General features: G+C 66.6%; 106 protein-coding genes, 7 tRNA genes, 1 pseudogene and 1 riboswitch (1 of these 115 only partly in view). Of the genes and pseudogenes, 47 read left to right on the plus strand and 67 right to left on the minus strand.

Going from position 1 to position 109,315, the window contains the following annotated elements; translation table 11 throughout:
- The 5 genes from urtA to hemN form a co-directional block, all read right to left on the minus strand.
- On the minus strand, positions 1-1,095 hold the 5' portion of the coding sequence (urtA, locus tag AC0KUR_RS24650) for an urea ABC transporter substrate-binding protein (RefSeq protein WP_049033581.1). It extends 213 nt beyond the left edge of the window; only the first 1,095 of its 1,308 coding nucleotides appear in the window; it begins with the start codon at positions 1,093-1,095; its stop codon lies beyond the left edge, outside the window.
- 367 nt (positions 1,096-1,462) lie between these two features.
- Positions 1,463-1,786 (minus strand): rhodanese-like domain-containing protein, encoded by a 324-nt coding sequence (locus tag AC0KUR_RS24655; RefSeq protein ID WP_034187302.1) that lies wholly within the window; start codon positions 1,784-1,786, stop codon positions 1,463-1,465.
- A 14-nt stretch (positions 1,787-1,800) separates the two neighbouring features.
- On the minus strand, positions 1,801-2,457 hold the full coding sequence (locus AC0KUR_RS24660; protein ID WP_034187303.1) for a protein-L-isoaspartate O-methyltransferase family protein: 657 nt from the start codon (positions 2,455-2,457) through the stop codon (positions 1,801-1,803).
- A gap of 104 nt (positions 2,458-2,561) precedes the next feature.
- Positions 2,562-2,819: a hypothetical protein gene (locus tag AC0KUR_RS24665; RefSeq protein WP_006488573.1), complete on the minus strand. Its 258-nt coding sequence runs from the start codon at positions 2,817-2,819 to the stop codon at positions 2,562-2,564.
- A gap of 72 nt (positions 2,820-2,891) precedes the next feature.
- Positions 2,892-4,283 carry an oxygen-independent coproporphyrinogen III oxidase gene (hemN, locus tag AC0KUR_RS24670; protein WP_034187304.1) on the minus strand — a complete coding sequence of 464 codons (1,392 nt, stop codon included), beginning with the start codon at positions 4,281-4,283 and terminating at the stop codon, positions 2,892-2,894.
- 176 nt (positions 4,284-4,459) lie between these two features.
- On the opposite strand from hemN, the gene AC0KUR_RS24675 reads away from it, so the two are divergent.
- The 3 genes from AC0KUR_RS24675 to AC0KUR_RS24685 all read left to right on the plus strand — a co-directional run bounded on the left by AC0KUR_RS24675 (position 4,460) and on the right by AC0KUR_RS24685 (position 6,268).
- Positions 4,460-4,780, plus strand: a complete 321-nt coding sequence (locus AC0KUR_RS24675; RefSeq protein WP_124669299.1) for a YkgJ family cysteine cluster protein — start codon at positions 4,460-4,462, stop codon at positions 4,778-4,780.
- Positions 4,777-5,358, plus strand: coding sequence for a DUF1439 domain-containing protein (locus AC0KUR_RS24680; RefSeq protein ID WP_034187305.1), 582 nt, complete (start codon positions 4,777-4,779; stop codon positions 5,356-5,358). Before AC0KUR_RS24675 ends, AC0KUR_RS24680 begins: the two co-directional genes overlap by 4 nt.
- Positions 5,359-5,437: 79 nt before the next feature.
- On the plus strand, positions 5,438-6,268 hold the full coding sequence (locus AC0KUR_RS24685) for an undecaprenyl-diphosphate phosphatase (RefSeq protein ID WP_034187306.1): 831 nt from the start codon (positions 5,438-5,440) through the stop codon (positions 6,266-6,268).
- A gap of 88 nt (positions 6,269-6,356) precedes the next feature.
- Here the strand turns inward: AC0KUR_RS24685 and trmB are convergent, their stop codons facing one another.
- Both trmB and AC0KUR_RS24695 read right to left on the minus strand, forming a co-directional pair.
- Positions 6,357-7,124, minus strand: coding sequence for a tRNA (guanosine(46)-N7)-methyltransferase TrmB (gene trmB, locus AC0KUR_RS24690; RefSeq protein WP_473376529.1), 768 nt, complete (start codon positions 7,122-7,124; stop codon positions 6,357-6,359).
- Positions 7,125-7,258: 134 nt separating this feature from the next.
- Positions 7,259-7,333: transfer RNA gene (locus AC0KUR_RS24695), tRNA-Gly, on the minus strand.
- Between the two features lie 419 nt (positions 7,334-7,752).
- On the opposite strand from AC0KUR_RS24695, the gene AC0KUR_RS24700 reads away from it, so the two are divergent.
- Positions 7,753-10,650, plus strand: a complete 2,898-nt coding sequence (locus AC0KUR_RS24700) for a DEAD/DEAH box helicase (RefSeq protein ID WP_473376530.1) — start codon at positions 7,753-7,755, stop codon at positions 10,648-10,650.
- 79 nt (positions 10,651-10,729) lie between these two features.
- Entirely contained in the window at positions 10,730-11,203 is a 474-nt protein-coding gene (locus AC0KUR_RS24705) for a hypothetical protein (protein ID WP_473376531.1), read from the plus strand.
- 11 nt (positions 11,204-11,214) lie between these two features.
- Here the strand turns inward: AC0KUR_RS24705 and AC0KUR_RS24710 are convergent, their stop codons facing one another.
- A complete protein-coding gene (locus tag AC0KUR_RS24710; protein WP_473376532.1) occupies positions 11,215-11,967 on the minus strand; it encodes a toll/interleukin-1 receptor domain-containing protein in 753 nt (250 codons plus the stop codon).
- A gap of 480 nt (positions 11,968-12,447) precedes the next feature.
- Between AC0KUR_RS24710 and AC0KUR_RS24715 the strand changes: the two genes are divergently transcribed.
- Positions 12,448-12,759, plus strand: a complete 312-nt coding sequence (locus tag AC0KUR_RS24715; protein ID WP_473376561.1) for a hypothetical protein — start codon at positions 12,448-12,450, stop codon at positions 12,757-12,759.
- A 48-nt stretch (positions 12,760-12,807) separates the two neighbouring features.
- Here the strand turns inward: AC0KUR_RS24715 and AC0KUR_RS24720 are convergent, their stop codons facing one another.
- The 3 genes from AC0KUR_RS24720 to AC0KUR_RS24730 all read right to left on the minus strand — a co-directional run bounded on the left by AC0KUR_RS24720 (position 12,808) and on the right by AC0KUR_RS24730 (position 16,132).
- Complete coding sequence (locus tag AC0KUR_RS24720) at positions 12,808-14,088, minus strand: hypothetical protein (RefSeq protein WP_473376533.1); 1,281 nt, start codon at positions 14,086-14,088, stop codon at positions 12,808-12,810.
- Positions 14,089-14,265: 177 nt separating this feature from the next.
- Complete coding sequence (locus tag AC0KUR_RS24725) at positions 14,266-15,222, minus strand: retron St85 family RNA-directed DNA polymerase (RefSeq protein WP_473376534.1); 957 nt, start codon at positions 15,220-15,222, stop codon at positions 14,266-14,268.
- Positions 15,167-16,132 carry a retron St85 family effector protein gene (locus AC0KUR_RS24730; RefSeq protein ID WP_473376535.1) on the minus strand — a complete coding sequence of 322 codons (966 nt, stop codon included), beginning with the start codon at positions 16,130-16,132 and terminating at the stop codon, positions 15,167-15,169. The genes AC0KUR_RS24725 and AC0KUR_RS24730 overlap by 56 nt, the downstream gene beginning before the upstream one ends.
- Before the next feature lie 707 nt (positions 16,133-16,839).
- Here AC0KUR_RS24730 and AC0KUR_RS24735 point away from each other — a divergent pair.
- Complete coding sequence (locus tag AC0KUR_RS24735) at positions 16,840-17,184, plus strand: cupin domain-containing protein (RefSeq protein WP_034187308.1); 345 nt, start codon at positions 16,840-16,842, stop codon at positions 17,182-17,184.
- Between the two features lie 341 nt (positions 17,185-17,525).
- Positions 17,526-18,692, plus strand: coding sequence for a mandelate racemase/muconate lactonizing enzyme family protein (locus tag AC0KUR_RS24740; protein WP_226227288.1), 1,167 nt, complete (start codon positions 17,526-17,528; stop codon positions 18,690-18,692).
- A gap of 3 nt (positions 18,693-18,695) precedes the next feature.
- Here the strand turns inward: AC0KUR_RS24740 and AC0KUR_RS24745 are convergent, their stop codons facing one another.
- The 3 genes from AC0KUR_RS24745 to AC0KUR_RS24755 all read right to left on the minus strand — a co-directional run bounded on the left by AC0KUR_RS24745 (position 18,696) and on the right by AC0KUR_RS24755 (position 20,833).
- A complete protein-coding gene (locus AC0KUR_RS24745) occupies positions 18,696-19,322 on the minus strand; it encodes a LysE/ArgO family amino acid transporter (RefSeq protein WP_473376536.1) in 627 nt (208 codons plus the stop codon).
- A 108-nt stretch (positions 19,323-19,430) separates the two neighbouring features.
- Complete coding sequence (locus AC0KUR_RS24750) at positions 19,431-19,772, minus strand: DMT family transporter (protein ID WP_473376537.1); 342 nt, start codon at positions 19,770-19,772, stop codon at positions 19,431-19,433.
- Between the two features lie 122 nt (positions 19,773-19,894).
- A complete protein-coding gene (locus AC0KUR_RS24755) occupies positions 19,895-20,833 on the minus strand; it encodes a LysR substrate-binding domain-containing protein (RefSeq protein ID WP_034187311.1) in 939 nt (312 codons plus the stop codon).
- A 170-nt stretch (positions 20,834-21,003) separates the two neighbouring features.
- Between AC0KUR_RS24755 and AC0KUR_RS24760 the strand changes: the two genes are divergently transcribed.
- The 3 genes from AC0KUR_RS24760 to scpB all read left to right on the plus strand — a co-directional run bounded on the left by AC0KUR_RS24760 (position 21,004) and on the right by scpB (position 24,417).
- Entirely contained in the window at positions 21,004-22,326 is a 1,323-nt protein-coding gene (locus tag AC0KUR_RS24760; RefSeq protein WP_069706096.1) for an MFS transporter, read from the plus strand.
- A gap of 61 nt (positions 22,327-22,387) precedes the next feature.
- The gene (locus AC0KUR_RS24765) at positions 22,388-23,611 is read left to right on the plus strand and encodes a CaiB/BaiF CoA transferase family protein (protein WP_059557175.1); all 1,224 of its coding nucleotides are present in this window, start codon (positions 22,388-22,390) and stop codon (positions 23,609-23,611) included.
- Positions 23,608-24,417 carry a methylmalonyl-CoA decarboxylase gene (gene scpB, locus AC0KUR_RS24770; protein WP_034187314.1) on the plus strand — a complete coding sequence of 270 codons (810 nt, stop codon included), beginning with the start codon at positions 23,608-23,610 and terminating at the stop codon, positions 24,415-24,417. The genes AC0KUR_RS24765 and scpB overlap by 4 nt, the downstream gene beginning before the upstream one ends.
- 28 nt (positions 24,418-24,445) lie before the next feature.
- Here scpB and AC0KUR_RS24775 read toward each other — a convergent pair whose 3' ends face one another.
- The 3 genes from AC0KUR_RS24775 to AC0KUR_RS24785 form a co-directional block, all read right to left on the minus strand.
- Positions 24,446-24,988 carry a chromate transporter gene (locus tag AC0KUR_RS24775; RefSeq protein ID WP_034187315.1) on the minus strand — a complete coding sequence of 181 codons (543 nt, stop codon included), beginning with the start codon at positions 24,986-24,988 and terminating at the stop codon, positions 24,446-24,448.
- Positions 24,985-25,626, minus strand: coding sequence for a chromate transporter (locus tag AC0KUR_RS24780; RefSeq protein ID WP_473376538.1), 642 nt, complete (start codon positions 25,624-25,626; stop codon positions 24,985-24,987). The genes AC0KUR_RS24775 and AC0KUR_RS24780 overlap by 4 nt, the downstream gene beginning before the upstream one ends.
- 112 nt (positions 25,627-25,738) lie before the next feature.
- Positions 25,739-26,494 (minus strand): DeoR/GlpR family DNA-binding transcription regulator, encoded by a 756-nt coding sequence (locus tag AC0KUR_RS24785; protein ID WP_473376539.1) that lies wholly within the window; start codon positions 26,492-26,494, stop codon positions 25,739-25,741.
- Between the two features lie 81 nt (positions 26,495-26,575).
- Between AC0KUR_RS24785 and AC0KUR_RS24790 the strand changes: the two genes are divergently transcribed.
- The 3 genes from AC0KUR_RS24790 to AC0KUR_RS24800 all read left to right on the plus strand — a co-directional run bounded on the left by AC0KUR_RS24790 (position 26,576) and on the right by AC0KUR_RS24800 (position 28,596).
- Positions 26,576-27,175, plus strand: coding sequence for an NUDIX domain-containing protein (locus AC0KUR_RS24790; protein ID WP_034187318.1), 600 nt, complete (start codon positions 26,576-26,578; stop codon positions 27,173-27,175).
- Complete coding sequence (locus AC0KUR_RS24795) at positions 27,172-27,552, plus strand: TIR domain-containing protein (protein ID WP_034187319.1); 381 nt, start codon at positions 27,172-27,174, stop codon at positions 27,550-27,552. Before AC0KUR_RS24790 ends, AC0KUR_RS24795 begins: the two co-directional genes overlap by 4 nt.
- 183 nt (positions 27,553-27,735) lie before the next feature.
- Complete coding sequence (locus AC0KUR_RS24800) at positions 27,736-28,596, plus strand: SIR2 family NAD-dependent protein deacylase (RefSeq protein WP_034187320.1); 861 nt, start codon at positions 27,736-27,738, stop codon at positions 28,594-28,596.
- 37 nt (positions 28,597-28,633) lie between these two features.
- Here the strand turns inward: AC0KUR_RS24800 and AC0KUR_RS24805 are convergent, their stop codons facing one another.
- Positions 28,634-29,845 carry a S53 family peptidase gene (locus AC0KUR_RS24805; protein WP_034187321.1) on the minus strand — a complete coding sequence of 404 codons (1,212 nt, stop codon included), beginning with the start codon at positions 29,843-29,845 and terminating at the stop codon, positions 28,634-28,636.
- A gap of 409 nt (positions 29,846-30,254) precedes the next feature.
- Here AC0KUR_RS24805 and crcB point away from each other — a divergent pair, with 409 nt between their 5' ends.
- Together crcB and AC0KUR_RS24815 are read left to right on the plus strand one after the other, a co-directional pair.
- A complete protein-coding gene (gene crcB, locus AC0KUR_RS24810) occupies positions 30,255-30,641 on the plus strand; it encodes a fluoride efflux transporter CrcB (protein ID WP_034187322.1) in 387 nt (128 codons plus the stop codon).
- Positions 30,642-30,664: 23 nt separating this feature from the next.
- On the plus strand, positions 30,665-31,015 hold the full coding sequence (locus AC0KUR_RS24815) for a DUF190 domain-containing protein (protein WP_034187323.1): 351 nt from the start codon (positions 30,665-30,667) through the stop codon (positions 31,013-31,015).
- A gap of 12 nt (positions 31,016-31,027) precedes the next feature.
- Here the strand turns inward: AC0KUR_RS24815 and AC0KUR_RS24820 are convergent, their stop codons facing one another.
- On the minus strand, positions 31,028-31,591 hold the full coding sequence (locus AC0KUR_RS24820; protein ID WP_006488584.1) for a YggT family protein: 564 nt from the start codon (positions 31,589-31,591) through the stop codon (positions 31,028-31,030).
- Positions 31,592-31,666: 75 nt separating this feature from the next.
- A complete protein-coding gene (locus AC0KUR_RS24825) occupies positions 31,667-32,596 on the minus strand; it encodes a Rossmann-like and DUF2520 domain-containing protein (RefSeq protein ID WP_473376540.1) in 930 nt (309 codons plus the stop codon).
- Between the two features lie 515 nt (positions 32,597-33,111).
- Between AC0KUR_RS24825 and AC0KUR_RS24830 the strand changes: the two genes are divergently transcribed.
- Complete coding sequence (locus AC0KUR_RS24830; protein ID WP_006488565.1) at positions 33,112-33,408, plus strand: hypothetical protein; 297 nt, start codon at positions 33,112-33,114, stop codon at positions 33,406-33,408.
- Between the two features lie 117 nt (positions 33,409-33,525).
- Here the strand turns inward: AC0KUR_RS24830 and AC0KUR_RS24835 are convergent, their stop codons facing one another.
- Complete coding sequence (locus tag AC0KUR_RS24835) at positions 33,526-34,194, minus strand: LysE family translocator (RefSeq protein ID WP_069706104.1); 669 nt, start codon at positions 34,192-34,194, stop codon at positions 33,526-33,528.
- Between the two features lie 58 nt (positions 34,195-34,252).
- The gene (locus tag AC0KUR_RS24840) at positions 34,253-35,809 is read right to left on the minus strand and encodes a UbiD family decarboxylase (RefSeq protein ID WP_034187326.1); all 1,557 of its coding nucleotides are present in this window, start codon (positions 35,807-35,809) and stop codon (positions 34,253-34,255) included.
- Between the two features lie 597 nt (positions 35,810-36,406).
- Here AC0KUR_RS24840 and AC0KUR_RS24845 point away from each other — a divergent pair.
- A complete protein-coding gene (locus AC0KUR_RS24845) occupies positions 36,407-37,531 on the plus strand; it encodes a lytic transglycosylase domain-containing protein (RefSeq protein WP_226251652.1) in 1,125 nt (374 codons plus the stop codon).
- A 107-nt stretch (positions 37,532-37,638) separates the two neighbouring features.
- Here AC0KUR_RS24845 and AC0KUR_RS24850 read toward each other — a convergent pair whose 3' ends face one another.
- The 5 genes from AC0KUR_RS24850 to AC0KUR_RS24870 all read right to left on the minus strand — a co-directional run bounded on the left by AC0KUR_RS24850 (position 37,639) and on the right by AC0KUR_RS24870 (position 41,762).
- On the minus strand, positions 37,639-38,835 hold the full coding sequence (locus AC0KUR_RS24850; RefSeq protein WP_059557162.1) for a pyridoxal phosphate-dependent aminotransferase: 1,197 nt from the start codon (positions 38,833-38,835) through the stop codon (positions 37,639-37,641).
- A 70-nt stretch (positions 38,836-38,905) separates the two neighbouring features.
- Positions 38,906-39,343, minus strand: a complete 438-nt coding sequence (gene nusB / locus AC0KUR_RS24855; RefSeq protein ID WP_034187329.1) for a transcription antitermination factor NusB — start codon at positions 39,341-39,343, stop codon at positions 38,906-38,908.
- Entirely contained in the window at positions 39,340-39,855 is a 516-nt protein-coding gene (gene ribH, locus AC0KUR_RS24860; protein WP_006476661.1) for a 6,7-dimethyl-8-ribityllumazine synthase, read from the minus strand. The genes nusB and ribH overlap by 4 nt, the downstream gene beginning before the upstream one ends.
- Before the next feature lie 53 nt (positions 39,856-39,908).
- Complete coding sequence (ribBA, locus tag AC0KUR_RS24865; protein WP_034187330.1) at positions 39,909-41,051, minus strand: bifunctional 3,4-dihydroxy-2-butanone-4-phosphate synthase/GTP cyclohydrolase II; 1,143 nt, start codon at positions 41,049-41,051, stop codon at positions 39,909-39,911.
- A gap of 192 nt (positions 41,052-41,243) precedes the next feature.
- Entirely contained in the window at positions 41,244-41,762 is a 519-nt protein-coding gene (locus AC0KUR_RS24870; RefSeq protein WP_034187331.1) for a DUF1993 domain-containing protein, read from the minus strand.
- 272 nt (positions 41,763-42,034) lie between these two features.
- Between AC0KUR_RS24870 and AC0KUR_RS24875 the strand changes: the two genes are divergently transcribed.
- The gene (locus AC0KUR_RS24875; protein WP_473376541.1) at positions 42,035-42,637 is read left to right on the plus strand and encodes an O-methyltransferase; all 603 of its coding nucleotides are present in this window, start codon (positions 42,035-42,037) and stop codon (positions 42,635-42,637) included.
- Entirely contained in the window at positions 42,634-43,317 is a 684-nt protein-coding gene (locus AC0KUR_RS24880) for a GntR family transcriptional regulator (protein ID WP_473376542.1), read from the plus strand. The genes AC0KUR_RS24875 and AC0KUR_RS24880 overlap by 4 nt, the downstream gene beginning before the upstream one ends.
- A gap of 110 nt (positions 43,318-43,427) precedes the next feature.
- Here AC0KUR_RS24880 and AC0KUR_RS24885 read toward each other — a convergent pair whose 3' ends face one another.
- The 4 genes from AC0KUR_RS24885 to AC0KUR_RS24900 form a co-directional block, all read right to left on the minus strand.
- Positions 43,428-44,057 (minus strand): riboflavin synthase, encoded by a 630-nt coding sequence (locus AC0KUR_RS24885; protein ID WP_034187333.1) that lies wholly within the window; start codon positions 44,055-44,057, stop codon positions 43,428-43,430.
- Between the two features lie 14 nt (positions 44,058-44,071).
- Positions 44,072-45,193: a bifunctional diaminohydroxyphosphoribosylaminopyrimidine deaminase/5-amino-6-(5-phosphoribosylamino)uracil reductase RibD gene (gene ribD, locus AC0KUR_RS24890; RefSeq protein WP_175027369.1), complete on the minus strand. Its 1,122-nt coding sequence runs from the start codon at positions 45,191-45,193 to the stop codon at positions 44,072-44,074.
- 15 nt (positions 45,194-45,208) lie between these two features.
- Positions 45,209-46,492, minus strand: coding sequence for a glutamate-1-semialdehyde 2,1-aminomutase (gene hemL, locus AC0KUR_RS24895; protein ID WP_473376543.1), 1,284 nt, complete (start codon positions 46,490-46,492; stop codon positions 45,209-45,211).
- Positions 46,493-46,677: 185 nt separating this feature from the next.
- Positions 46,678-47,118: a hypothetical protein gene (locus AC0KUR_RS24900; RefSeq protein WP_473376544.1), complete on the minus strand. Its 441-nt coding sequence runs from the start codon at positions 47,116-47,118 to the stop codon at positions 46,678-46,680.
- A gap of 202 nt (positions 47,119-47,320) precedes the next feature.
- On the opposite strand from AC0KUR_RS24900, the gene AC0KUR_RS24905 reads away from it, so the two are divergent.
- The gene (locus AC0KUR_RS24905; protein ID WP_069706110.1) at positions 47,321-48,538 is read left to right on the plus strand and encodes a Bcr/CflA family multidrug efflux MFS transporter; all 1,218 of its coding nucleotides are present in this window, start codon (positions 47,321-47,323) and stop codon (positions 48,536-48,538) included.
- Between the two features lie 99 nt (positions 48,539-48,637).
- Here the strand turns inward: AC0KUR_RS24905 and AC0KUR_RS24910 are convergent, their stop codons facing one another.
- From AC0KUR_RS24910 to zwf, 3 genes are all read right to left on the minus strand, one after another.
- Complete coding sequence (locus tag AC0KUR_RS24910) at positions 48,638-50,566, minus strand: bifunctional transcriptional regulator/glucokinase (protein ID WP_473376545.1); 1,929 nt, start codon at positions 50,564-50,566, stop codon at positions 48,638-48,640.
- The gene (pgl, locus tag AC0KUR_RS24915; RefSeq protein ID WP_175027371.1) at positions 50,544-51,224 is read right to left on the minus strand and encodes a 6-phosphogluconolactonase; all 681 of its coding nucleotides are present in this window, start codon (positions 51,222-51,224) and stop codon (positions 50,544-50,546) included. The genes AC0KUR_RS24910 and pgl overlap by 23 nt, the downstream gene beginning before the upstream one ends.
- An 86-nt stretch (positions 51,225-51,310) precedes the next feature.
- Positions 51,311-52,780 (minus strand): glucose-6-phosphate dehydrogenase, encoded by a 1,470-nt coding sequence (zwf, locus tag AC0KUR_RS24920; protein ID WP_034187342.1) that lies wholly within the window; start codon positions 52,778-52,780, stop codon positions 51,311-51,313.
- Between the two features lie 431 nt (positions 52,781-53,211).
- Here zwf and AC0KUR_RS24925 point away from each other — a divergent pair, with 431 nt between their 5' ends.
- From AC0KUR_RS24925 to AC0KUR_RS24940, 4 genes are all read left to right on the plus strand, one after another.
- Positions 53,212-54,459 carry an ABC transporter substrate-binding protein gene (locus tag AC0KUR_RS24925; RefSeq protein ID WP_034187343.1) on the plus strand — a complete coding sequence of 416 codons (1,248 nt, stop codon included), beginning with the start codon at positions 53,212-53,214 and terminating at the stop codon, positions 54,457-54,459.
- A gap of 137 nt (positions 54,460-54,596) precedes the next feature.
- Entirely contained in the window at positions 54,597-55,535 is a 939-nt protein-coding gene (locus AC0KUR_RS24930; RefSeq protein WP_034187344.1) for a carbohydrate ABC transporter permease, read from the plus strand.
- A complete protein-coding gene (locus tag AC0KUR_RS24935) occupies positions 55,525-56,382 on the plus strand; it encodes a carbohydrate ABC transporter permease (protein WP_011544828.1) in 858 nt (285 codons plus the stop codon). The genes AC0KUR_RS24930 and AC0KUR_RS24935 overlap by 11 nt, the downstream gene beginning before the upstream one ends.
- Positions 56,383-56,494: 112 nt before the next feature.
- A complete protein-coding gene (locus AC0KUR_RS24940; RefSeq protein WP_034187345.1) occupies positions 56,495-57,613 on the plus strand; it encodes an ABC transporter ATP-binding protein in 1,119 nt (372 codons plus the stop codon).
- 93 nt (positions 57,614-57,706) lie between these two features.
- Here the strand turns inward: AC0KUR_RS24940 and AC0KUR_RS24945 are convergent, their stop codons facing one another.
- From AC0KUR_RS24945 to trxB, 3 genes are all read right to left on the minus strand, one after another.
- Positions 57,707-58,357, minus strand: a complete 651-nt coding sequence (locus tag AC0KUR_RS24945; protein WP_226251656.1) for a trimeric intracellular cation channel family protein — start codon at positions 58,355-58,357, stop codon at positions 57,707-57,709.
- Complete coding sequence (locus AC0KUR_RS24950) at positions 58,317-59,096, minus strand: Smr/MutS family protein (RefSeq protein WP_226251657.1); 780 nt, start codon at positions 59,094-59,096, stop codon at positions 58,317-58,319. Before AC0KUR_RS24950 ends, AC0KUR_RS24945 begins: the two co-directional genes overlap by 41 nt.
- Before the next feature lie 135 nt (positions 59,097-59,231).
- Complete coding sequence (gene trxB / locus AC0KUR_RS24955) at positions 59,232-60,194, minus strand: thioredoxin-disulfide reductase (protein WP_034187347.1); 963 nt, start codon at positions 60,192-60,194, stop codon at positions 59,232-59,234.
- Between the two features lie 396 nt (positions 60,195-60,590).
- Between trxB and AC0KUR_RS24960 the strand changes: the two genes are divergently transcribed.
- From AC0KUR_RS24960 to AC0KUR_RS24970, 3 genes are all read left to right on the plus strand, one after another.
- Entirely contained in the window at positions 60,591-62,900 is a 2,310-nt protein-coding gene (locus tag AC0KUR_RS24960) for a DNA translocase FtsK (RefSeq protein ID WP_034187348.1), read from the plus strand.
- A 46-nt stretch (positions 62,901-62,946) separates the two neighbouring features.
- Positions 62,947-63,636 carry an outer membrane lipoprotein chaperone LolA gene (gene lolA / locus AC0KUR_RS24965; protein WP_034187349.1) on the plus strand — a complete coding sequence of 230 codons (690 nt, stop codon included), beginning with the start codon at positions 62,947-62,949 and terminating at the stop codon, positions 63,634-63,636.
- Between the two features lie 176 nt (positions 63,637-63,812).
- Entirely contained in the window at positions 63,813-65,123 is a 1,311-nt protein-coding gene (locus AC0KUR_RS24970) for a replication-associated recombination protein A (RefSeq protein ID WP_034187350.1), read from the plus strand.
- A 48-nt stretch (positions 65,124-65,171) separates the two neighbouring features.
- Here the strand turns inward: AC0KUR_RS24970 and AC0KUR_RS24975 are convergent, their stop codons facing one another.
- Positions 65,172-65,441, minus strand: coding sequence for a DUF2164 domain-containing protein (locus AC0KUR_RS24975; protein ID WP_034187351.1), 270 nt, complete (start codon positions 65,439-65,441; stop codon positions 65,172-65,174).
- A gap of 250 nt (positions 65,442-65,691) precedes the next feature.
- Between AC0KUR_RS24975 and serS the strand changes: the two genes are divergently transcribed.
- Both serS and AC0KUR_RS24985 read left to right on the plus strand, forming a co-directional pair.
- Positions 65,692-66,993: a serine--tRNA ligase gene (gene serS, locus AC0KUR_RS24980; protein WP_034187352.1), complete on the plus strand. Its 1,302-nt coding sequence runs from the start codon at positions 65,692-65,694 to the stop codon at positions 66,991-66,993.
- Positions 66,994-67,110: 117 nt separating this feature from the next.
- Positions 67,111-67,201 (plus strand) — tRNA-Ser (locus AC0KUR_RS24985).
- Positions 67,202-67,296: 95 nt separating this feature from the next.
- Here the strand turns inward: AC0KUR_RS24985 and AC0KUR_RS24990 are convergent.
- Positions 67,297-68,457, minus strand: coding sequence for an alkane 1-monooxygenase (locus AC0KUR_RS24990; RefSeq protein WP_069706115.1), 1,161 nt, complete (start codon positions 68,455-68,457; stop codon positions 67,297-67,299).
- A 545-nt stretch (positions 68,458-69,002) separates the two neighbouring features.
- Here AC0KUR_RS24990 and AC0KUR_RS24995 point away from each other — a divergent pair.
- From AC0KUR_RS24995 to AC0KUR_RS25015, 5 genes are all read left to right on the plus strand, one after another.
- Positions 69,003-69,638, plus strand: a complete 636-nt coding sequence (locus AC0KUR_RS24995) for a GNAT family N-acetyltransferase (protein ID WP_226103946.1) — start codon at positions 69,003-69,005, stop codon at positions 69,636-69,638.
- 169 nt (positions 69,639-69,807) lie between these two features.
- Complete coding sequence (gene minC, locus AC0KUR_RS25000; protein WP_200087418.1) at positions 69,808-70,587, plus strand: septum site-determining protein MinC; 780 nt, start codon at positions 69,808-69,810, stop codon at positions 70,585-70,587.
- Positions 70,588-70,647: 60 nt separating this feature from the next.
- On the plus strand, positions 70,648-71,463 hold the full coding sequence (gene minD / locus AC0KUR_RS25005; protein WP_027783808.1) for a septum site-determining protein MinD: 816 nt from the start codon (positions 70,648-70,650) through the stop codon (positions 71,461-71,463).
- A gap of 12 nt (positions 71,464-71,475) precedes the next feature.
- Positions 71,476-71,730, plus strand: coding sequence for a cell division topological specificity factor MinE (gene minE, locus AC0KUR_RS25010; protein WP_006486661.1), 255 nt, complete (start codon positions 71,476-71,478; stop codon positions 71,728-71,730).
- A gap of 160 nt (positions 71,731-71,890) precedes the next feature.
- Positions 71,891-72,292: a YXWGXW repeat-containing protein gene (locus AC0KUR_RS25015; protein ID WP_034187356.1), complete on the plus strand. Its 402-nt coding sequence runs from the start codon at positions 71,891-71,893 to the stop codon at positions 72,290-72,292.
- A 116-nt stretch (positions 72,293-72,408) separates the two neighbouring features.
- On the opposite strand, the gene AC0KUR_RS25020 is transcribed toward AC0KUR_RS25015, so the two are convergent.
- Positions 72,409-73,959, minus strand: a complete 1,551-nt coding sequence (locus tag AC0KUR_RS25020; protein ID WP_069706149.1) for a chloride channel protein — start codon at positions 73,957-73,959, stop codon at positions 72,409-72,411.
- 170 nt (positions 73,960-74,129) lie between these two features.
- On the opposite strand from AC0KUR_RS25020, the gene waaC reads away from it, so the two are divergent.
- On the plus strand, positions 74,130-75,128 hold the full coding sequence (waaC, locus tag AC0KUR_RS25025; protein ID WP_034187358.1) for a lipopolysaccharide heptosyltransferase I: 999 nt from the start codon (positions 74,130-74,132) through the stop codon (positions 75,126-75,128).
- Between the two features lie 20 nt (positions 75,129-75,148).
- Here waaC and AC0KUR_RS25030 read toward each other — a convergent pair whose 3' ends face one another.
- The 9 genes from AC0KUR_RS25030 to rph all read right to left on the minus strand — a co-directional run bounded on the left by AC0KUR_RS25030 (position 75,149) and on the right by rph (position 81,577).
- On the minus strand, positions 75,149-75,328 hold the full coding sequence (locus tag AC0KUR_RS25030) for a hypothetical protein (protein WP_034187359.1): 180 nt from the start codon (positions 75,326-75,328) through the stop codon (positions 75,149-75,151).
- Between the two features lie 104 nt (positions 75,329-75,432).
- Complete coding sequence (locus tag AC0KUR_RS25035; RefSeq protein WP_059557142.1) at positions 75,433-76,743, minus strand: MFS transporter; 1,311 nt, start codon at positions 76,741-76,743, stop codon at positions 75,433-75,435.
- A 311-nt stretch (positions 76,744-77,054) separates the two neighbouring features.
- Entirely contained in the window at positions 77,055-77,546 is a 492-nt protein-coding gene (locus AC0KUR_RS25040; RefSeq protein ID WP_473376546.1) for an energy transducer TonB family protein, read from the minus strand.
- Positions 77,547-77,824: 278 nt separating this feature from the next.
- Positions 77,825-78,118: a hypothetical protein gene (locus AC0KUR_RS25045; protein ID WP_473376547.1), complete on the minus strand. Its 294-nt coding sequence runs from the start codon at positions 78,116-78,118 to the stop codon at positions 77,825-77,827.
- A gap of 173 nt (positions 78,119-78,291) precedes the next feature.
- The gene (locus AC0KUR_RS25050) at positions 78,292-78,687 is read right to left on the minus strand and encodes a hypothetical protein (RefSeq protein ID WP_124607790.1); all 396 of its coding nucleotides are present in this window, start codon (positions 78,685-78,687) and stop codon (positions 78,292-78,294) included.
- Positions 78,688-78,836: 149 nt separating this feature from the next.
- Positions 78,837-78,924 (minus strand) — tRNA-Ser (locus AC0KUR_RS25055).
- A gap of 44 nt (positions 78,925-78,968) precedes the next feature.
- A complete protein-coding gene (gene hemW, locus AC0KUR_RS25060; protein WP_034187382.1) occupies positions 78,969-80,183 on the minus strand; it encodes a radical SAM family heme chaperone HemW in 1,215 nt (404 codons plus the stop codon).
- Positions 80,184-80,217: 34 nt separating this feature from the next.
- Positions 80,218-80,862: an RdgB/HAM1 family non-canonical purine NTP pyrophosphatase gene (gene rdgB / locus AC0KUR_RS25065; RefSeq protein WP_197423864.1), complete on the minus strand. Its 645-nt coding sequence runs from the start codon at positions 80,860-80,862 to the stop codon at positions 80,218-80,220.
- On the minus strand, positions 80,837-81,577 hold the full coding sequence (rph, locus tag AC0KUR_RS25070; protein WP_473376548.1) for a ribonuclease PH: 741 nt from the start codon (positions 81,575-81,577) through the stop codon (positions 80,837-80,839). The genes rdgB and rph overlap by 26 nt, the downstream gene beginning before the upstream one ends.
- A 173-nt stretch (positions 81,578-81,750) precedes the next feature.
- On the opposite strand from rph, the gene AC0KUR_RS25075 reads away from it, so the two are divergent.
- The 4 genes from AC0KUR_RS25075 (at position 81,751) to AC0KUR_RS25090 (ending at position 86,047) form a co-directional block, all read left to right on the plus strand.
- On the plus strand, positions 81,751-82,674 hold the full coding sequence (locus AC0KUR_RS25075) for a YicC/YloC family endoribonuclease (RefSeq protein WP_034187384.1): 924 nt from the start codon (positions 81,751-81,753) through the stop codon (positions 82,672-82,674).
- Positions 82,675-82,680: 6 nt separating this feature from the next.
- Entirely contained in the window at positions 82,681-83,355 is a 675-nt protein-coding gene (gene gmk / locus AC0KUR_RS25080) for a guanylate kinase (RefSeq protein WP_034187385.1), read from the plus strand.
- A 58-nt stretch (positions 83,356-83,413) separates the two neighbouring features.
- Complete coding sequence (gene rpoZ, locus AC0KUR_RS25085) at positions 83,414-83,617, plus strand: DNA-directed RNA polymerase subunit omega (protein WP_006025620.1); 204 nt, start codon at positions 83,414-83,416, stop codon at positions 83,615-83,617.
- 63 nt (positions 83,618-83,680) lie between these two features.
- Positions 83,681-86,047 (plus strand): RelA/SpoT family protein, encoded by a 2,367-nt coding sequence (locus tag AC0KUR_RS25090; RefSeq protein WP_049032098.1) that lies wholly within the window; start codon positions 83,681-83,683, stop codon positions 86,045-86,047.
- 148 nt (positions 86,048-86,195) lie between these two features.
- Here the strand turns inward: AC0KUR_RS25090 and AC0KUR_RS25095 are convergent.
- From AC0KUR_RS25095 to AC0KUR_RS25105, 3 genes are all read right to left on the minus strand, one after another.
- Positions 86,196-86,272: transfer RNA gene (locus AC0KUR_RS25095), tRNA-Arg, on the minus strand.
- A gap of 61 nt (positions 86,273-86,333) precedes the next feature.
- Positions 86,334-86,410, minus strand: a tRNA-Arg gene (locus AC0KUR_RS25100).
- 66 nt (positions 86,411-86,476) lie between these two features.
- Positions 86,477-86,553: transfer RNA gene (locus AC0KUR_RS25105), tRNA-Arg, on the minus strand.
- A gap of 128 nt (positions 86,554-86,681) precedes the next feature.
- Between AC0KUR_RS25105 and greB the strand changes: the two genes are divergently transcribed.
- Positions 86,682-87,245 carry a transcription elongation factor GreB gene (gene greB, locus AC0KUR_RS25110; protein ID WP_473376549.1) on the plus strand — a complete coding sequence of 188 codons (564 nt, stop codon included), beginning with the start codon at positions 86,682-86,684 and terminating at the stop codon, positions 87,243-87,245.
- Positions 87,246-87,327: 82 nt separating this feature from the next.
- On the opposite strand, the gene AC0KUR_RS25115 is transcribed toward greB, so the two are convergent.
- Complete coding sequence (locus tag AC0KUR_RS25115) at positions 87,328-88,473, minus strand: porin (RefSeq protein ID WP_034187388.1); 1,146 nt, start codon at positions 88,471-88,473, stop codon at positions 87,328-87,330.
- Between the two features lie 497 nt (positions 88,474-88,970).
- Positions 88,971-89,237: a hypothetical protein gene (locus AC0KUR_RS25120; protein ID WP_034187389.1), complete on the minus strand. Its 267-nt coding sequence runs from the start codon at positions 89,235-89,237 to the stop codon at positions 88,971-88,973.
- A gap of 393 nt (positions 89,238-89,630) precedes the next feature.
- Between AC0KUR_RS25120 and AC0KUR_RS25125 the strand changes: the two genes are divergently transcribed.
- Together AC0KUR_RS25125 and AC0KUR_RS25130 are read left to right on the plus strand one after the other, a co-directional pair.
- On the plus strand, positions 89,631-89,834 hold the full coding sequence (locus AC0KUR_RS25125; protein ID WP_006476615.1) for a cold-shock protein: 204 nt from the start codon (positions 89,631-89,633) through the stop codon (positions 89,832-89,834).
- A gap of 141 nt (positions 89,835-89,975) precedes the next feature.
- Positions 89,976-91,103 carry an exonuclease domain-containing protein gene (locus AC0KUR_RS25130; protein ID WP_034187390.1) on the plus strand — a complete coding sequence of 376 codons (1,128 nt, stop codon included), beginning with the start codon at positions 89,976-89,978 and terminating at the stop codon, positions 91,101-91,103.
- Between the two features lie 23 nt (positions 91,104-91,126).
- Here AC0KUR_RS25130 and AC0KUR_RS25135 read toward each other — a convergent pair whose 3' ends face one another.
- Together AC0KUR_RS25135 and AC0KUR_RS25140 are read right to left on the minus strand one after the other, a co-directional pair.
- The gene (locus tag AC0KUR_RS25135) at positions 91,127-91,720 is read right to left on the minus strand and encodes a chorismate mutase (protein ID WP_473376550.1); all 594 of its coding nucleotides are present in this window, start codon (positions 91,718-91,720) and stop codon (positions 91,127-91,129) included.
- Between the two features lie 223 nt (positions 91,721-91,943).
- The gene (locus AC0KUR_RS25140; RefSeq protein ID WP_009690993.1) at positions 91,944-92,090 is read right to left on the minus strand and encodes a hypothetical protein; all 147 of its coding nucleotides are present in this window, start codon (positions 92,088-92,090) and stop codon (positions 91,944-91,946) included.
- A gap of 198 nt (positions 92,091-92,288) precedes the next feature.
- Here AC0KUR_RS25140 and AC0KUR_RS25145 point away from each other — a divergent pair, with 198 nt between their 5' ends.
- The 3 genes and pseudogenes from AC0KUR_RS25145 to AC0KUR_RS25155 form a co-directional block, all read left to right on the plus strand.
- The gene (locus AC0KUR_RS25145; protein ID WP_034187392.1) at positions 92,289-92,678 is read left to right on the plus strand and encodes a DUF2946 domain-containing protein; all 390 of its coding nucleotides are present in this window, start codon (positions 92,289-92,291) and stop codon (positions 92,676-92,678) included.
- 124 nt (positions 92,679-92,802) lie between these two features.
- A complete protein-coding gene (locus AC0KUR_RS25150; RefSeq protein ID WP_473376551.1) occupies positions 92,803-95,142 on the plus strand; it encodes a TonB-dependent receptor in 2,340 nt (779 codons plus the stop codon).
- A gap of 63 nt (positions 95,143-95,205) precedes the next feature.
- Positions 95,206-95,465 (plus strand): annotated as a pseudogene (locus tag AC0KUR_RS25155) (TlpA family protein disulfide reductase); the annotation flags it as partial.
- A 79-nt stretch (positions 95,466-95,544) separates the two neighbouring features.
- Here AC0KUR_RS25155 and AC0KUR_RS25160 read toward each other — a convergent pair.
- The 7 genes from AC0KUR_RS25160 to pepN form a co-directional block, all read right to left on the minus strand.
- A complete protein-coding gene (locus AC0KUR_RS25160) occupies positions 95,545-95,799 on the minus strand; it encodes a GlsB/YeaQ/YmgE family stress response membrane protein (RefSeq protein WP_034187394.1) in 255 nt (84 codons plus the stop codon).
- A 236-nt stretch (positions 95,800-96,035) separates the two neighbouring features.
- Entirely contained in the window at positions 96,036-96,257 is a 222-nt protein-coding gene (locus AC0KUR_RS25165) for a hypothetical protein (RefSeq protein ID WP_226251662.1), read from the minus strand.
- A complete protein-coding gene (locus AC0KUR_RS25170; RefSeq protein WP_473376552.1) occupies positions 96,254-97,993 on the minus strand; it encodes an FAD-dependent oxidoreductase in 1,740 nt (579 codons plus the stop codon). Before AC0KUR_RS25170 ends, AC0KUR_RS25165 begins: the two co-directional genes overlap by 4 nt.
- Positions 97,994-98,156: 163 nt before the next feature.
- Positions 98,157-98,966, minus strand: a complete 810-nt coding sequence (locus AC0KUR_RS25175; RefSeq protein ID WP_473376553.1) for a helix-turn-helix transcriptional regulator — start codon at positions 98,964-98,966, stop codon at positions 98,157-98,159.
- A 170-nt stretch (positions 98,967-99,136) separates the two neighbouring features.
- Positions 99,137-99,212 (minus strand) — tRNA-Thr (locus AC0KUR_RS25180).
- A 205-nt stretch (positions 99,213-99,417) separates the two neighbouring features.
- Positions 99,418-100,431 (minus strand): class 1 fructose-bisphosphatase, encoded by a 1,014-nt coding sequence (locus AC0KUR_RS25185; RefSeq protein WP_006485729.1) that lies wholly within the window; start codon positions 100,429-100,431, stop codon positions 99,418-99,420.
- A 278-nt stretch (positions 100,432-100,709) separates the two neighbouring features.
- Positions 100,710-103,403: an aminopeptidase N gene (gene pepN, locus AC0KUR_RS25190; protein ID WP_124669199.1), complete on the minus strand. Its 2,694-nt coding sequence runs from the start codon at positions 103,401-103,403 to the stop codon at positions 100,710-100,712.
- 187 nt (positions 103,404-103,590) lie between these two features.
- Here pepN and AC0KUR_RS25195 point away from each other — a divergent pair, with 187 nt between their 5' ends.
- Positions 103,591-104,289, plus strand: a complete 699-nt coding sequence (locus AC0KUR_RS25195; RefSeq protein ID WP_049036562.1) for a DUF4136 domain-containing protein — start codon at positions 103,591-103,593, stop codon at positions 104,287-104,289.
- A gap of 52 nt (positions 104,290-104,341) precedes the next feature.
- Here AC0KUR_RS25195 and AC0KUR_RS25200 read toward each other — a convergent pair whose 3' ends face one another.
- The 4 genes from AC0KUR_RS25200 to xdhC all read right to left on the minus strand — a co-directional run bounded on the left by AC0KUR_RS25200 (position 104,342) and on the right by xdhC (position 109,012).
- Positions 104,342-104,914 (minus strand): TMEM165/GDT1 family protein, encoded by a 573-nt coding sequence (locus AC0KUR_RS25200; protein WP_049036560.1) that lies wholly within the window; start codon positions 104,912-104,914, stop codon positions 104,342-104,344.
- A 94-nt stretch (positions 104,915-105,008) separates the two neighbouring features.
- Positions 105,009-105,130: riboswitch (yybP-ykoY riboswitch) on the minus strand.
- Positions 105,131-105,272: 142 nt separating this feature from the next.
- On the minus strand, positions 105,273-106,592 hold the full coding sequence (gene guaD / locus AC0KUR_RS25205; RefSeq protein ID WP_034187401.1) for a guanine deaminase: 1,320 nt from the start codon (positions 106,590-106,592) through the stop codon (positions 105,273-105,275).
- 371 nt (positions 106,593-106,963) lie between these two features.
- Positions 106,964-107,989: an adenosine deaminase gene (locus AC0KUR_RS25210; protein ID WP_473376554.1), complete on the minus strand. Its 1,026-nt coding sequence runs from the start codon at positions 107,987-107,989 to the stop codon at positions 106,964-106,966.
- An 18-nt stretch (positions 107,990-108,007) separates the two neighbouring features.
- A complete protein-coding gene (gene xdhC, locus AC0KUR_RS25215; RefSeq protein ID WP_034187404.1) occupies positions 108,008-109,012 on the minus strand; it encodes a xanthine dehydrogenase accessory protein XdhC in 1,005 nt (334 codons plus the stop codon).
- Positions 109,013-109,315 lie beyond the last annotated feature (303 nt).

A 109,315-nucleotide genomic window follows, 5' to 3' on the forward strand; every position in this document is an offset into this window, starting at 1 on the left:
GCCGGACGGCGCGGCAACCGTCTGGCCGATCATCGCGACGCGCACCTTGTCGACGTCGGTACTCTTCGCCTTCTCGACCGCCTGCTTCCACATGTGGATGCCGACGTAGGTCGCCTCCATCGGGTCGTTGGTCACGCGCTTCGCGCCGCCCGGCAGGTTGTTCGCCTTCACCCAGGCGGCGAACTGGTCCTTGAATTTCGTGTTGGTCGGGTTCTTGACCGACATGAAGTAGTTCCATGCGGCGAGATGGCCGACGAGCGGCTTCGTGTCGATCCCGCGCAGCTCTTCCTCGCCGACCGAGAACGCGACGACCGGCACGTCGGTCGCCTTGATGCCCTGGTTGCCGAGTTCCTTGTAGAACGGCACGTTCGAGTCGCCGTTGATCGTCGAGATCACGGTCGTCTTCCCGCCCTGCGAGAAGTTCTTGATGTTCGCGACGATGGTCTGGTAGTCGCTGTGGCCGAACGGCGTGTAGACCTCCTGAATATCGGCGTCCTTCACGCCTTTCGATTTCAGGAATGCGCGCAGGATCTTGTTGGTCGTGCGCGGATACACATAGTCGGTGCCGAGCAGGAAGAAGCGTTTCGCACCGCCGCCCTCCGCGCTCATCAGGTACTCGACGGCCGGAATCGCCTGTTGGTTCGGCGCGGCGCCCGTGTAGAACACGTTGCGCGACATTTCCTCGCCTTCATACTGCACCGGATAGTAGAGCAGCCCGTTCAGTTCCTCGAACACCGGCAGCACGGACTTGCGCGACACCGACGTCCAGCAGCCGAACACGCACGCGACCTTGTCCTGCGTGAGCAGCTGGCGCGCCTTTTCGGCGAACAGCGGCCAGTTCGACGCGGGATCGACCACCACCGGTTCGACCTTGCGGCCCATCACGCCGCCGCTCTTGTTGATGTCGGCGATCGTCATCAGCGCGGTGTCCTTCAGCGACGTCTCCGAGATCGCCATCGTGCCCGACAGCGAATGCAGGATGCCGACCTTGATCGGACCGGTGCCGGCATCGGCCGCGTGCGCGAACGGGCTCTTGCCCGCCAGCGCGAGCGCGCCGGCCATCGAACCGAACTTCAACAGACTGCGACGTTTCATCGGTATCCCCTTGTCGTGTTGGTTGTGCGTGCGCCGTGGCGGCGCCGGCCTTCCTGTAACGCAAGGCATGTGCCAGTCGCACGGATGCACGCCGGGCGTGCCTGTGCGGGGCGTTACCGGGCGTCGGGATGGTGCGGATGATGCGTCGCGCAGCAGGTGCGGTCCGTTGCGGTGCAGGCGCGTGGGCGCAAATGGTGCACGGTCGGCCGGGGCGCGGTGCCTTTGCCCGCCGGCGGCGCATGTGGACGGGAACGAAGCGGGGCGGAAAACAGAAACGGGCACGCGATGCGTGCCCGTTCGGCGGATCAGTGCGGCCGGCGGCAGCGGGCCGGCCGGCGGGGCGGCGCATGATGCGCCGCCGGACAGGTCAGTAACGCGGCACGGACGGATCGACGTCGCGCGACCACGCGTCGATCCCGCCTTGCAGGTTGTACAGCTTCGTGAAGCCGCGCGATTCGAGGAACATCGCGACCTGCGCGCTGCGCATCCCGTGATGGCACACGCAGACGATTTCCGCTTCGTCGTCGAGCTCCTCGCTGCGCGCGGGGATCTGCTGCATCGGGATCGACACGCTGCCGGCGATCTGCGCGGTCGCGATTTCCCACGGCTCGCGCACGTCGAGCACGACCGGCGCGGGGCGTGCCGAATCGCCGAGCCATTCCGCGAGCATCGCGGGCGTCAGGATCTGCATGGAGGCTCCGCCGCTCAGAACTTGAAGCGCGACGGCTCGATCGCGTTGACGAGGTGGTTGATGTACGTTTCGAACACGTCGGCGACACGATACTGCTTGTCGTCGATGCGCGTGATGATCTGCGCCTTCATCACCGGACGGCCGCCGACGAATGCCGACAGGCGGCCGCCGATCTTCAGCTGCTCGAGCATTTCCTGCGGCACGACCGGCAGGCCGCCCGCGACGCAGATCACGTCGTACGGCGCCTTGGCCGCCCAGCCGCGCGAACCGTCGCCGAGCACGACTTCCGCGTTGGTCACGCCGTCGTTGCGCAGGTTGTCTTCCGCGAATTTCGCGATCGCCGGATCGATTTCGACGGCCGTCACGTGCTGCGCGCGATGCGCGAACAGCGCGGCCAGGTAACCGGAGCCCGCACCGATCACGAGCACGTTTTCGTGTTTCTTGACGGTCAGCTCCTGCAGCACGCGCGCCTCGACGCGCGGGAACAGCATCTTGCTGGTGCCGCCGGGCAGCGGCAGTTCGAGGTCGGCGAACGCGAGATCGCGGTATTCGGCCGGAACGTAGTTTTCACGCTTGACGATCGACAGCAGGCCCAGGACGTCCAGATCCAGCACGTCCCACGGACGGATCTGCTGTTCGATCATGTTGAAACGCGCGTTTTCGATATTCATGGTGTGGTCACGCAGCCTGGTCGGCCATCAGCGGGGATAGAGAAACTTCGTGATTGTACCAAACGGGGCGGCCGCGAAGCCTTCAGGCGGCCTGCAACAGACCTTTACCCCTTGCTCTTCTTGATCTGCGCCTCGAATGCGAGGTCGAGCTTGCTCGCCTTGCGCGGCTTTTTGGGGCCGAATTCGTCGACGAACTTGACGAACTCGTCGAGCGGCAGCGGCTCGCAGCGCTTTTCGGCGGTGCCGCCGGAACGGTCGACGAGATAGAACAGGCCGCCCGCCATCGCGACGGCCGCGAATTGCGGGTTGCCGGAGCGGGTCTTCAGGCGTTCGACCGCGTGGGTCGCTTTGGTGGTGCGCATCGTGCGGGTTCTGGCGGAGCGTAAGCCCCACACTGTATCAAACCGGCCGCCCGCGTGCGGCCGGCGCGGGTGTCAAACGGTGCGCGAGTAGCGCTGCCGCGGCATCTGGCCCAGGTATGCGTCGAACGCCATCGCGATATTGCGCACGACCATCCGGCCGGCCGGATGGATCGTCAGGCGGTCGCGCGCGATCGTCAGCAGCCCGTCGCGCTCGAACGGGCGCAGCGCGTCGAGTTCGCGCGCGAAATGATCGGTGAAGCGGATGCCGTGCGCGGCCTCGACATGCGAGAACGGCAGCGCGAGGTTGCACATCAGTTGCGTGATCACGTCGCGGCGCAGCCGGTCGTCGGGCGTGAGCCGCACGCCGCGGGCGATCGGCAGCCGGCCCGCGTCGAGCGCGGCGCCGTACGCGGGCAGGTCCTTCGCGTTTTGCGCGTAGACGTCGCCGACCTTGCCGATCGACGACACGCCGAAGCCGACGAGATCGGTATCGGCACGCGTGCTGTAGCCCTGGAAATTGCGCTGCAGCGTGCCGTTGCGCTGCGCGCGCACGAGTTCGTCCGACGGCCGCGCGAAGTGGTCCATCCCGATGTACACGTAGCCGGCCGACGTCAGCATGTCGATCGCGAGGCCGAGCAGCGCGATGCGCGCTTCCGGCGGCGGCAGCGCCGCGTCGTCGATCTGCCGCTGCATCTTGAACAGGTGCGGCATGTGCGCGTAGCCGAACACCGACAGGCGATCGGGCGCGAGCTCGATGATCGTCTCCAGCGTGCGCGCGAACACGGCGACGGTCTGGTGCGGCAGCCCGTAGATCAGGTCGACGCTCACCGAATGAAAGCCCGTCGCGCGCGCGGCGGCGAGCAGGTCGGCCGTCATCGCGCGCGGCTGGACGCGGTTGATTGCCTGCTGGACGGCCGGGTCGAAATCCTGCACGCCGAGGCTCAGCCGGTTGAAGCCGATCGTGCGCAGATGCACGAGCGTCGCGGGCGTGACCGTGCGCGGGTCGATCTCGATCGAGAACTCGGCATCGGCGTCCGGCGCGAGCGCGAAGTGCTCGCGGGTGGCCGCCATCAGTTCGGCCGTTTCGTCGTCGGACAGGAAGGTCGGCGTGCCGCCGCCCCAGTGCAGCTGCGTGACGGGGCGGGACGGATCGAACAGCGCGGCCTGCAGCGCCATCTCGCGCTTGAGCTGGTCGAGATACGGGCGGGCGCGGCGGTGGTTGTTGGTCGCGATCTTGTTGCAGCCGCAGTAGAAGCACGCGGTGTTGCAGAACGGGATGTGGACGTACAGCGACAGCTCGCTCGACGACGCGCCGGGGTCGCTGGCCGCGCGCACGTAGTCGGCCGGGTCGAAATCGTCGCGGAACTGCAGCGCGGTGGGGTACGACGTATAGCGCGGCCCGTTCGCGCCGTATTTCGCGAGCAAATCGGGACGGAACATTGTGTCGGCAGAACCAGAACTCATGACGGTCTCGCGCTTTTTAGATGCTTTCGAGTATATAAATACGCGATTCGGCTGCATTGTGTAATAACGTCGCAGCCGACGATGGCACAATGCGGGGTGGGGCAACCGGGCACCGCGTCCGGTTGCCGCGCCGTTTTCGTTGTCTGTCGTGTCGAGAGAGCCGAGTGTCCGTCGAATTGCCTGTCCGCCCGGCGCCCGCCGACGTCCCGCCGCCGCATGCGTGCCGCGAGGGCTGCGGCGCGTGCTGCATCGCGCCGTCGATTTCCAGCCCGATCCCGGGCATGCCCGGCGGCAAGCCGGCCGGCGTGCGCTGCGTGCAGCTCGGCGACGACCTGCGCTGCATGATCTTCGGCCGGCCCGAGCGGCCCGCGTGCTGTTCCGGGCTGCAGCCGTCCGCCGACATGTGCGGCGCGTCGCGCGACGACGCGCTCGCGTGGCTCACGCGCCTCGAGGCCGCGACGCGGCCGTCGGCGCCTACAGGAGAGCGTTCAGCATGACCGTACCTCGCGCGCCCGGCCGGCGCCGTTTCCTTGCCGCCTCCCTCGGCGCCGTCGGCGTGTGCGTATCGCTCGCCGCGTGCGCGTCGACGTTCCCGTTCATCCCCGATCACTACACGTTCTCGCGCGGCGACGTGCAGAAAGCCGTCGGGCGCAAGTTCCCGTACCAGAAGACGGTTGCGCAGGTCGTCGACGTGTCGCTCGCGAACCCGAACGTCAACCTGCTGCCGGACCAGAACCGCGTCGCGGTGCAGCTCGACGCGCATTTCGCGAGCCCGTTCCTGCGCGCGCCCGTCAGCGGCAAGTTCACCGTGTCGGGCCAGCTCGCGTACGACGCGCCGAGCCGCTCGGTCGTGCTGAAGGCACCGGCCGTCGACAGCCTCGTGCTCGACGGCGACGCGCAGATGTACGCGCAGCAGGTCGGGGCGGCCGCCGGCCTGCTCGCGACGCAGTTGCTGACCAATTACCCGATCTACACGTTCAAGCCCGAGCAACTGCAATTTGCCGGGGTGAACTACGAACCCGGTACAATTACGATTCTTACAAACGGCATACGCGTGGCGATCGTCGAAAAGTGACGACGGACCGCGCGCGGCCGGGCGGGCCGCGCGTGGAAGAGTGGCCCTTTCTTTCGACCTTTTCGGAGTTGGGCCACGGATGGACTGGATCCTGATCTGCAAGGCATTGATCCTCGGCGTCGTCGAGGGGCTGACGGAATTCCTGCCGGTGTCGAGCACCGGCCACCTGATCGTCGCGGGCAGCTTCCTGAATTTCAACGATTCGCACGCGAAGACGTTCGACGTCGTGATCCAGTTCGGCGCGATTCTCGCGGTCTGCTGGGAATACCGGCAGCGGATCGCATCCATCGTGTCCGGGCTGCCGAGCCGGCCCGACGCGCGGCGCTTCACGCTGAACGTCGTGATCGCGACGATTCCCGCGATCGCGCTCGGCCTCCTGTTCGAGAAGAAGATCAAGGCCGTGCTGTTTTCGCCGGTGCCCGTCGCGTTCGCACTCGTCGTGGGCGGCGCGATCATCCTGTGGGCCGAGGCGCGGCAGCGCGAACGCAGCGAGCCGCCGCGCGTGATGTCGGTCGATGCGCTGACGCCGCTCGATGCGTTCAAGGTCGGCATCGCGCAATGCTTCGCGCTGGTGCCCGGCATGTCGCGCTCGGGCTCGACGATCATCGGCGGGATGCTGTTCGGCCTCGACCGGCGCGTGGCCACCGAGTTCTCGTTCTTCCTCGCGATTCCGATCATCTTCGGCGCGACGCTCTACGAAACCGTCAAGGACTGGCAGGCGTTCACCGTCGATTCGCTCGGCCTGTTCGCGCTCGGGCTCGTCGCGGCGTTCGTCAGCGCGTTCGTGTGCGTGCGCTGGCTGCTGCGTTATGTCGCGACGCACGATTTCACGGTGTTCGCGTGGTACCGGATCGCGTTCGGGTTGTTCGTGCTGCTGGTCGGTTACAGCGGCTGGCTGAACTGGGCGTGAGGCGCGCGTCGTAATCCGGCGTGCGTACATGAAAAACGGCCCGATCGGCAATGCCGGTCGGGCCGTTTTTTCTGGGCGGAGCGGGGGCTTAACCGGCGCGCTTGCGGAACACCAGGTCCCACACGCCGTGGCCGAGCCGCAGCCCGCGCCGTTCGAACTTCGTCACCGGGCGGTAGTCGGGGCGCGGTGCGTAGTCGGCGGCCGTGTTCTCGAGCGTCGGCTCCGCGCCGAGTACGTCGAGCATTTGCTCCGCGTAGTTCTGCCAGTCGGTCGCGCAGTGAATGTAGGCGCCGGGCTTCAGGCGCGACGCGAGATGCGCGACGAGCGGCGGCTGGATCAGCCGGCGCTTGTGGTGGCGCGCCTTGTGCCACGGATCGGGAAAGAAGATGTGCACGCCGTCGAGGCTTTCCGGCGCGATCATGTGCTCGAGCACTTCGACCGCGTCGTGCTGGATGATGCGGATGTTCGGCAGGTCCTGCTCGCCGATCAGCTTCAGCAGCGCGCCGACGCCCGGCTCATGGACTTCGACGCCGAGGAAGTCGTCGCCCGGGCGGTGCGCGGCGATTTCCGCGGTCGACGCGCCCATCCCGAAGCCGATCTCGAGGATGCGCGGCGCGTTGCGGCCGAAGATCGCGTTCCAGTCGGGCAGTTCCGGCGCATACGGGACGACGAAGCGCGGGCCGAACTCGTCGAGCGCGCGGCGCTGGCCGGTCGACACGCGGCCGGCGCGCGTCACGAAGCTGCGGATGCGGCGGCGGTGCAGCGGATTGACGTCGTCGGCGCCGTCGGCGGCTTCGTCGGAAATGGCGTCGTCGTGCGGCGGCTGGCCGGCTTCGTTCGGATCGTCGTGCATCATCGGTGACAGAGAAAGGCTCGGTTGCGGGCGAGGGCCCGTTGTGCGCGGCAGTGCGCCGGGCGATCCGGCACATGGTACAAAAAAGCCGCCTTCGACGAGGCGGCTTTTGCGCAGGCTGCGATGCAGCCGAAAACTGGAGCGGGCGATGGGAATCGAACCCACGTCATCAGCTTGGGAAGCTGAGGTAATGGCCATTATACGACGCCCGCAGAACGCGCAATTCTACAGGGGTTTGGGTGGGGATGGCAAGCGAGAGGTTTGGGGCGGTGGCATCGAAACTGGCATGGCTCGATGCCGGGCGCTGGCATTGCCGAGAATGGTTGCCAATCGTCAAGGATCGGCCCAAAACGGTCTGTCAATGCAATTTGCTCGACTGATGGAATCAGCAAATAGCCGGGGCGATTCCGCCCCGGCCAGGGAGCAACGAGCCGGTAGCGCGCTTGCCGGCGAGCCGTCGTGTGAACTCCCTTGGCCAACCGGTCACGAAGTACTAAAAATTGCGCGTCGTGATTGGTTAGACTATAACCAAATGGCATTCGACCAAGCACAGACAATCGAATCTTGCAAAGACGCCCGAAGCGATGTCACTAGCAGACAGACTTCAGGAAAAACCACAAGAGAGACCATTATGAAGTTCGAGCTTCCGGCAAACCACGGGTTGTCGGTGAAATCTGTCGAATCGCTTGTCTTTCGTGACGACACTGAATATTCCCTTACAGACGTTCAATTTGCTGCGCTCGATGCTGGGGTCGGCCGCGGTGAAAGCGTATTGATCGTTTCTCCAACGTCTACCGGGAAGACGCAGGTCGCGCTTTGGGCCATCGCGCATGGATTGGAGAACAACTGCCGAACGGTGTACCTGCTGACGCATCGTGCTTTGGCAAGGCAGAAGTTCGAAGATTTTCGAGAACAGTTGATCGAGAGTCATCTGGACGGCGATCTTACGTCGTTGGTAATTGCAACGGGCGACTACGTTGAAACAGCCGACGGCAGCACACCCAAGAATCCTCTCGACGCGCCTCTGCTCGTCGCAACGTATGAGAAATATCTCGCGTTATTATCGGCGAATGGTGTGCCGTCTGATATGAGTTCCACGGTTGTTGTTTGCGACGAAATCCAACTCATCGGTGACGAGCATCGTGGGCAGAACGTCGAAGTGTTGCTCACGTTGCTTAAGAACGCCGGGTGGCGGCAGTTCGTCGGGCTTTCCGCTGTGCTTCAGGCGAATGATGCGCGAGATCTCGCTCATTGGCTCGGAGTGAAGTTGGTTTCAGCGGACCGTCGTGAAAAGCACTTGAGATATGAATGCTGGACCAATCAGGGGATATTTTCGGTGGAGACTAACTCCCCCGAAACGATCGTGCAGTCGACAGCGACGGGATCGAGCAGCCTCAATCCGCTGGATGTCTTAGCGGTGCTTCTACGGCACGAGCCGGCAGTCCGCCCGATCATCGTTTTCTGTACGAGCCGCAAGCAAACCTATGATTTCGCTGCTGCGTATTTCAAGTCGATAACCAAACCGATTGCAGGCCAATTGTCGCTTGCCTTTGATCAGCTTCCTGTTACTACAGCGAATTCATTGTTGGCGCAGTACTTGCCGCATCGGTTTGCTGTTCACAGCTCAGATCTGACCGAGGAAGAGCGCACCATTATCGAGCAACACCTGCTGAGCGGACAGCTTGACGTCGTCTTCGCCACGACAACATTGGCGGCCGGCGTTAATTTTCCGTTGGGTGCTGCGATCATTTTCTGGGAGCGATGGAATAACGAGCTGCGGGGGCGCGAGCCTATCTCTGCTGCCGAGTTTCATAACATGGCTGGGCGTGTGGGCAGAATGGGGTTCGACCATGACCACGGTCGAGTGATTTTCTTGGCTTCGAGTGATCAACAGATTCGAGCTTCTAAGCAATATCTGGACCTTGGTAGTTTGCCCCCTCTTCAGTCTCGGATAGGCCCTGGTGGATTTGATCAGCTTGCACTTCAGCTGGTTGCGTCGGGATTGTGCAAGTCGAGGGCGGAGGTCGATGTGCTCGTCAAATCCACGTGGAGCGGGCTCAGAGAGGAAGACAGGAACACCGCTGCGTTTTCTACGTGGTCGTCGCGCCTAGGGGAATCGATCGACTATCTAAAGCAGGAAGTGTTGCTGATCGAAGCGGCCTCTGGACGGCTCGTGGCGACACCGTTTGGAAAGGCAGTCGCTCACTCGGGATTGTTACCGGAGACCGGGGTAGCGCTCATGCGTCATCTGGTGCATCAGGTGGATACTCTTCCATCGTACCTGCCTGGTACTCAACGAACGGCTGACACTGACAAACTCGCGTTTCTCGTCACCTCGGCGTGTTTCAGTTCCCCGGAATTCAAGGGCGGACCACGCGAGACACGCACGAGACACCTGCCATATCAGCTTGAGGAACCGTACTTGATAGATGCGGACTCGTTCGGCATAGAACTTATGGAGCCCGTATGGCAAGCCGATCCAGCACCGGTCAACGCCGCCAAGATTACAGTGGACTGGATTAACGGCGCCGAACTTCGGGACATAGAAAATTCGCTAGATGCGCTTCGTGCAGGTAGCCTTCGCGACATGTTTCGGAACGTATGCTGGGTGTTGAGCGGTGTCGCCTCCATCGTCGAGGCTGTCACAGACGCCCGAACGCCAAATGCATTGCGGCCACCGTATCTCACGATTCCCAGTAATCAACTCGCGAGCCTTAGGAAGCTACCGCGATATTTTCGCCGATTGTCACTCAGAGTGGCAGAAGGGTTGCCGGACGACGTGTTGTGGATGACCTGGTTGAACAACCGCGACGCCGCGTTCAGATTAACGCGGGGAGAGATACTGGCGCTCAGACGTCACGGCTTCACCTCGTTAGATCAAATAATGCAGGGAACGCCCGAGGCCGACCAAGTGAGGCTAGCGGTATTCGACGCCATAAAGCCAACGCCCCACGCGAAGGCGAACTGGTTGCGCGATGCTTCGAGACAATGGAAGCAAGAGCAGCGTCGGCGAACAGCAGAGCGACACGCCACGCGCGCAAAGCGTTGCCCCCATGCACAACATGTCGAAACTTACTATACCTCGCGAGGTACTGAGTTTGAGGCCGCATTCGAAAGGGCTGTGCAGTTGCTCGGCATCAAGTTCCAGCGCCTGGATAACAAGACGGTAACGGGTGCCCCAGACTATCTTATCGAGCTAACGGATTCCCCTCCTCTTCTCCTTGAGTTGAAATCCAAGGCGAACGATAAGTTGGTTGATTACAACTCAGCGGTCGAGATTCTGGCTGCATCAGAAGTTCACGGATACAAGGAAACCTTCTGCGTAACACTTTGCCATCCCGGCGTTGACCCCAGCGTGCCGACGGTGATCAACGCGTGTGGCCGACTGGCGGTAGTAGAGAGCCATGACCTCGGTGAAGCCCTTCTCCGGCTTTGTGAAGGAAACCTTACGCAAGCTCAACTGTGGCAGTGGCTTGCAACACCCGGTCAGGCCAAGGCGGATGACCTTCCATTTAGGATCTACCCTTGATGAAGTCCGCGAATGAAGCGGTGTGCTCCCAAAGCACGTGAATCGTAATGCCATTGAGTGTCTTATGAGAAGGGAAAAGTTGATCGAAGCTTTCCGTGGAGCGCTTTCCTCGATCGTCGAGCCGCGTTTTTTCGAAACCGAGCGCGGTTTCCAAGGGGCGCTCATCACTGAGCTTCATCGGCGTGTACCGCTGACCGCAGGGACCGTGATAGAGCAAGAATACCAAAAGCGACTACTCATTCACGGTATATCGCAAAGGCCTGACATCGTCATCCATGAACCATTCGATCCGTCTCGCCATCGAGCACGAACAGACGGCAACCATGCAGTCTTGGAGATCAAGCGACGGTCCACTGAACGGCAAGCTATCTTGGACTTCGAAAAGCTGCAGGTTATGACTGAAGTTCTCAACTATCCGCTGGCGATGTTTGTCAACATTGATTCCGCCGAGACCTACGTGGAAGTGTCGCCACCTGAATTACGCGACCGTCTTATTTGCTTCGCGGTGTACAGAGGCGATACCGGAACGGAAATCAATGAGCGCCGAGCGTAGTCGGCATGATCTTACGCGCGGCCAAGCGAATGTTGCTTCTCCTGCTGCAGTTCGATCGCCTTCAACCTGATTCCTTCGGCGACGCTCGCCAGAGCTTCGTCCTGATCAGGCCAGGATTTTACCGCCTTCCCGTCTCGAGGAAGAGCAAGGAGATCCTTGAGAGCCGTGTGCTGCCATAGGCAGCTTCGCAGCACGACCGGTATAAGCGTTACTTCTCCGCGCGAATGCATGGCGAGCGCCTCGCCGAGTTCGACATCATGGCAATAGGCGGAGTTAATAAAATCAACGCTAATCAGAAACAACGCAATATCGGCTTTTCTCATCTGTGTGAGTATTTCGTGGTCGATATCGTCCCCTGCCTTAAGCTTCCGATCATGCCAAGCGTTTATGAGGCCAATGCGCTGCAGCGGAACGAGGTGCTTCAATAGCTCGTTCTTTAGTTGCTCGTCCGCATGCGAGTAGGACAGGAATAGCGTCAACGGACGAATTTCGGCATCTTGCGTAGGCTCAGGCGACTCAGGCTCCGTAAGAGGACCGGATAGGCCAATCAGTCCGCTGTGCCCCTGACCGACCTTCACCAGCTGCTGGTCGACAAGATTCCGTTTAACGCGCTGATATCTGTCGTCGTCCCAGCCAAGGGATTCGCGAAGCGTCTTGTTGGGAATCATGTCGCGATCTTCGTTCGTCAGGTCGCGCAATCGTGCCAAAAATCGATCGGCAAAGGTGCCGGGTTTCGCTTTCTTGGTCTTCTGCCGTGTGGCCATATGTGATGCTCTTGTCGGTCGGTCTCGTTCTGAATGTGTAGCGTTGTCGCGTGCGCCGGATTCTTCCTGTCGGCTTCACTGGTAACTGCTTGGCGAACTTCTCGCCGGTGTCTGTGGGTTCTCGGCGACTAGCTAGGGCACAAGTATATGCCGATCCAGCACCGGGAGATTCGGTTTCGTTGCCCGGCAGGGCCCTCTGAAGGATAGTCGTGGCATGAACGCCAATTTTTTCGACGACGGGTTCCGCCGGCGATCTTTCACCGATTGAGGTTGAGCGGCGCTACGCGCTAAATGGCTCGTGAGTGTCTATGAAACTCTGGCCGGTCCAAGGGGCGGAGGCGGGTGACGTGAAAACGGTCATGGTTGCTCGTCGGATTTCACGGTGTTCGCCGTCATGTCGGTCGTGATTGCTCGCTCGCCGTTGCCCTGAAGGGCGATCCGCTGGACGCTGGCCGCACTTTCAACGAATGGGGTGCGATCATGGTCGATCAGAAGCAGGGCGTAACGAGCAAGGACGAGAAAGCGAGCAAGCCGGTTGCCGTGGACCAGAAGCAGGCGACCCCGACGGCCAGCTCGACAGGAAGAAATTATCCCGCAGCGACGGCGGTACCGGCTATGCCGACGAAGATGGAACTGGCGACGGAAATTTACAAACGGATGCGAACCGTCAAGGACCTGACTCGCAAGGACATCATCGAAAAGTTCATCGCTGACGTGAAACTGACGAAAGCAGGCGCGAGCACGTACTACCAGATGATCAAGGACAAGCACGAACCGGTAAGCAAGAAATAGGTCTGCGCGCAGCGAATTGGCGAAAGTCTCGATGGCCCGGTTTCGAGTTCACCCTTTCTTTTGCTGGATCAAATGGATCAGCTTCTCGCGGTCTGCTTCCAGAATGGATCGAGCCGACATTGCGGGCCGGCGCCTAGCTCGATCAAGGAATGCTTCTGGCAGGAAGTAGTCCGATAGCGCGCCCATGCGTTTCGGCCCAAGGCGATTTCCCAACCACTCGGCAACATCGCTATCGAAGAAGGGGAAGTTCTTCTTCGATGGCCGATGTATGGCGATCGCCCTCAATTTCGTGGTGCTGATGATGTCTGATACGTCGCCATCGAAGCTGAGCACCTCAGCCACATAGAAGTCCACGTGAGGAGCCTGGTCAGGAGTGACGGAGGTCAAGGCATCCAGGGCGCGGGGAATGTACATGTCCCAAGCGCAGTTTCTGATCAGCGCTAGGGGATTGGCATGGTTTTGGATGGAATTGAGCTTTTTGGAAATTCTTGATCGGTTGCTGCGAAGCAGGATGTCACCGCAGACGATCAGCTCCCGTAGCATGATTGTGGACAGTTCTTCGTGCATGTAGGTGACCAACTGCGCCAGCTTGTGCTCCTTGGCCTTCTTGGAGCTCAGCTCGATGATCTGAGTCCGAATTAAAACGACCTCCATCAGATTGAGCTGGTCCTCCAGGGCGGCAAAGAGCCCGGCCTCCAGGTTCCGCTCGAATTCCGCAATCAGGCCGGTGGCGAAATTCTCCGCACTCTCACGGAACACTGCGCGGAAGCGCCGGCCCCATTCTGCACTTAGTTTGCTACCGGACGACGACAGCGCATGGATCGCCGCGACTGACCTTTTGCATTCGGCGACCGTCTCATCGTTCCAGGATCTGACCGACTCCCACAGATAGAGATAGGGGTTGAGTTGCTGCAGCCTTGGACCGATCTGGTTGATCAGATTTGCCCAATTCAACGCTTCCGGAGATAGATCATCCTTGTAGGCGATATTGCGAATATAGGTGGCCGCATTCGAGTCTAGAAACATGGCCGAGCCGCCGCGAAAGCCGATTGGTCCGGATTGCGAGACAAATGGCGCGTCCATCAACCATAGCGATTTCCCGCGGAATACAGACGTTGCAACGCCGGAGGCGCCTAGCGTCTGATCCAGCAACTTGATAGATCCGGCGTCGCTCTCCTCCGCAAAGATAATCTGCCATTCTTCCAATGCGGCCGCGTTTTTCTCGAACCGGCGGTGGGCTTCAAGTGCATGGGGAGCTGAACAGATCTCTTGCACCAGTTGCTGTTCGGAGAGTTGTTGGGATGGTGTTCGTTCGGGAGATTCGGACATTGGATAGGTCGAGAAGATGTGACGGAGACTCACCCGGTTTGAATCTCCCGTCCTGTGCCACCATGAAGCCTTGGCAGGCATTTGAACAATTCTATGAAACGTGGTCGGCATCCGGCGGGCGGCTTGGATGCTTCGACTCGCACGTATGAGCCTGGGCGGTGCGTTGCGTGACCGCACTCAAACAGGATTCAGGCTGGGGTGCCCGCGCAACTTAGCGATCTCCGCGTGATATCTAAACGATAGGCGGGTGAATAGGTCAGGATCGGCGTGTTCAATAAATGCTAGGTGTCCTCGCAGTTTTTCGTTCTCTGCGGGCTTCAACCGTCCGGTCGAGAATAGCTTCAGTAACATCCGAATGTGATCCCTGTAGTTCGCGTGGATGCCAACGTCCCCGTCGTTATTCACGCGCAATCCGGTGATGAGGGTCGTTCCTCCCTTACGGCTCATGAATCGAGTCTTCGCTTCGTTGATGGATAGCTTGGGGCTCGGCGTTGACGCCAGCAAGCCCCGCATCTCCGATAAGAATTCGTTGCACGCGCCCTTTTTATCCGTAGAGAACACGAAGTCATCCGCATACCGTGTGAGGACCGCTTGACCAAAGCGAACCGAGTCGCGCGATACCGCGGTCGCCAGAGCTGTATCCAACTCGAGCATGACGATGTTTGCAATTTTCGGCGACGTCATGTAGCCGACTGGCAGCCTGTCGACGCGATCGAAGCACGCGTTACGAACCACTACCTCGAAATCTTCGCCAGATGCCCATTCGGGAAGCAGCTCGCGTGACCTTGACAGCGCGAGCAGCAGATCGCGAGAGCGAATCGATGGGAAAAAATTCGATAAATCGATTCGGACGGAATAAAGGGACTTGCTGTGGGTTCGCGCGTTCTTGACGATCGAAGTTCCGGGTTCAAATGCAGTAGCAATGGGGCTTACCGGTGCGTTAGACAGAACACGAGAATCCAGCCAACTCAATACAAGCTTAAGTTCGGAAGCGGGCTGAATCATTACCCGCTCGCCGCCAGTGCGTTTGGGGATCTTGATTTTCCTGAATCGAACGTGAGCTAGTCGCAGAGCGCTTTCAAGCAGCGATTGCGGGACCGATAGCTCGTTCGACATGCGTTCCACGATGTTCATCGGCAAATCGCTTTGGGTTTGTTTGGAGGTGGTATCGTCGAAACGTTGCCATCAGCGCGTTTGTATCTGCTGCGTATTGCAGGAATGGCGTAGTTGTAGTTGCTCGAAATACCCAGTCGATGCCTACCTGATTGCTAACAATAAGTCTCGCCTCGCGAAGAATGCCAAGCAGGCTTTTCGCCATGTCGAAGCTTTTTTTTCCGAACGCAGTGATGAGGACGTCAATGAGCTCGGCGTGGGTGACGGGACCGACGAACAAAACGAGATCATGGATGAAATAGAGGCTCAGTTTGCTAGCAGACAGGTCCCCGATGTCCGAACTTGTGGGCGTCCCGACTGAAACCGGTCTGGCGTCAACTGCTGCTTTGAGATCGTTGAAGATTGCGCCGATCCCATCGGTCTTCGATAGGCCGTCGGCACCCATCGGATACCAAAGTATCGGTGATTTGCATTCCGTTGCTGCAGCAAGCGGGCCGGTGTCTATGAATGATCCGTTTCCGCGAAACTGCGAGTCGTTAACTATGATTAATTTTTCTCTCAGCGTTTGGTGGGCAAAGGCGCCCAGTTCGCAGAAGGCGCTCGGGCTTTCAAGAACAATGAGGATCCGATCTGCGATTGCCGAGATTTCGTGCTCAAGGTCCAGCGCATTCTTACCGTGGCCGACCTTAGCCAACTCATTGAACACGCCCTCGGCGTAGACCACCCGATAATCGGCCGAAATGCTTTCGACGAAGCGTTTAATTGCCTGTCGCCTTGGGGAGGGTACCCCCGGACTGCGGTTCGCTCCGCAGAGAAACAAGAGGCGGTTCGCACGTGACAGAGATGGATGGCGAACGCCCAATCGCGCGGCGAATTTCGCCAACTGCTTGCTTATCGCACTGTTCTTGTGTTTTAAGTCGCGCACGAGCATGCCTACTAGAGCGTCGATGGGAGCCGTTTTGGCCCGCCGTCGACTGACGGCGGGACGGAACGGCTCCCATCGCCAGAGAGGTAAAAAATCAAGGCGGATTGCGACCCGCAACCCGGTTCAATACATCCGAACAAATGCTAGGCAGAGAAATTATTGCCGAACCATTTTGCGCATGCAAGCAATAAATGCTTTTCCTTGTCGCGCTAACGATGCGTGGACGAGAGCTGGCTATATCGTCAGCTTCTTGAGATTGGTGCTGGCGTGAAAACTGGCGTCGCAGTGAACCCTGCATGGACAGTGGTTCTTCGTGGAGCCGGGAGAAATCGTGACGGGAAAACGCGCGTGAATAGTGGTTTTGATTAACGCGCTGGGCTTGGGAAGCTGAGGTAATGGCCATTATACGACGCCCGCAGAACGTGTAGTTCTACAAGGTTTGGCAACGACGTGGCAAGTGAGGTCGTTCGGGGGCTGGCAAACGGCTTTGCGTACCCCGCCGGGGGACTATCTCGGTGTGGCGTCTGCGCGAGCAGATCGACCGTGACGTGAGGCGGTTCCGTGGCACCCAGACCGGACGAAACCCGCCGGCGGCGTGCCTCTACCAGCCGATGTCGAAAATGGACGAGTCGGTGTCGGACGCATACAAGCCCGGGCAAGGCTTTCGAACTAACGTGACAGGTCTCTTACACGATCGTCAGTCTGGAGCCGACATGTCCGATTTCATCACCGTTCTGCGCAAAACCTGCCCGACGCCTGTCCTTGATGCGACCAAGTGGAAGCGCATCGGCGGCGATCCGCACACCGTGAACCTCAACGCGTACGTCTCGAAGGACGGCAGCAAGATCATGGGCACCTGGATCTGCACGCCGGGCAAGTTCGAGGTGAACTACGAGAAGTGGGAGTACTGTCACTTCCTCGATGGGTACTGCATCATCACGCCGGAAGGGGAGGAGTCGGTGCACCTGAAGGCCGGCGACGTGTTCGTGATCGAACCCGGCATGAAAGGGACGTGGGAAGTGGTGGAGACGGTGCGCAAGTACTTCGTCTTCGCCTGAGCGGGCGGTCGATTCGGCCCGGCCCACGCATACCGTCATCGCCCTGTATCCTCGCGGCTCACCAAGCCGCGAGGAGCAAACGAGGACTCCGGCTCAATCAATGAATGCCGATCCGGTCCGGAAATAGCGCGCCGAGCGTGGCAAAAGGCTCGGAGCGTTCTGCTATTCGGCTGCAACCCGTGACGAATGCGACGCGCGGTTGTCCGGCGATTACGCGACGACGATCGCCGCCGGTCCTGCACGCTGTCACGCAAACCCCTAAGATGCAGCGATCCGCCCATCGATTCCGCTGCAGCGCATGAACCATCCGCCTGCGCCGGACGTCTCTCCGGAGCCCGACCATGCGCATCACCGCCATCCACGAGCGCGCGATTCCCGTGTCGCGTTATGCCGATCCCGCGATTCCGTCCGGCGGCCTGACGACGAGCGCCGTCGCGGTCGTGACCGACGTCGTGCGCGACGGCCGCCCGGTGACGGGCTACGGCTACGCATCGATCGGCCGCTTCGCGCAGGGCGGTTTGATCCGCGAACGGTTCGCGCCGCGCCTGCTGGCCGCCGCCGATACGCTCGCCGATGACACCGGCACGAACCTCGACCCGTTCCGTGCATGGCGCGCGATGATGGCCGGCGAAAAGCCCGGCGGCCACGGCGAACGTTGCGTCGCGGTCGGCACGCTCGACATGGCGATCTGGGACGCCGCCGCGAAAATTGCCGACCTGCCGCTCAGTCGTTTTCTCGCCGACCGGCTCGAACGCACGGCGGCAACCCGCGTGCGCGTGTATGCCGGCGGCGGCTACCGCTATCCGCATGACGATCTCGCGCGCCTGTCGGACGAGATGCGTCGTTTCGCCGATCTCGGCTACACGCATGCGAAGATCAAGATCGGCGGCGCGGATCTCGACCAGGATCGACGCCGCATTGAAGTCGCCGCCGCGCACCTCGCGGGCAGTTCGCATCTCGCGGTCGACGCGATGAATACGTATGACGCCACGACGGTCGGCGCGGCCGCCGAGATGCTCGCACCGTTCGATCTCTGGTGGTTCGAGGACGTGTGCGACCCGCTCGACCTGCCGCTTCAGGCGGACCTCGCCGCACGATACGCCCCGCCGATCGCGGCCGGCGAAGCGCTGTTCTCGCTCGCGGAAGCGAAGCTGCTCGAGCGCTATGGCGGTTTGCGCCGCGATCGCGACGTGCTCGTGTTCGATCCCGTGCACGGCTACGGGCTGCCGGGCTATCTGCAGATCGTCGATCACTTCGTGTCGCGCGGCTGGCGGCGCGATGCGTTCTGGCCGCACGGCGGCCATCTGTTCTCGCTGCACGTCGTCGCGGCGCTCGGTCTCGGCGGCGCGGAAGTCAGCCCGTTCGCGTTCCATCCGTTCAGCGGATTGGCCGACGGCGAAACCGTCGACGCCGGATACGCACGCGTGCCGCAGGCGCCCGGTATCGGTTTCGAACTGCATGCCAACGCGCACGATACATTCCGCGCGATCCCGGTATCCGGTCGCTGAAACCTAAAGCGCATCGATCGCGAACCGAATCGCGAAGCCGAGCATCATCACCGCGACGAAGCCGTCGAGCACACGCCACGCGAGCGTGCGAGCGAACCAGGCACGGCACGCGCGTGCGCCATAGGCAAGCATCAGGAACCAGACGAGCGAAGCGGTCATCGCACCGATCGCGAACGGCGCGCGTGCGGACGGCGCATGACTCACGATCACGGTGCCGAGCAGCAGCACGGTATCGATCCACGCATACGGATTGAGCAGCGAAACGGCGGCGGTGGCGAGCACCGTGCTTGACCGCGTGGGTTCGGTGGCCGAGCGTGGACCCGTGACGTGTTCCGGCTGTCGTCGCCGGATCGCCGAGCGCAACGCGAGCAGGCCGTAACCGGCTAGATACGCGATGCCGGCCCACAGCGCGGCCGACACGACGCCGGGATGGCGCGACGGCAACGAAGACAACCCGCGCGCGCCGAGCGCGATCAGCAACGCGTCGCTGCCTGCGCAGACGAGGGCGATGGAGAGCAGGTGAGGGCTCGAGAGCGAGCGCTTGATGACGAAGGCGTCCTTGGGGCCGACCGACGTGAACAGGCCGGCGCCAAGCAGCAGGCCTTCGAGGAAGGCAGAGGTGTCGAGCACGAGCGGGCCGACAACCTCTTAAGCTGAACCGGTGATGGTTACGATGTGAGCAACGTTAAGGGGGGCCGGGGGGTGTTGTCAATGCCGCGCCGGGCGCCTGCGCGCCGATCACCGCGCCGCTGCATCGCCGAGGTTGAGCGCGACGAGCGCGCAGACGGTCAGCGCGAGGCCGGCGAGCTTCAGCGACGACACCCACTCGTCGAAGCAGACGATGCCGATCACGGCGGTGGCCGCGGTGCTGGCGGCGGCCCAGCTCGCGTACGCGAGCCCCAGTTCGAGCCGCTTCGTCGCGAGCGCCATCAGCCATACGGCGCAGGCATAGCAGGCGATCGTGAGCGCGGACGGCAGCGGGCGGGAAAAACCGGCCGAAAATTTCAGGCCGACGGAGCCGAGCACTTCGGCGAGAACACTGACGCCCAGCAGAAGCCAGGCAGACTGGAATGGGGACACGAACGGCCTCCTTACCCCGACGCTTATACCGAGCGGCGAGGAGAAGCGGAGGTGTCAGCGGTCCCCCCATGAAAGGAGCTTGGTACGCGCGATGGAGCCGCACTAAGCAAGCGCAGCACGGGTCACGTGCGATCGCTGCGATCGTTATTGCCGGCCGCCCACTCCGGCCGCTGCCCGAGTGTGTCGAACAGCCGGACGATCTCGCCCTTGACCTTCTGCACCGCGTTGCTGACGAGCGCCGTATCGTGCCAGCACAGCGACAGGTCGCGCGCGAACAGCCGGTGCGCGACCGTCGACAGCTTGAGCTTGCGTTCCTCGATCTCGACGTGCGCGGCCGTCCACGGCAGGATCGTCACGCCGAGCTGCGCCATCACGGCCGCGAACAGCAGCCCGGTCGAACTCGCCTCGAAGCTGATCTCGTACGACAGCCCGGCCTCGCGCATTGCCCAGTCGACGCGGTTGCGGATCGTGTTCGGCGCGCTCGGCAGCACGAGCGGCATCCGCGCGATCGCGTCGAGCGGCACCGGATCGTCCGGCACCTGGAATTCGGGCCACGTGATCAGGTACAGCGTCTCCGTCAGCAGCCGGTGGACCGCGATGCCGCGCGTGTCGACCGCATCGACGACGATCGCGAGATCGAGCCGCGCGCGTTCGAGCAGCGTGTCGAGATCGGCGCTCGGCGCCTCGATCAGCTCCAGCATGATGCCCGGGTAGCGGTCGCGCACCGCGCGGGCGAGCGGAATGGCCAGCACGCGCGCGGTGCTCGACGGCATGCCGACCGTCACGCGGCCCTGCGGCGTGTCGGCGTCGCGGCGCAGCAGCTCGCGCGTGCCGTCGGCCTGGCGCAGCAGGTCGAGCGCGTGCTGATACAGCGTGCGGCCGGCGGCGGTCGGCGCGACGCCGCGCACGCTCCGCTCGAGCAGCTGCATCCCGAGATCCTGTTCCAGATTGCGCATCTGCTGGCTCACCGCCGGCTGTGCGACGTGCAGCGCCTCGCTCGCATGCGTGACGTTGCCGCATTCGACGACCTTCACGAAATAGCGCAACTGTCTCAAGTCCATCGCCGCCGTCTCCCGGTTCGAGTCATAAGCCAATCCGATCGAGCAAGATGAATATCATATTTTTCCGCGATCGATCGGGTTTCTATACTCGTCTCACAAAAGAGCCCGACTGCCGGCCATTCCGGACCGGACGCGGCGAACGTGCCGGCCCTGCCGGCAAGGAGACGAAGATGTTCAAGGCGATCGACGCGCCGGCGGCCGGCGCGAAGCCGCGGCGCACGCCGCTCACGCGCGAGCAGGTGAAGGGCTTCTGGGCCGTCTACGCGGGCTGGGTGCTCGACGGCGTGGATTCGGTGATCTACGCGCTCGTGCTGATTCCCGCGCTGACCGAACTGCTGCCGGCGTCCGGCATCGCGGCGACGCCCGCGAATCTGGGGATGTACGGGTCGATCCTGTTCGCGCTGTTCCTGATCGGCTGGGGGCTGTCGTTCGTCTGGGGGCCGCTCGCCGACCGCTTCGGCCGCGTGCGCACGCTCGCCGCGAGCATCCTGATCTACTCGGTGTTCACGGGCGCGGCCGCGTTCGTGCACGACGTATGGGCGCTGGCCGCGTGCCGGCTGATCGCCGGGATCGGCGTCGGCGGCGAGTGGGCGCTCGCGGGCACCTACGTGGCCGAGAGCTGGCCGGAAGACCGTCGCAAGATGGGCGCCGGTTACCTGCAGACGGGCTACTACTTCGGCTTCTTCATCGCCGCCTGCCTGAACTACACGATCGGCGCGACCTACGGCTGGCGCGCGATGTTCCTGTGCGGTCTGGCGCCCGCATTGCTCGCGGTGTTCACGGTGATGCGCGTGAAGGAGCCCGGGCAGTGGCGTCGGCACGACACGCGCGACGGCGACGTGGCCGACGCGCGGCGCGCGCACCCGCTGCGCGAGATCTTCGCGCCGGCGTTCCTGCGCCGCACGCTGACGAGCGCGAGCCTCGTCGGCGTCGCGATCGTCGGGCTGTGGGCCGGTTCCGTCTACGAGGCGAGCGCGGTCAGCACGCTGGCGGCGCGCGCGGGCATCGATCATGTCGGCGCGCTGCGGCTCGCGTCCGTTGGTGCGGCGATCCTGTCGTGCGCGACGATCGCCGGCTGCCTGGTCGCACCGTGGCTGTCGGAGCGGCTCGGCCGACGCACCGCGCTCGGCGTGTATTTCGCGGGAATGGCGGCCTCGATCGTGTTCGCGTTCGGCTGGGCGTTCTACCAGCCGAACGGGCTGGCGGCGTTCATGGTGTCGCTCGCGTTCCTCGGTTTCTTCGGCGGCAACTTCGCGATCTTCTCGTTGTGGCTGCCCGAGCAGTACCCGACGCGCGTGCGCGCCACCGCGTTCGCGTTCAACGCGTCGGTCGGCCGCTTCATCGGCGCGGGCGTGAACTTCCTGCTCGGCGCCGCGATTCACGGCTACGGGTCGCTCGGCGTGCCCGTCGCGTGGACGGCGGCCGCGTTCGGACTCGGCATCCTGATCCTGCCGTTCGCGGTCGAAACGCGGCATCAGACGCTGCCCGAATGAGCGCCACACGCGCGTCGTTCGCTTCCACGCCACACCCAGTCATCAATATCAGGAGTCCGGAATGCAGGCATTGAAGGGAATCAAGGTCGTCGATCTGAGTCGCGCGCTGTCGGGGCCATTCTGCTCGATGGTGCTCGCCGATCTCGGCGCCGACGTGATCAAGGTCGAGTCGGGGCCGCACGGCGACATGAGCCGCGCATGGGGGCCGTTCGATCGCGGCGTGAGCACGTACTACCTGTCCTGCAACCGCAACAAGCGCGGTATCTGCGTGGACTTCCGGCAGCCAGCGGGCCTCGACGTCGTGCGGCGGCTGATCGCGCAGGCCGACGTCGTGATCGAGAATTTCAAGGCCGGCACGATGGATGCGATGGGGCTCGGCTACGCGGCGCTGAGCGCGCATGATCCGCGGCTCGTGATGGGCAGCGTCACCGCGTTCGGCCCGCGCGGCCCGCTGCGCGACTGGCCGGGCTTCGACCAGATCGCGCAGGGTTATGCCGGGCTGATGAGCCTCACCGGGTTCGCGGACGGCGAGCCGACCCGCACGGGTACCGCGATCGGCGATCTTAGCTCGGGAATGTGGGTCGCGACCGGCGTGATGGCCGCACTGTTCGAGCGCGAGCGCACCGGTCGCGGCCAGCATGTCGGCACGTCGCTGCTCGAAAGCCTCGTTGCGCTGCTGAGCGTGCACGGGCAACGCTACCTGAGTCTCGGCGACGTGCCGCGCCGCACCGGCAATGCGCATGCGGTGATCGCGCCGTACGGCGTGTTCGAGACCGCCGACGGGCCGCTCAACCTCGCGCCGATCACGACCGACATGTGGCTGCGGCTGTGCCAGTTGCTGGAGCTGCCCGAGCTGTCGGACGATCCGCGCTTCGCGACCAACGATGCACGCGTCGCGCATCGCGACGAACTCAAGGTGTTGCTCGAAAGCCGGCTGCGCACGCGCGGCAAGCGCGAATGGACGCGGCGTTTCGTCGAAGCCGGGTTGCCGGCCGGGCCGATCAACACGCTCGACGAAGTGTTCGACGATCCGCAGCTCGCGCATTGCGGGCTGGTCGAGCCGGTTGCGCATCCGACGCTCGGCACGCTGCGCCAGGTCGTCACGCCGCTCGGCGGGATGGGCGACGACCTGCCCGCGCCGCGCACGCGCCACGCGCCGCCGCTGCTCGGCGAGCATACGGTCGACGTGCTGCGCGAAGCGGGCTACGGCGACGACGCGATCGACCAACTGCTGGCCGGGCGTGCGATCTTCCAGGCGGAAGCCGTGGCGGAGGCCGTGCAATGACCGCCATGACGAAACACGACAGCGCGTCGACCGTGACGGTCGACATGGTCGGCGAGCGGATCGCGCGCGTGCGGTTCGCGAATCCGGCGCGGCGGCATGCGCTCGACGCACCGTTGCTCGATGCGCTGGTCGCGCACCTCGATGCGCTGGCCGGGCATCGTCCGCCGCCCGTCGTGATCCTGTCGAACGACGGCAGCGGCGACGTGTGGAGCGCGGGGCACGACCTGCGCGAACTGGCGGACGATCGCGATCCGCTCGCCTACGGCAAGCCGCTCGAACGCGCGCTGCGGCGCGTGCGGACCTATCCGGGCGCGGTGGTCGCGGCGGTCGCCGGGTCGGCGTGGGGCGGGGCCGTCGATCTCGTGATGAGCTGCGACCTCGTCGTCGCGGCGCGCGACGCGCGTTTCGCGATGACGCCGGCGAACCTCGGCCTGCCGTACTCGACGAGCGGCCTGCTGCGTTTTTACGACAACCTGCCGATTCACGTGCTGAAGGAAATGTTCTTCTGCGCGCAGCCGCTCGATGCGGCGCGCGCCGCGCATCACGGGCTCGTGAACCGGCTGGCCGAAGCCGGTGGTGTCGACGACGCGGCGCTCGACGTCGCGCGCACGATTGCCGCGAAGGCGCCGCTTGCCGTGCATGCGGTGAAGGAGCAGTTGCGCGTGCTGCAGGACGCGCGGCCGCTGCCTGCCGACGCATTCGAACGGATTGCCGAGTTGCGCCGGCAAGCGTGCGAAGGCGCCGACTTCGACGAAGGGTTGCGTGCGTTTGGCGAGCGCCGAGCGCCGCGGTTTCGCGGCGTCTAGGCGGGTTCGGTCGCGCTGCGGCGGTGCGCTACATGCCGCCGAGCGCGTGCACGCCGACGAGCAGCAACGCGCCGAGCGCGATCAGCAGCAGGGCGTGAATGCGCGTGTAGATCACGCACAGCGTCGACGCCACCGCGATCGCGCGCGCGGCCCAGCCGCCGTCGAGCGCCTGCAGCAGCACCCAGACCGATGCGAGGATCATGCCGGCCGCGACCGGGCGCAGGCCGGCTTCGAGCGCGATCTGCCAGCGCTTGCCCTGGTGCCGCCGCCACAGATGCGCGACGCCGTAGATCAGGAACGCGGTCGGGCCGAACAGCGCAAGCGTCGCGATCACCGCGCCCCAGAAGCCCGCGACCTGCCAGCCGATCAGCGTCGCCAGCAGCGAGCCGGGGCCCGGCGCCATCCGCGCGATCGCGAAGTCGTTCACGAATTGCGTGGCGGTCATCCAGTGATGCACGTCGACGACCTGCCGCTGGATGTCGGCGATGATCGCCTGGCCGCCGCCGATCGTCGCGATCGACAACGGCGCGAATACGCCGAACAGGGCCGCATAACGGGGCGACACGGTCATCGCGTATCGTTCCCGGCCGGTGCCGGTGCCGGTGCCGGTGCCGGTGCCGGTGCCGCGGCCGCGCGGCGGTATTCGAGCGCGACGCTCAGCGTGCCGCCGATCAGCACGGTCCACACGAGCGGCCAGTGCAGCACCGCAACCGACACGAACGTGAGCGCCGTTACCACGAACGGCAGTGCGCGACGCGGCAGCCGCCGCACGGCGGTGACGGCCATCGAGATCGACAGTCCGATCGCCGCGGCTGCGGCGCCGGCGAGCGCGACATGCGTGAGCGGGAAGCGCGTGAGGGTCGAGAACGCGACGCCGAACAGCACGATCAGCACGGCCGGCGGCGCGATGATGCCGGTGAAGCCGGCCACCGCGCCGCGCCATCCGGCGAGGCGGTAGCCGATCCAGATCGCGAGGTTCTTCACGTTGACGCCCGGCAACGCCTGCGACAGCGCGAGGCCGTTGAGGAACGCCTCTTCGTCGAGCCAGCGCCGCTCGTGGACGAAGTCGCGCATCATCCGCCCGCTCAGTCCGCCGCCGAAGCTGGTCAGGCCGATCTGCGTGAACGCGACGAACAGCGCGAGGAGGCCGGGCGGCGGTGCGTCGCCTGCGGGCGGCGCCGGGGAAGTCGTGGCGGTGGACGGGGGCATCGGGCGGGTAGCGCGTGGCGATCGGACGATCGCCCATGTTACAAGCGGCGCCTGTCAGCAGGCTGACATGGGCCCGGCGCCGGTGCGACGGCATCCGCAACGATCCGACGCGCTACGCGCGCACGACCGTCACGCCAGCCGCCTCGATCGGTTTCGTCAGCGCGGTGTCGGTTTCCTGCTCGACGACGACCGTCTGCGCCAGCGTGATCTCGCCGATCACGAACTGCGACGCCGCGCGCAATTTCGACTGCGACGCGAGCACGATGGTCTCGGCCGCGCGTTCCGCCAGCGCGCGCTTGATCGCCGCTTCCTCGAAATCGCCGGTGCTCAGCCCCGCGACCGGATGGACGCCCGTGACGCCCATGAAGTACAGGTCCGCGTGGATGCGTGCGATGCCTTCCATCGCCGCCGCGCCGACCGCGACGATCGAATGCTTGTAGAGCCGCCCGCCGATCAGGATCACGTCGATCGACGGATGCGCGGCCAGCGCGACCGCGACGCTCGGGCTGTGCGTGACGATCGTCGCGCGCAGGTCGGCCGGCAACTGGCCGACGAGCAGCGCGGAGGTCGTGCCGCCGTCGATGATCGCGACCTGGCCGGGCGCGATCATCTCCGCGGCCCGCCGCGCGATGCGCCGCTTTTCCGCCGTCTCGAGCGCCTCGCGCTGCGCGAACGGCGCGACGGCCGGCGACGCCGGCAGCGCGCCGCCATGCACGCGCTGCAGCAGGCCTTCGGCCGCGAGCTCGCGCAGGTCGCGGCGCACCGTGTCTTCGGACACGCCGAATTGCGCGCTCAGCTCGACGGCCAGCACCTGGCCGTCGCGCGCGAGCGCATCGAGGATCGCCTTCTTGCGTTGGGTCGTCAGCATCGTGATTGCACGAAAATTCTTGAAATTGCACGAAACTGCACGTTACCATGGGCGCCGTCTTTTGTCGAACGGGAGGCTGCAATGGCTGCAACGCATGACCGGGTGCGCATCGTCGATACGACGGTGCTGTCCGATGACTGGTATGTGCTCAGGAAGGTGACCTTCGATTTCCGGCGCCGCGACGGAACGTGGCAGCGCCTGAGCCGCGAGACCTACGATCGCGGCAACGGCGCGACGATCCTGCTGCGCCATGCCGGCACGGGCGACGTGCTGCTGACGCGGCAGTTCCGGATGCCGGCGTTCGTGAGCGGCCACGACGGCATGCTGCTCGAAGCGGCGGCCGGCCTGCTCGACGACGAAACACCCGAAGCGCGCATCCGCGCGGAGGCCGAGGAGGAGACCGGCTATCGCGTGCGCGGCGTGCGCAAGGTGTTCGAGGCGTTCATGAGCCCCGGCTCCGTGACGGAGAAGCTGCATTTCTTCGTCGGCGAATACGATGCGTCGCTGCGCACCGGCGACGGCGGCGGCGTCGCGGAGGAGGGCGAGGATCTCGAAGTCGTCGAGATGCCGCTGCAGGCGGCGCTGGACGCGGTCGAGCGCGGCGAGATCGTCGACGCGAAGACGATCATGCTGCTGCAGTACGTCGCGCTGCGGGAAACCGCCGGCGCGCGCGCCGCATGACGCCGCGGCTCGTGCTGGTCGCCGGCCCCTACCGCAGCGGCACCGACGGCGACCCCGCGCGCATCGCCGCGAACCTGCACCGGCTGGAGACGGCGGCACTCGCCGTGTATCGCCGCGGGCATGTGCCGATGATCGGCGAGTGGGTATCGCTGCCGCTCGCGGTCGCGGCCGGGTCGCGGCAGGTCGGCGACGCGATCAGCGAGACGTTCCTGTATCCGGCCGCGCACCGGCTGTTGCGACGTTGCGATGCGGTGCTGCGGATCGACGGCGCATCGCGCGGAGCGGACATGGATGTCGGCCTTGCACGGCAGCTCGGCAAGCCGGTCTATTTCTCGGCCGACGCGATCCCGGTCGAGCAGGACGATTCGGATCGCTGAGCGGGCAGCGCGGCGCCGGGCCGACGGTTCGCGGGCGGCCTCGCCGTAGCGGCTGCTGTCCGCATGGGGGCGGCCGGACGAGCGCGGCATCGCGCCGCTGTATCGCGCTGGCGTCGCGACGCTCGAACGGGCGTATGATCGCGTCGCCACCCGCGCAACGTTCGACGTTACCGCCTCCCCATCATGCCGTTCTCCGATTCCGTTGATTCCGCCGCCGCGCAACTGCCCGCCGATCTCGTCGCCGCCGCCGTCGATGCGCTCGCACGCGCCGACGCGTTGCTCGTGACGGCCGGCGCGGGTATCGGCGTCGATTCGGGGCTGCCCGATTTTCGTGGCACGGACGGCTTCTGGCGCGCATATCCGGCGCTGCGTCACGCGCGTCTCGAATTCCACGAGATTGCGTCGCCGCACGCATTTCGCGCGCGTGCGCCGCTCGCGTGGGGATTCTACGGGCACCGTCTGGCGCTCTATCGCGCGACGGTGCCGCATGCGGGCTTCGCGATCCTGCGCCGCTGGATCGACGCGATGCCGAACGGCGGCTTCGTGCTGACGAGCAACGTCGACGGCCAGTTCCAGAAAGCCGGCTTCGATCCGGCGCGCATCGTCGAGATTCACGGGTCGATTCACGCGATGCAGTGCCTGCGGCCGTGCACGGACGATACGTGGGAGGCGGCGCCGTTCGTGCCGGATGTCGACGAGGCGACGTGCCGCCTGATCGGCGACATGCCGGGCTGTCCGCATTGCGGCGGCCTCGCGCGGCCGAACATCCTGATGTTCGGCGATACCGGCTGGCTCGGTGCGCGCTACGACGCGCAGGAACGCGGGCTGGAAGACTGGATCGCGCAGGCCGGGCGCGTCGCCGTGGTCGAGATCGGCGCGGGCACCGCGATTCCGACCGTGCGGCTGCTGAGCGAACGGCTCGGTGCGGACGTGATCCGCATCAACGCGCGCGAAGCGCAGGCGCGCCGTTCCGACGTGATCGGGCTGGAAGGCGGTGCGCTTGCGACGTTGACCACGCTCGATCGCGCGTGGCGCGGCGGCTGAGCACCTCGCCACGGGCCGAGCGGCGCCGATCGCGCCGTTACGGCCGGGCGACGAGCGCCTGCACGAGGGCCGGCGCGACGGGCGAACCGAGGCCGGTGACGTAGTCGTAGCCGCCGGCCGCGCTGCAGACGCTGCCGCAAGTGCCGTTGGACCCGGTCGTCACGTCGTGAAAGGCGCTGCCATACGCGTTCTTGCCGACCGTATAAAGCGCATCGTAGGTGCCGCTCAACGACCGCTTGCCGGCCGCCATACGCAGCGAATTCGCGATCGCGACGAGCGCCGACCATTGCGGCGCGCCCGCGCTCGTGCCGCCGACCTGGAACCAGCCGGCCTGCCCCTGATAGGCGACCGAGTCGTACACCGCGAAGCCGCTGGACGGATTCGCGTCGTAGCTGACGTCGGGCACGCCGCGCTTGCCGGCCACCGGAATCGGCCATGCCGTCTGGCCGGCCGGCTCGGCCTCGGTGGTGCTCACGCCGCCGCCGCTGCCGCTCCACGCCGCTTCGCCGACGTAGTTGCCGGCGCTGTCGGACGACAGCGTCGTGCCGCCGACCGACACCACGTACGGCGACGCGGCCGGGTATTCGGTCCCGGTGCCGCTGTCGCCGGACGACGCGACGAACGTGACGCCCGCGACGCTGAAGTGGCCGTCGAAGCTGGTCTCGCTGCTGAACTCGTTGCCGCCGAAACTCATCGATACGACCGACGCCCCGCGCTTGACGGCCACGTCGACCGCGGCCAGGAGGTCGCTGAAGCTGGCCGACGCGGCCTCGACGAGCATGATCTTCGCCTTCGGCGCGATCGCATGCACCCATTCGACGTCGAGCGAGATCTCGAGCGCCCAGCCCGAATCGGTCTTCGGCCGTGCGCCATGCGCGTACACCTTGGTGAAACAGCCGTTCGACGACGTGCAGGCCGGCAGCGAGAACGCGTTGCTGAACACGCCGAGGTCCGACTCGATCTTCGGATCGTCGTATGCGTCGACGATCGCGACGACCATCCCGTCGCCCTGGTTCGCGATCGAGTCGAACCCGTATGCGTGCCGCGTGAGCGCGGGCGTGAGGCCCGCGATCGTGGCCGTGCTCGCGCGCTGCTTCGTGTGGAACGGCGGCCGCGCGAATCCTTTCGGCGCGCGGTTGCCTTCGACGTAGGACTGCGGCCCGTTGCCGTCGGCGAGCACGCCGCCCGATGCGAGCAGCGACGCGCACAGCGCCGGAATCAACATGGATGACAGGCGGATCTTGTTCATTTCTCGAGTCTCCATGTCGATGGAGTGGCGTGGCGAAACAATTTTACGAAATCGACGAAATCAATTGAATCGAATATCGGCCGGATGCGGGAATGCCTGATGAGGGTAAATCCGTGGAATGCCCGTATAAGCAGACGTTTGCCGGGTCGACGGGGGAAATGAATTGTCTTTTTGTCTTTTAAAAATCCGATAAATAATCATCGTATTAAAACGAATTTGTCATGCCGGATTGAATTGTTCGGAAATATCGATTACGTCGCGCTGGCGAAAATAACGGAAGGCCTCGAACAGCCGCGGCACGATCGGGCGCGTACCGGCCCGCCTGCCGGCATTGCCGCCGTCGCGCGATTCCGCATACAGTTCAGCGTGGGCCGTGTCCGCCGCGCGGCGTCGTCAGTGAGGAGTGGCCTTGTTCTATTCGATCGTCGCGATCTTCGTCGGCGCCGGGCTCGGCGCGCTGCTGCGCTGGTTCCTGAGCCTCGCGCTCAACGCACTCTTTCCGGCCGTGCCGCTCGGCACGCTCGCGTCGAACCTGATCGGCGGCTACGTGATCGGCGTGGCCGCCGTCGTGTTCACGGCGCGCGTCGGGCTGCCGCCCGAGTGGCGGCTGTTTGTGATCACGGGTTTCCTCGGCGGCCTCACGACGTTCTCGACCTATTCGGTCGAAGTGATGACGCATGCGCTCGAGGGCGAATTCGGATGGGCATTGGCGGTGGCTGCCCTACACTTGACTGGATCGTTCGCGCTGACGGCGCTCGGCATGTGGACCGCGCGCGCGTGGCTTGCGGCGGCCTGAGCCGGCCGCCATCGGAGGGTGCGATGGACCGCGTCTTCTTGCGCTTTTACGTGCACGAGCAGCACCGGCTGCACTGGAAACCGCTGTGGGAATGGCTGCTGGAGGAGGCGAACCGGATGGGCGTCGCGGGCGGGTCCGCGTTTCGCGCGATGGCCGGCTTCGGCCAGCATCGCGTGCTGCACGAGGACCGCTTCTTCGAACTGCAAGGTTCGCTCGCGATCGAGGTCGAATTCATCGTCACCGAGGACGAGGCGCAGCGGTTGCTCGAGCGGCTGTCGCACGAGAAAGTACGCGTGTGCTACGCGATGATGCCGGCGCGCTTCGGCGTGATCGACACGCTCGGCGCACCGCCGGCGCAGGGGCCGGCGGCGTAGGGTGGCGTCGACTCAGATACCGAACATCGTCAGCGACACGGCGGCGCGCGTGACGATCATCAGCAGCACCTGCACGATCACGAACAACAGGATCGGCGACAGGTCGATGCCGCCGAGGTTCGGGATCACGCGGCGCAGCGGGTTCAGGAACGGCGCGGTGAGCTGGTAGAGGATCGGCATCGCCGGCGAGCGCGGGTTGAGCCACGACAGCAGCGCCATCAGGATCGTCATCCAGATCACGAGATTGAGCGCCCACTTCACGACGGTGAGCAGCGCGACCACGACGAGCGTCGCGATCACCGCGGCCGGATCGAAGCCGGCCATCACGACCATCAGCACGACGTAGACGAGCGCGGTGAGCAGCGCGGCGACGACGCTGGCCCAGTCGATGCCGCGCACGCCGGCGATCACGCGGCGCAGCGGCAGCACGAGCCAGTTGGTCGCCTGCAGCACGGCCTGCGTGACGGGGTTGTACGGCGGCACGCGGACGGCCTGCATCCAGACGCGCAGGATCAGCGCGGCGCCGAACAGCGTGAAGACGGTATTGAGCAGAAAACGGGCGATCTCGCCGAACATCGTTGGCATCCTTTTTATACAGTCAGTAGCGTGCGGCCGCCAACGCCGGTTGGCGGCGCATCGGCCGACACCTTATCACGCCTCGTCGCGCGACGGGGAGGGGGGCGCGGCCGTGCGCGCGAGCGACGTTTCGACGGCTTCGGCCAGCGCCGGCAGCGACGCCGGCGGGGCGGCACGCTTCGCCGCGAGCGCGACCGCGCGGCGCGTCAGCAGCGCATACAGCGCCGCGTGATCGCCGCCGCGCGCCTCGAGCAGCGCGAGCTGGCGTTCGACGATACCCGTATCGCCGCGCGACACCGGGCCGGCCAGCGCGTTGGCGAGCCCCTTGTCGCGGGCGGTCTCGATCGTGCCGGCGAGCATCGGCAGCAGCGCGCGCAGCGCGGCATCCTCGTCGAAGCCGAGGCCGCGCCACAGCTCGACCGCTTCCGACAGCCCGCACAGCGCGAAGCTCGCCGCGTAGTGCGCGGCCGCGTGGTAGAGCATCCGGCCGCCGGCCGGAATCGACAGCGGATGGCAGCCGAGTACGGCAGCAAGCCGCAGCAGCGTCGCATGCAGCGCGCCGTCGGCTTCGATCGTGACCGAGCAGCCGTCGATGCGCGCGAGGTCGGCATCGGTGCCGCCGAACAGGTAGAGCGGATGAAAGCCGCCGGTGGCCACGCCTTGCTGCTTCGCCGGATCGAGCAGCGCAACCGCCGACGCGCCGCTGCAGTGGACGACTGCCTGGCCGGCGGCGCGCGACGCGTCGAAGCGCAGCGCCGCGGCGGTCGGTGCGAGATGGTCGTCGGGCACCGTCACGAAGATCAGGTCGGCGGCATCGGCAACCTGCTGCGGCGTATCGACTGCCCGGCACCCGTCGATGCGCGCGGCGAGGTCGGCCGCCGACGCGGGCGTGCGGCTCGCGATCGCGACGACGGGGAAGCCGGCTTGCGCGAAGCGCTGCGCGACGCAGCGCGCGAGGCGGCCGGCACCGATGAAGCCGAGGCGGGGGATGTCGGGAAGCGGCATGGCGGCGGACGTAAGCAAAAACGAAGCAACCGCCAGTATCGCAGGAATGTCGGTGGCGCTGCGCAAGGGCGGCTGCCGTGCCATGGCAGGTATTCATGACCGGTGTGCGGCCCGGTCTCCCTGCGTACCGATGCCCGGCGTCACGGCCGAATGACGACCGGAGAATCCGACCCCGAAACATGGCGCGTGCCCGCGTCGCTTGAAATGTCGGCATCTTGTCTCAAATTTGTAATCGTTCATTACGTGCGTGTACCCGCTGCGCGTGCCGTATCCGGTAAGACTGACCGGCCCGTGTGTCGCGACCCGAGTCGTCGGACGGAATCGCGCGTTCCGCAAGGGTCGCCGCCCGCTCAGGACGCCATGCCGCAGGGCATCTCCCGCTGCGTGCAATTGCAATTTGCAACAAATGCGCGATACGCGAGGGGCGGGTTTTCGCTACATTGCTTCCATGCGACGTGCATGCCCGCCGTTGCCGACAGGAGCGCACAAAATACCGCTCCAGCAGGAGAATCGAAGTGAAAAAGCTCATTCCGTTCATCGCCGCCGCCGCGCTGGGCCTGGGTGCCGCAAGCGCCGCGCAGGCCCACGTGTCGATCGGGGTCGGCATCGGTATCCCGGTCGCGCCTGCGTACCCCGTTTATGCACCGCCGCCGCCCGTGTACTACGCGCCGCCGCCTCCGCCCGTCTATTACGCGCCTGCACCGGCCTACTATGCGCCGCCGCCCGCCGTGGTCGTCGGCGGCTACTACGGTCGCCCGTACTGGCGTCACGGGTACGGCGGCTGGGGCCACCACGGCTACTGGCGTCGCTGATTCGTCCCGCGCGGCCTGACCGCGCGTGGCAAAACGGCGCAGCGTCCCGCCAGGGGCGCTGCGCCGTTTTTCTTTGCGGCGGCCGCTTGACGGGCGGCCCGTGCGGGCCGTCGTCGCCTACACCGCGTGCACGATCAGGTCGCGGTAGCCGCCGACGATCACGCTGTACGAGAAATACGCGAACAGCAGCGCCGACGCGATATGGCACGCGCGCATCAGCCCGGCGCCCGCGCGCTTGCGGCCCTGGCTCGCGAGCGTGCACATGAAGAGCGTCCACGCGAGGCCGCCGAGGAAGAAGCCCGACAGGAACACCGACGCGGTGGCCGGCGTGGTCGCGCCGGCCTTTGCGATCAGTGCGCCGCCGACCGCCGCGAACCACAGGATCGCGCTCGGCGACGACATCGCGAGCAGCATCCCGCGCAGGAAGCTGCGCCGCGCGCTCGCCCGCGGCTGCGGGGCGTCGTCCGCGTCGTCGTCGGCCGCACTGGCCGGCGCCAGTGCTTCGCGCGCCATCTTCCACGTGAGAAACAGCAGGACCGCGCCGCCACCGATCCACACGATCCAGCGCACGGGCTCGAACTGCAGCAGCACGGCCATTCCCGCGAGCGCGAGCGCCGCATAGACGAGATCGCCGACGCACGAGCCGAGGCCGAGCCAGAAACCCGGCCGGAAGCCGTGCGATAGCGTCAGCGACAGCATCGCGACGTTCACGAGGCCGATGTCGAGACAGAGCGACAGCGACAGGAAGAAACCGTCGGACAGCATGGAGGCGGGTGGAAAACTCATCTTCGTCGTTCTTGTGGCGATGGCGAGGCACGGGCCGGCGCGCGCCGGCCGCATGGCGTCAGAGGCCGATCTCCTGCCAGAGCCGGTCGACGCGCGCCTTCACGGCCGCGTCCATCTCGATCGGGCGGCCCCATTCGCGATTCGTCTCGCCGGGCCACTTGTTGGTCGCGTCGAGCCCCATCTTCGAGCCGAGACCGGCCACCGGCGATGCGAAGTCGAGATAGTCGATCGGCGTGCTGTCGACCATCACCGTGTCGCGCACGGGGTCGACGCGCGTCGTGATCGCCCAGATCACTTCCTTCCAGTCGCGGATGTTCACGTCCTCGTCGACGACCACGATGAACTTCGTATACATGAACTGCCGCAGGAAGCTCCACACGCCGAACATCACGCGCTTCGCGTGGCCCGCGTAGCTCTTCTTCATCTGGACGATGGCCATCCGGTAGCTGCAGCCTTCGGGCGGCAGGTAGAAGTCGGTGATCTCGGAGAACTGCTTCTGCAGCAGCGGCACGAACACTTCGTTGAGCGCGACGCCGAGCACGGCGGGCTCGTCGGGCGGCTTGCCGGTGTAGGTCGAGTGGTAGATCGCGTCGCGGCGCATCGTGATGCGCTCGACGGTGAACACCGGGAACCACTCCTGCTCGTTGTAATAGCCGGTGTGATCGCCGTACGGGCCTTCGAGCGCGTGCTCGTACGCGGCCGACGCGTTGCCGGCCGGGCGCGGCGGTGCGCCGGCAGGCGCGGGGGCAGGGGCGCCTTCCTGCGGATGGATGAAGCCTTCGAGCACGATTTCCGCGCGCGCGGGCACCTGCAGCGTGTCGACGCCGGGCGTCAGGCACTTCGCGAGCTCCGTGCGGCTGCCGCGCAGCAGGCCGGCGAACTGGTACTCGGACAGCGAATCGGGCACGGGCGTCACCGCGCCGAGCGTCGTGGCCGGATCGGCGCCGAGCACGACCGCGACCGGGTACGGCTTGCCGGGGTTCCGCAGCGCGAACTCGCGGAAGTCGAGTGCGCCGCCGCGATGGGCGAGCCAGCGCATGATCAGCTTGTTGCGGCCGATCAGCTGCTGACGATAGATGCCGAGATTCTGGCGCGACTTGTTCGGCCCGCGCGTGACCGTCAGGCCCCACGTGACGAGCGGCCCCGCATCGCCAGGCCAGCAGGTCTGGATCGGCAGCTTGTTCAGGTCGACGTCGTTGCCTTCCCAGACGATCTCCTGGCACGGCGGCGACGATACCGACTTCGGCGCCATGTCCCACACGGCCTTCGCGAGCGACAGCAGCTTGCCGGCATCCTTCAGGCTCTTCGGCGGATCGGGTTCCTTCAGCGCGGAGAGCAGGCGCCCGAGATCGCGCAGCGAATCGAGCGCGGCGTCGTCGCCCGCATCGACGCCCATCCCGAGCGCGACGCGGCGCGGCGTGCCGAACAGGTTGCCGAGCACGGGAAACGCATGGCCGGTCGGTGCGTTGAACAGCAGCGCCGGGCCGCCGGCGCGCAGCACGCGGTCGCACAGCTCGGTCATTTCGAGCACGGGCGACACGGGTTGCGTGACGCGCCGCAGTTCGCCGAGCGCCTCGAGGCGCTGGATGAAATCGCGTAAGTCTTTGTATTTCATGAAGAAGGTCCGGGCCGCCCGCATGACGGGCGGCGATGGGCGGGCGCAGCGGCCGGCTGCGGCCCCGAATCGACCGACGATTTTACCCCGCGCCGCCGCGCGGCCGCCCGGCAGAGAAAAAAGTCGATCGCGCGCAAACCCCCTACGGCACGGGATTTGCGATCTGAAGGCCCGTCTCAAATTACTTTTTGTTATAGATTTGCGTTTTTATAGTGTTGACGATCTATAAAACCCTGCTAGAATCCGCTCACATTGGCTGCAGGGTAAAAGGCTTCGAGCCGCCAATCACCGATCTTTGACGCAGCGCGTCACCGTCCGCCGAATCCTGCACGGCGTATCCGACGGCCTTAGTCGTAGTCCCAGCCAGCGCTACCAGACGCTGGTTTTTTGCGTGGGTGCCACCGCGTATGCCCGCCTCGCCCATTGTGCGAAGGTGCCGGCCCTCTTACACCGTGGCCTCGAACGGTACTTATACCGTTTCCCCGATGCCTGCACGTCCCAACCAAGGCGTGCGGCGTCGTGATTCCGCGGCGCGTTTTCTGTCTCGCCATCGAGCTGAGCGAGCCGCACGAGTCATGTTCATGGGAGATGATCTGAATGAACGCTTGGTTATCGTGGCGTCCCAATGAGCAGCATGCGCAGATCGTGCGCAACATGCTGCGTCGCGGGACGCGTGTCAGTCACCATCTATTCAGCGTTGTCGGCTGTTTCGCTGTCGCGGTTGCGCTTGCACTGTGGCTGCTGCCAACCGTCCGCGGCACGCTCGCCGCGAAGCTGATGCCGGTCGTATCCGCGGCCGTGCAGGCCGGGCCCGCCCGTTTGCTGTCCGGCCATCCGCTGCCGAACTTCGCGCCTGCCGGCGCGCAGCCGCAGCAGGAAGATGCGCCTGAAGCGGACGCGCTCGCGGTCGGCCTCGACGTCGCACCGGAAGCCGCCGCACCGGGCGCCCAGGCCGATGCATCCGATCCGGCCCGCAACGGCCCGTCGCCGGTCGCGCTGGCCAAGCTGATTCCCGCCCAGCGGGTTGCCGCCGATGCGCGCGACGATCGTGCGCTGGCGTCGAACCGCGAACAGGCGCTCGTCGCGACCTACCTGTCGCGCCGTTACCGCGTCGCGCAGGAGCCGCTCGGCCAGCTCGTCAAGGCGGCGTTCCAGACCGGCCGCGACGTCGGCCTCGATCCGCTGCTGCTGCTGTCCGTGATGGCGATCGAGTCGGGCTTCAACCCGTATGCCGAAAGCGGCGTCGGCGCGAAGGGCCTGATGCAGGTCATGTCGAAGGTCCATTCCGACAAGTTCGAATATTTCGGCGGCACCGATACGGCGCTGCAGCCGCTCGCGAACCTGCAGGTCGGCGCGCTGGTGCTGAAGGACTGCATCGCACGCGGCGGCTCGCTCGCGAACGGCTTGCGCATGTACAACGGTTCGACGAACCCCGACGACAACGGCTACGGTTCGAAGGTGATGGCCGAGCGCGGCCGCCTGCGCGACGTCGCGCGCGGCCGCAGCGTGCCGATCAACGCACCGCAGGCACCGGCCCAGCCGGCGAAGCCGATCGTCACGGCCGCCGTGACGGCGGCGGCAGGCGGCGCAAAGCGCGTGCACGCGACGCTCGACAGCGCGACGTCGGTGAAGGCCGCGCCGAAGGAAGCGTCGCCGCAGGACGACGCGAGCGTCGACACCGCGAAGCAGTCGCACGGCGATCGTTCGGAGCTCGGCGCGTAACGTCACGCGTTTCGCGCGATTCCGGCCGGCAGGCCATGAAAAAGGCACCCGATCCGGGTGCCTTTTCTTTTTGCGGCGGGTGAAACGCCCGTGTGCGGGCCGCGGCGTCAGTGCTGTCCGAACAGCGTCGCGAGCCGGTCGACCGCCTCTTCGAGCCGCGGGTAGGCCGTCGCATACGACAGGCGGATATAGTCGCGCGGCGCATGGACGCCGAAGTCCATGCCGGGAACCAGCACGACGCCGGCGTCGTGCAGCATCGCCTGCGTGAGTGCGGCGCTGTCGCCGGCTGCCGGGTGGGCGACGCCGCCGCAATGCGCGTACACGTAGAACGCACCGTCGGGCATCACGGGGACCGTGAAGCCGAGCCGTTCGAGCGCCGGCACGATGAAATCGCGGCGGCGCTTGAATTCGAGGCGGCGCGCTTCATAAAGGTCGAGCGTGGCCGGTTCGAAGCACGCGAGCGCTGCATGCTGCGCGAGCGCGGACGGGCAGATGAACAGGTTCTGCGACAGCTTCTCGAAGGTGCCGACCAGTGCGGGCGGCACGACGAGCCAGCCGAGCCGCCAGCCCGTCATGCTGAAATACTTCGAGAAGCTGTTCACGGTGATCACGTCGTCGCCGAACGACAGTGCCGACACGGGCGCCGCGTCGTAGCTGAGCCCCTGGTAGATCTCGTCGACGATCGTGAAACCGCCGCGGGCGCGCACGGCCTCGACGATCCGCTTCAGTTCGTCCGGTTCGAGCGACGTGCCGGTCGGGTTCGACGGCGACGCGAGCAGCACGCCGCGGGTGCGGTCGCCCCAGCGCGTGCGGACATCGTTCTCGGTGAGCTGGAAGCGCGCGTCCGGGCCGCTCGGCACGAGCACCGCGCGGCCTTCGGCCGCCGCGACGAAATGCCGGTTGCAGGGATACGACGGGTCGGGCATCAGCACTTCGTCGTCACGGCCCACGAGTGCGAGGCACGCGAGCAGCAGCGCGGCCGATGCGCCGGCCGTCACGACGATCCGCTCCGGGCTGATCGCGAGGCCGTACGCGCGCGCATAGTGGGCGGCGATCGCCTCGCGCAGCGGCGCAATGCCGAGCGCGCTCGTGTACTGCGTGACCCCGCGGCGCAGCGCGGCCGCGGCCGCTTCGACGACGGGCTCCGGCGCGGTGAAATCGGGCTCGCCGATGCCCATGTGGATAACATCGCGTCCAAGGGACTCGAGCCGCTGTGCCTCCTTCATCAGTTCCATCACATGGAAGGGCTGGATCGCGTCGACGCGTGCGGCGAGCGTGACGAGCGAATCGGCGGTGGTATTCATCGGCGGGCAGGGCGGAGGGGAGAAAGAATGAAAAACGGGCGCTTGCGCGCCCGTGAACAGACCAACGGTGTCAGCCGTTGCGGCGTGCCTGCGTTTCTGCAGGGCGCAGCTTCGCGGCGAGCTTGTCGAGCACGCCGTTCACGTACTTGTAGCCGTCGGAGCCGCCGAACGTCTTCGCGAGTTCGACCGCTTCGTTGATGATCACGCGGTACGGTGTTTCGACGTGGTGCGTGAGCTCGAACGTCGCGATCAGCAGCACCGCGCGTTCGACCGGCGAAAGCTGGTCGATCGGACGGTCCAGCGACGGCGTCAGCGCGTCGACGAGCGTGGCGTGCTCGCGGATCACGCCGTGCAGGATCGCGTCGAGCAGCTCCTTGTCAGCCTTGTCGTAACCGAGCGCGCCGCGCAGTTGCGCGTCGATCTCGCCGGAGGACGCGTTCGACAGCAGCCACTGGTAGAGGCCTTGCGTCGCCAGCTCGCGCGATTGTCGGCGGGCGCTCTTCTTCATGCGCGCTCCTCTTCGTCGTCTTCGTCTTCCTCTTCGTCCTCGTCGTCGCCGAGCTGGTCGAGGGCCATCGTCAGGTTGGCCATCTCGACGGCGACGCGTGCGGCGTCACGACCCTTTTCGGTCATGCGCGCGACGGCCTGCTCGTCGTTTTCGGTCGTCAGGACCGCGTTCGCGATCGGCAGGTTGAAGTCGAGGCCGATGCGGGTGATGCCCGCGCCGCTCTCGTTCGACACGAGTTCGAAGTGGTAGGTCTCGCCGCGGATCACCGCGCCGAGCGCGATCAGCGCGTCGAACTGGCCGCTTTCGGCGAGCTTCTGCAGCGCGAGCGGGATTTCCAGCGCGCCGGGCACCGACACGAGCAGCACGTCTTCACCGGTGACGCCGAGGCGTTCCAGTTCCTCGACGCATGCGTCGGCGAGGCCGTTGCACACCGGCTCGTTGAAGCGCGATTGCACGATGCCGATACGCAGGCCGTCGCCTTCGAGATTCGGTTGGTATTGTCCGATTTCCATGATCTTGTCCGTGGTGTGGATGAACGGTTATAGGGCGAAAGCGCCGTGGCGGGTTACGCGTTGGACGCCGGGCAGGACTTGGCTTCGCCGCCGGGCATCGGAATGAAGCCCGTGACTTCGAGGCCGTAGCCGGACATGCTGCCCAGCTTGCGCGGATTCGACAGCACCTGCATCTTGCCGACGCCGACATCGCGCAGGATCTGCGCGCCGATGCCGAACGTCTTGAAATCGACCGGCCGGCGCTTGAGCGCGGCCGCCTTTTCTTCCTCGTCGAACGCCTTGAAGACGTCGATCAGGTGTTCCTTGGTGTCGCCGCAGTTGAGCAGCACGATCACGCCGAGGTCGCGTTCCGCGATGTCGCGCATGGCGGCGTCGAGCGTCCACGAGTGCGTCGACACGCCCGTCTCGAGCAGGTCGAGCACCGACAGCGGCTCGTGCACGCGCACCGGCGTATCGACGTCGGGCGACGGCGTGCCGCGCACCAGCGCGATGTGCGGCGAGCCGCTCGGCTGGTCGCGGTACAGCACCGTGCGGAACGTGCCGTGAGCGGTCTGCATCGTGCGCTCGGCGATCCGTTCGATGATCGATTCCGTGCGGCTGCGGTACTGGATCAGGTCGGCGATCGTGCCGATCTTCAGGTTGTGTTCCTTCGCGAACTCGATCAGGTCCGGCAGGCGCGCCATCGTGCCGTCGTCCTTGATGATCTCGCAGATCACCGCGGCCGGCGTGAGGCCCGCGAGCGCGGTGAAGTCGCAGCCGGCCTCGGTGTGGCCCGCACGCACGAGCACGCCGCCCGGCTGCGCCATGATCGGGAACACGTGGCCCGGCTGCACGATGTGCTCGGGGCGCACGTCGTGCGCGACCGCCGTGGCGATCGTGTGCGCACGGTCGGCGGCCGAGATGCCGGTCGTCACGCCTTCGGCCGCTTCGATGCTGACCGTGAACGCGGTGCCGTACTGCGTGCCGTTGCGGTAGGTCATCAGCGGCAGGTGCAGCTGCTTGCAGCGTTCCTGCGTCAACGTCAGACAAACCAGGCCGCGGCCGTACCTGGCCATGAAGTTGATCGCTTCCGGCGTGACGAATTCGGCGGCGATCACGAGGTCGCCCTCGTTTTCGCGGTCTTCTTCGTCGACCAGGATCACCATCCGGCCGGCTTTCAGCTCGGCGATGATGTCGAGCGTGGAGGCGAGCGTCATAAGGGGGCGAGAAAGAGGAAAGTGCGTATTTTACGCCAGCCGGACGGCGTTTCGGCTGGCATGGGCCGCGCGCGTCGGGCAAGGGCCCCGGAACGTGTCGCGGGCGGCCTGCGCGGCGGGCCCGGCGGGCCGCCGCGCGTGACCGGCGCGCGGGTGCGGACGGTGGCGGGCCGGGCGGATCCCGGCCGCGCGTCACGCGTGCTGGTCGCGTCCGCCGAGGTAGTCGAGCTTGCCGAGCTCGACGCCGCTGTGGCGCAGGATGTCGTAGGCGGTCGTCACGTGGAAGAAGAAATTGGGCAGCACGAAGCTCAGCAGGTACGACTGGCCGGTGAACTCGATCGGGCCGACGCGCATCTTCAGCACGATCTGGCGCGTCTCGCTGCCGTCGATCTGCGCGGCGTCGAAGCCTTTCAGGTAGTCGATCGTCTTCTGGATGCGCGCGTGCAGTTCGTCGAAGGTCTGCTCGACGTCGGGAAAGCTCGGGATCTCGGTGCCGGCGAGCCGTGCGGCGCAGCCCTTCGCCGTATCGGTCGCGATATAGACCTGGCGGACGAGCGGCAGCATGTCCGGGTAGAGGCGTGCGCCGGTGAACACCGACGGATCGATCTGCTTCTCGGCCGCGTGCGCCTGCGCCTTGCCGAGGATGTGCTGCAGGTTGGTCAGGCCGCGGATCAGGACGGGCAGCGAGGCCTGGTACATCGAGATGGACATGGGAACGACTCCTGTGGGAAGAGGGGCGGCCGGTGTGCGGCGCGTCGTGCGTGGCGGCGTTGAAACCGCTGTCGACGCATCTTAGCGCGACGGCACGGCCCGTGCGCGTCGTTGGCCATTCGGCCGGGAGTCCTCGGACCGAATGGCCGCCGGTCCCGCTGGCGCGGTTTCAGGCACGCCGGAATCGCGGCCCTCGCGGGTATCGCGCCGCGATCCGGAAATTGTCGTATCATGAAACACGAAACACGAAATATGAAGCAACGGAGACCTGCATGATCGAACTCGACAGTGCCGCGTCGGCCGTCCTTGCCCGGCTGGCGTCCTTCGGCCAGGAAAACGACGCGCGGATGGCCGACCGCAGCCGCAAGATGCTCAACCTCGAACTGCCTACGGCCGAGCTGCTGTACCTGCTCGTCACCGGCGCGCGGCGTCGGCGCATGCTCGAAATCGGCACGTCCAACGGCTACAGCGCGATCTGGCTCGCGCATGCGCTGCGCGAAACGGACGGGCAGCCGCTCGTCACCGTCGAGTGTTCACCGGAGAAGGCCGGGCAGGCGAGGGCCAACCTGCGCGCGGCGTCGCTGCAGGACTGGGCGCAGGTGATCGAAGGCGAGGCGACGCAGGTCTGCGTGGCCGTGACGGGCCCGTTCGATTGCGTATTCTTCGATGCCGACCGCGTGAGCGCGCCGCGTCAACTGGCGCACCTGTTGCCGAAGCTGACGGCCGATGCGCTGCTCGTCGCCGACAACGCACTGTCCCATCCGGATGAAATCGCCGCTTATCTCGCCGCGGTCGACGCGACGCGCGAGTTCGACACGACGATCGTGCCGGTCGGCAAGGGGCTCCACATCGCACGTCGCCGGCGGCCGGCATGACGCGCGCCGCACTCGAGCGCACGACCCTGGGGCGCGACGCCTACGGGGCGATCCGGGAGATGCTGGTCGACGAAGCGCGCTTCGCGGCGGGCGAAAAGATCAGCATCGAAGCGCTGTCGCGCGATCTCGGCATCAGCCGCTCGCCCGTGTGGGCGGCGGTCTCGCGTCTGGAGGCCGAGGGGCTGCTGCAGGTCGTGCCGCGCCAGGGCGTGTTCGTGATCGCGTTCGACCGCGCGCGGGTCGTGGCCATCTTCGAGGCGCGAGAAGCGCTCGAAGGCATGGCCGCGCGCCTGGCGGCGCAGCGCATGACACCCGACGAGCGCGCAGCGCTGGACGAAGCGCTGGTGCGGCAGGCCCGCGCGTTCGACCGCCGCGACGGCGGCGCATACCGCGTCGCCAACCTCGATTTCCACCACGGGCTGCTCGCCGCCGCGCGCAATACGACGATCGAGACGTCGCTCAGGGCGCTGTACGCGCAGGTGCAGACGATGTGTGCGGGCGGTGCGAGCCCGATGGACGACTGGGAGCGGCTGGGCGGGAACGTCGCCGAACACCGGCAGGTGTTCGACATGATCGCGAAGCGCGATGCGGATGGCGCCGAGCGCGCGGCACGGGCGCATGTCCGGCAACTGCTCGACACGATTCTGGTGCGGGCGGGCGGAGGCGGCGCGGATACCTGAGCGCCGGCGGAATGCCGGCGGATGAGGGCCGGGCAGGATGTCGAAAAACGGCGACCGCCGATATCCGGATGTCGGGCCGTCAGCCGCCGCTTCGACGGTGGCCGCTGCGATCAGTCCTGATGCGCGCCCTGCGACGATGACAGCATCCGCTCGACATAGCGCGCGATCATGTCGACTTCGAGGTTCACCTTGTCGCCGGCCTTCACATGGCGCAGCGTCGTGACCTCGACCGTATGCGGAATCAGGTTGATCGAGAACTCGCAGCCGTCCGCGCGATCATCGATCGTGTTGACGGTCAGGCTCACGCCGTTGACCGTGATCGACCCCTTGTACGCGAGATAGCGGCCGAGCTCGCGCGGCGCGACGATGCGCAGTTCGTGCGATTCGCCGACCGGCGCGAAGCGCGACACGGTGCCGAGGCCGTCGACGTGGCCCGACACGATGTGCCCGCCGAGGCGGTCGTGCGCACGCAGCGCCTTCTCGAGGTTCACTTCGCCGGGCTGGGCGAGGCCGACCGTGCGGTTCAGGCTTTCGCGCGACACGTCGACGTCGAACGCGGTGTCGGTCTTCTCGATCACCGTCATGCAGGCACCCTGGATCGCGATGCTGTCGCCGAGCGCGACATCGGCGAGATCGAGCCCGCCGGCCTGCACGGTCAGGCGCACGCCGGCGTCGGCGGACGTGCCGAGCGGACGGATCGATTCGATGCGGCCGACGGCCGCGACAATTCCAGTGAACATCGTGACGGTTTCGTTCAGTGACGCGTGTCGGGCGGCGCGACACGCGCGAGGATCCGCAGGTCGTCGCCGATCCGCTCGACGCCGTGGAACGACAGTCGCGTGCGCGCATCGAGATGCGCCGGCGCGGCGAGGTCGAACATGCCGGCCGCGTCGGTGCCCAGCAGGCTCGGTGCGAGATAGACGAGCAATTCGTCGACGCACTGTTCGCGCAGCAGCGAGCCGTTCAGCTTGTGGCCGGCCTCGACGTGCAATTCGTTGACGCCGCGCGCGCCGAGCGCCGCCAGCATCGCCGGCAGGTCGACCTTGCCGTGCGCGTTCGCGAGCGGCACGATTTCGGCGCCGCGCGACTTCAGCACGTTCGCGCGCATTTCGCCGCCGGCGTCGAGCCGTCCGCAGAAGATCAGCAGCGGGGCGCCCTCGAGCAGCCGCGCGTCGAGCGGCAGGTCGAGGCGGCTGTCCACGAGGATGCGTTGCGGCTGGCGCGGCGTGTCGATGCCGCGCACGGTCAGCAGCGGATTGTCCTCGCGCACGGTGCCGATGCCGGTCAGGATCGCGCAGGCGCGCGCACGCCAGGCGTGCCCGTCGAGGCGCGCGGCCTCGCCGGTGATCCACTGGCTTTCGCCGGACGGCAGCGCGGTGCGGCCGTCGAGCGACGCGGCGGCCTTCATCCGCACCCACGGGCGGCCGCGCGTCATCCGCGACACGAAACCGATGTTCAGCTCGCCGGCTTCATGCGCGAGCAATCCGCAGCGCACGTCGATGCCCGCGTCGCGCAGCATGCCGAGGCCGCGCCCCGACACCTGCGGGTTCGGGTCTTCCATCGCGGCGACGACCTTCGCGACGCGCGCCTCGATCAGCGCGTTCGCGCACGGCGGCGTGCGGCCGAAATGGCTGCACGGTTCGAGCGTCACGTAGACGGTCGAACCCGCGACGTCGTATCCGCGTGCGCGTGCATCCTTCAGCGCCTGCACTTCCGCGTGATCCTGGCCGGCCGGCTGCGTGAAGCCTTCGCCGATCACGTCGCCGTCCTTGACGATCACGCAGCCGACGCGCGGGTTCGGCGCCGTCGTATACATGCCGCGCGCGGCGAGCGCGAGCGCGCGCTGCATGTGGGCGAAATCGATATCCGAGAACATGCGCGCGGCCCCGGGTCAGGCAGCGAGTGCCGCGAACGCGCGGCGCGCGGCCACGAGCGTCGCGTCGATCACCGCGTCGTCGTGCGTGCTCGACACGAAGCCGGCCTCGTAGGCCGACGGCGCGAAGTACACGCCCTCGTCGAGCATCAGGTGGAAGAAGCGGTTGAAGCGCCCGGTGTCGCTCTTCGTGACTTCCGCGAAGCTCGTCGGCACGCGCTCCGCGAAGTAGAGGCCGAACATCGCGCCGATCGAGTCGGCCGCGAACGGCACGCCGGCCGCGCGCGCTTCCGCCGCGAGGCCGTCGGCGAGCCGCTTTGTCTGCGCGGTGAGCGCGTCGTAGAAGCCCGGCGCCTGGATCAGCTGCAGCGTCTTCAGGCCCGCGGCGACCGCGATCGGGTTGCCCGACAGCGTGCCGGCCTGGTAGACGCCGCCGAGCGGCGCGAGGTGAGCCATGATGTCGCGGCGGCCGCCGAACGCGGCGGCCGGCATCCCGCCGCCGATCACCTTGCCGAGGCAGGTGAGGTCGGCCGTGATCCCGTAGTACGCCTGCGCGCCGCCGAGCGCGACGCGGAAACCGCACATCACCTCGTCGAAGATCAGCACGGCGCCGTGCTTCGTGCACAGCGCGCGCAGCGCGGTCAGGAATTCGGGCGTGCCGCGCACCAGGTTCATGTTGCCCGCGACGGGCTCGACGATCACCGCGGCGATCTCGTCGCCGAACGCGCCGAAGGCTTCCTCGAGCGCGGCGACGTTGTTGTATTCGAGGACGGTCGTGTGCTTCGCGATGTCGGCGGGCACGCCGGCCGACGTCGGGTTGCCGAACGTCAGCAGGCCCGAGCCGGCCTTGACCAGCAGGCTGTCCGCGTGGCCGTGGTAGCAGCCCTCGAACTTGACGATGCGGCTGCGGCCCGTGAAGCCGCGTGCGAGACGCAGCGCGCTCATCGTGGCCTCGGTGCCGCTCGACACCATCCGCACCTGCTCGATCGACGGCACGAGCTTGCAGATTTCCTCGGCGATCTCGATCTCGGCTTCGGTCGGCGCGCCGAACGAGAAGCCGTCGGCGAGCACGTTCTGCACGGCCGACAGCACTTCCGGATGGACGTGGCCGACGATCATCGGGCCCCACGAGCCGATGTAGTCGATGTACTGCTTGCCGTCGGCATCCCAGAAATACGGGCCTTGCGCGCGCGCGACGAAGCGCGGCGTGCCGCCGACCGAACGGAAGGCGCGCACCGGCGAGTTGACGCCGCCGGGAATGGTCTTCTGGGCGCGTTCGAAGAGGATCTGATTGTTGGACATGAGCGAAACCTGCGAGAGAAGGGCGCGGGGGCCTGTGCACGGGCCGCGGCGCCTGGGCGGAACGATCGTCTGATTGTACCGGAGACGCGCGCGGCAGGCCCGCCGGCGCTTGTGCGGCCTTTCGGCGCGCGGGGGCCGGCCTGGGCCGGAAACGGGGGCCCGATTCGGTCCGGCACCCGCCCCGGCTAGCGCTTGCCGGTCAGTTCGGCCCAGCGTTTCTCGAGCGCACCTTCGACCATCGGCTTGATCGACGTGCCGGACGACTGCGCGTCCCAGGTCTGCACCGAATACGGGTGGACGCGCAGCGCGTCGCGCGCGATCACGACGTCCTGGTGTGCATCGACCAGCCAGTCGTAGACGAAGTCGATGCACAGCCGGTAGCCGCGCTTCGTCGACGAATCGGGCACCTCGTACGGCGCGCGCGTCACGTAGCCGGAGCCGAACACGCCCTTCGGCTCCTTCGCGACGCGGTGCAGGAACACGCGGTCGCCCGGCAGGATGCCGCGTGCGAAGCCGCAGCCCCACACGTCATGCACGGCCTCGCCGGCCTTCACGCGCGCGGCGACGTCGGGCAGCTCGGGCCACGGCCATTTCTTGGGGCTCCAGATCAGCAGGAAAGCGGTCATCGGTTCGGTCGGGCATTCAAATGATCGGACGAGAGCGGCAAGCTTAATCGAATCCGCTTGCGCGCCCGCCATCGTACGCGGCCGGAGGCGCGCAAAAAAGTTGCGCGTACAATCATGGGCCTGAACGCGCCATCCGTGGCGCGGCTTCCCGTCTTCACCGCCACGCGCGCCGCGATGCGCGCGGGCTCCATTCCGGATACCCATGTCTCACGTCGTCCGGCGCCGGCCCGATGCCCGGCTGATCCTGTTGCTCGGTGCGCTCGCCGCCTGCGGTCCGATCGCCACCGACATGTACCTGCCGAGCCTGCCGTCGATCGCCGACGGCTTTTCCGTCAGCGCCGGCGCCGCGCAGCGCACGCTGACGAGCTTCATGGCCGGCTTCTCGGTCGGCATGCTGCTGTACGGTCCGCTGTCCGATACGTGGGGGCGCCGTCCCGTGCTGCTCGGCGGCATCGCGCTGTTCACGCTCGCGAGCATCGGCTGTTTCGTGTCGGGCTCGATCGACATGCTGATCGTCGTGCGCTTCCTGCAGGCGCTCGGTGCCGGCGCCGCGTCGGTGCTCGCGCGGGCGATCGCCCGCGATGCGCACGAGCCGAGCGATGCGGCGAAGGTGCTGTCGATGGTCGCGATCGTCACCGCGGTCGGGCCGCTGCTTGCGCCGCTGATCGGCGGCCAGATCCTGCGTTTTTCCGGCTGGCGCGGCGTGTTCGTGGTGCTGGCCGTGTTCGGCGCGGTATGCGCGGCGACCGCCTACCTGCGCGTGCCCGAAACCTGGCCGAAGGAGCGGCGCAAGAGCACGGCCGTGCTCGCGTCGTTCGCGTCGTACGGGCGCATCCTGTCCGACCCGGTCGCGTGGGGGCACATGCTGTGCGGCGGGATGGCGTTCGCGGCGATGTTCTCGTACATTACCGCGACGCCGTTCGTGTACATCGAGTATTTCCACGTATCGCCGCAACACTACGGGCTGCTGTTCGGCCTGAACGTCGTCGGGATCATGATCGGCAACTTCGCGAACACGCGCCTCGTCGGCCGCATCGGCTCGCTGCGCATCATCGCGGCCGCGTCGCTCGTGAGCGCCGTCGCGTCGCTCGCGGTCGCGCTCGTCGCGCTGACCGGGTGGGGCGGGCTGTGGTCGATCGTCGTGTGCCTGTTCTTCGTGGTCGGCGTGGTCGGGATCCTGTCCGCGAACTGCACGACCGACCTGATGCACCGCTATCCGCACAACGCGGGCGCGTCGGCGGCGGTGTTCGGCGCGATGCAGCTCGCGCTTGGCGCGCTCGCGAGCGTCGCGATCGGCGCACTCGCGGACGGCACGCCGTTCGCGATGGGCGTGACGATCGGCGTGTCGGGCGTGCTGTGCTTCGTCGGGCGTTATCTGGTGCTGCGTTGGCACGGTCGGCCGGTGAAGGCGGGTGCATGAACCGCTAGCCGGGCCGCGGAATGAAAAACGCCACCGCGCGCGATGCGCCGGTGGCGTTTTTCGTTGGGACGCAGGAAGCGGCTGCCGCCGCACCGCGCGTCAGTCCCGCGCGACGTCCTTCGCCGCCGGCGACGCGCCGTGGCTCAGCCAGTCGAGCACGTCGGCCGTTTCGTCGTCGCTCGCGCGCGCCTTCGCCTGCGCGACGGCGTCGGGCAGCTCGCCGTTCGTCGACGCGCGACGGATCGCGACGCCGACCGCGAGAATGTCGATCATCAGCAGATGCAGGATCCGCGAGATCATCGACAGCTGCGACTCGCGCATCTCGATGTGGTCGGTTTCGAGCGCGACGGTCGCGCGCTTCGCGAGCGGCGTGTTGCTCGACGTGATCGCGATCACCTTCGCGCCGGCCTGCATCGCGACGTCGAGCACGCGCAGCAGCTCGGGCGCGCGGCCGGACTTCGACACCGCGACGATCACGTCGCCCTTGCCGAGCAGCGCGGCCGACGCAGCCTGCATGTACAGGTCGCCGTACGCAATCGTCGGAATGCCGAAGCGGAAGAACTTGTAGTGCGCGTCCTGCGCGACGATGTTCGAGTTGCCGAGCCCGTAGAACTCGATGCGCCGCGCGCCGTTCAGGATCTCGATCGCGTTCTCGACGTGCTCGAAATTCAGGTGCTCGCGCAACTGCAGGATCGCGGACACCGTGTTGTCGAGCACCTTCGCGCCGAAGTCGGTGGCCGTATCGCCGAGATGCACCTGGCTGTGGCTCATCGGGATCGTGCCGGTGAGGCCGGTCGCGAGCTTCAGCTTGAAGTCCGACAGCCCCTGGCAGCCGAGCGAGCGGCAGAAGCGGATCACGGTCGGCTGGCTCACGTCGGCCTTGCGCGCGATGTCGACGATCGGATCGTTGATGATCGAGCGCGGATGGTTCAGCGCGAGATCGGCCACGCGGCGCTCGGCCGGCGTCAGCGCGTCGCGCATCTGGCGGATCCGCTCGAACACGGCCGACGACGCGCCGCCCGAGCGGTTCGACAGCTGCTCGGCGAGAATCGCCGACACGCCGAGGAACGCCGGGTATTCGGCGGTGATCAGGTAGGTCGGGATGTTCTGCAGATAGTGCGTGAAGCGGCCCTTCGCCTCGAAGCGCGCGCGGAACGACGAGCGTGTGAACAGCTCGCCGAGCTTCAGCGCGACGCCGCCGCCGATGTACACGCCGCCGAGCGCGCCGAGCGTCAGCGCGACGTTGCCCGCGAACGCGCCGAGAATCCCGCAGAAGCATTCGACCGTCTCGAGCGCGAGGGCGTCGCCCGCATGCGCGCGCTCGACGATCTCGACCGTGTCGACGCTCGCGGCGACGCGCTTCTTGTCGCGCGCGGCGAGCGCGCGATAGATGATCTCCATGCCGGGGCCGGCGCACACGCGTTCGAACGACACGTGCGGAAACTTCTTGCGCGCGTACTGCAGCACCAGGTCCTCACGCTCGTCCTGCGGCGCGAACGACGCGTGGCCGCCCTCGCTGCCGAGCGCGATCCAGCGGTCGTCGGCCGGAATCAGGCCCGACACGCCGAGCCCGGTACCGGGCCCGAGCAGCCCGATCACGCTGTTCTGGCGGCGCGCGCCGCCGCCGACCTGCACGCGCTGCGCATCGGTCAGGCCCGGCAGCGCCATCGCGAGCGCGGTGAAGTCGTTGACGACGAGCAGCGTGTCGAAGCCGAGCGCGCGGCGCGTCGCCTCGATCGAGAAGCTCCAGTCGTGATTGGTCATCGTGACCTGGTCGCCGTCGACCGGGTTCGCGATCGCGATCGCCGCGTGGTTCACGCGGCTGATCTTCACGTCCTTCAGATACTTGCGGATCGCGTCGGTGATCGTCGGGTAATCGGCGCCGGGATAGACGCGGATCTGCGTGATTTCGCCCGGGCCGGTTTCCAGCGCGAAGCGCGCGTTGGTGCCGCCGACGTCCGCGAGCAGGCGCGGACCGTCGGCATGCTGACCCGCGACGACCACCTTACTTTGCGCACCAGTAGACATCGAGCTGGGTCCCCTTGTCGTTGGCCAGTTGGGAAATCGCGTTCTTCTGCAGCGACGCGGCGGCGGCGTCGAGCACGGCGCGCTTGCGCTCGCCCGCGATCAGCAGGAACAGGCGCTCGACGCGTTTGAGCGCATCGAGCGAATAGCTCACGCGCGCATGCGGGGCGGCGCCGGGGTGCACGGCGACGAAACGCTCGGGCGTCGTGATCGCGTGGTCCCATTCGGGCGCGTCGGCGAAGATCGACGCGGTGTGGCCGTCCTCGCCCATGCCGAGCACGGCGACGGTCGGTACGCGGTAGTCGGCGTTCGCGTTCAGCGCGGCGACGTGCGCGTCGAGCGTGCTGCGCGTGTCGACGAGCGGCAGGAAGCGGGCAGGGGCGGCCGCGTGCTGCAGCAGCGTGTCGCGCACGAGCTGCGCGTTGCTGGCCGCGTCGTCCTCCGGCACCCAGCGGTCGTCGACCAGCGTGACGTCGACGCCGGCCCAGTCGAGCGCCGCGTGCGACAGCGTATGCAGGAACGGGCGCGGGCTCGTGCCGCCGGACACCGCGAGCGTCGGGCGCGCGGCGCCGGCGAGCGCCGCGCGTAGCGCATCGCCGACGGCGCGCGCGAGCGCTTCGCTTTGCGCTTCCTGGGTGTCGAAAGCGTGGATCTCGATCACATCTCCTCCGGACTGCTTTGTCTGTTCAAATCGTACGAATCGTGGGGCACGTTGCCGGGCACGATCGTGCCCGGCAACGGTTTGCATCAGTTCTCTTCTTCGAGCCAGCAGGTGTCGTGCTGCGCGAGCATCGCGCTCGACGCGGCCGGCCCCCACGTACCCGCCGCGTACGGCTTCGGCGGCTTCAGGGAGCGCGCCCATTCGTTCAGGATAGGCTCGACCCAGCGCCATGCGGCCTCCTGTTCGTCGCGCCGCACGAACAGGGCGAGCCGGCCGTTGATCACGTCGAGCAGCAGGCGCTGGTACGCCTCCATCTGCCCTTCCTTGAAGAACTGGTCGAACGCGAGGTCGAGGTGCACGCTCGCGAGGTTCATCCCTTCGCCGGGCTGCTTCGCGAGGCAGTACAGGCGGATCGTCTCGTTCGGCTGCAGCCGGATCACGAGGCGGTTCGAGCCGGGACGCAGCGCGGTCGGGCCCAGCGCCGAGTGCGGCACCGGGCGGAAGTTGACGACGATCTCCGCGACGCGGTCGGCCAGACGCTTGCCGGTGCGCAGGAAGAACGGCACGCCGGCCCAGCGCCAGTTCTCGATCTCGACCTTCAGCGCGACGAAGGTTTCGGTCTGGCTGTCGGGTTTCACGCCCGGCTCGGTCGCGTAGGCCGGCACCTGCGCGCCCTTGATCACGCCCGCATGATACTGGCCGCGCACGGCCACCTTGCCGATGTCGCGCGGATCGACCGGCTTGAGCGCGCGCAGCACGCGCAGCTTCTCGTCGCGCACCGAGTCGGAATCCATCGAATGCGGCGGCTCCATCGCGACGATCGACAGCAGTTGCAGCAGGTGGTTCTGCACCATGTCGCGCAGCGCGCCGGTATTGTCGTAGAAATCGCCGCGCGCCTCGACGCCGAGCTCCTCGGCGATCGTGATCTGGATGCTCTCGACCCATTCGCGGCGCCACAGCGGCTCGAACAGCGCATTGCCGAAACGCAGCGCGAGCAGGTTCTGCACCGGCTCCTTGCCGAGGTAGTGGTCGATCCGGTAGATCTGGCCTTCCGCGAAGATCTCGCCGACCGCGTCGTTGATCGCGTTCGACGATTTCAGGTCGTAGCCGAGCGGTTTCTCGAGCACGATGCGTGCGCCTTCGTTCAGGCCGACCGACGCGAGCGCCTTGCAGATCGGCACGAACAGCGACGGGCCCGTCGCGAGATAGAACACGCGGATGCCCGGCAGCGACGAGATCGCGTCGCGCAGCACGACGTAGTCTTCCGCGCGGCCGAGGTCGAGCTTCACGTATTCGATGCGGTCGAGGAAGGACTTCCATGCGGCTTCGTCGAGCGCGTTGCCGGCGGCCTTTGCCGCATGCGGCTTCACGTGCGTATCGACCCATTCGAGATAGGCCGCCCGATCCGATTCGTGTCGCGCCACGGCCACGATCCGGCCGCTCTCCGCGAGCATGTTCGCGCGGTGCGCTTCGAACAGCGCGGGCAGGATCTTGCGCATCGACAGATCGCCGGTGCCGCCGAAAAGGACGAAGGTAAAGCTGGAATCGGTATGCATGTGTCTCCGCCGTGTTGGGGGTGCTGGGAAGCGATCCGTAGTGCGATAAAAATATTTTTGACACTGAATTGTAGTTTAACTACAATCCGCCGCAAGGGGTAGCACCTGGGTGAAGAAAAAAAGATGTGCGGTCGATGAACTGCGCGAGCTTCGCCTTCGGGAGCGCCTTGTGCCGAATGTTATCGGACATTGGCGGCGCGCATCGTCCGCGCGCCGTCGGCCCCGGGCTCGCGTCGCATCATCGCGGCGGGCCAGAAACACAAAGAGGAGACACGCCGTTGAATCTCGATTCACGCTTTCTGTAAGAGCCCGGCCGGTCATCGGCCCGTACGCTGCATGCGTCCCGCGGCTCGATTTCCCCGTCGTTTATCAAGAAGCCGGTTCCCGGTCAGGGAACCTCACGAGTTGATTCAGTCTGGAGGAGATAAGTAATGAAAGTTCGCTCGATCATGGGCGCGCTCTGCGCCGCGGGTCTGATGGCTGGCGCCGTGGCGGCGCAGGCAGCCGAGAATGTAACCGTGCTGCACTGGTGGACCTCGGGCGGCGAGTCGAAGGCCGTCGGCGTGCTGAAGGACGACTTGCAGAAGCAGGGCTACGTGTGGAAGGACTTCGCGGTCGCGGGCGGCGCCGGCGCCGCGGCGATGACCGCGCTGAAGACCAAGGTGATCAGCGGCGACGCACCGTCGGCCGCGCAGATCAAGGGCCCGCTGATCCAGGACTGGGCCGACCAGGGCGTGCTCGTCAACATCGATTCCGCCGCCGGCGACTGGAAGCAGAACCTGCCGCCGGAAATCGACAAGATCATCAAGTACAAGGGCCATACCGTCGCCGCGCCGTTCTCGGTGCACCGCGTGAACTGGCTGTACATCAACAAGGCCGCGCTCGACAAGGTCGGCGCGAAGGTGCCGACCACCTGGCCCGAATTCTTCGCGGTGGCCGACAAGCTGAAGGCCGCGGGCATCCAGCCGGTCGCGATGGGCGGCCAGCCGTGGCAGGACCTGACGCTGTGGGAAGACGTCGTGCTGTCGCAGGGCCCGGCGTTCTACAAGAAGGCGCTGGTCGACCTCGACCAGGCGACGCTGACGTCGCCGCAGATGCTGTCCGTGTTCGACACGGTGCGCAAGATCCAGGGCTACTTCGACACGGGCCGTAACGGCCGCGACTGGAACCTCGCGACCGCGATGGTCATCAACGGCAAGGCCGGCATGCAGTTCATGGGCGACTGGGCGAAGGGCGAGTTCGAGAACGCCGGCAAGAAGGCGGGCAAGGACTACATCTGCGCGGCGGTGCCGGGTACGGCGAACGCGTACACGTTCAACGTCGATTCGTTCGTGTTCTTCCAGCAGAAGGGCGAGAAGAACGCCACGCCGGGCCAGCTCGCGCTCGCGAAGACGATCATGACGCCGGACTTCCAGGAGCAGTTCAGCCTGCTGAAGGGCTCGGTGCCGGTGCGCCTCGGCGTGAAGATGGACAAGTTCGACGACTGCGCGAAGAAGTCGTACGCCGACGAGCAGACCGCGATCAAGTCGGGCGGCTTCGTGCCGTCGCTCGCGCACGGCATGGCGCAAAGCGACGCGACCGCCGGCGCGATCACCGACGTCGTCACGAAGTTCATGAACTCGCAGCAGGATTCGAAGAGCGCGGTCGCCGCGCTCGCGAAGGCCGCGAAGGTCAAGTAACGCGCGACAGGCGCCCGGCCGGAAACGCTTCGTCGGCCGGGCGTTTTTGCAAGTGCAGCAAACGGGCTCGCCCGCGGGCCCGTGCCGTACCGGCGCCGGCCCGGCCTGCGTCGCCCTCGTTCCAGGAGTCGAATCAAGTGGCTGCCCCTCTTAGCGGAAACGGATCCGGCGCTGCCGCCGCGCGGCGTACGTCGCCGATGTCGGCCTTCGCCGATCGCTGGATTCCGAAGCTCGTGCTTGCGCCGAGCGTCGCGATCGCCGTGGTGTTCATCTACGGCTTCATCCTGATTACCGGCTATCTGTCGCTGACCCGCTCGCGGCTGTTGCCGAACTACGAATTCGACGGCTTCGGCCGTTACTCGGACCTGTTCCAGAACGACGTGTGGTGGACCTCCGCCGCGAACCTCGGCTGGTTCGGGATTCCGTTCATCGCGATCTGCGTCGCGCTCGGGCTGTTCCTCGCGATCCTGCTCGACCAGCGCATCCGCAACGAAGGCGCGCTGCGCGCGATCTTCCTGTACCCGATGGCGCTGTCGTTCATCGTCACCGGCACCGCGTGGCAGTGGATCCTGAACCCGGGCCTCGGCCTCGAGAAGGTGATGCACGACTGGGGCTGGACGAGCTTCTCGTTCGGCTGGCTCGACGATCCGGACAAGGCGATCTTCTGCGTGGTGATCGCGGCCGTGTGGCAGTCGACCGGCTTCGTGATGGCGCTGTTCCTGGCGGGGCTGCGCGGCGTCGACAGCGAGATCTTCAAGGCCGCGCAGGTGGACGGCGCGACGCTGCCGACCATCTACCGCAAGATCGTGATCCCGAGCATGCGCCCGGTGTTCTTCTCGGTGCTGCTGATCCTCTGCCACATCACGATCAAGACCTTCGACCTCGTCGTCGCGCTGACGGCGGGCGGGCCGGGCACGTCGTCGTCGCTGCCGGCCATGTTCATGTACACGTTTTCGTTCAACCGCGGCCAGCTCGGGCTCGGCGCGGCGTCCTCGGTGATGATGCTCGCGACCGTGGTCGCGGTGCTGGTGCCGCTGATGTATATGGAATCGAGGAGCACCCGCAATGCAGCCTAAGATGACGATCAGCCGGGCAGTGATCTATGCGGCACTGATCCTGTTCGCGCTGTATTTCCTGTTCCCGATCTACGTGATGCTGTCGACGTCGTTCAAGGATCTCGACCAGCTGCGCACCGGCAACCTGCTGACGCCGCCTACCACGTGGACGGTCGACCCGTGGGTGAAGGCGTGGAGCGGCGCGTGCACCGGCGTGCGCTGCGACGGCATGAAGCCGTTCTTCCTGAACTCGCTGCAGATGGTGATTCCGGCCGTGCTGATCTCGTCGCTGATCGGCGCGTTCAACGGCTACGTGCTCACGCACTGGCGCTTTCGCGGCGCGGACGCGCTGTTCACGATGATGCTGGTCGGCTGCTTCATCCCGTTCCAGGTGATCCTGCTGCCGATGGCTCGCCTGCAGGGGATGCTCGGTCTTGCCAACACGATTCCGGGCCTGGTGTTCGTGCACGTCGTGTACGGGATCGCGTTCACGACGATGTTCTTCCGCAACTTCTACGTGAGCGTGCCGGCCGAGCTGGTGAAGGCTGCGCGCATCGACGGCGCGGGCTTCTTCACGATCTTCACGAAGATCCTGCTGCCGGTGTCGCTGCCGATCTTCATGGTGTGCCTGATCTGGCAGTTCACGCAGATCTGGAACGACTTCCTGTTCGGGATCGTGTTCTCCGGCGTCGATTCGATGCCGATCACGGTGGCGCTGAACAACCTCGTCAACACGTCGACGGGCGTGAAGGAATACAACGTCGACATGGCCGGCGCGATCATCGCCGCGCTGCCGACGCTGCTCGTCTACATCGTCGCCGGCCGCTATTTCGTGCGCGGGCTGACGGCAGGCGCGGTGAAGGGGTAAGCGCGGCTTTTTCCGATACGACGAACCGGCCGCGCACGACGCGCGGCGCATCGAAACGAACCCGACGCGGCGCCCGAGGGCGCCGCGCGAGACGAGACAGAGGATTCACAGCATGGCAAGCCTTTCCATCCGTGACGTGTACAAGACCTACCCGAACGGGGTGCCGGTCCTGAAGGGTGTCGACATCGAGATCGAGGACGGTCAGTTCCTGATCCTGGTCGGCGGGTCGGGCTGCGGGAAGTCGACGCTGCTCAACATGATCGCCGGGCTCGAGACCGTCACGAGCGGCGAGATCTGCATCGACGGCAAGGTCGTCAACGACCTGTCGCCGAAGGATCGCGACATCGCGATGGTGTTCCAGTCGTACGCGCTGTATCCGTCGATGACGGTGCGCGAGAACATCTCGTTCGGCCTGAACATCCGCAAGGTGCCGAAGAGCGAGCAGCAGCAGATCGTCGACCGCGTGTCGCAGATGCTGCAGATCCAGCACCTGCTCGACCGCAAGCCGGGCCAGCTGTCGGGCGGCCAGCGCCAGCGCGTCGCGATGGGCCGCGCGCTCGCGCGCGATCCGTCGCTGTTCCTGTTCGACGAGCCGCTGTCGAACCTCGACGCGAAGCTGCGCATCGAGATGCGCGCGGAAATCAAGCTGCTGCACCAGCGCCTCGGCACGACGATCGTCTACGTGACGCACGACCAGATCGAGGCGATGACGCTCGGCGACCGGATCGCGGTGATGAAGGACGGCGTGGTCCAGCAGTTCGGCGCGCCGCAGGAGATCTACGATTCGCCGTCGAACCTGTTCGTCGCCGGCTTCATCGGCGCGCCGCCGATGAACTTCATCAACGGCAAGCTGGTCGAGCAGGGCAGCGGGATCGCGCTCGAGATCGACACGGGCCTCGCGCGCAGCGCGCTGAACCTGCCGTTCGATGCGAAGCGGATGAACGGCCACGTCGGCCGCGAGGTGATCCTCGGCCTGCGTCCGGAGCGCATCACCGACGCGCGCAACGCGCACCACGGCGAGGCGTCGACGCTGCAGCCGATCGACGTGCGCGTCGACGTGACCGAGCCGACCGGGCCGGACACGCACGTGTTCGCGCAGGTGAACGGCAAGCGGATCGTGAGCCGCGTGCATCCGGCCGCGAACCCGCAGCCGGGGCAGACGCAGTCGCTGCTGTTCGACGTGTCGAAGGCCGTGCTGTTCGATCCGGCGTCGGAAGAGCGGATCGCGTGACGCGGCGGCAGTGCCGCGCGAAAGGGAAAGGGGCCGTGTCGAACGGCCCCTTTTGTCTGGACGGTGCGGCCGACGCGGCCGCGGGCGGCGCGATCAGTGCGGCAGCCGCACGTCGAACTTGAACGTCGCGAGCCGCGCGACGAGGATGAAGCCGGTCGCGAGCAGCACGCTGTACACCGAGTCGAACTGCAGCCACACGAGCAGCAGGTAGAACCAGCAGCCGACGAACGCGCAGGTCGCGTACGGCCGCGAATCGCGCAGGATCAGCGGGATGTCGTTGCACAGCACGTCGCGCACGATCCCGCCGACCACACCGGTGATCACGCCCATCATCACCGCGATGAAGCGCGGCATCTCGGCGTCGAGCGCGATCGCCGTGCCCGAGATGCTGAAGATGCCGAGCCCGATCGCGTCGGCGATCAGCAGCAGCCGTTCGGCCGACAGCCGCGACAGCATCCGCAGCACGAACGGCGCGAACAGCGCGAGCACGAAGATCGCGATCACGTAGTCGTCGTGCACGACCCAGTAGAACGGCCGGCGCTCGAGCAGGATGTCGCGCAGCGTGCCGCCGCCGAACGCGGTCGCGAGCGCGACGACGAACGTGCCGACCGAGTCGAGGCGGTTCTTGCGCGCCTCGATGAAGCCCGAAATCGCGAAGGCCAGCGTGGCGATCGCCTCCAGTACCGCGATCGCGAGCGTCAGCCTAGGATGCGGCACGCGGCCCCCGCTCGGCGGGCGCCGCATGCGGCTGCAGCAGCACGAGCACCGCGCCTGCGCCGCCGTCGTTGCCGCGCGCCTCGCAGAACGCGATCACTTCTTCCTTCTGCACGAGCCACGCGCGCACCTTGCCCTTCAGCACGGGTTCCTTGCCGATCGAGCCGAGCCCCTTGCCGTGGATCACGCGCAGGCAGCGCAGCCCCTTCTTGCCGGCTTCGCGGATGAATTCGGCGAGCGCGTCGCGCGCCTCGTCGCGCCGCATCCCGTGCAGGTCGATCTGCGCCTGCACGATCCACGCGCCGCTTCTCAGCTTGCGCACGACGTCGCGGCTGATGCCGGGGCGGTGGTAATACAGCGAGTCGTCGCTGTCGAGCAGCGTCTCGGGATCGAATTCGTCGGACAGTGTCGCGTTCAGCACGGCTTCCTCGTCGCGCTGCGTCTGCTTCGGCACCGGGTCGGGCGGCGTGCGGCCCGACGACGCGCGCGGCGGCGCGTTCAGCGGCCGGATTGCGCCGATTTCGTTGCGGAACAGGTTCGCGTCGGCTTCCGCCTTGCGCTCGGCCTTCGCGGTTTCGACGCGCGCGCGTTCGCGGCGATCGGCTTCGCCTTGCAGCGACTGGCGCAATGCGCTGAGGCCCGCGAGGCCCTGGCCGCGCAGCGCGGCCGGATCGGGCGCGGGCGGCGGGGCGGCCGGCGCGGGGTTCGCGGGGCGGGCAGCGATCTTCCGCTTCGCGGGATCGCTCGGATGGGGATGGTTCTTCGCCATGATTCGGTAACAGGGCAGGCGCGTTCGGGCGCGCGGGCAAAAAAAAGCCGCTGCACGGCGGCAGCGGCTTTCCGGTCGGGCCCGCTTCGCGGCAGCGGACGCCATTGTAGCGCCCGGCGCGGCAAGGCTCGCGGCTTACTTCTTGTCGTGCAGGCTTTCGAGGTAACGCTGCGCGTCGAGCGCGGCCATGCAGCCCGTGCCCGCGCTCGTGATCGCCTGGCGATACACGTTGTCCTGCACGTCGCCCGCGGCGAACACGCCGGGGACGCTCGTCGACGTCGCGTTGCCGTGCAGGCCGCTCTTCGTCAGGATGTAGCCGTCCTTCATCTCGAGCTGGCCCTGGAACAGGTCGGTGTTCGGCTTGTGGCCGATCGCAACGAACACGCCCTGCACGGCGAGGTCTTCCGTCGCGCCGGTCTTCACGTTCTTGATGCGCAGGCCCGTGACGCCCGAATCCTCGCCCGTCACTTCGTCGAGCACGTGATCCCACTTGATGTCGACGACGCCTTCCTTCTGCTTTTCCAGCAGACGGTCGATCAGGATCGGCTCCGCGCGGAACTTGTCGCGGCGGTGGATCACGGTCACCTTCTTCGCGATACCCGTCAGGTAGAGCGCTTCCTCGACGGCCGTGTTGCCGCCGCCGATCACCGCGACTTCCTGGCCGCGATAGAAGAAGCCGTCGCAGGTCGCGCAGGCCGACACGCCCTTGCCCATGAACGATTCCTCGGACGGCAGGCCGAGATACTGGGCGGACGCGCCGGTCGCGATGATCAGCGAGTCGCACGTGTATTCGCCCGAGTCGCCGATCAGGCGGATCGGCTGCTCGTGCAGCTTCGCGGTGTGGATGTGGTCGAAGACGATTTCGGTGTTGAAGCGCTCGGCGTGCTCGAGGAAGCGCGCCATCAGCTCCGGACCCTGCACGCCTTTCGCGTCGGCCGGCCAGTTTTCGACGTCGGTCGTGGTCATCAGCTGGCCGCCCTGCGCGATGCCGGTGATCAGCACCGGGGACAGGTTGGCGCGAGCCGCGTAGACGGCAGCCGTGTAGCCGGCGGGGCCGGAACCGAGAATCAGGACTTTGGCGTGTTTGGGCGTGGACATGTGCGAATCCGTAAAAGGCGGCCGCGGCGGGCGGGGTAGGGCTCGCCGTACGATCCGGGTTGACCGGGATGCCGTCATAGATGGGTATCAGACGCGCATTATAAAGGCCCCGTTGCTGCGTTGCCGAACGAGAGTTTCAATCGTCGCGATAGCGTGTCGGGGCGGCCCGGCGGTGCCGGCGCGGCGGCAACGGGCGTCCGGCGGGCCCGAGGCGGCCGGTTGCCGCACGCTTGGGGCTGGCACGCCCGCCCCGCCCCAAGCGTGCGCAGGCGGCCGCTTCGGCATCCCGTCCCCGTTATGTAACCGTCATTTACACTTGGCGGCACGGTGCAGCGTTTACAATAAGCGGGATCGAACGACAGGCGGGCGCACGGCCCGTCCTCTTTATACGGATTCATGGCAAAAGCTCCTTATTCCGCCCAGGCACAGGCGTTGCCGCACCGGATGTCGAAGCTCCTCACGGAGATCCGCTGGATTCTCCAGGTCGCGCTCTGCGCCTTTCTGGTGATGGCCCTGCTGAGCTACAGCCGGCGCGATCCGAGCTGGACGCACGCCGCCCAGGTCGATCACATCTCGAACTGGGCCGGCCGCGTCGGCGCGTGGACGGCCGACATCATCCTGCTGCTGTTCGGCCTGTCCGCCTACTGGCTGATCGTGCCGCTCGGGCGGCGCATCGCGGTCAACTACCGCCGCATCACGCGCCACGAGGCGATTCCCGACGAACCCGAGCGGCCGATCGGCTGGCTCACCGAAATCTTTGCGTTCGTGCTGGTCGTGCTCGCGTGCGACGGCATCGAGGCGCTGCGCATGTGGTCGCTGAAGGTGCAGTTGCCGCGCGCGCCGGGCGGTGTCGTCGGCGAAGCCGTCGCGGGTGCGATGTCGCACGCGTTCGGCTTCACCGGCGGCACGCTGCTGCTGCTGATCGCGCTGGCGATCGGCCTGTCGCTGTATTTCCGCTTCTCGTGGCTGTCGGTCGCCGAGCGCGTCGGCGGCGCGATCCTGTCCGCCGTCAACGTCGCGAAGCTGCGCCGCGAGGCCGAACGCGACCGCAAGCTCGGCGAGGCCGCGGCCGTGCGCCGCGAGGGCAAGGTCGAAGAGGAGCGCGTGCGCATCGAGGATCACGAGCCGGTGACGATCGTGCCGCCGGTCGTCACGCCGGCGAAGTCCGAGCGCGTCGAGCGCGAGCGCCAGGTGCCGCTGTTCACCGACCTGCCGGGCGACTCGACGCTGCCGCCGGTGTCGCTGCTCGATCCCGCGCCGAAGACGCAGGAAGCGATTTCCGCCGATACGCTCGAATTCACGTCGCGCCTGATCGAGAAGAAGCTGAAGGATTTCGGCGTCGAGGCGAGCGTCGTCGCCGCGTATCCGGGCCCGGTCGTCACGCGCTACGAGATCGAGCCGGCCACCGGCGTGAAGGGCAGCCAGATCGTCAATCTCGCGAAGGATCTCGCGCGCTCGCTGTCGCTCGTGTCGATCCGCGTCGTCGAGACGATTCCCGGCAAGAACTACATGGCGCTCGAGCTGCCGAACCAGCGCCGCCAGACCGTGCACCTGTCCGAGATCATCGGTTCCGAGGTGTATGCGGCCGCCCCGTCGGCGCTGACGCTGAGCCTCGGCAAGGACATCGGCGGCAAGCCGGTGTGCGCGGATCTCGCGAAGATGCCGCACCTGCTGGTGGCCGGCACGACCGGTTCGGGCAAGTCGGTCGGGATCAACGCGATGATCCTGTCGCTGCTGTACAAGGCCACCGCCGAGCAGGTGCGCCTGATCCTGATCGATCCGAAGATGCTCGAAATGAGCGTCTACGAAGGCATTCCGCACCTGCTGTGCCCGGTCGTCACCGACATGCGCCAGGCCGGCCACGCGCTGAACTGGACGGTCGCGGAGATGGAGCGCCGCTACAAGCTGATGAGCAAGCTCGGCGTGCGCAACCTCGCCGGCTACAACAACAAGATCGACGAGGCGGCGAAGCGCGAGGAGAAGCTCCCGAATCCGTTCAGCCTGACGCCCGAGGATCCCGAACCGCTCGGCCGCCTGCCGAACATCGTCGTCGTGATCGACGAGCTGGCCGACCTGATGATGGTGGTCGGCAAGAAGGTCGAGGAACTGATCGCGCGGATCGCGCAGAAGGCGCGCGCGGCCGGCATCCACCTGATCCTCGCGACGCAGCGTCCGTCCGTCGACGTGATCACGGGCCTGATCAAGGCGAACGTGCCGACGCGGATCGCGTTCCAGGTGTCGTCGAAGATCGACTCGCGCACGATTCTCGACCAGATGGGCGCCGAATCGCTGCTCGGGATGGGCGACATGCTGTACCTGCCGCCCGGCAGCGGGCTGCCGGTGCGCGTGCACGGCGCGTTCGTCGCCGACGACGAAGTGCATCGCGTCGTCGAGAAGCTCAAGGAGCAGGGCGAGCCGAACTACGTCGAGGGCCTGCTCGAAGGCGGCACCGCCGACGGCGACGAGGGTTCGGCCGGCGCGGGAACCGGCGAAGGCGGCGGCGAGTCTGATCCGCTGTACGACCAGGCGGTCGAGATCGTCATCAAGAACCGCCGCGCGTCGATCTCGCTCGTGCAGCGTCATCTGCGGATCGGCTACAACCGCGCGGCTCGCCTGCTCGAGCAGATGGAACAATCGGGGCTCGTGTCGGCGATGTCGTCGAGCGGCAACCGCGAAATTCTTGTGCCGGCGCGCGACGCGGAATGAGTCCGCGGCGCCCGCCGCGCCGGCCACCCACGGAGAAAACCGCAATATGCAGCAACTTTCGTTCGCAATGTCCCTTCGTTCGACGCGGCGCTGGCTCGGCGCGGCGCTTGCCGGCGCATCGCTGATGCTCGCGGCGACGCACGCGTTCGCGGGCGGCACCGAGCAACTGAAGGCCTTCGTGTCGCAGGTGCGTTCGGCGAAAGGCGATTTCACGCAGCAGATCGTCAAGGCGCCGGCCAAGGGCGCGAGCGCCGCGCAGGCCGCGCCGAAGCCCACCGACAATTCGAGCGGCACGTTCGTGTTCGCGCGGCCGGGCAAGTTCATCTGGACGTACCAGAAGCCGTACCAGCAGGTGCTGCAGGCCGACGGCGACAAGCTGTACGTGTTCGACCGCGACCTGAACCAGGTCACCGAGCGCAAGCTGAACGGCGCGCTGGGCGCGAGCCCTGCCGCGATCCTGTTCGGCAGCAACGATCTCGACAAGAACTACACGCTGCGCGATGCCGGCGAGAAGGGCGGCATCGAGTGGCTCGAGATGCTGCCGAAGGCGCAGGACACGCAGTTCCAGCGGATCGGCATCGGTTTCCGGAACGGCACGCTCGCCGCGATGGAACTGCACGACGTGTTCGGCAACGTCACGCTGCTGACGTTTACGAACATCCAGACGAACCCGCCGCTGAAGGGCGATACGTTCAAGTTCGTGGTGCCGAAGGGCGCCGACGTGATCACCGGCTGACCGGCGCCGCGCGCCGCGTTTTCGCAACGGGCCCGCCGGTGACGGCGGGCCCGTGTCGTTTCCGCCTGCGGGCATCGGGCGTGGGCACTGGGCGCGGCGGCGCCGTCGCGCGGCTGTCATAATGTCGGGTCCGGCGGCCGGTTCGGCCGCCATCGTTTGATGTGGAGCGAGGGTTCATGTCCGACCTGTTTCAAGTCGAGCCGCGCCGCCCGCTCGCCGAGGCGCTGCGGCCGAAGACGCTCGCCGAGGTGATCGGCCAGACGCATTTGCTGGGCGAAGGCAAGCCGCTGCGGCTCGCGTTCGAATCGGGCAAGCCGCATTCGATGATCCTGTGGGGGCCGCCCGGCGTCGGCAAGACGACGCTCGCGCGCCTCACCGCGCTCGCGTTCGACTGCGAGTTCATCGCGCTGTCGGCCGTGCTCGGCGGCGTGAAGGACATCCGCGAGTCGATGGAGCAGGCGAAGGACACGCTGAACCGCACCGGCCGCCATACGATCCTGTTCGTCGACGAGATCCACCGCTTCAACAAGGGGCAGCAGGATGCGCTGCTGCCGTTCGTCGAGTCGGGTCTCGTGACCTTCATCGGCGCGACCACCGAGAACCCGAGCTTCGAGGTCAACTCGGCATTGCTGTCGCGTGCGCAGGTGTACGTGCTGAAGTCGCTGAACGACGACGAGATGCGGCAGTTGCTGAAGCGCGCGCAGGAAATCGCGCTCGACGGCCTCGCGTTCGACGACAAGGCGATCGATACGCTGGTCGGTTATGCGGACGGCGATGCGCGCCGCTTCCTGAACCTGCTCGAACAGGCGCAGACGGCGGCGACGTCGGCTGGTGTCGCGACGATCGACGCCGATTTCGTCAGCAGCGCGATGACGCTGAACGCACGGCGCTTCGACAAGGGCGGCGACAACTTCTACGACCAGATCTCGGCGCTGCACAAGTCGGTGCGCGGGTCGAGCCCGGACGGCGCGTTGTACTGGTTCTGCCGGATGATCGACGGCGGCGCCGACCCGAAGTATCTCGCGCGACGCATCGTGCGGATGGCATGGGAAGACATCGGGCTCGCCGATCCGCGCGCGCTGCAGGTGGCGAACGACGCGGCCGAAACCTACGAGCGGCTCGGCTCGCCGGAAGGCGAACTCGCGCTCGGGCAGGCGGTGATCTATCTCGCGTGCGCGGCGAAGAGCAACGCCGGCTACAACGCGTTCAACCAGGCGATGGCGTTCGTGAAGCAGGACAAGTCGCGCGAGGTGCCCGTGCATCTGCGCAACGCGCCGACCAAGCTGATGAAGGAACTCGGCTACGGCCACGCGTACCGTTACGCGCACGACGAGCCGAATGCGTATGCGGCCGGCGAGACCTACCTGCCGGACGGGATGCGCGAGCCGCGCTGGTACCAGCCGGTGCCGCGCGGGCTCGAATCGAAGATCGCCGACAAGCTCGCGTGGTTGCGCGAACTCGACCGCGAGGCCGGCAAGAAGGACTGACCGCGTGTTGCGCGGGCCGGTTCGGCCGCCGCCGCCGCCGCCGTTGCGTCAGCGCTTGCGGCCCGGCTGCTGTTTCTTCCAGTATTCGAACGGCTCCTCGTGGCATTCGATGTCGAGCTCGGCGACGCGCGCGTGCAGGCGTTCCTGCGCATCGGCGATCGCGAGGTTGTAGATCGCCGGTGCGATTTCCTCGACGAAGAAGTGCAGCAGCGCGCCGGCCTGGATGTTGCCGATCGGCTCGTCCATGTTTTCCGTGAAATAGCGTTGCAGCGACGCGATTGCGCGGTCGCGGACATCCTTGTCGAGTTCGATGGTCATCGGGTTCCCTGGGGGGCGGTGAGGCGAAGCCGGGTGCTTCGCCCGATCGGTTGCCGTCCGCCGGCGCCGCGGTTTTGCGATCCGCAACGGTCGGGCATACCGCGATTCGCCGGCCGCCGGCCTACGGGGCGGCAAGGCCATGTTGCCATGGCCGCCGCCCGTTTGGCGCATTGTCCGTTCGGCCGGTGCCGTGGCGGCCGCGCGGTGCGTTAGAATTCCCGTCTTACACAACGATTTTCCAAGTCCTCCCATGCTCGACATCCAGTTGCTGCGCAAAGACCTCGACGGCGTCGCGAAGCGCCTCGCCGATCGCGGCTACACCCTCGACGTCGCCGCGTTTTCCGCACTCGAAGCGGAACGCCGCGCGATCCAGACCCACACCGAAGAGCTCCAGGCGCGTCGCAACAGCCTGTCGAAGCAGATCGGCGCGATGAAGGGGAAGGGCGAGGACACGTCGGCCGTGATGGCCGAGGTCGGCGGGATCGGCGACGACATGAAGGCGTCGGAAGCCAGGCTCGGCGACATCCAGGCGCGCCTGTCCGACCTGATGCTGGGCATGCCGAACGTCGCGCACGAAAGCGTGCCGGTCGGCAAGGACGAAGCCGACAACGTCGAGGTGCGCCGCTGGGGCGCGCCGCGCCAGTTCGATTTCGAGGTGAAGGATCACGTCGATGTCGGCACGCCGCTCGGCCTCGATTTCGAGACGGGCGCGAAGCTCGCCGGCGCGCGCTTCACGATGCTGCGCGGTCCGATCGCGCGCCTGCACCGCGCACTCGCGCAGTTCATGATCGACACGCACACGCAGCAGCACGGTTATACCGAGACGTACACGCCGTACATCGTGAACCCGGAGATCCTCTACGGCACGGGCCAGCTGCCGAAGTTCGCGGACGACATGTTCCGCGTCGAGAAGGGCGGCGCCGAGAACACGGTCACGCAATACCTGATCTCCACGTCCGAGATCTCGCTGACGAACACCGTGCGCGAGTCGATCGTCGACGCGTCCGCGCTGCCGATCAAGCTGACCGCGCATTCGCCGTGCTTCCGCTCGGAAGCCGGTTCGTACGGCCGCGACACGCGCGGGATGATCCGCCAGCACCAGTTCGACAAGGTCGAGATGGTGCAGGTCGTCGCGCCGGAAACGTCGTACGCGGCGCTCGACGAGATGGTCGGCCACGCGGAAGCGATCCTGCAGAAACTCGGCCTGCCGTACCGCGTGATCACGCTGTGCACGGGCGACATGGGCTTCTCGGCCGCGAAGACGTTCGACCTCGAAGTGTGGCTGCCCGCGCAGAACACCTATCGCGAGATCTCGAGCTGCTCGAACACCGAGGCGTTCCAGGCGCGCCGGATGCAGGCGCGTTTCCGCAACGCGCAGGGCAAGCCGGAGCTTGTGCATACGCTGAACGGTTCGGGTCTCGCCGTCGGCCGCACGCTCGTCGCGGTACTGGAGAACTACCAGAACGCGGACGGTTCGGTCACGGTGCCGGACGTGCTGCGTCCGTACATGGGCGGCATGGCGCGCATCGACGCGCCGGCACAGGCGTCGTAACGCAGGCCTGCGAAGCCCTCGCAAAAAATTTTGCACAAAGGGCTTGTCAGCCAAGAAGAGATCGTTTTATAATCTTTTCTTTCGCGGAAATGACCAAACGCGAAATGCAGTAAGGAAGGAGAGGTGGCAGAGTGGTCGAATGTACCTGACTCGAAATCAGGCGTACGGTTTCCCCGTACCGTGGGTTCGAATCCCACCCTCTCCGCCAAAATACGAAGCCCCTTGATCCGGAAGGATCAAGGGGTTTTTCGTTTTGGGTCCGCGGCCATGCAATGACGGCCGCGGCGCCGTCCCCGGCCGATATCACGCCGCGGCCGGATACTGCGCCAGCACCCGGTCGCGGATCGACGGCTTGATGTTCGATCGCGCCATGTCGCCGCCGTAGTGCGCGACGACGCGCGGATTCATCACGCGATACCAGAGCGGCGGCACGTACGCGAACAGGATCATCGTCGCGTAGCCGGCCGGCAGTTGCGGCGAATCGTCGAAGTGGCGCAGCGCCTGGTACGAGCGCGTCGGGTTCGCGTGATGGTCGGCGTGCCGCTGCAGCTGGTACAGGAACAGGTTGGTCACGACGTGATTGCTGTTCCACGAATGCTGCGGCGTGCAGCGTTCGTAGCGGCCGCTCGGCAGCTTGCGGCGGCCGAGCCCGTAGTGCTCGACGTAGTTCACGACTTCGAGCAGCGAGGCGCCGTAGACGGCCTGGATCACGAGGAACGGGATCACGACCTTGCCGGCCATCGCGATCGCGATGCCCCACACGACGACCGTCATCGCCCACGCGTGCAGCACCTCGTTGCGCCAGGTCCACGGCGACCGCCCGAGCCGTTCGAGGCGCGCCTTCTCGAGCCGCCATGCCGAGCGGATGCTGCCGGTCACGGTGCGCGGCAGGAATGCCCAGAACGACTCTCCGTAGCGCGCGCTCGCCGGATCCTCGGCCGTCGCGACGCGCACGTGGTGGCCGCGGTTGTGCTCGACATAGAAGTGGCCGTACGCGACCGGCGCGAGCGTGATCTTCGCGAGCCAGCGTTCGAAGCGGTCGGTCTTGTGCCCGAGCTCGTGCGCGGTATTGATCGAGATGCCCGTCGCGGCGCCGAGCGACAGCGCGAAGCCGACGTAGTCGTACCACGCGAGCGCGTGCGTGCCGACGATCCATACGCACATGAAGAACGCGACGTATTCGACGCAAGTCGCCAGATAGACGATGAACCGGTAATAGCGCTCGCGTTCGAGGTGCGGCACGACGGCCTCGGGCGGGTTGTCGCGATCGTCGCCGATCAGCGTGTCGAGGACCGGAATCACGCCGAACGCGAACAGCGGGCCGAACCACCAGAACACGTGAAGGCCCGTCGACAGCGCGAGCTGCGCGGCGAGGATCGGCAGCGTGATCGTCAGTGCGCCCAGCAGCCACAGGTAACGCTTGCCATCCGACCAGCTCGCGGCCGATCCGTCGGTCATTGCCATTGTCTCCCTCCAGTCAGCGGGCCCGATGGGCGGCCGCATGCACGGTTGTTCGAATCCTCGTCGGCCCGCGACACGCGCGGCGCCACCGGATCGTTGCCCGGTTCTGCCTGTTATACGACCCGTGCGCGCGCTTGCCAAACACCGGCGCTAGGCGTGCGACTCCAAACGGAGGGCCGCGCGCGAGTCGCGCCCGAAAGGGCCGGCACGCGCTGATTGAAACATCCGGTGGAGACCGGATCGGCCGGCGCATCCCGCGCGCTGGTCAGACGAATCGGGAGGTGTGGCGTGCGCGCACATCGATCCTGCTCGCCTGCAACAAATGTTGCGTCGCAATAAACGAAGCGACGCGGGCAAGGTCGGAACACGTTTTGGGTTGCTCGTATTACGCAACATTACGGTGGCGAACATGACGGGCGGTGCACTTCGAAACGCGACTGCCGCGCATTGCAAGGCGAACCGGGCGAGACGTCGAGCGGCGAAGCGTCGACGGTTGTCCGTCGATGCGCATCGGCATGCCGATGCTGCACCTGCACACCGGTCGGCTCATGTCGCCGCGGGTGACACCTGTTGCCTTTCGATCCGCGCCGTCATTTGAAAATAACGATTTGACTCATGCCCCGCTTTCGGTTGAAGCTAATAGCTTGCTGTCCGAAGGGGGCTGTGCCTGCATGAGTTCGACCTTGACCGTTCGTCGTATCGTTGCCGACCAGGGCGGCGTGTATCGCGAACTCCGCGCCGCATCGCTGCGTGAGCCCTATGCGCCGGGCGAAGCGCCGGAGGCCGAATTGCTGACTGTCGAAACGGACGCGGCGTCGGCGATTGCCGCGCTGCGCGCCGTGTCCGACGAGTCGACGACTTTCCTGCTGTACACCGAAGGCCATCCGGCCGGCATGATCGGCGCGTATTTCGACAACACGCCCGATCGGCGCGCGTTCGTCAGCGAACTGTGGGTCGCGCATGCGGTGCGCCACCTGCGCGGCGGCGTGCTGCTGCTGGAGACGGCTACCGCCTGGCTCGCCGAGCGCGGCGCGAGCGAAGTCTATGCATGGATCGCCGATGCGAACCGCAACGCGATCCGTTTTTACGAGCGCGCGGGTTTCGGCAACACCGGTGAACATGCGCCGGTCGCGCGGATGCCGGGCGCGATGAAATCGCTGTTCGTGTCGCAGGTGAAGCACTGACGCCCCGTCGAAACGCGGGCCGCGCGGCGCGATGAGGGCTCCGCCGCCCGCTTGCCTGCCGCGTTGCCGGTTGCTTGCCCGCCCGGGCCGCCGCCACCCCGAGTCCCAAAAATAATGGCCGCACGCGTGGACGCCTGTAAAATACGCAAAAAATTTTTGCAGAGTGTCCATGTCGCTTAAAAAATCGCCATTCTTCGAGCTGCGCAGCGGATCGGTCGATACGTTGCTGTTCACCGTGAAGACGACCGATCTCGATGCGTTGCGTGCCGAACTGGTCAAGCGCTTCGAAGCGACTCCCGAGTTTTTCGCCGACGATGTCGTCGCGATCGACGTCCGCCGCCTGGCTGACGGCGAACGCGTCGCGCTCGCGGACATCCGGCAGATGCTGAACGACGTGCGGATGCGCCCGGTGGGCGTGGTCGCACTGGCCACGCAGGGCTGGGCGGGGGAAGCCGGCCTGCCGCTGCTCGAGGCGCGCGATCGCCGCGTGCCGGCCGCCAAGCCGGCCGAGGGCGCGGAACCGTCGCCGATCGCCGAGGCCGTCGTCGCCGCGGCCGCCGCTGCGACGCCCGAACCGGCGTCGGAGCAGGCGCCGGCATCGAATCAGCCGGGCGGCCAGACGCTCGTGATCGACCGGCCGTTGCGTTCGGGGCAGCAGATTTACGCGAAAGGAGACCTCGTGGTGCTCGCGCCGGTCAGTCACGGCGCGGAGATCATCGCGGAAGGCAATATCCACATCTACGCGCCGTTGCGCGGCCGCGCACTCGCGGGCGTGCACGGCAATCACGACGCGCGCATTTTCTGCACGTGTCTCGAACCGGAACTGATTTCGATCGCGGGTATCTATCGAACAACCGAGAACCCGCTGCCCGCCGACGTACTGGGCAAATCGGTGCAGATCCGGCTCGAAGAGGAAAAACTGATGATCGAACCGCTGCGCCTGACGTAAATTCACGCGGCACGCTCCGGATCGATCGGCTCTCATTGACGAACACAGGGTATTGGGTAAATGGCAAAAATCATCGTGGTGACCTCGGGCAAGGGCGGCGTGGGCAAGACGACGACGAGCGCGAGCTTTGCGTCCGGTCTCGCGCTGCGCGGCCACAAGACGGCCGTGATCGACTTCGACGTCGGCCTGCGCAACCTCGATCTCATCATGGGCTGCGAGCGTCGCGTCGTGTATGACCTCGTGAACGTGATCCAGGGCGAAGCGAACCTGAACCAGGCGCTGATCAAGGACAAGAAGTGCGAGAACCTGTTCATCCTGCCGGCGTCGCAGACGCGCGACAAGGATGCGCTGACGCGCGACGGCGTCGAGAAGGTGCTGAACGACCTCGTCGCGATGGATTTCGAATACATCGTCTGCGATTCGCCGGCCGGTATCGAGGCCGGCGCGCTGCACGCGATGTACTTCGCGGACGAGGCGCTGATCGTCACGAACCCGGAAGTGTCGTCGGTGCGCGACTCCGACCGCATTCTGGGCATCCTGTCGTCGAAGACGAAGCGCGGGACCGAAGGCAAGGAGCCGATCAAGGAACACCTGCTGATCACGCGCTACAGCCCGAAGCGCGTGAGCGAAGGCGAGATGCTGTCGCTCGAGGACATCAGCGAGATCCTGCGCATCAAGCTGATCGGCGTGGTGCCCGAGTCGGAAGCCGTGCTGCACGCGTCGAACCAGGGTCTGCCGGCGGTGCATATCGACGGCACCGACGTCGCCGAAGCGTACAAGGACGTCGTCTCTCGCTTCCTCGGCGAGGACAAGCCGCTGCGCTTCACCGACTACCAGAAGCCGGGCCTGCTGCAGCGCCTCTTCGGCAGCAAGTAACGGAGGCCGCCCATGTCCATCCTTTCGTTTCTCCTCGGCGAGAAGAAAAAGTCCGCATCGGTCGCGAAGGAGCGCTTGCAGCTCATCATCGCGCACGAGCGGGTCGGCGGCCGGCCGCCGGCCGATTACCTGCCGGCGCTGCAGAAGGAACTCGTCGCCGTCATCTCGAAGTACGTCCATATTTCGAACGATGACATCCGCGTGAGCCTCGAGCGCCAGGACGACCTCGAAGTCCTCGAAGTGAAGATCGAGATCCCGCAAGCCTGACGCTTGCCGGTGTCCCTCCGCACGGCGGCCCCCGCCGTCGTGCGCGTCTTACGCCCTGTTGCACTTTCGGGCACGCCGTAACACGGCGCCTGTCGGCCGTAACCGCCCCTCCCGCATTGAACGAATACGCTCGCGTTATTTGTTCAACCAGGAGGTTGTGATGGCTGTCTCATCTGTTCAACGTCGTATCGTTTCGCTCGCGCTGTTTGCCGCGGGCCTGTCAGCCGTCGTCGCACCGTTTGCCGCGCAGGCGGACGAGATTCTCGTCGGCACACCCGTGATCGCGCCGCAGGGCCGTGTGGTCGTCGCCGAGCCGGTTGCCGTGCGCACCGAGGAGATCGTCGTCGTTGCGCCGAATGCGCCGCCGCCCGTGCGCTACGAGGTCGTGCCGACCGCGCGCGTGGGCTACGTGTGGGAGCGCGGGCACTGGCACTGGGACCATGGCCGCTACGTGTGGATCGGCGGCCACTGGGAAGCCGAGCGCGTCGGCATGCAATGGGTGCCGGGCCACTGGGACCAGCGCGGTCCGAACTGGTTCTGGACCCGTGGCCACTGGGCGTGACGGAGGCGCGTGATGAGAAGAACCGTCATCGCCGTCGCGCTCGTCGCGATCACGCTGGCCGGGTGCGTCGTCGTGCCGGCGCGGCCCGTCTACTACCGGCCCGCACCGGTCGTGATCTACTGAGCGTCGCGCGGGCCCGGCTGCGCGGGGCCACTCGCGCCGGGCGCGGCCGGTTCGGTGCCGTCCGGAGCCGGCGCGTGCGCCGTGGGGGCGCCCGGCGTCGCAGCGACAGCCTCGTCGCCGTCTTCGTCGCGCAACGTGTCGAGCGGATCGGCGGGCGCGGCAGCGGCGTCCTGCGGCTCGGTCACGCCGGTCGCAGCCGCCGTGCTCGCCGCCGATGCCGCGGCGGGTGCGGCGGCCGCCGCGGGCGGCGCGAGATAACGCTGCGCGAGCGTTTCGTAGAGCGGCGGCGCGAAAAAGCGCGAGACCCGGCTCGACACCAGCGCGGTCGCCATCAGCGAAATCACGAGCGCATGGCCGTTGATCATTTCCATCACGATCACGAACGACGTGATCGGCGACTGCGTGACGGCCGCCAGATAGCCGACCATCGCGAGCGCGATCAGCATCGGCAGGCTCATGTTGTTGAACACGACGTGCAGCAGGTTGCCGAACCCGGCGCCGATCGACAGCGACGGCGCGAAGATCCCGCCCGGGATGCCCGGCAGGTACGACGCGACCATCGAGATCATCTTCAGGAACGGATAGAACACCGACAGGTGCTGGCTGCCGTCGAGCAGGCCGCGCGCCTCGGCGTAGCCGCTGCCGAAGGTCGTGCCGCCCGACACCAGGCCGACGACGGCGATCGCGAAGCCGCACAGCGCGGCGAACGTGATCGGCCGCTCGCGATACAGGCCCAGCAGCCGCGCGGGCAGCCAGCGCCCCGTGTTCAGCAGCAGCCAGCAGAACAGGCCGCCGGCGATGCCCGTGACGATCGCGGTGACCAGCACCGCGACCGCCAGCAGCTTCGGAAAGTGGAGGCCCGTGTCGATCGTGCCGAAGTACGTGTAGTTGCCGTTCAGGCCGAGCGCGACGACGCCGGCGAGGATGATCGCGGTGATCAGCACGCCGCTGGCGCGCGCGGAGAAGCTGCGCGTCAGCTCCTCGATCGCGAACACGATCCCGGCGAGCGGCGTATTGAACGCGGCCGACAGCCCGGCCGCCGCGCCGGCCAGCACGAGCTGGCGTTCGATCTGCGCGTTCGAGCGCGGGTAGAAGCGCCGCAGGTTGAACATCAGCGCCGCGCCGACCTGCACGGTCGGCCCCTCGCGGCCGATCGTGAAGCCGCCCAGGATGCCCAGGAACGAAATCAGCACCTTGCCGAACAGGATGCGCAGCGTCAGCAGCCGGGCGCCGAACGCGCTCGGGCGCGCATGCAGCGTCGCGATCACCTGCGGGATGCCGCTGCCTTCGGCGCCACGGAAGAACCGGCGCGTGAGCCATACCGACGCGGCGGCGATCGCGGGCGTCAACAGCAGCGGCAACCATGCGGCGTGCTCGCGCATCGCGCGGAAGGACTCGTAGCCCCAGTCGATCAGCCGCGCGTAAAGTACGGCTGCCAGCCCGACGACGATCGCGCCGAGCCAGAAGACGCCGTACTGGCGCCAGATTCGCAGCGAGCGGCGGGTGAGGGCGGGAAACAGGGCGGGAAGCGCGGGGCGTGGCATCGGCGGGGCCATCAGGCAAAGGATCGATTATAGAAAGAACCGGGGCCGCGCAGTCGGGTGACAATGTTTTGCAAGGTTGTAGCATTTCGTTGCAAATGTAATCAGGAAGTAATGTCCGCGACGGGCATCCGTCGTTAGCATCCCCAAATGGCTGGCTCTTCCCCGCAAACGTGAAACGCATCCTCATCGTGAAAGTGACGTCGCTCGGCGACGTCGTCCAGACGCTCCCTGTCGTCGCGGACCTGCATCGTGCCTTTCCCGGCGTGGCGGTCGACTGGGCCGTGGACGAATCGTGTGCCGAGGTCGTGCGCTGGCATCCGGGCGTGAGCGCCGTGCTGTGCGCGCCGCTGCGTCGCTTCAAGAAGCTGCGGAATGTCGGCGACCTGAAGGCGATCTCGGCGTCGATCGGCGCGTTGCGCGCGCATCGCTACGATGCGGTCATCGATCTGCATGGGGTCTACAAGAGCGCGATCATCTCGGCGCTGGCACGCGCCGCGCGCCGTGTCGGCTACCAGACGCAGGATCTCGGCGAAGCGGGCGCGCGCTTCGCGTATTCGCATCGTTTCGGCCCGCGGCCGGATTGCGACGCGTGGCACGGGATGCGCGTGAGCGCTGGCGAGGCGCTCGGCTACCGGCCCGAAGGCATCGCGTCATACGGCATCGTTCCGCCGCAGGACGCGAACCTGCCGCCGGCCGTGACCGACGGCGGACCGTTCATGCTGCTGTTCCATGCGACGTCGAATCCCGACAAGAAATGGCCGGCCGACCATTGGGCCGCGCTGGCCACGCAGATGATGGCGAGCGGTGTGCGGGTGCTGTTGCCGTGGGGATCGAGCGCCGAGCGTGACGATGCGCAGGACATCGCCGCGCGCGCGCCGGGCGCGATCGTGTTACCGGCGATGACGGTGCGCGAACTTGGTGCGGCGCTCGGCCGGGCCGCGCTGGTGGTGGGGGTCGATACGGGGTTCGTCCATATGGCGCACGCGCTGCGGCGGCCGACCGTGATGATTTTCGTCGCGACGTCGCGCCACCATTGCGGGATCGGCGGTGCGCCGAACGCGCTGTCGATCGGCGAGCCCGGCGCGATGCCGTCCGTCGACGAGGCGCTGGATGCGATCGATGCGGTCGCCCCTGCCTATGGCGCGCAGCGCGCGCGACTGACCGCCTGAAGGCCGGGCCGCCGGCCGGTTCAGGCCAGCAGCGCCTCGACCGTGATGACGGCGGCGACAGCCGCCAGATTCGCCAGCAGCGCCTCGAACACGAGGCCGCGCCACGTCTTCGGCCGGAACCGCAGCGCCAGCAGCAGCGCGCCACCCAGCGCGAGTGCGAGGATCAGGACGAGATCGGCATTGCCGAGGCGGATGGTCATGGCGGCGGCTCCTTTCGGGGCGGGATCCCCGGGCGCGCAACGGCGCGCCCAGGATCGAGTATAGGCAGCGCCTGCCGCCGCACAACCCGGGTCGCCCCGGAGGCTCAGACGAGCGATGCGTCGCGCGTTTCGCGCATCAGCAGCACGCCGATCAGGCTGATCGCCGCCGCGATCGACACGTAGCCGCCAACCCACGACAGCCCGCCGCGCGCCGCCAGCAGCTGCGCGATATATGGCGCAATCGACGCGCCGAGGATCCCGCCGAGGTTGTATGCCACGCCCGCGCCCGTATAGCGGACGTTGGTCGGGAACAGCTCCGGCAGCAGCGCGCCCATCGGTGCGAACGTCACGCCCATCAGGAACAGTTCGATCGTCAGGAACAGCGCGACGAGCGGCATCGAGCCGCTGCCGAGCAGCGGCTCCATCGCGAAACCCGACAGCAGCGCGGCGATCGCACCGGCGATCAGCACCGGCTTGCGGCCAAAGCGGTCCGACGCCCAGGCGGACAGCGGCGTCGCGAGCCCCATGAACACGACGGCAAGGCACAGCAGCCCGAGGAAGCTCTGGCGCGGAATATGCAACGCCGTCACGCCGTACGACAGCGAGAACACCGTCGAGATATAGAACAGCGTATAGCAGACGACCATCGCGAGCGCGCCGAGCAGCGTCGGCTGCCAGTGTTGCGTGACGAGCGTCGCGACCGGCACGCGCACGCGTTCGTTGCGCTCGAGCGCGGCCTGGAACGCGGGCGTCTCGGTGATCTTCAGCCGCACGTACAGGCCGAGCGCGACGAGTACCGCGCTGACGAGGAACGGAATGCGCCAGCCCCAGCTGCGGAACTGCTCGTCGGACAGCGACAGCGCGAGCGCGAAGAACAGGCCGTTCGACATCAGGAAGCCGACCGACGGCCCGAGTTGCGGGAACATCCCGAACCAGCCGCGCTTGCCCCGCGGCGCGTGCTCGGTCGCGAGCAGCGCCGCGCCGCCCCATTCGCCGCCGAGGCCGATGCCCTGGCCGAAGCGCAGCACGCACAGCAGCACCGGCGCGAGCGTGCCGATCGCGTCGTAGCCGGGCACGAAGCCGATCGCGGTGGTCGACACGCCCATCACGAGCAGCGACGCGACGAGCGTCGACTTGCGGCCGATGCGGTCGCCGAAGTGCCCGAACAGGAACGAGCCGATCGGGCGGGCAATGAACGCGATGCCGAACGTGACGAACGCGGACAGCGCCTGTGCGGTCGCGGAACCATGCGGGAAGAATACGGGGCCGATGACGAGCGCGGCGGCCGTTGCGTACACATAGAAATCGTAGAACTCGATCGCGGTGCCGATGAAGCTCGCGAACACGATGCGCCGGTGGCTGACGGCGCCGGCCGAACCGGTTGCGTGAGCAACGGTCGGGGGGGATGCGGACATGGATGTCTCCGTTTTGTCGTTGGGGCGGTCGGCCGGGGGTGCGGCCGGACAGGCGGGCGCCTGCCGGGTGCGGCCGAGCGGATGATGCGGGTGCTGCGGATGACGCGAGGGCGGCGTGGACGCGCGCCGTGACGCGGACGTCACCCGCCGGTCGACGATGGAGACGGGTAGGTCGCCGCCGCCCGGTGCCGGCGTGGTCGGCTCGCGTGCCGGGTGGAGCGCGCGAACGCGCGCGCGGCGTGATGGCCGCGCGGGTGCGGAAAATTATAGCCAGCGCCGCGGCAGGCCGGCAATCGCGCGGCGGCGGCGCGTCAGTCGATCGATTGCGCCTGCGCGGACGCCGTGCTTTGCAGCTGGAAGTGGCCGTCGTCGTTGAAGAGCCAGCCTTCCATCAGTTCGAGCCGGCCGTTGCCGTCGAGCAGCCGCGGCGGCGGCGCCGGCAGCGGCGTCGAGCGGCGCAGCGATGCGAGGGCGAGCGCTTCGGCCTCGCTGTCGCCGTTGCTGCGATAGACGGACGCGTTGACGAGACGGCCACTGCCGTCGACGGTGAAGGACACGACGACGAGCGATCGGAGCATCGCCTGCGGCGTGCCGCGCAGCATGCCGGACGGATTGCGCTCGGCGACGCGGTGCGCGACTTCGACGCGATACTGGTCGAGGTTGCCGCTGCGGACGATCGACGGAATCGTCAGCACCGAGTGTAGCGACGAAGGGGGCGTGATCGTGCACGCGGCAAGCAGGGCGGCGACGGCCAGCGCGGCAACACGCAGCCGGGCGACGCGCGGACGGAGAGGGGGGCGCATGAGGTGACGGCCGGAAGGGACTATAAAAAAATGATAGGCGTCCCGGCGCGAGACGATATGGGGAGAAACGCATAGCACGCGAGGCCGGACACTGTGATCGCCGATGATGACGGCCGGGCGGTCGCATCGCGCATCGCGATGTAACGCGACGCGTGGCGGCTGCGTGCGTGGCGCAAGGTTGAACGGCACGCCGCGATCGTCCGGCCGGGCATGACGGCCCGCCGGTGCGCACCGCGGCCAGCCGGCCGCGCGATCGCCCGCGAGGCCTTTCACCGGGTTCAGAAGCCGTGCGTGACGAGCGACAGTACCGACAGGTCGGGGTGCGTGCCGTCGATGATGCTCTTGCCGATGTGCACGGCTTCATGGACGGCCTCGTCGACGGTCGCGAAGCTTTCCTCGCCATCCGCGTGAAACGCCACGGCATGGCCGGGCAGCGCGGGGTTCGCGCCCGGATGGCACACGTAGCCGGTGTAGGTATGGCGCGTGTCGCTGCCGGGCACGGCGGCCGGCACGACATGGATCTCGAAGCCTTCGTAATCGACGGGTTGCGTCGCGCTCGACAGTTCGGTCATGGCGATCTCCGTGTGCCGCGCGCAGGGGTGGCGCGTGCGGCATCGAGTACGCGGCGGCGGTCGTGTCGCCGTGTTGAACGAATTCTAGGTGATCGCGGGGCGGGCCGGGAGGCTTCCGGCGCGGCATTCGGGCACGTTCCGTCCCGATTGGAAGCGGCGCGTGCGAGGCGGCGTCATGGCTTGCAGCGCGCATCCTTGCGCTGCACGACGATGATCACCGGGTATTTCTGGCCGTGGTCGAGTTCCACGCGCGCGACGACGGTGAGCGTCGCCGGATCGGAATCGTCGTACACGCTGACCTGTTCGTTGCGCAGGTAGGTGACGCCGGTGCAATTGGACGTGCGTCCGTCGTCCGACACCTTGCACTGAAGATCGTTGTCCTTCAGGTAGTTGTACGGTGCCGGGCTCGCGAGGTATTCGCTCAGGCCGCGCGGCGAACCGCCGACGCCGCTGACGGTTGCGATCGCGCACGATGCCTGCGCGCCGCTGCCGGACCCGGTGTCGGCGGCCGCATGCGTGCTGACGGCGGCCAGCATGGCGACGAGCGACGAGACGATGAGGGGCTTCATGAAGTGGGTTTCCCGTTTCGCGAATCGGAGCGCGGGATTGTAACGGCATCCGGCGCGACGCGTCGGAACGTGAGGAGCACGCACGCACGGGCAAACCGCCAAACAAAAACCCCGTCATTCGATGAATGGACGGGGTTTGGCGAACTTCCTGGCGGAAGCGGTGAGATTCGAACTCACGGACAGTTTCCCGTCGCCGGTTTTCAAGACCGGTGCCTTAAACCGCTCGGCCACGCTTCCACACGAGGCGGCATTGTAACCGAAATGCCGCCTCGTTCATCCCGTCAATCGTCACGCAGGAACAATTCCTGCAGGTCGTTGAGAAAACGCTGGCCGAGCGGTGTCGGCGCGATCTGCGCGAAATCGCGCGCGATCAGCCCGCGTCGCTCCGCTTCCTGCAGCGCCGGCTCGATCGTGCTCATCGGCAGGCCCGTACGCTCCGCGAAACTGTGCACGGGGAAGCCCTCGACGAGCCGCAGCGTGTTCAGCATGAACTCGAACGGCAGGTCGCGGGCGCCGACTTCGCGCTCTTCCTGCACGGCCGTGCCGGCCTTCGCCTGCTCGATGAAGGTCGCCGGATGCTTGTAGCGCGCCTGCCGCAGGATCCGGTTCGGGAACGACAGCTTCGTGTGCGCGCCCGCGCCGATTCCGAGGTAGTCGCCGAAGCGCCAGTAGTTCAGGTTGTGCTTGCACTGATGATTCGGCTTCGCATACGCGGACACCTCATAGCGTCCGTAGCCGGCCTCGGCCGTGCGTGCGTGGATCCACTCCTGCATGTCGGCCGACGCGTCGTCGTCGGGGACGACGGGCGGGAACTTCGCGAACAGCGTGTTCGGCTCGAGCGTCAGGTGATACAGCGACAGATGCGGCGGCGCGAACGACAGCGCGGTCTCGATGTCGGTGCGGCATTCGTCGAGCGTTTGGTTCGGCAGCGCGAACATCAGGTCGAGGTTGAAGTTGTCGAAGTTCTTCGCGGCGATCTCGACGGCCGCGCGCGCCTGCGCGGTATCGTGAATCCGGCCGAGCGCCTTCAGGTGCGTTTCGTTGAAGCTCTGGATGCCGACCGACAGGCGGTTCACGCCGCTCGCGCGGAACTGCGCGAACTTCGCGGCTTCGAACGTGCCCGGATTCGCCTCGAGCGTGATCTCGGCATCGGCGTCGAGCGGCAGCAGCGCGCGCACGTCGGACAGCATCCGGTCGAGGCCGGCCGCCGACAGCAGGCTCGGCGTGCCGCCGCCGATGAACACGGTATGCACCTGCCGCCCCCACACGAGCGGCAGTGCCTGCTCGAGATCGGCACGCAGTGCATCGAGGTACTCGGTTTCCGGGAATCGTTCGCCTTTCCATTCGTGCGAGTTGAAATCGCAATACGGGCACTTGCGCACGCACCACGGGAAATGCACGTACAGCGCGAGCGGCGGCAGCGACGTGAGCCGCACCTGGCCGGGCGACGTGAAGGTCGCGACGACGCGCGCGCCGGTTTGCGCGGCCTGGCTCATGCAACCCCCTGCGGCGAACGGGTAACGGGCATGCTCATGCTTCCTCCGCGAGCCGCGCCAGCAGCGCCTTCAGCGCCAGCGCGCGATGGCTGTGCGTGTTCTTCACGGCCGGATCGAGTTCCGCGGCCGTCGCGCCGAGCGCCGGCAGGTAGAAATACGGGTCGTAGCCGAATCCGTGCTCGCCGCGCGGCGTATCGACGATCTCGCCGGCCCAGCGCCCTTCGGCGAACAGCGGCTCGGGATCGTTCGCGTGGCGTACGAGCGCGAGCACGCAGCAATAGTATGCGCGCCGGTCGTCGACCCCGCGCAGTTGCTCGACGAGATACGCGTTGTTCGCCGCGTCGCCCTTGTCGCGGCCCGCACGCTGCGCGTAACGTGCCGAATAGACGCCCGGCGCACCGCGCAGCACGCGCACGCACAGGCCCGAATCGTCGGCGATCGCCGGCAGCCCGGTGAGCCGCGACGCGTGACGCGCCTTCGTCAGCGCATTCTCGATGAACGTGCCGAACGGCTCTTCCGCTTCGGGCACGGCGAGATCGCCCTGCGGGACGATCTCGATGCCGACCGTCGCGAACAGCGCGGTGAATTCGCGCAGCTTGCCCGGGTTGTTCGACGCGAGGACGATGCGCGACAGCGGCGCGAGGGTGCGATCGTCAGGCATGGCCGGCGCCCAGGACATCCTTCTGCAGCTGCACGAGCTCGGCGATGCCGCCCTGCGCGAGGTCGAGCAGCGCATTCATCTCGGCGCGCGAGAACGGCGCGCCCTCGGCCGTGCCCTGGACTTCGACGAAACCGCCGGCACCCGTCATCACGACGTTCATGTCGGTGTCGCACTGCGAATCTTCCGCGTAGTCCAGGTCGAGCACCGGCGCGCCTTCGTATACGCCGACCGAGATCGCGGCGACGTGGTCGGTGATCGGCGAGCGCGCGAGCTTGCCGGCCGCGATCAGCGTCGACACGGCATCGTGCGCGGCGACGAAGGCGCCGGTGATGCTCGCGGTGCGCGTGCCGCCGTCGGCCTGGATCACGTCGCAGTCGATGTGGATCGTGCGCGGGCCGAGCGCCTCGAGATCGAACACCGCGCGCAGCGCGCGGCCGATCAGGCGCTGAATTTCCTGCGTGCGGCCGGTCTGCTTGCCGCGCGCGGCTTCACGGTCGCTGCGCGTGTGCGTCGCGCGCGGCAGCATCCCGTATTCGGCGGTCAGCCAGCCTTGCCCGCGCTCGCGCAGGAACTCGGGCACGCGTTCGGAGACGCTCGCGGTGCAGAGCACCTTGGTGTCGCCGAATTCGACCAGCACCGAGCCTTCGGCGTGTTTCGTGTAGTGGCGCGTGAGGGCGACCTTGCGCAGTGCGTCGGCGCGGCGGCCGCTCGGGCGGGAAACGGAAGACGTCATGGGGAAATCGCGGAAGGAGAGGAAACCCCGATTTTAGCGCCGAACGGCGGGCTTGCCCGGCGGGGTGGTCCGCAAAAATGGGATAATGCGCGCTTCCCGCCCCGCGTTTTCCGATGCGCCGGGCGCCTCGACACATCCCCGCCCGCGAGGGCACCCAGACGGCGAGACGAACCATGATCTACAGCATGACGGGCTACGCGAGCGCGACGCGCGAACTCGCGACGGCCACCGGCAACGGCGGCACCAGCGTGTCGGTCGAACTGCGCACCGTGAACTCGCGCTTCCTCGACCTCAATTTCCGGATGCCGGACGACGTGCGCGCGTGCGAGCCCGCGCTGCGCGAAATGCTGATGAACAAGCTGTCGCGCGGCAAGGTCGACGTGCGCATCAACCTGCAACGCGGCGAACAGAGCATCGGCGCGGGCGCGCTGAACCAGTCGGCGCTCGGCCAGCTTGCCGATCTCGAGCGTGCGGTGCTCGATTCGTTCCCGGGCGTCGGCCGCCTGCGCGCGGGCGAGATCCTGCGCTGGCCGGGCGTGCTCGCCGAAAGCGGCGTGTCGGCGGAAGCGATCCGCGACGCGGTGCTCGCGTGCGGCAAGGAAGCGATCGGCGAGCTCGTCGTCGTGCGTTCGCGCGAAGGCGCGCAACTGGCGACGATGCTGCTGTCGAACGTCACCGAGATGGAAGCGATCGTCGCGCGCATCACGCCGCTCGTGCCGGAGCTGATCGCCAAGCATCAGCAGAAGATCGTCGAGCGCCTGCAGGAAGCGCTCGGCCTCGCGGCGCCCGAAGGCGGCGCGACGATCGTCACGCGCGAGGAAGCCGCGGAACGCATCCGTCAGGAAGTGACGATGTACGGGATCCGGATCGACATCGCGGAAGAGCTGTCGCGACTTACCGCGCACCTGAACGAAACGCGTCATGTGATCGAGAAGGGCGGCCGTGTCGGCAAGCGCCTCGACTTCATGATGCAGGAACTGAATCGCGAAGCGAATACGCTCGGCTCGAAGGCGGCGGCGAAGGAACTGGCCGACGCGTCGATGGCGCTCAAGCTGTTGATCGAGCAGATGCGCGAGCAAGTGCAAAACCTGGAGTAACGCAACATGATCCACCCCACTCACGACACGCATACGCTTCACGCGGGTGTCTACCCCGGCAACCTGTTCATGGTCATTGCGCCGTCGGGCGCCGGCAAGTCGACGCTCGTGAATGCGCTGCTGTCGAAGGACCGCGACATCTGCCTGTCGATCTCGTACACGACGCGCAAGCCGCGCCCGAACGAACAGGACGGCCAGCATTACCACTTCACGACCGTCGAGGATTTCCGCGCGCGTCACGCGGCGCATGAATTCCTCGAGAGCGCGGAAGTGCACGGCAACTATTACGGCACGTCGCGCGTCTGGATCGAAGAGCAGATGAAGAGCGGCCACGACGTGCTGCTCGAGATCGACTGGCAGGGCGCGTTGCAGGTGAAGAAGCAGTTCCGCAACGCGGTCGGCATCTTCATCCTGCCGCCGTCGCTCGATGCGCTCGAGGAGCGGCTGAAGAAGCGCGGCCAGGACGAACCGAACGTGATCACGCGGCGCCTGCTGGCTGCCGGCAGCGAGATCGCGCACGCGTCGGAAGCGGAATACGTGGTGATCAACGAGAATTTCGAGCGTGCGCTCGCGGAGCTCGAATGCATCGTCGCCGCGACGCGCCTGCGCTTTGCTTCGCAGTACGCGCGACACACGGAGCTGTTCATCGAGCTCGGCATCCATCTGCCCCACGCGGAATGACGCGGGGGACGAGGGACATAAGGTAGAATAAGGACTATATTCAGAAGGAATTACCAACATGGCTCGCATTACCGTCGAAGACTGCCTGAAGCAAATCCCGAACCGCTTCGAACTGGCGCTCGCCGCCACCTACCGCGCGCGGCAGCTCGCGCAAGGCCATACGCCGAAGATCGAAAGCCGCGACAAGCCGACCGTCGTCGCGCTGCGCGAAATCGCTGCCGGCCAGGTCGGCGTCGAGATGCTGAAGAAGGTGCCGGTGTAACGCGCATCCGGCCCGTTCCAGCCATGTAATCCACGCGCGCAACGACTCGACCTGGAGGCGAATATGAGCACCACCCCATCGTCCGCCTCCGCGGATTCGACCACCGAAGCCACGGCCCAGTCGCCTGCGCGCCAGTACATCGACGCGGTCCTCGAACAGTCCTTCCGGCATCTGTTCGGGCCGACCGCCACTCCGGAGCAGCCGCGCAAGCACGGTGTCGTTTCGATCGCGAAACTGACCACCGTGCTGGCCGAGTATCTCGCCCCGGACGAAATCAAAGAGGTCAAGGCGGCGTTCCACTTCAGCGACGAAGCCCACCTCGGTCAATATCGCCAGAGCGGCGAGCCCTACATCACCCATCCCGTCGCCGTCGCGGAAATCTGCGCCGGCTGGAAGCTCGACGCGCAGGCCGTGATGGCCGCGCTGCTGCACGACGTGATGGAAGACCAGGGCGTGACCAAGAACGAGCTGGCCGAGCGGTTCGGTCCGAAGGTCGCCGAGCTGGTCGACGGCCTGTCGAAGCTCGACAAGATGGAATTCCGCAGCCGCGAGGAAGCGCAGGCGGAAAACTTCCGCAAGATGCTGCTCGCGATGGCGCGCGACGTGCGCGTCATTCTCGTCAAGCTCGCCGATCGCCTGCACAACATGCGCACGCTCGGCGCGGTGCCGATGGAAAAGCGCCGCCGCGTCGCGCGCGAAACGCTCGACATCTACGCGCCGATTGCCCATCGGCTCGGGTTGAACAACACGTATCGCGAGCTGCAGGACATGAGCTTCGCGAACTTCAACCCGCATCGCTACGCGACGCTCGAGAAAGCCGTGAAGGCCGCACGCGGCAACCGCCGCGAAGTGATCAGCAAGATCCTCGAGGCCGCGCAGCGCGCGATGGCCGACGCGAAGATCGACGCCGAGATCACCGGCCGCGAGAAAACCATCTACAGCGTCTACCGCAAGATGCGTGACAAGCAGCTGTCGTTCTCGCAGGTGCTCGACGTGTACGGTTTCCGCGTGGTCGTCGACAGTCCGCTCGACTGCTACACGTGCATCGGCGCATTGCATGCGCTGTACAAGCCCGTGCCCGGCAAGTTCAAGGACTACATCGCGATCCCGAAGATCAACGGCTATCAGTCGCTGCACACGACGCTCGTCGGCCCGTTCGGCGCGCCGATCGAGTTCCAGGTGCGCACGCGCAAGATGCACGAGATCGCCGAGGCCGGGGTCGCCGCGCACTGGCTGTACAAGAACGGCAGCGCCGATCTCAGCGACGTGCAGAAGCGCGCGCACCAGTGGCTGAAGTCGCTGCTCGACATCCAGAGCGAAGCCGGCGATTCGAGCGAATTCCTCGAGCACGTGAAGATCGACCTGTTCCCCGACGCGGTGTACGTGTTCACGCCGAAGTCGAAGATCATGGCGCTGCCGCGCGGCGCGACGGCACTCGATTTCGCGTATTCGATCCACAGCGATCTCGGCAACCAGTGCGTGGCCGTGAAGATCAACAACGAGCTGCTGCCGCTGCGCACCGAGCTGAAGAGCGGCGACATCGTCGAGGTGATCACCGCGCCGTATTCGAAGCCGAATCCCGCGTGGCTCGGTTTCGTGCGTACCGGCAAGGCGCGTTCGGCGATTCGCCACTACCTGAAGACGATGCGCCTGAACGAGTCCGTCCAGCTGGGCGAGCGGCTCGTCGACCAGAGCCTGAAGGGTTATGGTCTTGCGCTGGCCGACGTCGCGCCGGAAGTGTGGGAGAAGCTCGTGCAGTGGACGGGCAACAAGAGCCGTCAGGAAATTTTCGCGGATATCGGCCTGGGCCGCCGCGTCGCCGCGGTGATGGCCAAGCGCATCGAGGTGCTGATGAGCGGCCGCGACGCGGACGACGATCTGCCGAAATCCGAACGGCATGCCGCGCACCATGCGCCGCCGGTCGTGATCACCGGCACCGAAGGGATGTCCGTGCAGTTGTCGGCCTGCTGCCGGCCGATTCCGGGCGACGCGATCATGGGTTACATCGGCATCGGCCTGGGGATGGCGATTCATACGACCGATTGCCGTGTCGCGCAGCGTATCCATCGCCGCGATCCGGGCCGCTGGATCGATGTCGAATGGGCGCCGCAGCCGGGCCGCCTGTTCGATGTCGCGGTGAAGGCGCTTGTGAAGAACACGAAGGGCATCTTCGCGCGTGTTGCGGCGGACATCACGTCGGCCGACGCGAACATCGTGCATATCGCGATGGACGAGGATCTGACGCACGAATCGACGGTGCTGCGCTTCGTGATCCAGGTCAGCGACCGTGTGCACCTCGCGAACGTGATGCGGCGCGTGCGCACCAATCCGGACGTGATGCGGATCATGCGCGAGCGTTCGACCGACGACGGAGCGCATGCGCGCCACGACGGTGGCATGCGCATCGAGCGGGAGCGGCAGGATTACTGACGGGCTCGGTGTGCGGGCGATCGACGGACGGCGGCCAATGGCCGCCGTTTTCATGTCGGCAGCGGTATGAACCTGCGGCAACGCGCGCGAGCGAAGAGGGGTAGCTGAAAAGAAAAAAGGGCTTTCCCGAAGGAAAGCCCTTTTAAGGTGGCGCGGCTGGCAGGATTCGAACCCACGACCCCTTGGTTCGTAGCCAAGTACTCTATCCAACTGAGCTACAGCCGCACGCAAAACGGTACTGCTTCAACTGTCGGAACCTTCTGCGATGGGAAGGCCCCCAAAAAAGTGGCGCGGCTGGCAGGATTCGAACCCACGACCCCTTGGTTCGTAGCCAAGTACTCTATCCAACTGAGCTACAGCCGCACGCAAAACAAAACTTCTACTGCTTCGAACTGAAAGGGCCTTCGGTTGGGAAGGCCCTCGAAAAAGTGGCGCGGCTGGCAGGATTCGAACCCACGACCCCTTGGTTCGTAGCCAAGTACTCTATCCAACTGAGCTACAGCCGCACGCAGAAGCGAAATTATAGCAGGGTTGTATAAAAAGGGAAGCCTTATTCGCGAATTAGGCGGCATGGCCTTCGCGGCGGCCCTTCGTGTACCCTTGGAGCATCAGTCATCCACGTTGAACCCGCATCATGAACAAGGCGTTTGTCAAAGAGTCGGACGGTGACGACGACGATCTCGACCAGGCTCAACCCACGATTCCGGCGGGGGCGAAGAACTACATCACGCCGGCCGGCCACAAGCGGCTGAGGGACGAGCTGCTGAACCTGATCGACGTCGAGCGCCCCGAGGTCGTGCGGCTCGTGTCGTGGGCCGCGTCGAACGGCGACCGGTCGGAGAACGGCGACTACATCTACGGCAAGCGGCGGCTGCGCGAGATCGATCGCCGCATTCGCTTCCTGACGAAGCGGCTCGACCTCGCCGAAGTCGTCGACGCGAGCCGGCAGGAGAATGTCGACCAGGTGTTCTTCGGCGCAACGGTCGATTACGAGACGCCGGATGGCGTGGATCACACGATCACGATCGTCGGGATCGACGAGGTCGATCTCGACCATGGCTGCGTCAGCTGGATTTCGCCGGTCGCACGTGCGCTGATCAAGGCGAAGATCGGCGATACCGTCACGCTGATGACGCCGGCCGGCCCGCAGCCGATCGACATACTCGACGTCCGCTATCCGGCGCGGGGCACCGCCTGAGCCACGGCCCGCGCGCACGGCGCGGCAACGAAAAAGCGCCCCGGCGGGGCGCTTCGTCATCCGGCTTGTGGGCGGGTTTCGCTCAGAAGCGGTGGCGCATGCCGGCCGTGACCGCGATCTGCTTGTTGGTCGAGGATGCGGCACCGAGCCCGTTGATGTTGGCACCGAGGTCGAGGCCGTCGTTGTTGACCTTCTGGAACTCACCCTGCAGATAGACGTCGGTGCGCTTCGACAGCGCATAGTCGGCCTGCAGGTTGAACTGGTGCCAGGTCGGCTTGTCGCCGGCCAGGCGGCCCTGCGTGTACGTGTACGAGCCGGCGAGCGACAGGGCCGGCGTCAACGCGTAACGGCCGTTGACTTCATAGTTGCTGAAGCGCGCGGTGCCGCCGAGGCCCGTGATGCCGCCGGACACGCCGGATTGCCCCGCGCTGATCGCGCGAATGCCGGTCAGGCGCGTCTGCGTGAACACGAAGCCGACCGTGGCGGGGCCGAAGCCGTAATTCAGGCCGGCCCCCCAGGTGCGCTGCACGCGCGACGCGAAGGTCCAGTCGCCGGTCACCGCGCCCGGATCGGATGCGGCCTGCGCGAGCGCGTTCACGTCGCTGTTCAGCTGCAAGTAGGCCGCGGCGAAGTTGAACCCCAGGTAGCTGTACGACACGCCGCCGCTATACGCGCGGTTGTTCGCGAACGCCGTCGAGTTCGAGAACCCGTACAACGCGCCGAACTTGAGGCCGCCGTAGTTCGCGCTCTGGTACTTGACCGAATTGTTGATCCGGAACGAATTGTTCAGGTTGTCGTTGTCGAACGGGTGCGCGAACTGCGTGCCGCCATATTGCGTGCCGGTCAGCGACAGCGGCCCGAGGTAGTCGACGACGCTGTCGTATTGCCGGCCCAGTGTCAGCGAACCGTAGCTGTCGTGCGCGAGGCCGACGAATGCTTGCCGGCCGAACTCGCGGCCGTTCTGCTTCAGCGCGCCGTTGTTGATGCCGAAACCGTTTTCCAGCGTGAAGATCGCTTTCAGGCCGCCGCCGAGATCCTCGGTGCCGCGCAAGCCCCACCGGCTGCCGTTGACCGAGCCGCTCGTTTCCTGCCAGGCGCTGTGACCGCCCTGATTGTTCGTGTAGGTGATGCCGGCGTCGATCAGGCCGTATAGCGTCACGCTGCTTTGTGCGTGTGCGGCGGTAACGAATACACCCGACAACGCGGTGACGATCAGGGTTTTTTTCATGGATCTGTCTCCAAACAGGATGATGTCGATCGAACCTGCTGCCGGACCGGGCTGATGTGCGTGACGCTGTGACCGGCAGAGCGGCGGTGCGCTTGTCAGAAAGCCATCTGCAGTGTACGGAGTGCGTGAAGCGGAGGAGGGTGACGCTTTAAGCAATAATGTATTTTGGAATCCGCAAAGATCGTGGGATGCGCGTAAACGGTTGCACATCAAGGGTTTGCGGCGGTGCAGCGAAGAAAAATGGCGTTCAGGACTCCGTAACGGGCGTTGCGCGATCGCGACACCTGGTCAGCGGCCGGCGAGGGAGGCCGTAGCGCGATTATTGACACATCGGCAATAGAGGTTTGTGTGGAGCATGGCTAATGAAAGGTTGTTCTCTCGCTATACTGCGATCTCTGCTTTCCGAAGCAGACTTTTTCGTTGACGGAAAAGATCTCCAAACCTTTGTCGGCGCGACTTCCCAGTCGCGCTTTTTTTTTGCCCCGCCGGTCCGTGCGCTACTGCGCGTACGAGCGCCGCTTGCGCTTGGGCGCAGGCGCGGCTTCCTCGGCATCGGTCGGCGGCGGTGTATAGGTCCAGTCTTCCATCACGTAGTGACGGGCATCCAGTGGCGAGGCGAGCAGGTTCTGCCAGTGGTCGCCGTGCCAGGTCGTATCGAATTCGGTGTCGCACGGCGCTTCGCGCGCGGACTCGGCCAGGGCGCGGGACTTGCGGCGTACGCGTCCGAGCCGGCTCGCGAAGCGCTTGATTCCGTCCAGCCACATGACCCTCTCCTTCCTGTCGGCGTGGTGTCAGCATCTCAACGTCCCCGGATTTTCGCAACCCGGAAAAAACCCGAGGGATTTACCGAGCTGATTTGTCCCCGGTAGGAATTTCATCGTCGGGATTATCGCCGATCCGCTCCCGGTAATATTGACAGGTTTTTGATGCGAATCAATTAATCAAAGGCGGTGGTGTACCGATTCCAGTGGTATTAGCGCTTTTTCGATAAAACTAACGTCAAAAATCTTCTTGACGCGCCCGGATTGTCCAATTTATAAAGTCAGCACTCCGTCCTCGGGCGGCGTGCTGGTGCGGGTGCTGGCGCAATGTTTCGGGATTTCGGGAAACGGCTATAAAAATAGCTTTTTTGATCTAATCGAGTGGGGAACGAAGACATGGATACCGGTATCGTGAAATGGTTTAACGATGCTAAAGGTTTTGGTTTTATTACGTCGGACAATGGTGGTGAAGATTTGTTTGCGCACTTTTCCGAAATCCGGATGGACGGCTTCAAGACGCTGAAGGAAAACCAGCGTGTTTCGTTCGACGTCAAAGTCGGGCCGAAAGGCAAGCAGGCAGCGAATATCCAGGCGGTCTGACGCGCCACGCATTGCCGATCACGTCCGGCCCCCGCATCGCGGGGGCTTTTTGTTTTCCGGGGACGAATCGCTTCGGTCCGCGCTGGCCGTGGCCATGCTTGCCGGTGCATACTCACGGAAGCATCGTTTTCCTGTCTTTTCATGTCTGATTCTCGTCCGTCCGATCCCGCCAGCGAACAACCGCTCGTCTTCGTCGACCTCGAAACCACCGGCGGCTCGCCCGCCGAGCACCGCATCACCGAAATCGGCGTGGTCGAAATCGGTCCGCTTGGCGTGTCGACGTGGACGAGCCTCGTCAATCCCGAGCAGGCGATTCCGCCGTTCATCCAGCAACTGACGGGCATTTCGGATGCGATGGTGCGCGACGCGCCGTCGTTCGCGTCGCTCGCGCCGGCGCTGTTCGAGCGGCTCGACGGCAAGCTGTTCGTCGCGCACAACGCGAGTTTCGATCGCGGTTTCCTGCGCGCCGAATTCGAGCGCGCCGGCTTGGCGTTCAATCCCGATGTGCTGTGTACGGTCCGGCTGTCGCGCGCGCTGTTCCCGCGCGAATCGCGGCACGGGCTCGACGCGTTGATCGAGCGGCACGGTCTCGTTCCGGCTGCGCGCCACCGCGCGCTGGCAGATGCCGATCTGCTGTGGCAGTTCTGGCGCCAGTTGCACGACATCGTGCCGCTCGAGCGGTTGCGCGACCAGATCGCGCGCACGACGCGCCACTTCCGCCTGGGCGGCGATCTGACCGAGGCGTGGCTCGACACCGCGCCCGCCGGCTGCGGCGCCTATGCGTTGTTCGGGGAGGGCGACGCGCCGCTGTATGTGGGCCGAAGCGTGAGGGTGCGGCAGCGGCTGCGCGCGCTGCTGACCGGCGAGCGCCGTTCGTCGAAGGAGATGCGGCTGGCCCAGCAGGTGCGGCGCGTCGAATGGCGCGAGACCGGCAACGAACTGGGCGCGATGCTGGCGGAAGCGCAATGGATCGCCCAACTGCGGCCGTCGTACAACCGGCGCCCCGCGGCCGATGGCGTGCGTGGCGGCAATGCGCACTGGCCGTTCGACGGCGCCGTTGCGTTCGAGGCGAACGGCGAGCGCCGCCTGTTGCATGTGATCGACGGCTGGCGCTACCTCGGCACGGCCGAATCGCTCGATGCGGCCGCGCGGCTCGCCGCCGAGGCGGCGGACGGCACGTTCGAACCCTTTACCCATCGCCTGCTGCAGACGCATCTCGCGCGCGGGCTGCAACTGATTCCGCTCGCCGCGCTTACGCCGGCAGGTTGAGGGGGCGCGCGGCGCCGGCCGCGTCAGCCGATCGCGCTGGCGCCGCCGGCCGAGCAGACGTGCGACAGCGCGGTGTCGAGTGCTTGTGTCTGCTTCGAATCGTAGCGCGTCAGCGTTTTCCAGTTCGTGATGCTGCGCGCGAGGCGTGCCTGGCAATCGGGCGCATTGCGCAGCGGCGCGACCTGCGCGAGGCCCGCGAGCATTTTCTGCGTCAGCTGGTCGAGCGCCGGGCGCGTGCTGGTCGCGAGGTCGGGCGGTGTGCCCTCGGGCGGCCGCGTCGTGCGCCAGGTCGCGAACAGTGCGTTCTGCACGTCCTTGCTCGCGGTGATCTGGTCCTCGAAGAACGTCCGTGCGAATGCCGGATCGACGCCGGCTTGCGTCGCGCGCTTTTCGACCGACGCAAGCAGGGTTGCTTCGCGCGGCGGGTCCTCGATCGCCTTCTGATTCGCCCACTTCCACCGCGCGACCGGTTCGGCGAGCGCGAGGCGTTGCGACGCGAGTGCGACGAGGTTGGTGAGCGCGGTGTCGTCGCCGTCGGCGCGGGCAATGTGAGGCGACGAAAAGAGGGCGACACCGAGCGCGGCGACAGCGACGCTGGCACGAATGGCTTGCTTCATCGGAATGATCGGAGGAGCCGGGCGGACCGGAGGTGGAAAACCAGAAGGATAGACGAAGACAGTCGCGCGGCGTAGCGACGCGACAGAAGAATCAGCAGGCGAGCTGATCCGGCACCGTCAGGCTGTTGCGGCCCGGGTGCGAGGCGAATGGCGCGCGATGCGCAGTGATGAACCGCACGATAGCGATGATCGACACGTGGCGGTTACAGAACCGGACAGGCGTTCACTTCGGCGAGTACAGCTTGTGCTGCTCGTCGAAGAATGCCCGCACGTGCTCGGGCAATTCGGCGAGGAATTCCACGCCGACGGGTTCCGGATCCGGGCTCATCACTTGCTCGGGCGGTGGCATGCGAGTGGGTCTTTCGTCCATGGTCATTTCTCCAGCAGGTTCGATGATTATCAACCTCGTGCTTGGATTTATGCCAGTGGCGAATCGTTAGATTTTGTCTCTGTTGTATTAACGGCACATGCGCTGCGGCGCGAGGTGTGATGGCCGCTATTGCCTCCTGCGCATTCAGCAACAATCGGGTCGCTTGTTATACTTGCGCGCACTTTTTCCTGGACCGCGATGAGACGAACGACGCGATGGATCGGCCTCGTATGGCTGGCGCTGGTACTGAACGTACTGTCGCCCGTCGTCGGCTACGCGCGTCTTGCGTCGAGCGGTTCGGGCGCGCTCACGCTCGAGTTGTGCAGTGCAGCGGGCGCGCGCCAGGTCGTGCTCGCCCAAGCGGGCGACGACCGCGACACGTCGTCGTTCGACCATGCCGGCGTGCCGCACTGCGTGTACTGCCCGGGCTTCGCGGCGAATCTCGCGCTCGGCACGCGCCTGCCCGACATGCCGGGCTTCGTGCGGACGTTCGCGTATCGCGTGGCCGCGCCGGCCGTTCCCGATTTTCCCCGCAAGCGCATTCGTCTCGCGCAGCCGCGGGCCCCGCCTGAAAACGTCCCGATCTGATTGATGTCGTGCGCGCCCCGGCGGCGCGCGTGCCGTCCGCGGCCCGGTCCGCGCGCCGCGTCGTGCGTGCGCGGCGCGCGCGCGTGCCCGGCGGTGTCCGATCACGTTTTCAGGAATTCACTTCATGTCGTTTACCCACGTCGCGCGGTTGCCGCGCGGCCGGCTCGCGCTCGCATGCGCGGCCGCTTTTGCGTGGCCCGCCGCGCACGCCGCATCCGCGGTCGATGCGCCCGCCGATGCGGTCCCCGGCGGTGTCGAGCGCCCGGCCAGCGCCGCCGTGCCGCCGGCACCGGCCCGCGACACGCTGACCGCCGTCAGCGTGACTGCCCAGCGGCAGCCGGTCGATCCGGATACGCCGGCCGTCGTCACGTCGATCACGCGCGTGCAGATCGAGTCGCATACCAACGTCACCACCGAGGACGCGCTGAAGTACGCGCCGAACCTGATGGTCCGCAAGCGCTATATCGGCGACCGCAACAGCGTGTTCGCGGGCCGCGACTTCAACGAACTGCAGAGCGCACGCGGGCTCGTGTACGCGGACGGTGTGCTGCTGTCGAACCTGCTCGGGTCGAGTTATGCGTACCCGCCGCGCTGGTCGCTGATTCCGCCTGACGACATCGCACGCGTCGACGTGCTCTACGGCCCCTTTTCCGCGCTGTATCCCGGCAACGCGATCGGCTCGACGGTGCTGCTCACGACGCGGCGCCCGGACAAGCTCGAGGCATCGCTGTCGACGCAATTCTTCACGCAGCGCTATCACGACGGCTACGGATTCGCGGACAGCTTCGGCGGCAATCATCAGACCGCGCGGATCGCCGACCGCGTCGGCCGGTTCTGGTTCGCGCTGTCGCTCGACCGGCTCGAGAACAACGGTCAGCCGATGCAGTATGCGAGTCCCAATTCGGCCTACACCCCGAAGCTGGGCACCGCCGTACCCGTCACGGGCGCCGCGACCGACATCGGGCCGAACGGCAAGCCGCGGACGATCGTCGGCGCGCAGACGATCGAGCGGACCGAGCAGCTCAACGAGACGGTCCGGATGGGCTACGCGTTCACCGACCGCGTCGATGCGACGCTCACGCTCGGGCATTGGGAGAACCATTACCGGCAGCACGGCGAAACCTTCCTGCGCGACGCGGCCGGCAACCCGGTCTACGGCGGCAACGTGTCGATCGGCGGCCGGAACATGACCGTTGCGCCGAACGCGTTCGCGCCGCAACGCGGCGACCAGGAGAACTGGCTGTACGCGCTGGGCCTGAACGGCCGGCTCGATTCGGGCTGGCGGCTGTCGGGCGTCGTGTCCGCGTACGACGTGTCGCGCGACGTGCTGCGCGCGGCCTCGACCGTGCAGGGCGGGGCGGGCACGCTGTTCCAGGGCGACGGCACCGGCTGGCGCACGCTCGACCTGAAGGCCGAGGCGCCGGCAGTGAAGGGCCACACGTTCACGTTCGGTTACCACTACGACAACTACTTCCTGCGCAACGTCACGTACAACACGGCCGACTGGCTGGCCGGGCCGACCACGTCGCTCGCGAGCGTCTATCGCGGCGACACGCGCACGCAGGCGCTGTTCGGGCAGGATGCGTGGCGCTTCGCGCCGGGCTGGCTCGCGACGCTCGGGTTGCGCTACGAGCGCTGGGATGCTTACGGCGGCGCGCTCGGCAACGCGGGCGGCACGCTCGGTTATGCGGATCGCGGCGCGAACGCGCTGTCGCCGAAGGTTGCGCTGCAATGGGACGCGACGGACGTGTGGCGCTTCCGGCTGTCGTTCGCGACCGGCACGCGGTTCCCGACCGTCGGCGAGCTGTTCCAGGGCACGATCTCGAACAATGCGATCGTCAACAACAACCCGAACCTGCGGCCGGAAAAGGCGATCGACTGGGACTTCACGGCCGAGCGCGACGTCGGTGTCGGCGTCGTGCGCGCGAGCGTGTTCCAGAGCGACCTGCGCGATTCGATCTACAGCCAGACGACCGTGTCGGGCGCGACGACCGTCACCAACGTCTCGAACGTCGACCGCGTGCGCGTACGCGGTGTCGAGCTCGCGTTCAGCGGCGAAAACGTCGGGCTGAGGGGGCTCGCGATCGACGCGAACGTATCGGCCAGCAATGCGCAGATCCTCGCCGATGCCGCGAATCCTGCCTACGTCGGCTCGCGCTTCCCGCGCATTCCGCGCATGCGCGCGAACCTGCTGGCGTCCTATCGCTTCGACGAGCACTGGCTCGCGAGCGTCGGCGTGCGCTACTCGGGCCGCCAGTTCAACACGCTCGACAACAGCGATGTGAATCCGGACGTGTACGGCGGCACGAGCTCGTTTACGGTCGTCGACCTGAAGGCACGCTATCGCCTCGATCGTCACTGGACCGCATCGCTCGGCATCGACAACCTGACGGATCGCCGCTACTACGTGTTCCATCCGTATCCGGGCCGTACCTTCTACGGAGAACTGAAATGGTCGCTGTGAAGTCGTTCGCGGCGTTGTCTCCGGCGGGTGCGACGTGTTCCATTCGCGCATCGGGTCGCATGACAGCGCCTTCATCCGGACGGGTAGCTCGCGATGGTCGTGATGGATGCGTACGACGACAACGGTGCGGCGCTCGCGTAAGCGCTCGCGCGATATGCGCACGCGGAACCGGTGCCCGAGCGTTTGCGCGCGGCACTGGATGCGGGATGGCGGGGAACATGCCGCGCACCGTATGGATCGGGCGCGATCGTGCACGCGAAGCGCGCAGCGGGGTGTTGACGACCGACGTGCTCGACGGCGGGTTGCAGCACGCGAAGCGGTGATCGAACGGGCGGCGCGCGGCAAACGGGCCGCGCGCCGGCCTGATGCGAAAACGCGCCCGAAGGCGCGTGGAGAGAAGCGTCAGGCCGCTCGTTTGAATAGCCGGATCACGAACAGCAGGATCACCGCACCGACGACCGCGACGATCACCGAGCCGATGAAGCCGCTGCCGACGCTGATGCCGAGTACTCCGGCGAGCCAGCCGCCGATCACCGCGCCGACGATCCCGACGATGATGTCGACGATCAGTCCGAAGCCGCCGCCTTTCACGAGCAGCCCGGCAAGCCAGCCGGCGATCGCGCCGATGATGAGCCACATAATCAAGCCATGAGTCATGGTGGTCCTCTCCTTGGGTTGAGTCGAAATGACCGGGCAACGGCTGTCGTGTGCCGCAAGCTGGATGAAAGCGACATGCGACCCGCCGCGCCGCCCACGCAATGTAACGCGATAGACGGGTCAGGATCGTTAAGTAATGTTATGCACCCTTAAGCGGATTTTCCAGGGGAATTCGTCTGGCTGCGACACGTCGTGAAATGAATATGTAAGAAATGGGTGGGGACGGACCTGGCCGGTCAGGCGTCCCGCTGTCCGCGTGCCGCCGCCGGAACGTTTGCATCGGGCAGCCCTTCGCCAGCATCGGCGATCAGTCGTGCGACGATCGCGGGATCGGCTATCGTCTCAATCGACAGGAGTGCGAAGCGGGCGAGAAAAAGCGGTGCGTCGGTTTCACCGATCCGTGTCATCGTGCGGCACAGGTCGGTGTAGAGCGTGTCGCGTTCGATATCCGTGATCATGCGGTCTCCTGAAGGTCGGTCTCGGTTGACGTGGGCGGGTGGAGCGCGCGGTCGAGCGCGGCGGCGAGATCGTCGGCGCGCGCGTCGTGCCAGCGGCCGAGTACGTGCCCGTCCGGTCGCACGAGATAGACGGTGCCGTCGCGTGCGCCGTACAGGTCGAACAGCCGGCCGTCGTCGTCATGGCCGGCGCAGGCCGGGTGTCGCGGCCCCGCCTGTCGTGCGAGCGTGACGAGCGTGAACGGCACGTGCGCATCCTGCACGCGCCGCTCGAGATCGGCGAGCGACGGATCGGGCACGCCATCGCGCGTGAAGCAGAACGCGGTGAAGCGCGGCGCGACGAGATCGGTCAGGTGGCCGCTGCGCGTGCCGCCGCCGAGTGGCGCGTACAGCGTCAGCGGACATTCGACGAGTACCGTGCCGGGCGCCGGGCCGGCCGCGAACGTGTCGCGCTCGGCGGCATTCAGCGGCGACTTCGCGTACGCGATAGCCGATGTCTGGCGCGGGTTGATCAGCGAACGCAGTGCCGGATGCCGGCGCGCGAGCGTCAGCACGGCCTTGCGCATCAGTTCGAAGGCAAACGACGGCGGCGCCATGAACTCGGTGCTCTTCGTGCCGTAACGCAGGTTCTCGTGCGTCGCGAACACGCGTTCGTCCGAGTAGCTGTCGAGCAGTGCGTCCGACGCGATGCCGCGCAGCACGTACGCGAGTTTCCACGCGAGGTTGTCGGCATCGTCGATGCCCGAATTCGCGCCGCGCACGCCGAAGATCGGCACGAGGTGTGCGGCGTCGCCGCAGAACAGCACGCGGTCGTGCCGGTAGCGTTCGAGCGTCAGTGCGTTCGCCTTGTAGATCGTGATCCAGATCGGCGACCATGGGCCGCGCTCGCCCATCATGTCGAGCAGGTTCTGCACGCGGGGGATCACGTGCTCGGGCTTCACGGCCGCGTCGGCATCCTCGTCGTCGCGCAACTGGTAGTCGATCCGCCACACGTTGTCGGGCTGCTTGTGGACGAGCACCGTCGAGCCCGGGTTCGACGACGGATCGAAGTACGCGAGGCGCTCGGTCGGCCGGTTGCTGTCGAGCGCGATGTCGACGATCACATAGCGGCCCTCGTAGCGCGTGCCGCGGAGCGACAGACCGAGCGCGTCGCGCATCGTGCTGCGTCCGCCGTCGCATGCGACGACCCAGTCGGCGTCGAGCGCGTAGCCGCCGAGCGGCGTGTCGACGTCCAGGCGTACGCCGTCCGGTTGTCGCGTGACGCCGGTGACCTTCGTCTGCCAGCGGATCTCGATGAAATCGGCGCGGCGTCGCGCGGCGTCCAGCAGGAACTGCTCGATGTGATACTGCGCGAGGTTCACCATCGGCGGCAGCTTCTGGTTCTCGTCCTGCGGCATCGTGAAGTGCAGCACTTCGTCGTCGCGATGGAAACTGCGTCCGCCGGTCCATGGCAGCCCGGTGCGCAGGAAATCGTCGAGCGCGCCGAGCCGTTCGATGATCTCGAGGCTGCGGCGCGAAATGCAGATCGCGCGGCTGCCGTGACAGACCGAATCGTCGGCTTCGATCAACACGCTGCGAATGCCGTGATTCGCGAGGCCGAGCGCGACGGCGAGGCCCACGGGGCCGCCGCCGACGATCGCGACGCGATGCCGGTGCGTATCGATGCCGTCGACGCAGTCCGGCAGATGCGCGGAATGGCGCGCGGCGACGAACGGATAGGGTTTGAACGCGATGGTCATCGTTGGCTTCCACGGTGGTCTGACTCGACGTGCGCGCATCGGCGATGCGATGGGCAACGGGTCGATGCAGTATGGAAGCCGGGCGTGTCGCCGTTGTCCCCATTTCGGGTACGGCGGGCGCGGCAGGCGTGGCGGCGCTACGTTCGTCGCGAACCGAAACGGGTCAGGGCTGCATGCACAGCGCAAACAGTTCGCGCTGGCTCGAAATGCCGAGGCGCCGATACGCGCGCTTCTGATAGGTGACGACGCTCGATGCCTTCACGCCGATCGTCTCGCCGATCTCGCGCGCGGTCTGGCCTTCGAGCACGCCGCGCAGCACGTCGAGTTCGCGCTTGGACAGTTCGGGGCACGCATGGCGCAATCGCGCGAGCATCCGTTGCGGGATGCCGACCTGCATCGCGCCGGCGAGTGCGTAGTGATGCTTCGCCGCCTGCGCGATCAGCGGCGCGAGCGTTTCGATCGCCGCGATCTCGCGCGGCTGGAACGCGCCGCTGCGATGGGCGCGGTACAGGTTGATCGACAGCCACGTCGCATCGTCGGGCTGCACCAGCAGCGCCAGCCGGTCGGATACGTCGGGGCCGCGATAGCAGGCCGCGCGATACGCTTCGTGAGCGATCTCGTCGCCCGCTTGCTGATGCAGCAGCAGGTCGTGGCGGTGCGTGTCGCGATGGGCGGCCGATACGATCGGCTGGTTGCCGTCGAGTGCGTAGAAGTGCCGTGCGTAGGTGTCGGCGACGTCGCGCAGGTAGCGGCCGCCGCGATGATCGGCAACCGACATCGTGCGCGGGCGATTGCCGAATTCGTACGCGAAGATCGTGCATTGCGTGATCGACAGCGCAGCGTCGAACAGCTTCAGGACTTCGGCTGCGAACGCGTTCGCCTCGTGGCCGCCGATCGCGGCGACGAGACGCGTCGCGCGGGAGATATCCAGCTGCGCGTTGAGAGTCGGTCGCTCGAGACGCCAGGTGCGCATGAGGCGGGGAAGAGGGCGGAGTGGTCCGGCGATTGTAATCGGCCGCACGCGGTGCGTGAGTCGGGGGATGCCCGCAAGCGGGGCGGATACGGATACCGGATGGGCGCACGATTTCGGCGCCGGAAAAGAGAAAAGGCCTGACAAGCGATGCTTGTCAGGCCTTTATGTCTTGGTGCCGGAGATAGGAGTCGAACCTACGACCTTCGCATTACGAATGCGCTGCTCTACCAACTGAGCTACACCGGCAGCAGAGAAATGAAATTATATGGTCAAATCCGAGATCTTGGCAATAGGTTTTGCGAACTTTTTTCAGCTTGCTGCTGCTGTTTCGCGAAACCCTCGATCCGGCGGACTGCCCGCTTTCACTTCACTGTGATGCGACCGGTCAGGGCCACATCAAGAGGCGAGATTGTACTTGCGCATCACGCCTCCGTCCAGTGCTGCAGTGCAATTATTTTGCTTCGTCGTGATAGCCGGTGACGCGCTCGACTTCGTTCTTCGAGCCGAGGAACACGGGCACGCGCTGGTGCAGGCCCGTCGGCTGCACTTCCATGATGCGCTGCGTGCCGGTCGTCGCGGCGCCGCCCGCCTGTTCGACGATGAACGACATCGGGTTCGCTTCGTACATCAGGCGCAGCTTGCCCGGACGATCGGGCGTGCGCTTGTCCGCCGGGTACATGAAGATGCCGCCGCGGTTCAGGATCCGGTGCACGTCGGCAACCATCGAGGCGATCCAGCGCATGTTGAAGTTGTCGCCGCGCGGGCCGTCCTTGCCGGCGTTCAGTTCGTCGACGTAGCGCTTGACCGGGTCGTACCAGTGGCGCGCGTTCGACGCGTTGATCGCGTATTCGCGCGTGTCGGCCGGGATCTGCATGTTGCTTTGCGTGAGCACCCACGAGCCGACTTCGCGGTCGAGCGTGAAGCAGTTCACGCCGTTGCCGGTCGTCAGCACGAACACCGTCTGCGGGCCGTAGACGGCGTAGCCGGCCGCAACCTGCTGCGTGCCGGGTTGCAGGAACGATTCTTCGGTCGCCTGCTTGCCGTCCGGGCAGCGCAGCACCGAGAAGATCGTGCCGATCGACACGTTCACGTCGATGTTCGACGAGCCGTCGAGCGGATCGAACACGAGCAGGTATTCGCCGCGCGGGTAGTTCGCCGGGATCGGGAAGAACGTTTCCATTTCTTCCGATGCCATCGCGGCGAGGTTGCCGCCCCACTCGTTTGCGTCGAGCAGGATTTCGTTCGACAGGATGTCGAGCTTTTTCTGCACCTCGCCCTGGACGTTCTCGCTGCCGGCGGTGCCGAGCGCTTCACCGAGCGCGCCCTTCGACACGTTGTAGCTGATCGCCTTGCACGCGCGTGCGACGACTTCGATCAGCAGGCGCAGGTCGGCGGGAAGGTTGTTGGTCTCACGTTGCTGTTCGATCAGGAACTTCGACAGCGTGGTGCGGCGGGCAATGGACATGACAGACTCCGAAAGGCCAAAGAATCCTTGAATGGCCGCAATTTTACCTGTCGCGCTTCCCGCGCCGCCGGCTTTTTTCGTCCGGTTACATCGCCGGGCGGCCGAGCCGGCCCGGTTTCCGGCGGCGGAGGGGGCGCGGTGCGTACCGGCGCGGCGGCAGGCCGAGCGGTCAGACCCCGTCATTCGGCTCGGTGCCGGCCGCGCCCGTGCAATAAAAAAGCCGGCGCCGCATCGGGCGGCGCCGGCTTCATCGCGCGAATGCGGCGCGGGCGACGGCGTCAGGCGAGCGCCTTCTCGACGATCTCGCGCACGTCGCGCGACTTCGCGCCGGCCGCGACCTGCTCGAGCGCGCCGCGCATGCGGTCGCGCAGCGCCGGCGTGAAGCGGCGCCACAGTTCGAGCGAACGCGCGAGGCGTGCGGCGACCTGCGGATTGATCGCGTCGAGCGCGAGCACCTGTTCGGCCCAGAACGCGTAGCCCGAACCGTCCGCCGCGTGGAATTGCGCGGGGTTGGCTGCACAGAAGCTGAAGATCAGCGAGCGTGCGCGGTTCGGATTCTTCAGGTTGAACGCCGGATGCGCGAGCAGCTTGCGCACTTTCGCGAGCGTCGGCTGCGCGGCCGTGCCGCGTTGCGCCGCCTGCATCGCGAACCACTTGTCGATCACGAGCGCCTCCTTCTCGAAACGGCGGTAGAAGTCGTCGAGCGCGCGATCGGCCGGCTCGTTCGCGCCCGCGGCGGCGGCGGACAGCAGCGCGCCGAGGGCGGCCGCGCGATCGGTCATGTTGTTCGCCGCGTCGTACTGCGCGGTCGCGAGGCGCACCGCATCGGCCGGATCCTCGAGTTCGGCGAGATACGCGAGCGCGAGGTTCTTCAGCGCGCGGCGGCCGGAGGCCTCCGGCGTCGGCTCGTAGGCGCCCGGCGTCTGGTGCTGCTCGTACGCGGCGAGCCATTCGGCGCGCAGCGCGGTCGCGAGCTGGCGGCGCACGAACAGGCGTGCGCGATGCACGGCGGCCGGATCGGCCTCGGCCATCTGGTCGGCGAGGTAGGTTTCCGACGGCAGCGTCAGCGCGAGTTCGCGGAACGCCGGCGACAGCGTCGCGTCGGTCAGCACGCGCCGGAACGCGGCAATGAAGTTCTCGCCGAGCGTGAGCGGTTCGTTCGCGGCCGCCCGCGCGGCAAGCGTCAGCAGCGCGCGCGTCGCGAGGCGCTGGCCGGCCTCCCAGCGGTTGAACGGATCGCTGTCGTGCGCGAGCAGGAATGCGAGATCGTCGTCGCTGTAGTCGTACTCGACGATCACCGGCGACGAGAAGTTGCGCAGCAGCGACGGCAGCGGCGCTTCCGGCACGTCGACGAACGTGAAGGTCTGCTCGGTGTCGGTGAAGTCGAGCACGCGCGTCGTGCCCGAAGCGGCCGTTTCACCGTCCAGGCGCAGCGGCAGGTCGCGGCCGTCGCGGCCGATCAGGCCGATCGCGAACGGAATCAGGAGCGGCCCCTGCTGCGTTTCGCGCGCGGCCGGCGACGCGTCGCCGTAGCCCTGCGCGAGCGTGACCGTGTAACGGCGCGCGGCCGCGTCGTACGCGGTGCGCACCGACACGCGCGGCGTGCCGGCCTGGCTGTACCAGCGCTCGAACTGCGCGAGGTCGCGCCCGTTCGCGTCGGCCATCGCGTGACGGAAGTCGTCGCAGGTCACCGCGTGGCCGTCGTGGCGCTTGAAGTACAGGTCCATTCCCTTGCGGAAGCCGTCGCGGCCGAACAGCGTCTGGTACATCCGCACGACTTCCGAGCCTTTCTCGTAGACCGTCATCGTGTAGAAGTTGTTGATCTCGACGTAGCTTTCCGGGCGCACCGGGTGTGCCATCGGGCCGGCATCCTCGGCGAACTGCAGCTGGCGCAGCACGCGCACGTCCTCGATGCGCTTGACCGCGCGGGCCGCCGATTCGACGTCGTCGCCCGCGGCCATGTCGGCCGAGAATTCCTGGTCGCGGAACACCGTCAGGCCTTCCTTCAGGCTCAACTGGAACCAGTCGCGGCAGGTTACGCGGTTGCCGGTCCAGTTGTGGAAGTACTCGTGGCCGACCACCGATTCGATGTTCGCGAAATCGGTGTCGGTCGCGGTCTCGGGGTTCGCCAGCACGTACTTCGTGTTGAAGATGTTGAGCCCCTTGTTTTCCATCGCCCCCATGTTGAAGTCGCCGACCGCGACGATCATGAAGCGGTCGAGATCGAGCTCGAGGCCGAAGCGTCTTTCGTCCCAGCGGATCGAGTGGATTAGCGAATCCATCGCGTGACGCGTCTTGTCGAGATCGGCCGGCTCGACCCACACCTGCAGCAGCTTTTCCTTGCCGGAGCCGGTCGTGATCTTTTCCTCGATCGCGACGAGCTTGCCGGCGACCAGCGCGAACAGGTAGCTCGGCTTGCGGAACGGGTCTTCCCATTTCGCGAAGTGGCGGCCGTCGGGCAGGTCGCCCGAATCGACGAGGTTGCCGTTCGACAGCAGCACCGGGTACGCGGTCTTGTCGGCGCGCAGCGTGACGATGTACGACGCCATCACGTCGGGGCGGTCGAGGAAGTAGGTGATGCGGCGAAAGCCTTCCGCCTCGCACTGCGTGAAGAAATTGCCGCTCGACACGTAGAGGCCCGACAGCGTCGTATTCTGGTCGGGGGCGCACGCGCTTTCGAGCGTCAGCTCGAACGCGTCGGGCACGTTCTCGACCGTCAGCCCGTGCTCGTGCGCGCGCACGGCGCCATGCGGCGCGCCGTCCAGCGACGCGCCGACGAATTCGAGCGCTTCGCCCATCAACTCCAGGTGCGGCGCGGGCGCGGCGTCCGGATTGCGGCGCACGCGCATCGTGTTCCTGACGATCGTGCGGGCCGGCGCGAGATCGAATTCGAGCGCGACGGAATCGATGAGGAATGCCGGCGGCGTGTAGTCGGCGCGGCGGATCACGGTGGAGGAGGCGTTGTCGGACATGGTCGTCGAGATCGGTGGGGTGGGGAACGGGCCCGTTACGCGGGCCGGGCGAACCGGGCCATTGTACAAAGGCTTGCGGCCGCGTGCCGGGCGAACTTTTTACCGCTTTCGACAGTCCGCGTATTATCGGCATCCCGTTGCGGTTCGCGCGGTGCGACGAACGGGTGACGGATCGACGAGGATCAACATGAAACGCGAATGGATTTTTCGCGGTGCGGGCTGGGCGGCGGCGCTGTGCGTGGCGCTGCTGACGGGCTGCACCAGCTATGTGACGACCCAGGTCACGGCCTTCTCCGACTGGAGCGGCAGCGACGCGACACGCACCTATGCGTTCACGCGCACCGAGGCGCAGAAGAACAGCATCGAGCAGTCGACCTACGAGCCGATCGTCGCCAACGAACTGTCCGCGTATGCGTTCCGGCAGGTGCCGCCGGCGCAGGCGCGTTATCTCGTCGGGCTGACCTATGCGGTGGGCAGCGATCTCGTGACGGTGCCGCAGCCGGTCTACTACGACCCGTGGTTTGCGCCCGGGCCGTACTGGCGGCGCGGGCCGTGGGGCCCGTGGGGGCCCTGGGGGCCGATGCCGGCCGGCTATGTCGCGCAGACGTACCAGGTGTTCGACTACACGCTCGGGATCCGCATCACCGAGCGCGCGACGGGCAAGGAGGTGTACAACGTGTCCGCGCGCACGACCGGCGACAACGGCACGCTGCTGTATGCGATGCCGTTCCTCGCGCGCAGCGCGCTCGCCGATTTCCCGCTGTCGAACGGCGCGGTCCGCTCGGTCCGGTTGCCGGTCGACAAGCGCGGCGGGCCGGCGACGCCGGCCGCCAACGAGCGCGCGGTGCCGGCTGCGCCGGCTTCGGGCGCGGCCGTCGCGAAGTAACGCGGTGCCCATCCCGGCGCGGCTACCCGGCCGCGCCGGTCATCCTGTTCCGTCAGACGCCGACACCCAGCAGCGCGAGCGCGCCGAGCACGACGAACAGCACGGCCGCGATCCCGTGCACGAGCCGGGTTGGCAGGCGGTGCGCGAAGCGGTCGCCGAGCAGGATCGCCGGCACGTTCGCGAGCATCATCCCGAACGTCGTGCCGGCCACGACGCCGATGTAGTCCTGGAAGCGCGCCGCCAGCGCGACGGTCGCGATCTGCGTCTTGTCGCCCATTTCCGCGAGGAAGAATGCGACGAGCGTCGCGCCGAACACGCCGAGCCGCGAGCGGGTGGCGTTGGCTTCGTCGGCGTCGAGCTTGTCGGGCACGAGAATCCACAATCCCATCGCGATGAACGAGAACGCGAGCGCCCAGCGCATGATCGACGGCGTGACGAGCGCGCCGAGCCATTCGCCGAGTGCGCCCGCGAAACCGTGGTTCACGAGCGTCGCGACGAGCACGCCGAGAATGATCGGCACCGGCTTGCGATAGCGCGCGGCCAGGACGAGGGAAAGCAGTTGGGTCTTGTCGCCGATTTCAGCGAGGGCGACGGCGCCGGTGGAGATCAGGAAGGCTTGGGACACGTATGGGGTTCCACGGGCCGATGTTGTGCGTGCGAGCGACGATCCACGGCGCGCCGGGCCCTGATGCGGCGCACTGTGAACCATCGGTCTCGCCAGGCCAGCGTGGCTGCGTCCGCCATGGCCGAACGGCCAAGTCTGTTGACGGACGCCTCCGTCACGATGCGCGCCGGGGGCGCGGGACATCGAGCGGAGCGGCTACTCCCCAATGAGCGGCGAATTCTAGCACGACGCATTGCGTGCGGGAAGGCGGCCGGCCGGGCGTGGGAGCCCGGTCGGCGAGGGCGCGCCTGGCTGCCCGGCCGGTACGGCCGCGATCGGGCCGTGCCGGCCGGGGCTGCGTACCGGCGCGGCGTTACCGTTACGCGGCGGCCGGCCGGCGCGCGGCGCCGCGTTCGTGGACGAGCTCGCCGGCCGCGTAGGTGCGGTACACCGCGCGGTCGTCGCCGAGCAGCGCGAACGCGAACAGCAGTTCCTCGAGCGAATCCGCGCGTTTGGTGCGGCGCGCGAGCAGCGGCGTGGCCTGCGGATCGAGCACGACGAAGTCGGCCTCGGTGCGCGGCTTGAGCGTGCCGACCGTGTCGGCGAGATCGAGCGCCTGCGCGGCGCCGGCCGTCGCGAGCCAGAACATCCGCGTCGCGGTCAGGTGGTGGCCCGACAGCCGCGCGACCTTGTGGGCCTCGTTCATCGTCTGCAGCATCGAGAACGACGTGCCGCCGCCGACGTCGGTCGCGAGCGTGACGGGTACGTCGTATTCGCCGGCCTTGTCGAAGTCGAACAGCCCGCTGCCGAGGAAGAAGTTCGACGTCGGGCAGTGCGCGACGACCGTGCGCGTCTCGGCCATCCGGCGGCGGTCCTCGTCGTCGAGGTGGATGCAGTGGCCGTACACCGCGCGCGGGCGCAGCAGCCCGTAGCGGTCGTAGATGTCGAGATAACTGCGATGGCCGGGGAACAGCTCGGCCACCCATTTCACCTCGTCGACGTTTTCCGCGACGTGGCTCTGCACGAAGATGTCCGGATGGCGGCGCGCGAGTTCGCCGCACGCCTCGAGCTGCGCCTCGGTCGACGTCGGCGCGAAGCGCGGCGTGAGCGCGTACATCTGGCGGCCCTTGCCGTGCCAGCGGTCGATCAGCTCGGCGCTGTCGTCGTAACCCGATTGCGCGGTGTCGCGCAGGAACTCGGGGCAGTTGCGGTCCATCAGCACCTTGCCCGCGATCATCCGCAGGTCGCGCGCGTCGCTCGCCGCGAACAGCGCATCGGCCGACTGCTTGTGCACCGTGCAGTAGACGAGCGCGCTCGTCGTGCCGCATGCGAGCAACTCGTCGACGAAGAAATCGGCGACTTCGCGCGCATGCTCGGGATCGCCGAACTGGCGCTCGGTCGGGAACGTGTACTTGTCGAGCCACGGCAGCAGGCCGGGCGCCGGCGACGCGATCATGTCCGTCTGCGGGTAGTGGATGTGCGTGTCGATGAAGCCGGGCACGATCAGCTTGTCGCGCAGGTCGTGGACGACCGCGTCGCGCGCGAGCGTTGCCGCGAGTGGCGCATACGGGCCGGCCGCGACGACCTTGCCGTCCGCGACGATCAGGAGGCCGTCGGTCTCGTGGTTCGCGGCCTGGCTCGATTGCGCCGGGTCGCCGTTGAAGGTCAGCAGCTGGGAACGGAAAGCGGTTTGCGTCATGACGAATGGTCCTGCATCAAGGTAAGGCGAACAGAAGAAAACGATCGGCGCCGCACGGGGGCGGCCGGGTGCTTCGCGAGCGGCGGCGGCACGCTGCGTGCGGCACGACCGGAGGCGATTGCGCGGGCGAACGTGGCGGCCGAAGCCGCCAGCCGGTGGTCGCCGGCGATCCTCGCGGCCCTCGCGCTCGCGACCGATGCGGCGGCGAACGCAACGGCGCATCGCGACGGCGGGCAACGGCGCACGACGCCGGACGGCGCCGTCGCCGCGCGCGCACGCCCGCGCCCGGCCCGGCGCAAGGCCGAACCGGCGGGCGCGAAGCGGATGCCGTTGCCGTGTCTCATCTGTCTAGCGTTCCTCGATGCGGGCCGTCACGCGGCCTGCCAGTACGCGTCGAGGCGCGCGTACAGTGCGTCGCGCTGCGCCGGTTCGATGAACGACGCCTCGAAGCCGTTGCGGATCACCGCATGGACTTCGGCATCCGTGAGCTGCAGCCCTTCGGCCGTCGCGAAGTAGTTTTCGTTGACGTAGCCGCCGAAATAGGCGGGATCGTCGGAGTTGATCGTCACCGCGACGCCGCGATCGAGCAGCGCCTTCAGCGTGTGCTTCGTCATGTCGTCGAACACGCACAGCTTCAGGTTCGACAGCGGGCAGACGGTCAGCGCGGTGCGCGTTTTCGCGAGGCGCTCGACGAGCGCCGCGTCTTCGATGCTGCGCACGCCGTGGTCGATCCGGTCGACCTTCAGCACGTCGAGCGCTTCGTGGATGTAGGCGGGTGGGCCTTCCTCGCCCGCATGCGCGACGAGCTTCAGCCCGAGCGCACGCGCCTTCTCGAACACGCGCGCGAACTTGGCCGGCGGATGGCCGAGCTCGGACGAATCGAGGCCCACGCCGATCAGCCGGTGGCGATAGCGCTCGAACAGCGGCAACGCGGATTCGAACGTCGCGAGCGCGTCCTCTTCGGACAGGTGGCGCAGGAAGCACAGGATCAGCCTGCTCGACAGCCCGCGCCGTTCGGCATCGGCGAGTGCGCGCTCGATGCCCGCGACGACCGTCTCGATCGGTACGCCGCGCTCGGTGTGCGTCTGCGGATCGAAGAACAGTTCGGTATGGACGACGTGGTCGGCGAGCGCGCGTTCGCAGTACGCGGCCGTCATGTCGAAGAAATCCTGCTCGGTCAGCAGCACGCTCGCGCCGGCGTAATAGATGTCGAGGAACGACTGCAGGTCGGTGAACGCGTACGCGGCGCGCAGCGCGTCGATCGAGTCGTACGCGAGCTTCACGCCGTTGCGCTGCGCGAGCGCGAAAATCAGTTCGGGCTCGAGCGAGCCTTCGATGTGGATGTGCAGCTCCGCTTTCGGCGCGCGGGCAATCTTGTCCTTGAATGTCGGGGTCATGGCGTCGTTCTTGGTCGGTCAGTAGGTAGGGGAAGCCTGCGCGGACGCATTCGCCTCGACGGCCTGCAGCAATTGCGCGGCCACCGAGATCGCGATCACTTCGGGCGCCTTGTCGATGATGCCTTCGACGCCGATCGGGCAGCGCATCCGCGCGACCTGGGCCGGGTCGATGCCGATCGCCGCGAGGCGATGATCGAACTGTACGCGTTTCGCCTGCGAGCCGGTCATCCCGAAGTACGCATAGTCGCCGCGCCGCAGGATGCGTTCGGCCAGCACGAAATCGAGTGCATGGTCGTGCGTCATCACGACGAAGTAGGACTGCGGCGGCGCGGCGTCGACCGCGTCGGCCGGGGCAGCGGCCGCTTCGATCGCGAGGTTGCCGATGCCGGCGAGCGCGTCGGCCGGCGGGAACACCGCAGCGGGCCCGTCGATCCAGCGCACGTGGCACGGCAGCGTCGCCAGCACCTTCACGAGCGCGGTGCCGATGTGCCCGGCGCCGAACAGCACGACGGGGAACGCAAACGGCGCGATCGTCTCGGTCATCAGCGACACGCCGCCGGTTTCCCACAGCAGGCAGTCGGCCCGCGCGGCTTCCGATTCGGGCTCGCTCAACAGCGGCGCGCCCGGCGAGGGGCCGAATGATACGCTACGCACGGTCGCGGCGCCGGCCGCGACGCGCTTCGCGAGCGACATGATCCAGCCGAGATCGCCGACGTCGAGCCGCTCGAACGCGAGCACCACGGCGCCGCCGCAGCACTGGCCGAGACTCGGGCCGAGCGCGAGCCGTTCGAGCCGGCGCGCGTGCGGCACGTGCGCGCCATCCTTCAGCAGGTGTCGCGCGATCTCGATCGCCTTCCATTCCAGATGACCGCCGCCGATCGTATGGCGGGCCGTGTCGCGCGTGACGAGCATCTTGGTGCCGGCCTCGCGCGGCGCGGAGCCGTCGGTATGCGCGACCGTCACGAGCACGGCCGCTTCGCCGTGCGCGAGCAGTTGCTGCAGATCGCCGAGCCAGGCTTCCATCAGCACACCCCGTTCGGAACGACGCGGCACGACACGCGGCGCGGGCCGGCGGGCGTGGCGATGACGGACGGGAGCCGGGCCGGCCGGCCGCACGGCTGATGCGGGACGACGGCAGCGCGCCGACGCTGCGCGCGAACGGCGCCGCCGGACACGCGGACGCCATGAGGGTGACGGATGCGGATGGTTTGCGTTGTCATGAGGAATCCAGTCGACATTGCGGATCGGGCGCGCGTTACGCAGGGGTGGTGAGACCGCCTGGCCTCGCGCACGTAGATCGCCATCCAGTCCCGAAGATAGCATCGC

Source organism: Burkholderia sp. YHN3-13 (genome assembly GCF_055810675.1).

Excerpts from the sequence above, each read along its gene's own strand:
- AC0KUR_RS24655 (WP_034187302.1), bottom strand. The coding sequence starts at position 1,786 with ATGCAGATCCTGACGCCCGCGATGCTCGCGGAATGGCTCGGCGATTCG.
- AC0KUR_RS24660 (WP_034187303.1), bottom strand. The coding sequence starts at position 2,457 with ATGAATATCGAAAACGCGCGTTTCAACATGATCGAACAGCAGATCCGT.
- AC0KUR_RS24665 (WP_006488573.1), bottom strand. The coding sequence starts at position 2,819 with ATGCGCACCACCAAAGCGACCCACGCGGTCGAACGCCTGAAGACCCGC.
- hemN (WP_034187304.1), bottom strand. The coding sequence starts at position 4,283 with ATGAGTTCTGGTTCTGCCGACACAATGTTCCGTCCCGATTTGCTCGCG.
- AC0KUR_RS24680 (WP_034187305.1), top strand. The coding sequence starts at position 4,777 with ATGACCGTACCTCGCGCGCCCGGCCGGCGCCGTTTCCTTGCCGCCTCC.
- AC0KUR_RS24685 (WP_034187306.1), top strand. The coding sequence starts at position 5,438 with ATGGACTGGATCCTGATCTGCAAGGCATTGATCCTCGGCGTCGTCGAG.
- trmB (WP_473376529.1), bottom strand. The coding sequence starts at position 7,124 with ATGATGCACGACGATCCGAACGAAGCCGGCCAGCCGCCGCACGACGAC.
- AC0KUR_RS24700 (WP_473376530.1), top strand. The coding sequence starts at position 7,753 with ATGAAGTTCGAGCTTCCGGCAAACCACGGGTTGTCGGTGAAATCTGTC.
- AC0KUR_RS24710 (WP_473376532.1), bottom strand. The coding sequence starts at position 11,967 with ATGGCCACACGGCAGAAGACCAAGAAAGCGAAACCCGGCACCTTTGCC.
- AC0KUR_RS24715 (WP_473376561.1), top strand. The coding sequence starts at position 12,448 with ATGGTCGATCAGAAGCAGGGCGTAACGAGCAAGGACGAGAAAGCGAGC.
- AC0KUR_RS24720 (WP_473376533.1), bottom strand. The coding sequence starts at position 14,088 with ATGTCCGAATCTCCCGAACGAACACCATCCCAACAACTCTCCGAACAG.
- AC0KUR_RS24725 (WP_473376534.1), bottom strand. The coding sequence starts at position 15,222 with ATGAACATCGTGGAACGCATGTCGAACGAGCTATCGGTCCCGCAATCG.
- AC0KUR_RS24730 (WP_473376535.1), bottom strand. The coding sequence starts at position 16,132 with ATGCTCGTGCGCGACTTAAAACACAAGAACAGTGCGATAAGCAAGCAG.
- AC0KUR_RS24735 (WP_034187308.1), top strand. The coding sequence starts at position 16,840 with ATGTCCGATTTCATCACCGTTCTGCGCAAAACCTGCCCGACGCCTGTC.
- AC0KUR_RS24740 (WP_226227288.1), top strand. The coding sequence starts at position 17,526 with ATGCGCATCACCGCCATCCACGAGCGCGCGATTCCCGTGTCGCGTTAT.
- AC0KUR_RS24755 (WP_034187311.1), bottom strand. The coding sequence starts at position 20,833 with ATGGACTTGAGACAGTTGCGCTATTTCGTGAAGGTCGTCGAATGCGGC.
- AC0KUR_RS24760 (WP_069706096.1), top strand. The coding sequence starts at position 21,004 with ATGTTCAAGGCGATCGACGCGCCGGCGGCCGGCGCGAAGCCGCGGCGC.
- AC0KUR_RS24765 (WP_059557175.1), top strand. The coding sequence starts at position 22,388 with ATGCAGGCATTGAAGGGAATCAAGGTCGTCGATCTGAGTCGCGCGCTG.
- scpB (WP_034187314.1), top strand. The coding sequence starts at position 23,608 with ATGACCGCCATGACGAAACACGACAGCGCGTCGACCGTGACGGTCGAC.
- AC0KUR_RS24775 (WP_034187315.1), bottom strand. The coding sequence starts at position 24,988 with ATGACCGTGTCGCCCCGTTATGCGGCCCTGTTCGGCGTATTCGCGCCG.
- AC0KUR_RS24780 (WP_473376538.1), bottom strand. The coding sequence starts at position 25,626 with ATGCCCCCGTCCACCGCCACGACTTCCCCGGCGCCGCCCGCAGGCGAC.
- AC0KUR_RS24785 (WP_473376539.1), bottom strand. The coding sequence starts at position 26,494 with ATGCTGACGACCCAACGCAAGAAGGCGATCCTCGATGCGCTCGCGCGC.
- AC0KUR_RS24790 (WP_034187318.1), top strand. The coding sequence starts at position 26,576 with ATGGCTGCAACGCATGACCGGGTGCGCATCGTCGATACGACGGTGCTG.
- AC0KUR_RS24795 (WP_034187319.1), top strand. The coding sequence starts at position 27,172 with ATGACGCCGCGGCTCGTGCTGGTCGCCGGCCCCTACCGCAGCGGCACC.
- AC0KUR_RS24800 (WP_034187320.1), top strand. The coding sequence starts at position 27,736 with ATGCCGTTCTCCGATTCCGTTGATTCCGCCGCCGCGCAACTGCCCGCC.
- AC0KUR_RS24805 (WP_034187321.1), bottom strand. The coding sequence starts at position 29,845 with ATGAACAAGATCCGCCTGTCATCCATGTTGATTCCGGCGCTGTGCGCG.
- AC0KUR_RS24815 (WP_034187323.1), top strand. The coding sequence starts at position 30,665 with ATGGACCGCGTCTTCTTGCGCTTTTACGTGCACGAGCAGCACCGGCTG.
- AC0KUR_RS24820 (WP_006488584.1), bottom strand. The coding sequence starts at position 31,591 with ATGTTCGGCGAGATCGCCCGTTTTCTGCTCAATACCGTCTTCACGCTG.
- AC0KUR_RS24825 (WP_473376540.1), bottom strand. The coding sequence starts at position 32,596 with ATGCCGCTTCCCGACATCCCCCGCCTCGGCTTCATCGGTGCCGGCCGC.
- AC0KUR_RS24835 (WP_069706104.1), bottom strand. The coding sequence starts at position 34,194 with ATGAGTTTTCCACCCGCCTCCATGCTGTCCGACGGTTTCTTCCTGTCG.
- AC0KUR_RS24840 (WP_034187326.1), bottom strand. The coding sequence starts at position 35,809 with ATGAAATACAAAGACTTACGCGATTTCATCCAGCGCCTCGAGGCGCTC.
- AC0KUR_RS24845 (WP_226251652.1), top strand. The coding sequence starts at position 36,407 with ATGAACGCTTGGTTATCGTGGCGTCCCAATGAGCAGCATGCGCAGATC.
- AC0KUR_RS24850 (WP_059557162.1), bottom strand. The coding sequence starts at position 38,835 with ATGAATACCACCGCCGATTCGCTCGTCACGCTCGCCGCACGCGTCGAC.
- nusB (WP_034187329.1), bottom strand. The coding sequence starts at position 39,343 with ATGAAGAAGAGCGCCCGCCGACAATCGCGCGAGCTGGCGACGCAAGGC.
- ribH (WP_006476661.1), bottom strand. The coding sequence starts at position 39,855 with ATGGAAATCGGACAATACCAACCGAATCTCGAAGGCGACGGCCTGCGT.
- ribBA (WP_034187330.1), bottom strand. The coding sequence starts at position 41,051 with ATGACGCTCGCCTCCACGCTCGACATCATCGCCGAGCTGAAAGCCGGC.
- AC0KUR_RS24870 (WP_034187331.1), bottom strand. The coding sequence starts at position 41,762 with ATGTCCATCTCGATGTACCAGGCCTCGCTGCCCGTCCTGATCCGCGGC.
- AC0KUR_RS24875 (WP_473376541.1), top strand. The coding sequence starts at position 42,035 with ATGATCGAACTCGACAGTGCCGCGTCGGCCGTCCTTGCCCGGCTGGCG.
- AC0KUR_RS24880 (WP_473376542.1), top strand. The coding sequence starts at position 42,634 with ATGACGCGCGCCGCACTCGAGCGCACGACCCTGGGGCGCGACGCCTAC.
- AC0KUR_RS24885 (WP_034187333.1), bottom strand. The coding sequence starts at position 44,057 with ATGTTCACTGGAATTGTCGCGGCCGTCGGCCGCATCGAATCGATCCGT.
- ribD (WP_175027369.1), bottom strand. The coding sequence starts at position 45,193 with ATGTTCTCGGATATCGATTTCGCCCACATGCAGCGCGCGCTCGCGCTC.
- hemL (WP_473376543.1), bottom strand. The coding sequence starts at position 46,492 with ATGTCCAACAATCAGATCCTCTTCGAACGCGCCCAGAAGACCATTCCC.
- AC0KUR_RS24900 (WP_473376544.1), bottom strand. The coding sequence starts at position 47,118 with ATGACCGCTTTCCTGCTGATCTGGAGCCCCAAGAAATGGCCGTGGCCC.
- AC0KUR_RS24905 (WP_069706110.1), top strand. The coding sequence starts at position 47,321 with ATGTCTCACGTCGTCCGGCGCCGGCCCGATGCCCGGCTGATCCTGTTG.
- AC0KUR_RS24910 (WP_473376545.1), bottom strand. The coding sequence starts at position 50,566 with ATGTCTACTGGTGCGCAAAGTAAGGTGGTCGTCGCGGGTCAGCATGCC.
- zwf (WP_034187342.1), bottom strand. The coding sequence starts at position 52,780 with ATGCATACCGATTCCAGCTTTACCTTCGTCCTTTTCGGCGGCACCGGC.
- AC0KUR_RS24925 (WP_034187343.1), top strand. The coding sequence starts at position 53,212 with ATGAAAGTTCGCTCGATCATGGGCGCGCTCTGCGCCGCGGGTCTGATG.
- AC0KUR_RS24935 (WP_011544828.1), top strand. The coding sequence starts at position 55,525 with ATGCAGCCTAAGATGACGATCAGCCGGGCAGTGATCTATGCGGCACTG.
- AC0KUR_RS24940 (WP_034187345.1), top strand. The coding sequence starts at position 56,495 with ATGGCAAGCCTTTCCATCCGTGACGTGTACAAGACCTACCCGAACGGG.
- AC0KUR_RS24945 (WP_226251656.1), bottom strand. The coding sequence starts at position 58,357 with ATGCGGCGCCCGCCGAGCGGGGGCCGCGTGCCGCATCCTAGGCTGACG.
- AC0KUR_RS24950 (WP_226251657.1), bottom strand. The coding sequence starts at position 59,096 with ATGGCGAAGAACCATCCCCATCCGAGCGATCCCGCGAAGCGGAAGATC.
- trxB (WP_034187347.1), bottom strand. The coding sequence starts at position 60,194 with ATGTCCACGCCCAAACACGCCAAAGTCCTGATTCTCGGTTCCGGCCCC.
- AC0KUR_RS24960 (WP_034187348.1), top strand. The coding sequence starts at position 60,591 with ATGGCAAAAGCTCCTTATTCCGCCCAGGCACAGGCGTTGCCGCACCGG.
- lolA (WP_034187349.1), top strand. The coding sequence starts at position 62,947 with ATGCAGCAACTTTCGTTCGCAATGTCCCTTCGTTCGACGCGGCGCTGG.
- AC0KUR_RS24970 (WP_034187350.1), top strand. The coding sequence starts at position 63,813 with ATGTCCGACCTGTTTCAAGTCGAGCCGCGCCGCCCGCTCGCCGAGGCG.
- AC0KUR_RS24975 (WP_034187351.1), bottom strand. The coding sequence starts at position 65,441 with ATGACCATCGAACTCGACAAGGATGTCCGCGACCGCGCAATCGCGTCG.
- serS (WP_034187352.1), top strand. The coding sequence starts at position 65,692 with ATGCTCGACATCCAGTTGCTGCGCAAAGACCTCGACGGCGTCGCGAAG.
- AC0KUR_RS24990 (WP_069706115.1), bottom strand. The coding sequence starts at position 68,457 with ATGGCAATGACCGACGGATCGGCCGCGAGCTGGTCGGATGGCAAGCGT.
- AC0KUR_RS24995 (WP_226103946.1), top strand. The coding sequence starts at position 69,003 with ATGTCGCCGCGGGTGACACCTGTTGCCTTTCGATCCGCGCCGTCATTT.
- minC (WP_200087418.1), top strand. The coding sequence starts at position 69,808 with ATGTCGCTTAAAAAATCGCCATTCTTCGAGCTGCGCAGCGGATCGGTC.
- minD (WP_027783808.1), top strand. The coding sequence starts at position 70,648 with ATGGCAAAAATCATCGTGGTGACCTCGGGCAAGGGCGGCGTGGGCAAG.
- minE (WP_006486661.1), top strand. The coding sequence starts at position 71,476 with ATGTCCATCCTTTCGTTTCTCCTCGGCGAGAAGAAAAAGTCCGCATCG.
- AC0KUR_RS25015 (WP_034187356.1), top strand. The coding sequence starts at position 71,891 with ATGGCTGTCTCATCTGTTCAACGTCGTATCGTTTCGCTCGCGCTGTTT.
- AC0KUR_RS25020 (WP_069706149.1), bottom strand. The coding sequence starts at position 73,959 with ATGCCACGCCCCGCGCTTCCCGCCCTGTTTCCCGCCCTCACCCGCCGC.
- AC0KUR_RS25030 (WP_034187359.1), bottom strand. The coding sequence starts at position 75,328 with ATGACCATCCGCCTCGGCAATGCCGATCTCGTCCTGATCCTCGCACTC.
- AC0KUR_RS25035 (WP_059557142.1), bottom strand. The coding sequence starts at position 76,743 with ATGTCCGCATCCCCCCCGACCGTTGCTCACGCAACCGGTTCGGCCGGC.
- AC0KUR_RS25040 (WP_473376546.1), bottom strand. The coding sequence starts at position 77,546 with ATGCGCCCCCCTCTCCGTCCGCGCGTCGCCCGGCTGCGTGTTGCCGCG.
- AC0KUR_RS25045 (WP_473376547.1), bottom strand. The coding sequence starts at position 78,118 with ATGACCGAACTGTCGAGCGCGACGCAACCCGTCGATTACGAAGGCTTC.
- AC0KUR_RS25050 (WP_124607790.1), bottom strand. The coding sequence starts at position 78,687 with ATGAAGCCCCTCATCGTCTCGTCGCTCGTCGCCATGCTGGCCGCCGTC.
- hemW (WP_034187382.1), bottom strand. The coding sequence starts at position 80,183 with ATGAGCCAGGCCGCGCAAACCGGCGCGCGCGTCGTCGCGACCTTCACG.
- rdgB (WP_197423864.1), bottom strand. The coding sequence starts at position 80,862 with ATGTCCTGGGCGCCGGCCATGCCTGACGATCGCACCCTCGCGCCGCTG.
- rph (WP_473376548.1), bottom strand. The coding sequence starts at position 81,577 with ATGACGTCTTCCGTTTCCCGCCCGAGCGGCCGCCGCGCCGACGCACTG.
- AC0KUR_RS25075 (WP_034187384.1), top strand. The coding sequence starts at position 81,751 with ATGATCTACAGCATGACGGGCTACGCGAGCGCGACGCGCGAACTCGCG.
- gmk (WP_034187385.1), top strand. The coding sequence starts at position 82,681 with ATGATCCACCCCACTCACGACACGCATACGCTTCACGCGGGTGTCTAC.
- rpoZ (WP_006025620.1), top strand. The coding sequence starts at position 83,414 with ATGGCTCGCATTACCGTCGAAGACTGCCTGAAGCAAATCCCGAACCGC.
- AC0KUR_RS25090 (WP_049032098.1), top strand. The coding sequence starts at position 83,681 with ATGAGCACCACCCCATCGTCCGCCTCCGCGGATTCGACCACCGAAGCC.
- greB (WP_473376549.1), top strand. The coding sequence starts at position 86,682 with ATGAACAAGGCGTTTGTCAAAGAGTCGGACGGTGACGACGACGATCTC.
- AC0KUR_RS25115 (WP_034187388.1), bottom strand. The coding sequence starts at position 88,473 with ATGAAAAAAACCCTGATCGTCACCGCGTTGTCGGGTGTATTCGTTACC.
- AC0KUR_RS25120 (WP_034187389.1), bottom strand. The coding sequence starts at position 89,237 with ATGTGGCTGGACGGAATCAAGCGCTTCGCGAGCCGGCTCGGACGCGTA.
- AC0KUR_RS25125 (WP_006476615.1), top strand. The coding sequence starts at position 89,631 with ATGGATACCGGTATCGTGAAATGGTTTAACGATGCTAAAGGTTTTGGT.
- AC0KUR_RS25130 (WP_034187390.1), top strand. The coding sequence starts at position 89,976 with ATGTCTGATTCTCGTCCGTCCGATCCCGCCAGCGAACAACCGCTCGTC.
- AC0KUR_RS25135 (WP_473376550.1), bottom strand. The coding sequence starts at position 91,720 with ATGAAGCAAGCCATTCGTGCCAGCGTCGCTGTCGCCGCGCTCGGTGTC.
- AC0KUR_RS25140 (WP_009690993.1), bottom strand. The coding sequence starts at position 92,090 with ATGGACGAAAGACCCACTCGCATGCCACCGCCCGAGCAAGTGATGAGC.
- AC0KUR_RS25145 (WP_034187392.1), top strand. The coding sequence starts at position 92,289 with ATGAGACGAACGACGCGATGGATCGGCCTCGTATGGCTGGCGCTGGTA.
- AC0KUR_RS25150 (WP_473376551.1), top strand. The coding sequence starts at position 92,803 with ATGTCGTTTACCCACGTCGCGCGGTTGCCGCGCGGCCGGCTCGCGCTC.
- AC0KUR_RS25160 (WP_034187394.1), bottom strand. The coding sequence starts at position 95,799 with ATGACTCATGGCTTGATTATGTGGCTCATCATCGGCGCGATCGCCGGC.
- AC0KUR_RS25165 (WP_226251662.1), bottom strand. The coding sequence starts at position 96,257 with ATGATCACGGATATCGAACGCGACACGCTCTACACCGACCTGTGCCGC.
- AC0KUR_RS25170 (WP_473376552.1), bottom strand. The coding sequence starts at position 97,993 with ATGACCATCGCGTTCAAACCCTATCCGTTCGTCGCCGCGCGCCATTCC.
- AC0KUR_RS25175 (WP_473376553.1), bottom strand. The coding sequence starts at position 98,966 with ATGCGCACCTGGCGTCTCGAGCGACCGACTCTCAACGCGCAGCTGGAT.
- AC0KUR_RS25185 (WP_006485729.1), bottom strand. The coding sequence starts at position 100,431 with ATGTCCATTGCCCGCCGCACCACGCTGTCGAAGTTCCTGATCGAACAG.
- pepN (WP_124669199.1), bottom strand. The coding sequence starts at position 103,403 with ATGTCCGACAACGCCTCCTCCACCGTGATCCGCCGCGCCGACTACACG.
- AC0KUR_RS25195 (WP_049036562.1), top strand. The coding sequence starts at position 103,591 with ATGAAACGCGAATGGATTTTTCGCGGTGCGGGCTGGGCGGCGGCGCTG.
- guaD (WP_034187401.1), bottom strand. The coding sequence starts at position 106,592 with ATGACGCAAACCGCTTTCCGTTCCCAGCTGCTGACCTTCAACGGCGAC.
- AC0KUR_RS25210 (WP_473376554.1), bottom strand. The coding sequence starts at position 107,989 with ATGACCCCGACATTCAAGGACAAGATTGCCCGCGCGCCGAAAGCGGAG.
- xdhC (WP_034187404.1), bottom strand. The coding sequence starts at position 109,012 with ATGGAAGCCTGGCTCGGCGATCTGCAGCAACTGCTCGCGCACGGCGAA.